This window comes from Variovorax boronicumulans, from assembly GCF_019352895.1.
GTDB classification, from domain to species: Bacteria; Pseudomonadota; Gammaproteobacteria; order Burkholderiales; family Burkholderiaceae_C; genus Variovorax; species Variovorax boronicumulans_A.
This window is the reverse complement of record NZ_JAAAFX010000014.1, coordinates 110,892-220,014: the sequence shown is the minus strand read 5'-3', so window position 1 is coordinate 220,014 and position 109,123 is coordinate 110,892. Positions and strand designations below refer to the sequence as shown.

Annotated in this window: 111 protein-coding genes (2 of these 111 only partly in view); 52 read left to right on the top strand and 59 right to left on the bottom strand. The window is 69.6% G+C overall.

Annotated features, from left to right (window positions below):
• The 8 genes in view from K0H49_RS27415 to K0H49_RS27380 are tightly spaced (at most 33 nt apart) and all read right to left on the bottom strand, a layout consistent with a single transcriptional unit that may run on beyond the window.
• Positions 1-201 carry the 5' portion of a YkgJ family cysteine cluster protein gene (locus tag K0H49_RS27415; protein WP_219219615.1) on the bottom strand. Its footprint begins 63 nt before the window's first position, so the window shows 201 of its 264 coding nt (coding positions 1-201); it begins with the start codon at positions 199-201; its stop codon lies off the left edge, out of view.
• Positions 198-1,217, bottom strand: coding sequence for an XdhC family protein (locus K0H49_RS27410; RefSeq protein ID WP_219219613.1), 1,020 nt, complete (start codon positions 1,215-1,217; stop codon positions 198-200). Before K0H49_RS27410 ends, K0H49_RS27415 begins: the two co-directional genes overlap by 4 nt.
• 7 nt (positions 1,218-1,224) lie before the next feature.
• The gene (locus K0H49_RS27405) at positions 1,225-1,785 is read right to left on the bottom strand and encodes a CoxG family protein (RefSeq protein WP_219219611.1); all 561 of its coding nucleotides are present in this window, start codon (positions 1,783-1,785) and stop codon (positions 1,225-1,227) included.
• Between the two features lie 33 nt (positions 1,786-1,818).
• Positions 1,819-3,021 (bottom strand): vWA domain-containing protein, encoded by a 1,203-nt coding sequence (locus tag K0H49_RS27400; protein WP_219219609.1) that lies wholly within the window; start codon positions 3,019-3,021, stop codon positions 1,819-1,821.
• A 14-nt stretch (positions 3,022-3,035) separates the two neighbouring features.
• Positions 3,036-3,959 (bottom strand): AAA family ATPase, encoded by a 924-nt coding sequence (locus tag K0H49_RS27395; protein WP_219219607.1) that lies wholly within the window; start codon positions 3,957-3,959, stop codon positions 3,036-3,038.
• Between the two features lie 9 nt (positions 3,960-3,968).
• Positions 3,969-4,760 carry an FAD binding domain-containing protein gene (locus tag K0H49_RS27390; protein ID WP_219219605.1) on the bottom strand — a complete coding sequence of 264 codons (792 nt, stop codon included), beginning with the start codon at positions 4,758-4,760 and terminating at the stop codon, positions 3,969-3,971.
• A 17-nt stretch (positions 4,761-4,777) separates the two neighbouring features.
• Positions 4,778-7,222, bottom strand: a complete 2,445-nt coding sequence (locus tag K0H49_RS27385) for a xanthine dehydrogenase family protein molybdopterin-binding subunit (RefSeq protein WP_219219603.1) — start codon at positions 7,220-7,222, stop codon at positions 4,778-4,780.
• Between the two features lie 10 nt (positions 7,223-7,232).
• The gene (locus tag K0H49_RS27380; protein WP_219219601.1) at positions 7,233-7,724 is read right to left on the bottom strand and encodes a (2Fe-2S)-binding protein; all 492 of its coding nucleotides are present in this window, start codon (positions 7,722-7,724) and stop codon (positions 7,233-7,235) included.
• 233 nt (positions 7,725-7,957) lie between these two features.
• Here K0H49_RS27380 and K0H49_RS27375 point away from each other — a divergent pair, with 233 nt between their 5' ends.
• Positions 7,958-9,073 (top strand): helix-turn-helix domain-containing protein, encoded by a 1,116-nt coding sequence (locus K0H49_RS27375; RefSeq protein ID WP_219219599.1) that lies wholly within the window; start codon positions 7,958-7,960, stop codon positions 9,071-9,073.
• Between the two features lie 133 nt (positions 9,074-9,206).
• On the opposite strand, the gene K0H49_RS27370 is transcribed toward K0H49_RS27375, so the two are convergent.
• Genes K0H49_RS27370 through K0H49_RS27355 form a run of 4 tightly spaced genes read right to left on the bottom strand, consistent with a single transcriptional unit; the run spans position 9,207 to position 12,835 of the window.
• Positions 9,207-10,190, bottom strand: coding sequence for an aldo/keto reductase (locus tag K0H49_RS27370; protein WP_219219597.1), 984 nt, complete (start codon positions 10,188-10,190; stop codon positions 9,207-9,209).
• A complete protein-coding gene (locus tag K0H49_RS27365; RefSeq protein ID WP_219219595.1) occupies positions 10,187-10,585 on the bottom strand; it encodes a MerR family transcriptional regulator in 399 nt (132 codons plus the stop codon). Before K0H49_RS27365 ends, K0H49_RS27370 begins: the two co-directional genes overlap by 4 nt.
• 55 nt (positions 10,586-10,640) lie before the next feature.
• Entirely contained in the window at positions 10,641-12,113 is a 1,473-nt protein-coding gene (locus K0H49_RS27360; protein ID WP_219219593.1) for a sensor histidine kinase, read from the bottom strand.
• Complete coding sequence (locus K0H49_RS27355) at positions 12,110-12,835, bottom strand: response regulator transcription factor (protein WP_219219590.1); 726 nt, start codon at positions 12,833-12,835, stop codon at positions 12,110-12,112. The genes K0H49_RS27360 and K0H49_RS27355 overlap by 4 nt, the downstream gene beginning before the upstream one ends.
• A gap of 98 nt (positions 12,836-12,933) precedes the next feature.
• Between K0H49_RS27355 and K0H49_RS27350 the strand changes: the two genes are divergently transcribed.
• From K0H49_RS27350 to K0H49_RS27340, 3 genes are all read left to right on the top strand, one after another.
• Positions 12,934-13,572 (top strand): cytochrome b/b6 domain-containing protein, encoded by a 639-nt coding sequence (locus K0H49_RS27350; RefSeq protein ID WP_219219589.1) that lies wholly within the window; start codon positions 12,934-12,936, stop codon positions 13,570-13,572.
• A complete protein-coding gene (locus tag K0H49_RS27345; protein ID WP_219219587.1) occupies positions 13,569-14,360 on the top strand; it encodes a molybdopterin-binding protein in 792 nt (263 codons plus the stop codon). Before K0H49_RS27350 ends, K0H49_RS27345 begins: the two co-directional genes overlap by 4 nt.
• 105 nt (positions 14,361-14,465) lie before the next feature.
• The gene (locus tag K0H49_RS27340) at positions 14,466-14,747 is read left to right on the top strand and encodes a pentapeptide MXKDX repeat protein (RefSeq protein WP_219219585.1); all 282 of its coding nucleotides are present in this window, start codon (positions 14,466-14,468) and stop codon (positions 14,745-14,747) included.
• Positions 14,748-14,792: 45 nt separating this feature from the next.
• Here the strand turns inward: K0H49_RS27340 and K0H49_RS27335 are convergent, their stop codons facing one another.
• From K0H49_RS27335 to K0H49_RS27325, 3 genes are all read right to left on the bottom strand, one after another.
• Complete coding sequence (locus K0H49_RS27335) at positions 14,793-16,055, bottom strand: putative Na+/H+ antiporter (protein WP_219219583.1); 1,263 nt, start codon at positions 16,053-16,055, stop codon at positions 14,793-14,795.
• A 151-nt stretch (positions 16,056-16,206) separates the two neighbouring features.
• Positions 16,207-16,680 carry a cupin domain-containing protein gene (locus K0H49_RS27330; RefSeq protein WP_257625241.1) on the bottom strand — a complete coding sequence of 158 codons (474 nt, stop codon included), beginning with the start codon at positions 16,678-16,680 and terminating at the stop codon, positions 16,207-16,209.
• 323 nt (positions 16,681-17,003) lie between these two features.
• On the bottom strand, positions 17,004-17,810 hold the full coding sequence (locus tag K0H49_RS27325) for a TOBE domain-containing protein (RefSeq protein WP_307886095.1): 807 nt from the start codon (positions 17,808-17,810) through the stop codon (positions 17,004-17,006).
• A 136-nt stretch (positions 17,811-17,946) separates the two neighbouring features.
• On the opposite strand from K0H49_RS27325, the gene K0H49_RS27320 reads away from it, so the two are divergent.
• The 5 genes from K0H49_RS27320 (at position 17,947) to K0H49_RS27300 (ending at position 21,707) form a co-directional block, all read left to right on the top strand.
• Positions 17,947-19,020 (top strand): nitroreductase family protein, encoded by a 1,074-nt coding sequence (locus K0H49_RS27320; RefSeq protein ID WP_374122435.1) that lies wholly within the window; start codon positions 17,947-17,949, stop codon positions 19,018-19,020.
• Entirely contained in the window at positions 19,017-19,502 is a 486-nt protein-coding gene (tsaA, locus tag K0H49_RS27315) for a tRNA (N6-threonylcarbamoyladenosine(37)-N6)-methyltransferase TrmO (RefSeq protein ID WP_219219579.1), read from the top strand. Before K0H49_RS27320 ends, tsaA begins: the two co-directional genes overlap by 4 nt.
• 85 nt (positions 19,503-19,587) lie before the next feature.
• Positions 19,588-20,352, top strand: a complete 765-nt coding sequence (gene modA / locus K0H49_RS27310) for a molybdate ABC transporter substrate-binding protein (protein ID WP_219219577.1) — start codon at positions 19,588-19,590, stop codon at positions 20,350-20,352.
• A 3-nt stretch (positions 20,353-20,355) separates the two neighbouring features.
• Positions 20,356-21,009 (top strand): molybdate ABC transporter permease subunit, encoded by a 654-nt coding sequence (gene modB, locus K0H49_RS27305; RefSeq protein WP_219219575.1) that lies wholly within the window; start codon positions 20,356-20,358, stop codon positions 21,007-21,009.
• Positions 21,010-21,014: 5 nt separating this feature from the next.
• Positions 21,015-21,707 (top strand): ATP-binding cassette domain-containing protein, encoded by a 693-nt coding sequence (locus K0H49_RS27300; protein WP_219220369.1) that lies wholly within the window; start codon positions 21,015-21,017, stop codon positions 21,705-21,707.
• A 5-nt stretch (positions 21,708-21,712) separates the two neighbouring features.
• Here the strand turns inward: K0H49_RS27300 and K0H49_RS27295 are convergent, their stop codons facing one another.
• Complete coding sequence (locus K0H49_RS27295; RefSeq protein WP_219219573.1) at positions 21,713-22,090, bottom strand: nuclear transport factor 2 family protein; 378 nt, start codon at positions 22,088-22,090, stop codon at positions 21,713-21,715.
• Positions 22,091-22,199: 109 nt separating this feature from the next.
• Positions 22,200-23,480 (bottom strand): SUMF1/EgtB/PvdO family nonheme iron enzyme, encoded by a 1,281-nt coding sequence (locus tag K0H49_RS27290; protein WP_257625240.1) that lies wholly within the window; start codon positions 23,478-23,480, stop codon positions 22,200-22,202.
• Positions 23,481-23,647: 167 nt separating this feature from the next.
• On the opposite strand from K0H49_RS27290, the gene K0H49_RS27285 reads away from it, so the two are divergent.
• Positions 23,648-24,268 (top strand): TRAP transporter small permease subunit, encoded by a 621-nt coding sequence (locus K0H49_RS27285; RefSeq protein ID WP_219219571.1) that lies wholly within the window; start codon positions 23,648-23,650, stop codon positions 24,266-24,268.
• A gap of 21 nt (positions 24,269-24,289) precedes the next feature.
• Positions 24,290-26,119 carry a TRAP transporter large permease gene (locus tag K0H49_RS27280; protein WP_219219570.1) on the top strand — a complete coding sequence of 610 codons (1,830 nt, stop codon included), beginning with the start codon at positions 24,290-24,292 and terminating at the stop codon, positions 26,117-26,119.
• Between the two features lie 122 nt (positions 26,120-26,241).
• Here the strand turns inward: K0H49_RS27280 and K0H49_RS27275 are convergent, their stop codons facing one another.
• Entirely contained in the window at positions 26,242-27,324 is a 1,083-nt protein-coding gene (locus K0H49_RS27275) for a TRAP transporter substrate-binding protein (protein WP_219219568.1), read from the bottom strand.
• Between the two features lie 218 nt (positions 27,325-27,542).
• Here K0H49_RS27275 and K0H49_RS27270 point away from each other — a divergent pair, with 218 nt between their 5' ends.
• The 5 genes from K0H49_RS27270 (at position 27,543) to K0H49_RS27250 (ending at position 32,093) form a co-directional block, all read left to right on the top strand.
• Positions 27,543-28,697 (top strand): ABC transporter substrate-binding protein, encoded by a 1,155-nt coding sequence (locus tag K0H49_RS27270; RefSeq protein ID WP_219219566.1) that lies wholly within the window; start codon positions 27,543-27,545, stop codon positions 28,695-28,697.
• 120 nt (positions 28,698-28,817) lie between these two features.
• Entirely contained in the window at positions 28,818-29,699 is an 882-nt protein-coding gene (locus K0H49_RS27265; protein ID WP_219219564.1) for a branched-chain amino acid ABC transporter permease, read from the top strand.
• Between the two features lie 2 nt (positions 29,700-29,701).
• The gene (locus tag K0H49_RS27260; protein ID WP_219219562.1) at positions 29,702-30,565 is read left to right on the top strand and encodes a branched-chain amino acid ABC transporter permease; all 864 of its coding nucleotides are present in this window, start codon (positions 29,702-29,704) and stop codon (positions 30,563-30,565) included.
• Positions 30,566-30,576: 11 nt separating this feature from the next.
• Complete coding sequence (locus K0H49_RS27255; RefSeq protein ID WP_219220365.1) at positions 30,577-31,365, top strand: ABC transporter ATP-binding protein; 789 nt, start codon at positions 30,577-30,579, stop codon at positions 31,363-31,365.
• Positions 31,362-32,093 (top strand): ABC transporter ATP-binding protein, encoded by a 732-nt coding sequence (locus K0H49_RS27250; RefSeq protein ID WP_219219560.1) that lies wholly within the window; start codon positions 31,362-31,364, stop codon positions 32,091-32,093. Before K0H49_RS27255 ends, K0H49_RS27250 begins: the two co-directional genes overlap by 4 nt.
• A 175-nt stretch (positions 32,094-32,268) precedes the next feature.
• On the opposite strand, the gene dxs is transcribed toward K0H49_RS27250, so the two are convergent.
• The 3 genes from dxs to xseB are packed head-to-tail and all read right to left on the bottom strand — an operon-like array spanning position 32,269 to position 35,320.
• On the bottom strand, positions 32,269-34,119 hold the full coding sequence (gene dxs, locus K0H49_RS27245; protein ID WP_219219559.1) for a 1-deoxy-D-xylulose-5-phosphate synthase: 1,851 nt from the start codon (positions 34,117-34,119) through the stop codon (positions 32,269-32,271).
• Between the two features lie 14 nt (positions 34,120-34,133).
• Complete coding sequence (locus K0H49_RS27240; RefSeq protein WP_219219556.1) at positions 34,134-35,054, bottom strand: polyprenyl synthetase family protein; 921 nt, start codon at positions 35,052-35,054, stop codon at positions 34,134-34,136.
• Positions 35,051-35,320 (bottom strand): exodeoxyribonuclease VII small subunit, encoded by a 270-nt coding sequence (gene xseB / locus K0H49_RS27235; protein WP_219219555.1) that lies wholly within the window; start codon positions 35,318-35,320, stop codon positions 35,051-35,053. The genes K0H49_RS27240 and xseB overlap by 4 nt, the downstream gene beginning before the upstream one ends.
• Positions 35,321-35,596: 276 nt before the next feature.
• Here xseB and K0H49_RS27230 point away from each other — a divergent pair, with 276 nt between their 5' ends.
• From K0H49_RS27230 to K0H49_RS27195, 8 genes are all read left to right on the top strand, one after another.
• Entirely contained in the window at positions 35,597-36,739 is a 1,143-nt protein-coding gene (locus tag K0H49_RS27230; protein WP_219219553.1) for an aromatic ring-hydroxylating oxygenase subunit alpha, read from the top strand.
• A gap of 104 nt (positions 36,740-36,843) precedes the next feature.
• On the top strand, positions 36,844-37,776 hold the full coding sequence (locus K0H49_RS27225; RefSeq protein ID WP_219219551.1) for a DMT family transporter: 933 nt from the start codon (positions 36,844-36,846) through the stop codon (positions 37,774-37,776).
• 32 nt (positions 37,777-37,808) lie between these two features.
• Positions 37,809-38,729, top strand: coding sequence for a sulfurtransferase (locus K0H49_RS27220; protein ID WP_219219549.1), 921 nt, complete (start codon positions 37,809-37,811; stop codon positions 38,727-38,729).
• Positions 38,726-39,271, top strand: a complete 546-nt coding sequence (locus K0H49_RS27215) for a DUF2796 domain-containing protein (RefSeq protein WP_219219547.1) — start codon at positions 38,726-38,728, stop codon at positions 39,269-39,271. Before K0H49_RS27220 ends, K0H49_RS27215 begins: the two co-directional genes overlap by 4 nt.
• Positions 39,272-39,278: 7 nt before the next feature.
• Complete coding sequence (locus K0H49_RS27210; protein ID WP_219219545.1) at positions 39,279-39,977, top strand: ABC transporter ATP-binding protein; 699 nt, start codon at positions 39,279-39,281, stop codon at positions 39,975-39,977.
• Complete coding sequence (locus K0H49_RS27205; RefSeq protein ID WP_219219542.1) at positions 39,974-41,236, top strand: ABC transporter permease; 1,263 nt, start codon at positions 39,974-39,976, stop codon at positions 41,234-41,236. The genes K0H49_RS27210 and K0H49_RS27205 overlap by 4 nt, the downstream gene beginning before the upstream one ends.
• A 37-nt stretch (positions 41,237-41,273) precedes the next feature.
• Positions 41,274-41,846, top strand: a complete 573-nt coding sequence (locus K0H49_RS27200) for a DUF3299 domain-containing protein (RefSeq protein WP_219219540.1) — start codon at positions 41,274-41,276, stop codon at positions 41,844-41,846.
• A 186-nt stretch (positions 41,847-42,032) separates the two neighbouring features.
• Positions 42,033-44,171 carry a DUF3300 domain-containing protein gene (locus tag K0H49_RS27195; RefSeq protein WP_257625239.1) on the top strand — a complete coding sequence of 713 codons (2,139 nt, stop codon included), beginning with the start codon at positions 42,033-42,035 and terminating at the stop codon, positions 44,169-44,171.
• A gap of 35 nt (positions 44,172-44,206) precedes the next feature.
• Here K0H49_RS27195 and K0H49_RS27190 read toward each other — a convergent pair whose 3' ends face one another.
• From K0H49_RS27190 to K0H49_RS27170, 5 genes are all read right to left on the bottom strand, one after another.
• A complete protein-coding gene (locus K0H49_RS27190) occupies positions 44,207-44,440 on the bottom strand; it encodes a hypothetical protein (protein ID WP_219220440.1) in 234 nt (77 codons plus the stop codon).
• A 77-nt stretch (positions 44,441-44,517) separates the two neighbouring features.
• On the bottom strand, positions 44,518-45,408 hold the full coding sequence (locus K0H49_RS27185; RefSeq protein WP_219219538.1) for a ZIP family metal transporter: 891 nt from the start codon (positions 45,406-45,408) through the stop codon (positions 44,518-44,520).
• A gap of 127 nt (positions 45,409-45,535) precedes the next feature.
• Complete coding sequence (locus K0H49_RS27180) at positions 45,536-46,447, bottom strand: dienelactone hydrolase family protein (RefSeq protein WP_219219536.1); 912 nt, start codon at positions 46,445-46,447, stop codon at positions 45,536-45,538.
• 108 nt (positions 46,448-46,555) lie between these two features.
• The gene (locus tag K0H49_RS27175) at positions 46,556-47,290 is read right to left on the bottom strand and encodes an aspartate/glutamate racemase family protein (protein ID WP_219219534.1); all 735 of its coding nucleotides are present in this window, start codon (positions 47,288-47,290) and stop codon (positions 46,556-46,558) included.
• A 16-nt stretch (positions 47,291-47,306) separates the two neighbouring features.
• The gene (locus K0H49_RS27170; protein ID WP_219219532.1) at positions 47,307-48,185 is read right to left on the bottom strand and encodes a transporter substrate-binding domain-containing protein; all 879 of its coding nucleotides are present in this window, start codon (positions 48,183-48,185) and stop codon (positions 47,307-47,309) included.
• 240 nt (positions 48,186-48,425) lie between these two features.
• On the opposite strand from K0H49_RS27170, the gene K0H49_RS27165 reads away from it, so the two are divergent.
• The gene (locus K0H49_RS27165) at positions 48,426-49,640 is read left to right on the top strand and encodes a D-amino acid dehydrogenase (protein ID WP_219219530.1); all 1,215 of its coding nucleotides are present in this window, start codon (positions 48,426-48,428) and stop codon (positions 49,638-49,640) included.
• Here the strand turns inward: K0H49_RS27165 and K0H49_RS27160 are convergent.
• From K0H49_RS27160 to polA, 9 genes are all read right to left on the bottom strand, one after another.
• On the bottom strand, positions 49,637-51,133 hold the full coding sequence (locus K0H49_RS27160) for a PepSY domain-containing protein (RefSeq protein WP_219219528.1): 1,497 nt from the start codon (positions 51,131-51,133) through the stop codon (positions 49,637-49,639). The genes K0H49_RS27165 and K0H49_RS27160 overlap by 4 nt on opposite strands.
• A gap of 13 nt (positions 51,134-51,146) precedes the next feature.
• Positions 51,147-53,261 (bottom strand): TonB-dependent receptor, encoded by a 2,115-nt coding sequence (locus K0H49_RS27155; protein ID WP_257625292.1) that lies wholly within the window; start codon positions 53,259-53,261, stop codon positions 51,147-51,149.
• A 217-nt stretch (positions 53,262-53,478) separates the two neighbouring features.
• On the bottom strand, positions 53,479-53,838 hold the full coding sequence (locus K0H49_RS27150; RefSeq protein ID WP_219219525.1) for a DUF2946 family protein: 360 nt from the start codon (positions 53,836-53,838) through the stop codon (positions 53,479-53,481).
• Between the two features lie 38 nt (positions 53,839-53,876).
• Positions 53,877-55,172 carry a type II toxin-antitoxin system HipA family toxin gene (locus tag K0H49_RS27145; protein WP_219219524.1) on the bottom strand — a complete coding sequence of 432 codons (1,296 nt, stop codon included), beginning with the start codon at positions 55,170-55,172 and terminating at the stop codon, positions 53,877-53,879.
• Positions 55,156-55,506 (bottom strand): helix-turn-helix domain-containing protein, encoded by a 351-nt coding sequence (locus K0H49_RS27140; RefSeq protein WP_257625238.1) that lies wholly within the window; start codon positions 55,504-55,506, stop codon positions 55,156-55,158. The genes K0H49_RS27145 and K0H49_RS27140 overlap by 17 nt, the downstream gene beginning before the upstream one ends.
• A gap of 335 nt (positions 55,507-55,841) precedes the next feature.
• Positions 55,842-56,747 carry a LysR family transcriptional regulator gene (locus tag K0H49_RS27135; protein WP_219219522.1) on the bottom strand — a complete coding sequence of 302 codons (906 nt, stop codon included), beginning with the start codon at positions 56,745-56,747 and terminating at the stop codon, positions 55,842-55,844.
• A gap of 13 nt (positions 56,748-56,760) precedes the next feature.
• Complete coding sequence (locus K0H49_RS27130) at positions 56,761-58,050, bottom strand: M20/M25/M40 family metallo-hydrolase (RefSeq protein ID WP_219219520.1); 1,290 nt, start codon at positions 58,048-58,050, stop codon at positions 56,761-56,763.
• 29 nt (positions 58,051-58,079) lie between these two features.
• Positions 58,080-59,291 (bottom strand): Lcl C-terminal domain-containing protein, encoded by a 1,212-nt coding sequence (locus K0H49_RS27125; protein WP_219219518.1) that lies wholly within the window; start codon positions 59,289-59,291, stop codon positions 58,080-58,082.
• Between the two features lie 20 nt (positions 59,292-59,311).
• Positions 59,312-62,128 (bottom strand): DNA polymerase I, encoded by a 2,817-nt coding sequence (polA, locus tag K0H49_RS27120; protein WP_219219515.1) that lies wholly within the window; start codon positions 62,126-62,128, stop codon positions 59,312-59,314.
• Positions 62,129-62,235: 107 nt separating this feature from the next.
• On the opposite strand from polA, the gene K0H49_RS27115 reads away from it, so the two are divergent.
• The 3 genes from K0H49_RS27115 to K0H49_RS27105 are packed head-to-tail and all read left to right on the top strand — an operon-like array spanning position 62,236 to position 64,466.
• A complete protein-coding gene (locus K0H49_RS27115) occupies positions 62,236-62,604 on the top strand; it encodes a hypothetical protein (RefSeq protein ID WP_219219512.1) in 369 nt (122 codons plus the stop codon).
• A 5-nt stretch (positions 62,605-62,609) separates the two neighbouring features.
• The gene (locus K0H49_RS27110) at positions 62,610-63,659 is read left to right on the top strand and encodes a homoserine kinase (RefSeq protein WP_219219511.1); all 1,050 of its coding nucleotides are present in this window, start codon (positions 62,610-62,612) and stop codon (positions 63,657-63,659) included.
• 15 nt (positions 63,660-63,674) lie between these two features.
• Entirely contained in the window at positions 63,675-64,466 is a 792-nt protein-coding gene (locus K0H49_RS27105; protein WP_219219509.1) for a BPSS1780 family membrane protein, read from the top strand.
• 128 nt (positions 64,467-64,594) lie between these two features.
• Here K0H49_RS27105 and K0H49_RS27100 read toward each other — a convergent pair whose 3' ends face one another.
• Positions 64,595-67,000 carry a UvrD-helicase domain-containing protein gene (locus K0H49_RS27100; protein WP_219219508.1) on the bottom strand — a complete coding sequence of 802 codons (2,406 nt, stop codon included), beginning with the start codon at positions 66,998-67,000 and terminating at the stop codon, positions 64,595-64,597.
• A 142-nt stretch (positions 67,001-67,142) separates the two neighbouring features.
• Between K0H49_RS27100 and K0H49_RS27095 the strand changes: the two genes are divergently transcribed.
• Together K0H49_RS27095 and K0H49_RS27090 are read left to right on the top strand one after the other, a co-directional pair.
• Positions 67,143-67,808, top strand: a complete 666-nt coding sequence (locus tag K0H49_RS27095; protein ID WP_219219507.1) for an OmpW/AlkL family protein — start codon at positions 67,143-67,145, stop codon at positions 67,806-67,808.
• Between the two features lie 219 nt (positions 67,809-68,027).
• Positions 68,028-69,005 (top strand): GMP reductase, encoded by a 978-nt coding sequence (locus tag K0H49_RS27090; RefSeq protein ID WP_219219504.1) that lies wholly within the window; start codon positions 68,028-68,030, stop codon positions 69,003-69,005.
• Between the two features lie 13 nt (positions 69,006-69,018).
• Here the strand turns inward: K0H49_RS27090 and K0H49_RS27085 are convergent, their stop codons facing one another.
• The 6 genes from K0H49_RS27085 to msrA all read right to left on the bottom strand — a co-directional run bounded on the left by K0H49_RS27085 (position 69,019) and on the right by msrA (position 75,859).
• Positions 69,019-69,966, bottom strand: a complete 948-nt coding sequence (locus K0H49_RS27085) for an AEC family transporter (RefSeq protein ID WP_219219502.1) — start codon at positions 69,964-69,966, stop codon at positions 69,019-69,021.
• A 45-nt stretch (positions 69,967-70,011) separates the two neighbouring features.
• Positions 70,012-72,114: a TonB-dependent receptor gene (locus K0H49_RS27080; protein ID WP_219219500.1), complete on the bottom strand. Its 2,103-nt coding sequence runs from the start codon at positions 72,112-72,114 to the stop codon at positions 70,012-70,014.
• A gap of 80 nt (positions 72,115-72,194) precedes the next feature.
• Complete coding sequence (locus K0H49_RS27075; RefSeq protein ID WP_219219498.1) at positions 72,195-72,608, bottom strand: hypothetical protein; 414 nt, start codon at positions 72,606-72,608, stop codon at positions 72,195-72,197.
• Positions 72,608-74,803 (bottom strand): TonB-dependent receptor, encoded by a 2,196-nt coding sequence (locus K0H49_RS27070; RefSeq protein WP_219219496.1) that lies wholly within the window; start codon positions 74,801-74,803, stop codon positions 72,608-72,610. The genes K0H49_RS27075 and K0H49_RS27070 overlap by 1 nt, the downstream gene beginning before the upstream one ends.
• 77 nt (positions 74,804-74,880) lie before the next feature.
• A complete protein-coding gene (locus tag K0H49_RS27065; protein ID WP_219219494.1) occupies positions 74,881-75,270 on the bottom strand; it encodes a hypothetical protein in 390 nt (129 codons plus the stop codon).
• A 19-nt stretch (positions 75,271-75,289) separates the two neighbouring features.
• Positions 75,290-75,859 (bottom strand): peptide-methionine (S)-S-oxide reductase MsrA, encoded by a 570-nt coding sequence (gene msrA / locus K0H49_RS27060; RefSeq protein ID WP_219219492.1) that lies wholly within the window; start codon positions 75,857-75,859, stop codon positions 75,290-75,292.
• A gap of 94 nt (positions 75,860-75,953) precedes the next feature.
• Here msrA and K0H49_RS27055 point away from each other — a divergent pair, with 94 nt between their 5' ends.
• From K0H49_RS27055 to K0H49_RS27040, 4 genes are all read left to right on the top strand, one after another.
• Complete coding sequence (locus K0H49_RS27055; protein ID WP_219219490.1) at positions 75,954-76,634, top strand: TetR/AcrR family transcriptional regulator; 681 nt, start codon at positions 75,954-75,956, stop codon at positions 76,632-76,634.
• Between the two features lie 42 nt (positions 76,635-76,676).
• Positions 76,677-77,354 (top strand): protein-L-isoaspartate O-methyltransferase family protein, encoded by a 678-nt coding sequence (locus K0H49_RS27050; RefSeq protein ID WP_219219488.1) that lies wholly within the window; start codon positions 76,677-76,679, stop codon positions 77,352-77,354.
• A gap of 100 nt (positions 77,355-77,454) precedes the next feature.
• Positions 77,455-77,793, top strand: coding sequence for a rhodanese-like domain-containing protein (locus K0H49_RS27045; RefSeq protein ID WP_219219486.1), 339 nt, complete (start codon positions 77,455-77,457; stop codon positions 77,791-77,793).
• A 21-nt stretch (positions 77,794-77,814) separates the two neighbouring features.
• Positions 77,815-79,200, top strand: coding sequence for a TolC family outer membrane protein (locus K0H49_RS27040; RefSeq protein WP_219219484.1), 1,386 nt, complete (start codon positions 77,815-77,817; stop codon positions 79,198-79,200).
• On the opposite strand, the gene K0H49_RS27035 is transcribed toward K0H49_RS27040, so the two are convergent.
• The gene (locus K0H49_RS27035) at positions 79,201-80,592 is read right to left on the bottom strand and encodes a 3-deoxy-D-manno-octulosonic acid transferase (RefSeq protein WP_219219482.1); all 1,392 of its coding nucleotides are present in this window, start codon (positions 80,590-80,592) and stop codon (positions 79,201-79,203) included.
• Between the two features lie 13 nt (positions 80,593-80,605).
• The gene (locus K0H49_RS27030) at positions 80,606-81,988 is read right to left on the bottom strand and encodes a phosphomannomutase/phosphoglucomutase (protein WP_219219481.1); all 1,383 of its coding nucleotides are present in this window, start codon (positions 81,986-81,988) and stop codon (positions 80,606-80,608) included.
• Between the two features lie 111 nt (positions 81,989-82,099).
• Here K0H49_RS27030 and K0H49_RS27025 point away from each other — a divergent pair, with 111 nt between their 5' ends.
• From K0H49_RS27025 to K0H49_RS27015, 3 genes are read left to right on the top strand one after another with little or no spacing between them, the layout of a single operon-like run.
• On the top strand, positions 82,100-83,623 hold the full coding sequence (locus K0H49_RS27025) for an AlkA N-terminal domain-containing protein (RefSeq protein WP_219219478.1): 1,524 nt from the start codon (positions 82,100-82,102) through the stop codon (positions 83,621-83,623).
• A complete protein-coding gene (locus K0H49_RS27020) occupies positions 83,620-84,117 on the top strand; it encodes a methylated-DNA--[protein]-cysteine S-methyltransferase (RefSeq protein WP_219219476.1) in 498 nt (165 codons plus the stop codon). Before K0H49_RS27025 ends, K0H49_RS27020 begins: the two co-directional genes overlap by 4 nt.
• A gap of 44 nt (positions 84,118-84,161) precedes the next feature.
• Complete coding sequence (locus K0H49_RS27015; protein ID WP_219219475.1) at positions 84,162-85,100, top strand: DMT family transporter; 939 nt, start codon at positions 84,162-84,164, stop codon at positions 85,098-85,100.
• A 10-nt stretch (positions 85,101-85,110) separates the two neighbouring features.
• Here K0H49_RS27015 and K0H49_RS27010 read toward each other — a convergent pair whose 3' ends face one another.
• A complete protein-coding gene (locus K0H49_RS27010) occupies positions 85,111-85,767 on the bottom strand; it encodes a DUF1345 domain-containing protein (protein WP_219219473.1) in 657 nt (218 codons plus the stop codon).
• 314 nt (positions 85,768-86,081) lie between these two features.
• Between K0H49_RS27010 and K0H49_RS27000 the strand changes: the two genes are divergently transcribed.
• Positions 86,082-87,197 (top strand): DSD1 family PLP-dependent enzyme, encoded by a 1,116-nt coding sequence (locus K0H49_RS27000; RefSeq protein ID WP_219219471.1) that lies wholly within the window; start codon positions 86,082-86,084, stop codon positions 87,195-87,197.
• 33 nt (positions 87,198-87,230) lie between these two features.
• Here K0H49_RS27000 and K0H49_RS26995 read toward each other — a convergent pair whose 3' ends face one another.
• Positions 87,231-88,655 carry an aminotransferase-like domain-containing protein gene (locus K0H49_RS26995; RefSeq protein ID WP_219219469.1) on the bottom strand — a complete coding sequence of 475 codons (1,425 nt, stop codon included), beginning with the start codon at positions 88,653-88,655 and terminating at the stop codon, positions 87,231-87,233.
• 247 nt (positions 88,656-88,902) lie between these two features.
• Between K0H49_RS26995 and K0H49_RS26990 the strand changes: the two genes are divergently transcribed.
• From K0H49_RS26990 to K0H49_RS26940, 11 genes are all read left to right on the top strand, one after another.
• Positions 88,903-90,534, top strand: coding sequence for a cbb3-type cytochrome c oxidase subunit I (locus K0H49_RS26990; protein WP_219219467.1), 1,632 nt, complete (start codon positions 88,903-88,905; stop codon positions 90,532-90,534).
• Between the two features lie 9 nt (positions 90,535-90,543).
• Complete coding sequence (locus K0H49_RS26985) at positions 90,544-91,239, top strand: cbb3-type cytochrome c oxidase subunit II (protein WP_219219464.1); 696 nt, start codon at positions 90,544-90,546, stop codon at positions 91,237-91,239.
• Positions 91,214-91,825, top strand: a complete 612-nt coding sequence (locus K0H49_RS26980) for a c-type cytochrome (protein WP_219219461.1) — start codon at positions 91,214-91,216, stop codon at positions 91,823-91,825. Before K0H49_RS26985 ends, K0H49_RS26980 begins: the two co-directional genes overlap by 26 nt.
• Positions 91,822-92,442 (top strand): SCO family protein, encoded by a 621-nt coding sequence (locus tag K0H49_RS26975; protein WP_219219459.1) that lies wholly within the window; start codon positions 91,822-91,824, stop codon positions 92,440-92,442. The genes K0H49_RS26980 and K0H49_RS26975 overlap by 4 nt, the downstream gene beginning before the upstream one ends.
• A complete protein-coding gene (locus K0H49_RS26970; RefSeq protein ID WP_219219457.1) occupies positions 92,439-93,047 on the top strand; it encodes a hypothetical protein in 609 nt (202 codons plus the stop codon). Before K0H49_RS26975 ends, K0H49_RS26970 begins: the two co-directional genes overlap by 4 nt.
• On the top strand, positions 93,044-93,397 hold the full coding sequence (locus tag K0H49_RS26965) for a CidA/LrgA family protein (RefSeq protein ID WP_219219455.1): 354 nt from the start codon (positions 93,044-93,046) through the stop codon (positions 93,395-93,397). The genes K0H49_RS26970 and K0H49_RS26965 overlap by 4 nt, the downstream gene beginning before the upstream one ends.
• A complete protein-coding gene (locus tag K0H49_RS26960; RefSeq protein WP_219219453.1) occupies positions 93,394-94,128 on the top strand; it encodes an LrgB family protein in 735 nt (244 codons plus the stop codon). Before K0H49_RS26965 ends, K0H49_RS26960 begins: the two co-directional genes overlap by 4 nt.
• Before the next feature lie 199 nt (positions 94,129-94,327).
• Positions 94,328-95,011, top strand: coding sequence for a c-type cytochrome (locus K0H49_RS26955; RefSeq protein ID WP_374122443.1), 684 nt, complete (start codon positions 94,328-94,330; stop codon positions 95,009-95,011).
• Positions 95,012-95,021: 10 nt separating this feature from the next.
• On the top strand, positions 95,022-96,290 hold the full coding sequence (locus K0H49_RS26950) for a cytochrome c (protein WP_219219449.1): 1,269 nt from the start codon (positions 95,022-95,024) through the stop codon (positions 96,288-96,290).
• Positions 96,291-96,439: 149 nt separating this feature from the next.
• Positions 96,440-96,709: a hypothetical protein gene (locus tag K0H49_RS26945; protein WP_219219447.1), complete on the top strand. Its 270-nt coding sequence runs from the start codon at positions 96,440-96,442 to the stop codon at positions 96,707-96,709.
• Positions 96,710-96,826: 117 nt separating this feature from the next.
• A complete protein-coding gene (locus K0H49_RS26940; protein WP_219219445.1) occupies positions 96,827-97,426 on the top strand; it encodes a flavin reductase family protein in 600 nt (199 codons plus the stop codon).
• An 11-nt stretch (positions 97,427-97,437) separates the two neighbouring features.
• Here the strand turns inward: K0H49_RS26940 and K0H49_RS26935 are convergent, their stop codons facing one another.
• Positions 97,438-97,887 carry a winged helix-turn-helix transcriptional regulator gene (locus tag K0H49_RS26935; protein WP_374122434.1) on the bottom strand — a complete coding sequence of 150 codons (450 nt, stop codon included), beginning with the start codon at positions 97,885-97,887 and terminating at the stop codon, positions 97,438-97,440.
• A gap of 64 nt (positions 97,888-97,951) precedes the next feature.
• Here K0H49_RS26935 and K0H49_RS26930 point away from each other — a divergent pair, with 64 nt between their 5' ends.
• Entirely contained in the window at positions 97,952-98,878 is a 927-nt protein-coding gene (locus K0H49_RS26930) for an aromatic alcohol reductase (protein WP_219219441.1), read from the top strand.
• A gap of 78 nt (positions 98,879-98,956) precedes the next feature.
• Here K0H49_RS26930 and K0H49_RS26925 read toward each other — a convergent pair whose 3' ends face one another.
• The 9 genes from K0H49_RS26925 to K0H49_RS26885 form a co-directional block, all read right to left on the bottom strand.
• Complete coding sequence (locus tag K0H49_RS26925) at positions 98,957-99,340, bottom strand: response regulator (protein ID WP_219219440.1); 384 nt, start codon at positions 99,338-99,340, stop codon at positions 98,957-98,959.
• 12 nt (positions 99,341-99,352) lie between these two features.
• Entirely contained in the window at positions 99,353-99,832 is a 480-nt protein-coding gene (locus K0H49_RS26920; protein WP_219219438.1) for a guanylate cyclase, read from the bottom strand.
• A 98-nt stretch (positions 99,833-99,930) separates the two neighbouring features.
• Positions 99,931-100,290, bottom strand: coding sequence for an H-NS histone family protein (locus tag K0H49_RS26915; RefSeq protein ID WP_219219436.1), 360 nt, complete (start codon positions 100,288-100,290; stop codon positions 99,931-99,933).
• An 89-nt stretch (positions 100,291-100,379) separates the two neighbouring features.
• On the bottom strand, positions 100,380-101,177 hold the full coding sequence (locus tag K0H49_RS26910) for an SDR family oxidoreductase (protein WP_219219433.1): 798 nt from the start codon (positions 101,175-101,177) through the stop codon (positions 100,380-100,382).
• Between the two features lie 7 nt (positions 101,178-101,184).
• The gene (locus K0H49_RS26905) at positions 101,185-102,021 is read right to left on the bottom strand and encodes a fumarylacetoacetate hydrolase family protein (RefSeq protein WP_219219431.1); all 837 of its coding nucleotides are present in this window, start codon (positions 102,019-102,021) and stop codon (positions 101,185-101,187) included.
• 75 nt (positions 102,022-102,096) lie between these two features.
• Positions 102,097-103,068, bottom strand: a complete 972-nt coding sequence (locus tag K0H49_RS26900) for a Bug family tripartite tricarboxylate transporter substrate binding protein (protein WP_219219429.1) — start codon at positions 103,066-103,068, stop codon at positions 102,097-102,099.
• 39 nt (positions 103,069-103,107) lie between these two features.
• Positions 103,108-104,472 carry a metal-dependent hydrolase family protein gene (locus K0H49_RS26895; RefSeq protein ID WP_219219427.1) on the bottom strand — a complete coding sequence of 455 codons (1,365 nt, stop codon included), beginning with the start codon at positions 104,470-104,472 and terminating at the stop codon, positions 103,108-103,110.
• 5 nt (positions 104,473-104,477) lie between these two features.
• Positions 104,478-105,320, bottom strand: coding sequence for an alpha/beta fold hydrolase (locus tag K0H49_RS26890; protein ID WP_219219424.1), 843 nt, complete (start codon positions 105,318-105,320; stop codon positions 104,478-104,480).
• A gap of 217 nt (positions 105,321-105,537) precedes the next feature.
• Complete coding sequence (locus tag K0H49_RS26885; RefSeq protein WP_219219422.1) at positions 105,538-106,338, bottom strand: IclR family transcriptional regulator; 801 nt, start codon at positions 106,336-106,338, stop codon at positions 105,538-105,540.
• Between the two features lie 192 nt (positions 106,339-106,530).
• Between K0H49_RS26885 and K0H49_RS30825 the strand changes: the two genes are divergently transcribed.
• Positions 106,531-106,665, top strand: a complete 135-nt coding sequence (locus K0H49_RS30825) for a hypothetical protein (RefSeq protein WP_257625235.1) — start codon at positions 106,531-106,533, stop codon at positions 106,663-106,665.
• Positions 106,662-107,447, top strand: a complete 786-nt coding sequence (locus K0H49_RS26880) for an SDR family oxidoreductase (protein WP_219219420.1) — start codon at positions 106,662-106,664, stop codon at positions 107,445-107,447. Before K0H49_RS30825 ends, K0H49_RS26880 begins: the two co-directional genes overlap by 4 nt.
• 25 nt (positions 107,448-107,472) lie before the next feature.
• On the opposite strand, the gene K0H49_RS26875 is transcribed toward K0H49_RS26880, so the two are convergent.
• The 3 genes in view from K0H49_RS26875 to K0H49_RS26865 are tightly spaced (at most 12 nt apart) and all read right to left on the bottom strand, a layout consistent with a single transcriptional unit that may run on beyond the window.
• Entirely contained in the window at positions 107,473-108,078 is a 606-nt protein-coding gene (locus K0H49_RS26875) for an alkylhydroperoxidase domain protein (protein ID WP_219219418.1), read from the bottom strand.
• A gap of 12 nt (positions 108,079-108,090) precedes the next feature.
• Positions 108,091-108,717 carry a CMD domain protein gene (locus tag K0H49_RS26870; protein WP_219219416.1) on the bottom strand — a complete coding sequence of 209 codons (627 nt, stop codon included), beginning with the start codon at positions 108,715-108,717 and terminating at the stop codon, positions 108,091-108,093.
• Positions 108,714-109,123 carry the final stretch of a putative FMN-dependent luciferase-like monooxygenase gene (locus K0H49_RS26865; protein ID WP_257625234.1) on the bottom strand. 640 nt of this gene lie beyond the right edge of the window, so the window shows 410 of its 1,050 coding nt (coding positions 641-1,050); its start codon lies off the right edge, out of view; it ends in the stop codon at positions 108,714-108,716. Before K0H49_RS26865 ends, K0H49_RS26870 begins: the two co-directional genes overlap by 4 nt.

Here is a 109,123-nt window from a genome sequence, read left to right as displayed (position 1 = left end):
GCACATCTCGCGCGACGGCTGCAGGCCGCCGCAGCACGCGGGACGCTCCGGCTGGCCGAAGATCGCGCAGCGCTGGTCGGCCATGAGCTGCACGCAGCGCACGCCGGCGGGTTTGCCGTTCGGCATGCCGGGGATCGCGCTGCTGATCGAGGGGGCGGTGCAGCAGGCACCGCAATCCGAACGGCAGTCCAGGGCGCTCAACCGGCTTCTTCCTGCAGGGCCTTGGCGTTGGCCACCTCGGTCTCGCGCGGCAGCGTGACCGCGTTCTTCACCGCGAGGATCTCGGCCATCACGCTCACCGCGATCTCGGGCGGCGTCTTGCTGCCGATGTAGATGCCGATCGGGCCGCGCAGGCGCGCCAGCGAGGCCGCGGTCTGGCCGAAGTGTTCGACCATGCGCTCGCGCCGTGCCTCGGCATTGCGCCGCGAGCCGATGGCGCCGACATAGAAAGCGTCGCTGACCAGCGCCTCGAGCAGCGCCAGGTCGTCGAGCTTGGGATCGTGCGTGAGCGCCACCACGCAGCTGCGGCGGTCGGGCCGGAAGGCTGTCACCGCGTCGTCGGGCATCTCGGTCGTGATCGCCACGCCGGGCACCGACCAGGCGCTGCGGTATTCCACGCGCGGGTCGCACAGCGTGACCGCGAAGCCGCTGAACTTGGCCATGGTCGACAGGTACTCGGCCAGCTGGCCCGCGCCGATCAGCAGCATGCGGTACTCGGGGCCGAAGGTGTTGGTGAGGGCCTCGTCGTCGACGTGCAGGGCGTCGGGCGCGGCCGATTCGGCCAGCCGAACACCGCCGTCGGCCAGCGCCACGCTGCGCTGCATCAGCTGCCCGCGTTCGAGCGCGGCCACCAGCGTGTCGAGCGAGGCGGCGTCGGGGTCGTACTCGAGCAGCAGTTCCAGCGTACCGCCGCAAGGCAGGCCGAAGCGGTGCGCCTCGTCGGCCGTGATGCCGTACTTGACCAGCGCCGGCGCACCGGCGGGCGGCATCGGCTCGGCCGCGCCGTGCAGCCGGCTGTAGCGCGCGATCAGGTCGTCCTCGATGCAGCCGCCCGAGACCGAACCGACCACCGCGCCGTCTTCGGCCAGGGCCATGATCGAGCCCACCGGTCGGGGCGACGAGCCCCAGGTGCGCACCACGGTCGTGAGCAGCGCGCGCCGGCCGGCGCGGCGCCAGTCGCGCAGCGTGCGCAGCACCATGACGTCGAGGTTTTCCATGGCGGTGTCAGCTCGCGTCGGCGTCCTTCTTGCCGCCCAGGCCGATCTTCTGCATGAAGCCGGCCACCGCGCCCTTCTTCTCTTCGCCCGCCTCCTCCTCGGCGGGCGCCGGGCCGTAGCGGCGCTGCATCTCGGCATCGAAGCGCTTGAAGAAATCGTCGGCGGTGGACTTGGCGGCGCCGTCGATCAGGCGCTGGCCGAGCTGGGCGATCTTGCCGCCGACCTGGGCCTGCACCGTGTAGTCGAGTTCGCAGGCGCCGGGGTCGTCGGCCACCGGCTTGAGCGTGACGCTCGAGGCGCCCTTGGCGAAACCGGCCACGCCGCCCTGCCCTTCGAAACTGAGCTTGTAGCCGTCGGGCGGCGCGATGTCGGCGAGCGTGACCTTGCCGGTGAACTTGGCCGACACCGGGCCGACCTTGACCGCGGCCGTGACGCTGTACTGGTTGTCGCCGGTGAGTTCGAACTTGTCGCAGCCCGGGATGCACTTCTTCAGCGTCTCGGGGTCGTTGAGCGCTTCCCACGCCTGTTGCTGCGTGACGCCGAGGCGGCGGTTGCCGAGCATTTCCATGGTGTTCTTCCTTCTGTCGTGGGCGATGCGCCGCTATCGGCCGGCGCGCATCAGCGTCGCCAGGCTCGTGGCCAGCTGGCCGAGCGCGTTGAGATTGTGGACCGCCAGCATCGCGTCCGCATGGCGATGCAGGATGGCCGCACCGCGCGCAAGGGGGGCATAGCCCTCGAAACGCAGCAGGGGGTTGAGCCACAGCACGCGCCGGGCGTGCCGCTTGAGCCAGAGCAGTTCGTCCTCCAGCACCGCCGGCTCGCCGGTGTCGAGGCCGTCGCTGATCACCAGCACCAGGGTGCGGCGCCCGGTGAGCCGCCGCGCATGGGAGCGGCGAAGTTCGTGCAACGAATCGCCCAGGCGCGTGCCGCCGGCGAAATCGTCGATGGCGGCGCTGGCCGCGGCCAGCATCGCGTCGGCATCGGCGATGGCGAAGGCCGGCGTCAGGTCGGTCAGGCGCGTGCCGAAGGCGAACACATCGCGCCGGCCCGCGCGGCGCGTGGCCGCGTGCAGGAAGGCCAGCAGCAGCCGTGCATAGCGCTCCATCGAGCCCGACACGTCGATCAGCACCAGCAGCGGCAAGGGCTGCGCGCGACGCGCGAGCCGGGGCAGGCGCAGCATTTCGCCGCCCGTGCGCGCCGCCTCGCGCAGCACGCCGGGCCAGTGCATGCGCGCATGCGTGCCGCCGCCGGCCACCACGCGCAGGCGGCGCGAGGGCAAGGTGGGCACGGGCAGCGCGATGTCGCGTGCCAGCCGCTCGACCAGACGGTATTCGGCCGCGCCCAGCGCGTTGAAATCGGCATGCTGCAGGCGCTGCAGGTCGCTGGCCGTCATGGCCGCGTCGAAGTCCACCTCGCGCTCGCTCTGCGCGGGCCGGTCCGCCTCGCGCGGCGCGGCCAGGGCTTCGCGCACCCGGGGGCGGCGCTTCGACGGCTCCATCTTGCCCTCGGCGCTGGGCAGCATCTGGGCGAGCATCTTGTTCGCCAGCTCGGGGTCGCGGAACCAGGCGTCGAACAGTTCGCGGAACACGCCGCGGTCCTGCTCGCGGCTGACCATCACGGCCTCCATCGCGGCGCAGAGGTCGTCGCGCGCCTCAACGCCGACCAGCACCGCCGCCTCGGTGGCGAGCGCGATGCGCGACGCATCGGTGGGCACGCCGGCCCGGCGCAGCGCGCGGCCGAAGCCGGCGATGTTGCCGGCCATCTTGCCGCGGCGTGCGTCACCCAGCTGTTCGATCTGTTCCATGATGGCGTGCGCGTTCAGGCGCCCGCGTCCTCCGGCTGCAGCAGCTCGGCCGCCAGCGCCTGCGTCACCGCGGCCACGTCGTCGCGCTGCTTGAACAGGATGCCCGCGGTGTCGACCACGACCTCGGGGTCGAGCACCAGCGCATCGAGCGCGACCAGCGCGCGCGCCCATTCCACGCTCTCGGCGATGCCGGGGGCGCGCTGGAAGGCGTTGGCGAAGGGCGCGCTGCGCACCCGCCCGATGAAGTCCGCCACCTGGCGCGACAGCGCCTCGCCGGCCTCGGGCACCTGAGCCCGCACGATCGCGAGTTCGCGTTCGCGCTCGGGGTAGTCGAGCCAGTGGTAGAGGCAGCGGCGCTTGACCGCATCGTTGAGCTCGCGCGTGCGGTTGCTGGTGAGGATGGTGACCGGCGGCACCACGGCCGCCACGGTGCCCAGCTCGGGAATGCTCACCTGGTACTCGCCCAGGTACTCGAGCAGGAAGGCCTCGAAGGGCTCGTCGGCGCGGTCGACCTCGTCGATCAGCAGCACCGCGCCGGGGGCCGGCGTCTGCAGCGCCTGCAGCAGCGGGCGGCGGATCAGGTAGCGCGGCTGGTAGACCTCGGATTCGATGTCGCTCGACGCGCCGTGGGCTTCGGCCGCGCGCATGTGCAGCAGCTGCGCCGCGTAGTTCCATTCGTAGAGCGCCTCGCGCTGCTCCAGGCCGTCGTAGCACTGCAGGCGCAGCAGCTCGCGCTGCAGCGCGATCGACAGCGCCTTGGCCAGCTCGGTCTTGCCCACGCCCGGCTCGCCCTCGAGCAGCAGCGGACGCTGCAGCTTGAGCGCGAGGAACACGGCCGTGGCGAGCCGGCGGTCGGCGAAGTAACCCGCGCCCTGGAGGGCGAGGGTCACCGCATCGATGCTGGCAAAGGAGAAAGTCGAAGAAGGCGTGGCGGTCATCCCCAAAGACTAGCCGATGGCCTGCTTGACGGCGCGCTGGGTCAGCACGCTGATCAGGTTCGCCCGGTACGCCGCCGAGGCATGCAGGTCGCTGTTGAGGTCGCTCGCATCGATCTTCACCGCGGCCACGGCCTCGGGCGTGAAGCTCTGGTTCAACGCATCCTCCAGCCCGGTGTGGCGGAACACGCCGTTGCCCGCGCCCGTGATGGCCACGCGCACGCCGGCGTCGTACTGCGCGAGGAACACGCCGACCAGCGGGAAATGCGAGGCCTTCTGGCGCAGCTTCTCGTAGTGCGCGCGCTTGGGGATCGGGAAGCGGATCGCGGTGATCAGCTCGCCCTCGGCCAGCGCGGTGGTGAACAGGCCCTGGAAGAAGTCGTCGGCCGCGATCTCGCGCTGGTCGGTGACGATGGTTGCGCCCGAGGCCAGCACGGCGCTCGGGTAGCAGGCCGCCGGGTCGTTGTTGGCGACCGAGCCGCCGATGGTGCCCATGGCGCGCACCTGGCGGTCGCCGATGCGCGAGGCCAGGTCGGCCAGCGCCGGGTAGGCCGCCTTGATGTCGGCATGGTTCGCCACGTCGAGGTGGCGCGCCATGGCGCCGATCACGAAGGCGTCGCCTTCCTTCTTGATGCCGGCGAGTGCGGCGATGCCGCTGAGGTCGACCAGCTGTTCGGGCGCGGAGAGGCGCAGCTTCATGGAAGCCAGCAGGGTCTGGCCGCCGGCCAGCGGCTTGCCGCCGGCGGTGGCGAGCTTGGCGGCATCGGCCACGCTGGCCGGACGTTCGAGGGTAAAGGGGTACATGGAAGTCGCTCCTGGGTTCAGACGGGCGGACGGCCCTGGGTGCTCGCGGCGAGCGACGGGGTCTGCGGCTGCTGGGTCGGCGTGGTGGCGCCCTTCTGCATCGCCTCCCACACGCGGTGCGGCGACGCGGGCATGTCGAAGTCCTTGACGCCCAGCGGCGCCAGCGCATCGAGCACCGCGTTGATCACGGCCGGCGGCGAGCCGATGGCGCCGGCCTCGCCGCAGCCCTTGGAACCGATCGGGTTGTGGGTGCAGGGCGTGCTCAGCGTGTCGAGCTTGAAGTTGGGGAAGTCCTGGGCGCGCGGCATCGCGTAGTCCATGAAGCTGCCGGTGAGCAGCTGGCCGGTCTCGTTGTCGTAGACGCAGTTCTCCATCAGCGCCTGGCCGATGCCTTGCACGATGCCGCCATGCACCTGGCCCTCGACGATCATCGGGTTGATGATGGTGCCGAAGTCGTCGACCGCGGTGAAGCGGTCGATGGTGACCTCGCCCGTGCCCTTGTCGATCTCGACCTCGCAGATGTAGGTGCCGGCCGGGTAGGTGAAGTTGGTCGGGTCGTAGAAGGCGGTCTCGTTGAGGCCGGGCTCGAGCTTGTCGAGCGGGTAGTTGTGCGGCACGTAGGCCGTGAGCGCCACCTGGCCGAAGGGGATCTTCTTGTCGGTGCCCTTGACCGTGAATTCGCCGTTGGCGAACTCGATGTCGGCGTCGCTGGCCTCCATCAAATGCGCCGCGATCTTCTTGGCCTTGGTCTCGATCTTGTCCAGCGCCTTCATGATCGCCGTGCCGCCCACCGACAGCGAGCGCGAGCCGTAGGTGCCCATGCCGAAGGGCACGCGGCCGGTGTCGCCGTGCACGATGTCGACGTTCTCCACCGGAATGCCCAGGCGCGCCGCCACCAGCTGCGCGAAGGTGGTCTCGTGGCCCTGGCCGTGGCTGTGCGAGCCGGTGAACACCGTCACGCTGCCGGTCGGGTGCACCCGCACCTCGCCGGCTTCGAACAGGCCGGCGCGCGCACCGAGCGCGCCCGCCACGTTCGACGGCGCCAGGCCGCAGGCCTCGATGTAGCTGCTGTACCCGATGCCGCGCAGCTTGCCCTTCTTCTCGCTCTCGGCCTTGCGCGCGGCCAGGCCCGAAACCTCGGCCAGTTCGTTCGCGCGGTCGAGCAAGGCGGGGAAGTCGCCCGTGTCGTACTGCAGCGCGACCGGCGTCTGGTAGGGGAAGCTGGTGATGAAGTTGCGGCGCCGGATCTCGTCCTGCGGCAGGTTCAGCTCCCAGGCGCAGCGCGACACCAGGCGCTCGACCAGGTAGGTGGCTTCGGGCCGGCCCGCGCCGCGGTAGGCGTCGACCGGCGCGGTGTTGGTGAACCAGGCGTCGACCTCGACGTAGATCTGCGGCGTGGCGTACTGGCCGGCCAGCAGCGTGGCGTAGAGGATGGTCGGGATGGCCGTGGAGAAGGTCGACAGGTAGGCGCCCAGGTTGGCGTCGGTGTGCACGCGCATCGCGAGGAACTTGCCGTCCTTGTCCATCGCCATTTCCGCATGGCTCACGTGGTCGCGGCCGTGGGCGTCGGAAAGGAAGCACTCCGAGCGCTCGCCGGTCCACTTGATGCTGCGGTTGAGCTGCTTGGCGGCCCAGGTCAGGCACACGTCCTCGGCGTAGAGGTAGATCTTGGAGCCGAAGCCGCCGCCCACGTCGGGCGCGATCACGCGCACCTTGTGCTCGGGCAGGCCCAGCACGAAGGCCGTCATGAGCAGGCGCTCGACGTGCGGGTTCTGGTTCGACACGTAGAGCACGTACTCCTCGGTCGCCCGGCTGTAGTTGCCGATGGCCACGCGCGGCTCGATCGGGTTGGGGATGAGCCGGTTGTTGACCAGGTCGAGCTTCGTCACGTGCGCCGCGTTGGCGAAGGCCGCGTCGACGCCGGCCTTGTCGCCCAGCGTCCACTTGTAGCACTGGTTGTCGGGCGCCTCGTCGTGGATCGTCACGCCGCTCTGCTTCCTGGCGGCGTCGGCCACGCCGACCAGCGCGGTGTGCACGTCGTAGTCGACCACCACGGCCTCGGCCGCGTTCTTGGCCTGCTCGACGGTCTCGGCCACCACCATCGCGACGTGGTCGCCCACGTAGCGCACCTTCTTGATCGCCAGGATCGGGTGCAGCGGCTCCTTCATCGGCGTGCCGTCGGGGTTGTGGATCAGCCAGCCGCAGGGCAGTCCGCCCATCTTGCCCTCGATGTCCTTGCCGCTGAAGATGCCGATCACGCCGGGCATCTTCAGGGCCTCGGCCGTGTCGACCGAGCGGATGGTGGCGTGCGCGTGCGGCGAGCGCACGAAGATCGCATGGCTTTGCGCGGCCATGGTCACGTCGTCGGTGTAGTTGCCGGCACCGGTCAGGAAGCGGTAGTCCTCCTTGCGGCGGAGCGCCTCGCCGATGTGCGGGAGCTTGGCGAAATCGGATGCACCCATGGTGTGCTCCTCAGGCCGCGACGGGCTTGGTGGCCGCCGCGGTCATGTTCTGTCCCCCCATGACCACCGCCTTGACGATGTTCTGGTAACCCGTACAGCGGCACAGGTTGCCGTCGAGCAGCGCGCGGATCTCGGTCTCGCTCGAATTCGGGTGGTAGGTGCACAGGTCGATGGCGCTCATCACCATGCCCGGGGTGCAGAAGCCGCACTGCAGGCCGTGGCACTCCTTGAAGGCCGCCTGCATCGGGTGCATGGTGCCGTCGGGCTGGGCCACGCCCTCGATGGTGGTGATCTCGGCGCCCGCCACCTGGGCCACCAGCACGTTGCAGGACTTGATGGCGCGGCCGTTCACATGCACGGTGCAGGCGCCGCACTGGGCCGTGTCGCAGCCCACATGGGTGCCGGTCAGGTGCAGGTGCTCGCGGATCGCGTGCACGAGGAAGGTGTTGGGCGGGGCGTCGACCGTGGCCGCGCGGCCGTTGACGGTGAAAGATACCTGCATGTGGCTGTCTCCGTATAGGTGATGGCTGGGGGGAACTGTTCACGCAGCTTCCGCGGATCGCGTTCACAGGCCCCGCTGGGGCAAAGTCCATCTTGGGCGCGGGGTGGAGGCCTACCCCTAGGCAAAACCCTCGCCGCTTGCAGGGCGGCGCCGATATTCTCAAAATGCAACAGTGCGCCACGGTTCACACCCCGCCCTGCCGCAGCTCCAGCCCCACGCCACGCCTGCACACGATGATCACCACGCCCACCCTGCCGCCCCGCGACGGCAGCCGTCTTCTCGCCATCGCCCAGGCGCGGCGGCAGTGCATCCATGGCGAGGACGTGGCCCTGGCCGCGCCGGTCGAGCCCTGGCTGCTGCGCTCCTGGCAGCGCTGCCTGGCGGCCGGCCATCGGCCGCAGCAGCGCCTGAACTTCGAGCCGGTCGCGCGCGCTGCCGTGCACGAGGCCGACGAGCGCCACCGCGCACTGCTCGGCGCGGCGCGGCCGGTGCTCGCGCGGCTGTCGCGCGCCATCGCCGACACGCGCTACTTCGCGCTGCTGACCGATGCCGAGGGCGTGGTGATCGAGATCGGCGCGCTGCCGGACGGCAGCGACGATGCGGCACGCCGCGCGCGCGACATCGCCCGCGTGGGCGTCGACCTGTCGGAGCGCGCCGTCGGCACCTCCGCCATCGGCGCGGCGCTGGCCGAGCACAGCGCGGTCTGGCTGCACCGCGCCGAACATTTCTTCGACGACACCGGCATCTACAGCTGCGCGGGCGCCCCGCTGTTCGGGCCGCAGGGCGACTGCATCGGCATGCTCGACCTGACCGGCGTGCAGGCGATCGAGCGGCCCGAGCTGCGGCACCTGGCCGCGCTGTCGGCGCGCAGCATCGAGAACGCGCTGGTGCGCGCGCAGCCCCACGCGTTGCTGCTGCGCCTGAACTGGCCGGGTTGCGCCAGCGGCGAAGAATCCGAAGGCCTGCTCGCGCTCGATGGCGAGGCGCGCGTGGTGGCAGCCAATGCCGCGGCCCGGCAGATGCTGAACGCCCCGCTGCGCCCCATCGCCGGGGCGGCGCCGGGTGCCGACACGCTGTTCGCCCTGCCGATCGGACTGCTGTGGGACAGCGCCCGCCATGCCGGCCCGCTCGAGATCCCGCTGTGGTCCGGCCTGCGCCTGCAGGCCTGGCCGGAACTGCCCATGCGCCCTGCCACCGCGCCCGCGGCCCCGGCACGGCTGCGCGACGTGGAAACGGCGCTGATCCGCAAGGCGGTCGAAGACGCGCGCGGCAACGTGGCCGAGGCCGCGCGCACGCTGGGCATCAGCCGCGCGACGGTCTACCGCAAGCTGGCCACGCGCGTGCGCTGAACCTCGAAGCGCGCGCACGAAGCGCTGCGAACACGCCGAGCCAGCCAGCGCCGGGCTCGGGCGCGGCGCACGCCCCTGCGGTGCGCACCGCAGCTGCGGCACCGGGGGGTGCCGCAGCCTCATTCACACGTTCTCAAGCGTTCAGGCCCTTCATGCCTTCTTCGGTGTAGCGTCCACCGGCCGCCACGCCGATCGGCAGCGCCGCGCCGATGCGCGCCAGATCGTCGGCCGACAGCACGACGTCCAAGGCGCCCAGGTTGTCGTCGAGGTAGCGGATGCGCTTGGTGCCCGGGATCGGGATCACGTCATCGCCTTGGGCCAGCAGCCAGGCCAGCGCGAGCTGGGCCGGCGTGCAGGCCTTCTCGGCCGCCAGCGCCTTGACCGTTTCGACGATGCGCAGGTTGCCCTGCAGGTTCTCGTCGGCGAAGCGCGGGTTGGAGCGGCGGAAGTCCTTGGCGTCGAGCGAATCGCTCGTGACCTGACCCGTGAGAAAGCCCCGGCCCAGCGGGCTGTAGGCGCAGAAGGCCGCACCCACCTCGCGGCAGGCCTGCAGCACGCCCTGCTCGGGGTCGCGCGTCCACAGCGAGTATTCGCTCTGCACCGCGGCGATCGGGTGCAGCGCGGCCGCACGGCGCAGCGTGTCGGGCGACACCTCCGACAGCCCGATGGCACGCACCTTGCCGGCCTTGACCAGCTCGGCCAGCGCGCCGATCGAATCCTCCAGCGGCGTCTCGAGGTTGAGCCGGTGGATGTAATAGAGGTCGATGGTCTCCACGCCCAGTCGGCGCAGCGAGGCCTCGCAGGCCGAGCGGATGTAGGCCGGCGAGTTGTCGACACGGCGCTCGTAGCTGCCGGGCTTGCGCACCAGGCCGAACTTGGTGGCGAGCGTGACGCGCTCGCGCTTGCCCCGGAGGAAGCGGCCCAGCAGCTCCTCGTTGGCACCGAAGCCGTAGGCGTCGGCGGTGTCGAACAGGGTCACGCCCGCGTCGAGCGCGTGTTCGAGCGTGGCCAGCGACTGGGTGTCGTCGGTTTCGCCGTAGAACTCCGACATGCCCATGCAGCCGAGGCCGAGTGCCCCGACCTGAAGGCCACTGTGGCCGATGGAGCGTTGCTTCATGCTGCTTTTTCCTTTTTCAATGGATGAGGACTGCGCTCGATGGCGCGGTAGTGCGTGATCTTGTCCGCCAGGATGCCGGCCGCGCGCTGCATCTCGGCGATGGACGCCTGCACCTCGGCCAGGTGCGCTTCCATCATCTGCCGCCGTTGCGCGGCCGTGGCATCGCCCTGGCTGCGCAAGAGGGCGAATTCCTGCATCCGGGCGATCGGCATGCGGGTCTCGCGCAGGCGCAGCAAGAAGCCGATCCAGTCGAGGTCCGCGGCCGCATAGCGGCGCTGGCCGCCGGCGGCGCGTGTCACCGCCGCAATCAGGCCGATGCGTTCGTAGTAGCGCAGCGTGTGCGCCGTGAGGCCGGTGCGGCGCGAGACCTCGTCGATGCTGAGGGGGGAGTCCATGGCGTGCATTCTCGAAGTTCGAGTGCACTCCAAGTCAAGAACAATCGCGCTTCTTCTATTGCAGCCCGAAGGTGAACACCGCGCCGCGCCCCTCGCGCGGCTCCAGCCGGATGTCGCTGCCGTGCAGCTGCAGGATGCGCCAGACGATCATCAGCCCGAGCCCGCCCTCGCGCTGGCGGCCCGCCGCGAATGCGGGCCGGGTGAAGATCACGGGCTTCAGTTCCTGCGGCAGGCCCGGGCCGGTGTCGCTGACCTCGACGCGGATGCCCGCCCCTTCGCCGGCCAGCCGGACCCGGACCTCGCCGCCTTCGGGCGTGTGGCGGATGGCGTTGTCCAGCAGGTTGGTCAGCACGCGCTCGATCATGCCCAGGTCGGCGTGGACGGCCGGCAGGCCCTGCGCGATGTCGGCCACCAGGCGCTGGCGCCGCGCCTCGGCCGCAAGCTCGAACTTCTGGAACACGTCCTGCACCAGGTCGGCCAGCGCGAAGCGCTCCTTCTCGGGCTTGACCACGCCGTACTCCAGCCGCGCCAGCTCGAACAGCTCCTGCGCCAGCCGGCCGACCTTGCGGCTCTGGCCCAGCGCGATCTCCAGGTAGCGGCGGCGCTCGGCGGGCGCGAGCGTGTCGGCCTTCATCTGCAGCGTCTCGAGGTAGCCGTGCAGCGAGGTCAGCGGCGTGCGCAGGTCGTGCGAAATGTTGGCGAACAGTTCGCGCCGCTGCTGGTCCTGCGCCGTGAGCTCGCGCCATTGCTCGGCGATGCGCTGCGCCATCTTCTGGAAGGCCTGGCCCAGCATGCCAATCTCGCCGCCCGTGCGCGCCACGCGGTCGAGCGCGGGCGTGGCCTGCTCCAGCGCGGCCACGCCCTCGCGCTCGAGGCGCTCGACCGCGCCGGTCAGTTCGCGCAGCGGCCGTGTGATGAGCCGGAACGCAAACAGCCCCGCCACCAGGCCCAGCAGCGCGACCAGCGCCATCGACCACAGCGTGGTTCGCATCACGCTGCCGGCCGCGACGTTGGCGGCCACCGCCTCACGGTCCTCGCCCGACAGCACCACGTAGACGTAGCCCGCAGCGCGCCCGTCGACCTGCAGGGGCGCGGCGCTGAAGACCTTGCGAGCGCCGTCGCCGCGCGGATCGTCGCCCAGGACCGGCAGCGCCGCGCCGCCCAGCAGCTTACGGATCGGTGCCAGGTCGACGCGGTCGCGCTTCAGATGGCCCGGCGGTGCGGCCTGCGCGACGATCCGGCCGTCGGTGCCCAGCAGGTAGACCTCGACGCTGGGGTTGACCGCCATCAGCTGGTCGAACAGCGCGTGCACCGCCGTGTCGTCGAGGCCGTTGGCGCGCATCAGTGCGGCATTGCCCGCGATGTGGGCCGCCAGGCCCATCGACAGGCGTTGCGTCACCTCCTGCTCGTGCCGCCCGCCGGCCGACCACTGCAGCCAGGCCGAGGCCCCGCAGCAGGCCAGCAGCAGCACCGCGAACACGGCCGACAGCCGGTGCGAGAGGCTGGACGAGGCGAACCAGGCCTTCATGCGCCGGCCTCCGGTGCGTCGGTGGGCGCCAGCTTGTAGCCGCGCCCCCAGACCGTGAGGATGCGGCGCGGCTCGGCCGGGTCGGCCTCGATCTTCATGCGCAGCCGGTTGATGTGCGTGTTGACCGTGTGCTCGTAGCCGTCGTGCTGGTAGCCCCAGACCTGGTTGAGCAGGTCGAGCCGCGAGAACACCCGGCCCGGATGGCGCGCGAAGAAGTACAGCAGGTCGAACTCGCGCGGCGTGAGCTCGATCGGCTTGCGGTCGACCCACACCTCGCGCGCCACCGGGTCGATGTCCAGGTTGCCGAGCGCGAGCCGGCCCGACTCCATGCGTGCGTTGCGCGCCATCGCCTCGGTGCGCCGCAGCAGCGCGCGCACGCGCGCCACCAGCTCCAGCACCGAGAAGGGCTTGGCCAGGTAGTCGTCGGCGCCCAGCTCCAGCCCGAGGATGCGGTGCACCTCGCTCGAGCGCGCGCTGGTGATGATGATCGGCGTGTAGCGCGTCATGGCGCGGGCGCGGCGGCAGATCTCGAGGCCGTCGATGCCCGGCAGCATCAGGTCGAGGATCAGCGCGTCCCAACTGCCGCGCTCGAGCTCGCGTGCACCGGCGTCGCCGTCGGCCGCATGCGTCACGGCATAGCCCTCGTCGTGCAGGTGCATGCGCAGCAGCTCGGCGATGTGGGCATCGTCCTCGACGATCAGCACGCGTTTGGCGGTTTCCATGTGGGCCCATTCTGCGACGGGACGGCCGCGGGAGTTATCACGAATTATTGAACTCTTCGTGAGGATTCGGCCAGCAGGTGCGCCCAACAATCCGCCCCATGCAAGACCCATCCCTCACCCCCGATCGCCGCCCGATCCACCCGGTGTGGATGCGCATCACCCACTGGCTCAATGCGCTGGCGGTGCTGGTGCTGGTGACCAGCGGCTGGCGCATCTACAACGCCGCGCCCTTCTTCCCCTTCGAGATCCCGAAGAGCCTCACGCTCGGCGGCTGGCTGGGCGGCGCGCTGCAATGGCATTTCGCGGCGATGTGGCTGCTGGCGGCCAATGGGCTGGTCTACCTGGCGCTCAACATCGCCAGCCGCCGCCTGTTCCGCAAGTTCTTCCCGCTGGCGGTCCGGGGCATCTGGCACGACGCACTCGCGGCCCTGCGCGGGCGGCTCTCGCATGCCGATCCGCGCCACTACAACAGCGTGCAGCGCGCCGCCTACCTGTTCGTGATGCTGGACATCGTGCTGCTGGTGCTGTCGGGCCTGGTGCTCTGGAAGTCGGTGCAGTTCGCGGTCCTGCGCGACCTGCTGGGCGGCTACGACTTTGCGCGCCGCATCCACTTCTTCGCGATGGCCGCGCTGGTCGGCTTCGTCGCGGTGCACCTGGTGATGGTGGCGCTGGTGCCCCGCACCCTGCTCACGATGCTCAGCGGCCGCGCCGGCCTGCCCAAAGGAAAGACGTCATGAAGATCCTTCGCCGCCTGCCGCTGACCGGCGTCGACAGCGAGGCCGCGCTGGCCGAAGCCCGCCAGCTGATCCAGCGCAAGGTCGAACACCCCGCGCGCCGCGCCTTCCTCACGCGCTCGCTGACGCTGGGCGGCCTGTCGCTGCTCACGGGCTGCAGCATCAGCGACAACGCCGGCGTCGAGGCCGCGCTCAACACCATCTCGCGCTTCAACGACAAGGTGCAGGGGCTGATCTTCGATCCCACGCAGCTTGCGCCCACGTATCCCGAATCGATGATCACCCGGCCCTTCCCCTTCAACGCCTTCTACGGCGAGAGCGAGGTCCGCGAGGTCGACGAAGCCAGCTACCGGCTCGAGGTGACCGGCCTGGTGGCCGACAAGCGCCAATGGACGTTGGCCGAGTTGCGCGCCATGCCGCAGCAGGACCAGGTCACGCGCCACATCTGCGTGGAGGGCTGGAGCGCCATCGGCAAATGGGGCGGTGTTCGCTTCGCCGACTTCCTGCGGCGCGTGGGCGCCGACACCAGCGCGAAGTTCATCGGCTTCAAGTGCGCCGACGACTACTACACCAGCATCGACATGCCGACCGCGCTGCATCCGCAGACCCTGCTCACGCTGACCTACGACGGCGAGCCGCTGCCGCCGAAGTACGGCTTTCCGATGAAGCTGCGCATGCCGACCAAGCTGGGCTACAAGAACCCGAAGCACATCCAGGCGATCTTCGTCACCAACACCAACCCTGGCGGCTACTGGGAAGACCAGGGCTACAACTGGTTCGGCGGGAGCTGAGCGCCTCGAGGCTCAGCACTGCTGCAACGCGAGGCCGGCGCACTGTCGAACCCGGCCATTTTTCTCTCTCTCGACAACCGCTCTCATCACATCAAGGAAACCCAAATGAACAAGCTCAGCACCACCCTCCTCGCCGCCTTCATCGCCGTCGGCTCGGTCTCGGCCTTCGCCGCCGACGAGATGGCGAAGGACGGCATGGCCAAGGATTCGATGTCGAAGGACAGCATGTCCAAGGACGGCATGAAAAAGGATTCGATGAAGAAGGATTCGATGGCCAAGGACGGCATGTCCAAGGACGCGATGTCCAAGGACGGCATGAAGAAGGACGCCATGGGCAACGACGCGATGTCGAAGGACGCGATGTCCAAGGACGGCATGAAGAAGTGAGGCCGCCGAAGCGACGCGGCGCACCCGCGGCGCTTCAGCGCCTTGTCACAGGAACAGGAAGGCCGCCGCGGCCACCGCCGTGGGCCCCAGCGCCCCGAGCAGCAGCCCGCCCGCACCGACCGTCTCGTCCGCGAAGCCACGCTTGAGCAGGGCGATGCCGGCAGGATTGGGCGCGTTGGCGATGACCGTCAGGCCACCGCCCGCGACCGCGCCGGCCACCAGCATGTACTTCGATTCCTCGGAGATGCCGACGATCAGCGAGCCGAGGTAGGTCAGCGCGGCGTTGTCGGTGATGGCCGTGAGGCCCAGTGCGCCGAGGAACAGCGCAACCGGCGTCAGGCCCGAGACGATGGGCTGCAGCCACCATTGCTGCATGCCGCCCAGCACCACCAGGCCGGCCAGGAAGAAGCCCACCAGCAGGGCCTCCTTGATGATCAGCGGGTTCTGGTGCCGCTCGTAGGCCTGCGTGAAGCCGAGGAACATCAGGAACAGCCCGAGGAACACCACGGGGTGATGCGCGAACAGCACCACGCCCGCCAGCAGCCCCACGTGCACGACCACCACGGTCGGCGGCACGCGCGTCTCGGTGGCGGCGCCGTCGCGGGCCACGGGCGCGGGCCGCAGGTGCTTGCGCAGCACGAAGGCCGCGACGCTGGCGTTCACCAGCACCGCCAGCGCGGCCTTCCAGCCGAAGGTGGCGAACATGAAGGCGCTGTCCCATTGCCAGGTGGTGGCGACCATCAGCACCGGCGGTGCCGCATAGGAGGTGAGCGTGCCGCCGATCGAGATGTTCACGAACAGCACGCCGAGGGCCACGTACTTGACGCGCTCGGGCACCTCGGGTCGGAAGATCTGCGGCGCCAGCATGAGCGCGGCGATGGTCATCGCGGCCGGCTCGGTGATCAGCGAGCCGAACAGCGGCACCGCGGCCAGGCCCAGCCAGGCCGTGGCCAGCGGCGTGGACACCGGCAGCACCCGCGCCAGGGTGTCGACGCTCGCCATCACCGTGCGCAGCACCGGCCGGGACGCGGCGATCACCATCACCACGAAGACGAACAGAGGCTCGGTGTAGTTGCGTGATTCCGCATAGTCCAGCGCCTGCGTGCCACCGCTGACGAAGGCCATCGCCAGTACGAGCACGATGGCCCAGAAGCCGAAGACGACCTCGACCTCGCCCAGCAGATGGAACATTCCGGCATGGGCGGGATGGCGATGGGAGAGCCGCTCGAACTGCTTGGCGGCGAAGGTGTGGAGCAGGGCGACAGCGAAGATGGCTGCCGCGATCCATTGGATCGGGGTGTCGGTCATGTTTTTCGATCGTGACGAAACTGCGAGGCGGCCCGACCTTCGCAATGACCTGACATGCCCTGATTGGCATGCCACCCTGCCTGCATTTTACCCCACATGCCGTCATGGGCAATGAACAGCGCCCTCCCCCATCCCGCGCCGCGCGCAGGGCTCAGCGGGTGGCGGGCGTGGGCACCAGGTCGAAGTGGTCGGCCTGGTACTGGAACAGCAGGCAGTTCGTGCCCGGCTCGCAGCCGCTGAAGTGCGGCAGCTTGCCCGGGATGTAGTAATAGGAACCCGCCGGGTACTGCACCTTCTTGCCGTCCTCGAAGATCGCGTAGAACACGCCGCTCAGCACCACCGTGGGCAATGCCTGGGTGTGGAAGTGGTGCGGGTTGACATAGCCGGCCGGGAATTCCACGAAGGCCTCGTAAGGGCCCTGGCCCAGGATCTCGCCGCGCACATTGGCGGCGCGGATGCCGCCGGTGCCGGGGACGTCGCGCCATTGGAGGTCCTTGGCGGGCAGCGAGACCAGGGCTTCGGACGGGGCCGGGCCCCCTCCTCCGCCACCGCCGCAGCCGGCCAGCGCCGCGAGCGCCAGGAGGGTCAAGGCGCCGATGCGGTACTTGATGAACGTGTTCTTCATGATTCTTCCTTTGGTGTGACAGCAAACAAAATGAGGACGCCGCGACGCCACCGGTGATGAGACGGGCTCGCACCGGAGGAGGCGTTCTGGAAATCGAGATGGACCTGCGCCCTTGGGCCGGATCGGATGGTCAGGCGACGGCAGAGTCCGTGATCCGGCGGATGCCGGGGTGCTTCATGCGCGGCTGCCTTTCATGGCCGATGCGGTGTGACGACACGAATGGTAGGAGCGCGCGCCGCGGCGCACCAGCCGTCTTGCAGCACAAGATCTGTGCGCGGCGCGCACCCGCTTGCGATGCCGGCCTGGGAAATGCGGCGGCCCGCTCAGCCCGGCAGCGCGACCACCACCGCAGCCTCGTCGACCACGACGGCCACGCGCTGCCGCGTGCGCAGTACGACGTCGCGCGGCGCAAAGCCGACCAGTTGCAGCCCGGCGCCGATCGCCACCGCGATCTCGTCGCCCCCCGCGCCGCGCAGCACACCGGTCACGGCGCCGTCCAGCCGGTTGCCCGCGCTGCGCCGGCCGACCGGCGCGGCGTCGGCACGGCACACGCGCACCGCGGTGGCCTTGCACAGCACGAGCACCGACAGACCTTCATGCAGTCCCAGCAGTTCGGCACTTTCCTGGGTGATGCGTGCAGCGATGCGGCAGCTGTCGGTCGCATCGGGTGCGCGATCCGCGTCGCCGACACGCATCACCGCGCGCACGGTGCGTCCCGTCGGCGTCAGCGCCTCGATCACAGCCGGCAGCTGGTTGCGCATGCTGGTGCGCACAGCCAGTCGCGACAGGGTGGCGTCGACACGGGGCGCCGCATCGGCCCCACCGGCGGCCCAGCGCGCATGCACCTCGCGCCGCGCGGTGTCGAGGGCCTCGGCCAGTTCGAGCAGATGGCCGCCCTGGGCCGTGAGCAGCGCTCCGCCGCCGCCCGCACCGCCTACCGCCCGCTCGACCAGCGGCACGCCCGCGAGATTGGTCAGGGTGTCGATGGCCTGCCAGGCCGCCTTGTAGCTCACGCCCGCATCACGCGCGGCCTGCGAGATGCTGCCGCTGCGGGCGATACCGCGCAGCAGGTCGATGCGCTTGTCGCTCGGGCCATGCCCGAGCGCGTCGATGAGTCGGGGGCTTGCCATGCGGGGCATTGTGCAATGCCCCCGATGCCGCACGGCGCGGCGCCGCTTGCGTTATCCTTTTTTGGAATAGCGCGCGCGGCAGGCCCTCGACAGGACGTCGCCGGGCCTTGCCGCCCGCCTTGAAAGGACCCCCACCGTGAGTGCCGAAACCCTCGTCTCCGAAGCGGCCGCCCCGCGCCATTCCCTTTCGCGACTGGGCCGCCACCTGCATGCGTCCGTGCTGCGCACCTGCCTGCCGGTCGAGGCGCTGCGCGAGCTGCTGCCGCACGGGGCCGTCGCCCAGCGCGAGGTCGACGAAGCCGTGATCGCCGCGGCGGTGGCCAGCGCCGCCACCGCGGGCGCCGAGGCCGAGGCGCTGAACGCCGCACTCGACCGGCACCATGCACCGGCCCTGGCGCGTTTCGCCCGCGCCCGCGGCAGCGCCGACCTGCTGCGCGAATGGAGTGCCGCGGCCGGCTCGCCCGCCATGCCCGGCGCCTACTGGGCGCTGCTCACACACCCGCTGGCCGACCGTGCCTTGCGCCACCTGGCCTTCGGCGACGTGGAGATGCTGGGCCCCAAGGCGCCCGCCCACACCTCGCTGCCGATGCTGCTGGCGCGGCGCTCGGTGTCGCCGCGCCGGCTGACCGGGCCGGCGCCCACGCCCGAAGCCTTGGACCTGATGCTGCAGGCCGCCCTCACGGCGCCCGACCATGGCCGGCTGCATCCCTGGCGCGTGATCGAGTTCCGGGCCGAATCGCGCGCAGCGCTGGCCGACATCTTCGAGCGGGAAAAGCGCGGCCGCGATCCGATGGCGGCCGCGAGCGACCTGCGGCGCGCGCGCGAACACGCCACCCGCCCGCCCTGCCTGCTGGCCTTCGTGGTGTCGCTGCGCCAGCGCAAGCGCGTGCCACTGCGCGAGCAGTGGCTGGCGGCCGGTGCCGCGCTGGGCAACCTGCTCAACGCCGCACATGCACAGGGCTACGGCGCGATCATGCTCAGCGGCGACCGCTGCTTCGATGCCGAGATCTGCGCCGACCTCGGCCTCGGACCGCATGAATTCCTGGCCGGCTTCATCAGCATCGGCACCATCGCCGAGCCCGCGCCGGCCGTAGACCGGCCGCTGTCGCAGGCCGTCTGGTCCTGCTGGTCGGCGCCGGCGCAGGGCTCGCGCAGCGGCGCACGGCCCGCGGCCCTTGCCTTCACGGCCAGCGACAAGGCGATCGGATGAACGACGCTGTCGTCTGCCGGCCGGTCGCGCGCGTGCACAGCCGCTTCACCGAGGTCACCGGCATGCCGATCCAGTCGGCCGGCGTACCGCAGGAGCTGGCACAGGTCGAGGTCTTCGCCGAATTCGCGGCCGGCCTGCGCGACATCGAGGGCTTCGAGTACCTGGTCCTGTTCACGCACTTCCATCGCTGTGCGAGCGAGAAGCTCGAGGTCATGCCCTTTCTCGACGACCGCACCCACGGCGTGTTCGCCACGCGTGCGCCGGCGCGGCCGAACCGGCTGGGGCTGTCGATCGTGCAGTTGCAAAAGGTCGAGGGCCGCATCCTGCACATCGCGGGCAACGACATGCTCGACGGCACACCCGTCCTCGACATCAAACCCTACGTGCCGCGCTTCGACGTGCGCGCCACCGAGCGCATCGGCTGGTTCGCCGACCGCCTCGATGCGCTGCCGACCATACGCGCCGACGACCGCATGGCCTGATGCGGCTTTCCCCGGGGCGCCGCACGCGCATGCGTTGTTATGATTTCGCTATTCCCAATTTGAATAGCGAACCGAAGGACGCGAGATGAACACGACTCCCCGCTGGCTGCACAAAGCCACCCTGCTGGCTGTTTTTTCGCTGGGCAGCGTCGCGCTGCATGCGCAGGAGTTGGTGGTGTCCGCCGCGGCCAGCCTGACCAATGCCTTCCAGGCCGTCGGCCAGGCCTACGAGAAGGCACACCCGGGCGCCAAGGTGACCTTCAACTTCGCGGCCTCGGGCCCGCTGCTGGCACAGATCCAGCAGGGCGCGCCGGTCGACGTCTTCGCCTCGGCCGACCAGGAAACCATGGACCGTGCCGCCAAGGCCAACCTGCTGGCCGAGGGCACGCGCGCCGACTTCGCGCGCAACACGCTGGTGCTGATCGTGCCCGCCAGCGCCGCGGCCTCGCCCGCCAAGCTGTCCGACCTGGGCGATGCCGCATACAAGCGCATCTCGACCGGCACGCCGTCGTCGGTGCCCGTGGGCCGCTACACCATGGCCTCGGTGCAGGAAGCCGGCCTCACGGCCGCGCTGGAACCCAAGTGGATCTACGGCGAGAGCGTGCGCCAGGTGCTCAACTACGTCGCGCGCGCCGAGGTCGATGCCGGCTTCGTCTACCGCACCGACGCGCTGATCGAACGCGACAAGACGCGCATCGCGCTGACCGTGCCCACCACCACGCCCGTGAGCTACCCGATCGCGCAGATCGCCACGAGCAAGAACGCGGCCGGCGGCAAGGACTTCATCGCCTTCGTGCGCAGCGCGCCGGGCCAGCAGATCCTCGACGGCTTCGGTTTCTCCAAGCCCTGATCCTTGCTCGCCCCCCTCTGGCTCACGCTCAAGATCGCCCTGCTGGCCACGCTGCTCGCAGGGGCGATGGGCATCGCGCTGGGCTGGTGGATGGCGCGGCGCCAGTTCGCCGGCAAGAACTTCGTCGACGCGCTGTTGATGCTGCCGATGGTCCTGCCGCCCACGGTGCTCGGCTACTACCTGATCGTCGTGATCGGCCGCAACGGCGTGCTGGGCCAGTACCTCGACCGCTGGTTCGGCATCAACCTGATGTTCACCTGGCAGGGCGCGGTGATCGCCGCCTCGCTGGTCTCGCTGCCGCTCATCTACAAGGCCGCGCGCGCCGCCTTCGAGGACGTCGACAGCCGCTTCCTGCATGCCGCGCGCACGCTGGGCGCAGGTGAGTTCGAGATCTTCGCGCGCGTGGCGCTGCCGCTCGCGGTGCGCGGCATCACGGCCGGCCTGATGCTGGCCTTCGCGCGCGCCATGGGCGAGTTCGGGGCCACGCTGATGATCGCCGGCAACCTGCCCGGCAAGACGCAGACGCTGTCGATCGCCATCTACGACGCCGTGCAAGCCGGCAACGACGCCCAGGCGCTGTGGCTCACGCTGGTGATCTCGGTGGTGTGCGTGGTGGTGCTGGTGGTGTCGGGCCGCATGCTGCAGGCCAAGCATTGACGACCATGATCCCGGTGCTCGACATCCATGTGCAGACCCTGCTGGAATCGCCCGGGCGGCGCTTCGCGCTCGACGCGCGCTTCACGTCCACGACGCTGCGCACCGCGCTGATCGGCGCCTCGGGCTCGGGCAAGTCGACGGTGCTGATGGCGATCGCGGGCCTGGCGCCGCATGCGCGCGGCCATGTGCGGGTGGCGGGCGAGGCGCTGCTCGACAGCGCGCAGGGCATCGACCTGCCGGCCCGCGCGCGCGGCGTGGGCCTGGTGTTCCAGGACTACGCACTGTTCCCCCACATGACGGTCGAGCAGAACCTGGCCTTCGGCCTCTGCCGCCTGGGCCAGCGCCCCGACGAGGCCCAGCGCGCGCGCATCGACGCGCTGGTGCGCCAGTTCGACCTGGGCACCTTGCGCACGGCTTGGCCGCGCTACCTGTCGGGCGGCCAGCGCCAGCGCGTGGCCCTGGCCCGCGCGCTGGCACCGCAGCCGCGCGTGCTGCTGCTCGACGAACCGCTCTCGGCACTCGACACGGTGCTGCGGGTCCGGCTGCGCGCCGAACTGGCCGAGATGCTCGAGCGCGTGCAGGTGCCCACGCTGCTGGTCACCCACGACCCGAGCGACGTCGAGGCGCTGGCGCAGTCGGTGGTGACGCTGGACGAAGGCCGCGTCGGGCACGCGGGGCCGGCAGCCACCGCCCCCTAGCGGCCTCAGGCGCCGGCCGGCACCTTGTCCAGGAAGCCGGTCACGGCGCGCAGCTTGCCGCGGTCGAGTTGCGCGAAGTCCGAGCCCTCGATCAGGTCCTCGGCGCCCGCGGGCCCCAGCGTCCAGGCGAAGCGCAGGTTGTCGCCATGCGCATCGGCCTGGCCCTTGAGGTGGAAGCGGAAGCCGGGGTAGCGCTGCTGCACCGCGCCGACCAGCGCATCGATCGCATCGAGCCCGCGGGCCTGCGCCATCGGGTCGACATAGCTGGCATCGGGCTGCCAGCCGGCTTCGAGCAGGCGGCGGCGGCGCGCCGGGTCGGTTTCGTTCCAGACGGCGATGTAATCGTCGGCGATGCCGGTGGCATCGAGGGCGGCGGTGTTCATGCGATTCCTTTGGTTCTTGCGACCCGCAACAGCGCGGGGTGCATCAAGGATCTCGCGCGGCGCGCGCGCCGTCGATGACCTCGCGGGTCATGCCGGCCGCGCGGCCGGCTCAGATGCTGCAGCTGCGGAAGCCGAAGAAGCCGTCGTCGCGCGCCGGCAGCGCGAAGCCGCGCCACTGCGGCGAGCGCATGCGCGCGCGGGTCGCGAAGGATGCCCCCCGCAGCACGCGCGCCGTGCCGAAGACCGGCGCCGGATCGAAATCGGTGCCGAGGCTCCACGGGTCGGCGCGCCAGCCCGGCCAGGCCTGCAGCGTGCCCGCGGTCCACTCGTGCACCCCGCCCCAGCCGAAACCGCGGTGCGCGCCCGCGTGGGCCGCGATCTCCCATTCGACCTCGGTGGCGACGCGGCGCCCGGCCCAGCGCGCCCACGCGTCGGCTTCCCACCAGCTCAGGTGCACCGCGGCGTGGTGCCCCCCGGCCTGCACCATGCGGCCGAAGCGGCGCTGCAGCACCGCACTGCCGGCGCCCCGCGGGCCAGCACCGATCTGCTCCACATGGCGCGGCGCGCGGCGCCCTTCGTCCTGCTGCGCCAGCCATTGCCAGCCTCCGGGCTGCCAGAGGTCCTGTCGGTCGTAGCCGCCGTCGTCGACGAACTCGGCAAACTGCTGCCAGCTCACCGGCTGGGCATCGATCTCGAACTCGGGCACTGAGACACGCGCGGTGCCGGTCTCCTGGGACAGCGCAAAACCGGGGCCGTCGGGGGGCTGGCCCAGCGTCCAATGCGTGGCCGGCAGCAGCAGCGCTTCGCGTGGCGCGGCCGCTGGCGCCAGGGCGATGTCCAGCGGCAGGCCCAGACTCTGGGCCATCACGATCAACTGCTCGCCACGCAGGTCTTCGTGCAACAGCGCCAAGCGGTAGAAATAGAGGCCGGCGTCGGTCTCGGCCGCACGCGCGAGCAGGTCGAGCGTGCATTCCAGCGTCTCGAGCAGGTAGGCGCGCGTGGCCTCGGCATCGGGCAGTTCGGCGCTGGCACCGGGCGGCCCGCTCCACCAGTCGTCGGCCCGCGGTTCGATCGAGGCCAGCCGGGTCGGGCGTGCGGGGCAGTCCAGGCCGAAGGCGCGCTGCGTGTTGCGCGCGATCCACCATTCCGAGAACCAGGCGACGTGGCCAGCCAGCCAGAACGGCGGGACCACGCCCTCCTGCGCCTGGACCAGCGCGGCACCGGCGCCCAGCGCCTGCTCGCACAGCGACAGCAGGTGCAGTGTGTGGTTGCGCGCGTCGATCAGGGCCAGCGACAGCAGCTCGCGGCCGGCGCGCCGCATGTCGGGCGAGTCGATCGTCTTCGGCGTCGCATGCGTGGGCCGCGATGCAGGACCAGGGAGGGCAGGCATGCACGGATTATCGCGGTGCATCTTTCGTCGACCGACTACGGGCAAACGCCGCATTGGCAATGCGTCATGCCCCCATAGAATCCGCCCCACTGCACCCGACCCGCCGGCACACAACGCCGGTGTGCCGGGTGTGTTCGTATCAAGCACGTCCAAAACATGGAGCGACTATGCAAGGCCTGATGAAGTTGTCGAGAGCCATCGACTGGCTCAATGCCCAAGTGGGCAAGTACGCGATCTGGATCATTCTGGCGTCCACCGCCATCAGTACGCTCAACGCGATCGTCCGCAAGGTGTTCAACACCAGTTCGAACGCCTACCTCGAAGTCCAGTGGTACCTGTTCGCCTGGTCCTTCCTGATCGCGGCGGGCTTCACCCTGCTCAACCGCGAACACGTGCGCATCGACGTGCTCAACAGCCGGCTGTCGAAACGCACGCAGATGTGGATCGACATCCTCGGATTCGCGCTGTTCCTCACGCCGCTGTGCCTGGTGGTGCTGTACTACACCGTGCCCATGCTGATCTCGCAGTACCAGTCGGGCGAGATGTCCGGCAACTCGGGCGGCCTGATCCGCTGGCCGGTCTGGCTGGCGCTGCCGGTGGGCTTCACGCTGCTGCTGCTGCAGGGCTGGTCGGAACTGATCAAACGCGTCGCGTTCCTGCGCGGCGACGGGCCGGACCCGACGCTCAAGGTGGGCGAGAAATCGGCCGAAGAGGAACTGGCCGAAGTGCTGCGCGAGCGCGCGGGCCTCCAGCCCGCAACGCCCGAGACGGCGCCCCAGGCCCGCTGAACGAAGCGCAACGCACACACCATGGAATTCATCACTGCCAATTTCGCCCCGATCATGTTCGCGGGGCTGATCATCTTTCTGCTGCTGGGCTTCCCGGTGGCCTTCAGCCTCGGCGCCTGCGGGCTGTTCTTCGGTTTCATCGGCATCGAGCTGGGCGTGTTCCAGTCCTCGGTCATGGCCTGGCTGCCGCAGCGGCTCATCGGGATCATGGCCAACGACACGCTGCTCGCCGTTCCCTTCTTCACCCTGATGGGGCTGATACTGGAGCGAAGCGGCATGGCCGAGGACCTGCTCGACACCGTCGGCCAGGTCTTCGGCCCGATGCGCGGCGGCCTGGCGCTGGCCGTGATCTTCGTGGGCGCGCTGCTGGCCGCCACCACCGGCGTGGTCGCCGCCTCGGTGATCTCGATGGGCCTGATCTCGCTGCCCATCATGCTGCGCTACGGCTACGACCGGCGCATGGCCTCCGGCGTGATCGCCGCCTCGGGCACGCTGGCGCAGATCATCCCGCCCTCGCTGGTGCTGATCATCATGGCCGACCAGCTGGGCAAGAGCGTCGGCGACATGTACAAGGGCGCCTTCCTCCCGGCCTTCATGCTGGTGGGCCTGTACGTGCTCTACGTCGCCTTCCTGGCCATCTTCAAGCCCGAGCGCGTGCCCGCGCTTCCGCCCGAGGCCCGCATCTACCGCGAGCCCAACGGCGGCGGCGGCTACATGTCGCTGGTGGTGCTGATGACCATCTCGGCCATCGCCGCGATCCTGCTGGCGCAGAACATGACCGCGCTGCACACCTGGTGGCAAGGCGAGGAAGTCACCTTCGTCGCCACCGACGAGAAGGTCGTGGTCGCGATGTGCGGCGGCACCTTCGTGGCCTTCGTGATCGCGGTCTTCAACAAGCTCACCGGCCTGAAACTGCTGTCGCGCCTGGCCGAACGCGTGACCTTCGTGCTGATCCCGCCGCTGCTGCTGATCTTCCTGGTGCTGGGCACCATCTTCCTGGGCGTAGCCACGCCGACCGAGGGCGGCGCCATGGGTGCGATCGGCGCGCTGGTGATGGGCGTGGCGCGCAAGCGCCTCGACATGAACCTGCTCAAGCAGGCGCTGACGGTCACGACCAAGCTGGGCAGCTTCGTGATGTTCATCCTGATCGGCGCGACCGTCTTCGGCCTGGTCTTCCAGGCGGCGGACGGCCCGATCTGGGTCGAGCACCTGCTGACCGGCCTGCCGGGCGGCCAGGTGGGTTTCCTGATCGTGGTGAACATCCTGATCTTCGTGCTGGCCTTCTTCCTCGACTACTTCGAGCTGTCCTTCATCGTGGTGCCGCTGCTGGCGCCGGTCGCGCACAAGCTGGGCATCGACCTGATCTGGTTCGGCGTGCTGCTGGCGGTCAACATGCAGACCTCGTTCATGCACCCGCCCTTCGGCTTCGCGCTGTTCTTCCTGCGCTCGGTGGCGCCGGAGAAGCCCTATGTCGACCGTGTCACGCAGAAGATCATGCAGCCGGTCACGACCATGCAGATCTACCGCGGCGCGGTGCCCTTCGTGCTGATCCAGCTGGTGATGGTGGGCGTGCTGATCGCGTTCCCGGGACTGGTCACCGGCAGCCTGGACAAGGTGCAGAACTACGACCTCGACAAGGTGGGCGAACAGATGCGCGAGCAGCTGCAGCCGGAGAGCAGCACCGACGGCGGCTACGGTGCGAACGAAGAACCGAGCACCGAACCCGCGGCACCGGCCGAAGGCGGCGCGGCGCCCGAGCCGAGCGCGGAGCCCTCGCCCGCAGCGCCCGAAGCGACGGCCGACGATCCGCTCAAGGCACTGCAGGACTCGCTCAAGCCCAAGACGCCTTGAGCAGAACCCGGGGCGCTTCGGCGCCTCGCTTTCCGGCGCCGTCCGCGCTGTCCGCAGACGAAAAAAAACCGCGCATCGCGCGGTTTTTCTTTTGGAGCCGCCCACCAGGGCCGGCGCCGGCTTCAGACCTTCACGCCGTTCATGTACTGATTGAACGGGAATTCGGAGAAGCGGTTCCACAGGATCTGATCGCGCTGGAAGGTGCGCATGTCCTGGTGGATCTTCTTGAACTCCGGCGACTTGGCTTCATGCTCGGCGAAGACTTCCATGGCGGTCTTGAAGCCGGCGTCCATCACGGCCTTCGGGAAGGCCTTGAGCTGGGTCTTGTCGGCCACCAGCTTCTTCAGCGCCACCGGGTTGTAGGCGTCGTACTTGGCCGTCATGTCGCGGGCCGCAACCTTGGTGGCGGCATCCAGGATGGCCTTGTTCTCGTCCGACAGCTTGGCGAAGGCCTTGTTGTTGATGAAGAACTCGAGGTCGGCGCCGCCTTCCCACCAGCCGGGGTAGTAGTAGAAGGGCGCGACCTTGTTGAAGCCCAGCTTCAGGTCGTCGTAGGGGCCGACGAACTCGGCCGCATCCAGCGTGCCCTTTTCGAGCGCCTGGTACACGTCGCCTGCGGGCATGTTCTGCGAGATCACGCCAAGCTTGGCCATCGATTCGCCGAACACGCCGCCGCCCATGCGCATCTTCAGGCCCTTGAGGTCGGCCACGGTCTTGATTTCCTTGCGATACCAGCCACCCATCTGCGTGCCGGTGTTGCCGGCGCTGGCGGTGCGGAAGTTGTACTGCGCGAAGAAGGCATCGAGCAGCTTGCGGCCGTTGCCGTATTCCTTCCAGGAATCGTTCTGGCGAGCGGTCAGGCCGAAGGGCACGGCGCAGCTGAAGGCGAAGATCGGGTCCTTGCCGGTGAAGTAGTAGGCGGCGCTCTGCGCCATCTCGATGGTGTCGCCCTGCAGCGCATCGACCACGCCGAAGGCGGGCATCAGTTCGCCGGCCGGGTGCGCGGTGATCTCGAACTTGCCGCCCGACAGGGCCTTGACGGTCTTCGAGAGCATTTCGGCGCTGCCGAAGATGGTGTCCAGGGACCGGGGAAAGCTCGAAGCGAGACGCCAGCGCACTGCGGCCTGGGCATGAACCGCAGGCGCGATGCCTGCAGCCAGGACGCCCGCGATGCCAGCGTTTTTGATGAGGGAACGACGATCCATGGACAACTCCGGGTTCTTTGAAAATAACGGCACGCGGCTCATGACCGCATCGGCGACTGGGGTGTCAGCCCGGGCGATTGTAAAAACGCACTTACAGTGTTCGGCGGGGGGTTTACCCTGCGGCACCGCAACTCGGGCGCCGCACCCGCGCAGCGGTCCGCGGGCGAGAGGCATAAAATGTGAGACCGCCCTTATACCTCCCTGACAACGGCCCTCTCATGAGAAACCTCATTTCCTTCAAGCCCGCATTGCTCGCGCTCGCCGCAGCCACCGCCTTCGGCGCCCAGGCCGCCGACATCAAGATCGGCGTGGCCGCTGCCCTGTCGGGCGGTGCCGCCCAGTACGGTTCGGCCATCCGCAACGGCTTCCAGCTGGCAGCCGACGAGATCAATGCCGCCGGCGGCATCAACGGCGACAAGATCGTGCTCGCCATCGAAGACGAGCAAGGCAAGAAGGAAGACGCGATCAACGTCTTCAAGAAACTCATTTTCCAGGACAAGGTCCTGATGACCTTCGGCCCCACGCTGTCGAACTCGGCCCAGGCGGCCGACCCGATCGCCCAGGCCTCGAAGACCGTGGCCTTCGGCACCTCGAACACGGCCGACGGCATCACCTCGATCGGCGACTACATCTTCCGCAACTCGGTGACCGAGGCCGATGTGCTGCCCGAAACGCTGCGCGTGGCGATCAAGCACGCCAACGTGAAGAAGGTCGCGGTGCTCTACGGCAACGACGACGTGTTCACCAAGAGCGGCTACGACAACTTCAAGAAGGCCCTCGAAGACCTGAAGCTGCCTGTGACCACCACCGAGACCTTCGCCAAGGGCGACGTGGACTTCAAGGCCCAGCTGACCAAGATCAAGGCCACCAACCCCGACGCGATCGTGCTGTCGGCGCTGCTCGCCGAAGGCGCGCCGGTGATGGTGCAGGCCCGCCAGCTCGGCCTGAACGTGCCGATCATCGGCGGCAACGGCATGAACTCGACCAAGATCTTCGAACTGGCCAAGGGCAGCTCGGACAACCTGTACGTCGGCAGCCCCTGGTCGGCCAGCAACGCCACGGCCGAGAACACCAAGTTCCAGAAGGCCTACAACGACAAGTTCAAGGCCGCGCCCGACCAGTTCGCGGCCCAGGCCTACGACGGCCTGTACGTGGTGGCCCAGGCGCTCAAGGGCGTGAAGCTGTCGGGCAACCTGGCAGCCGACCGCAGCGCCCTGCGCGACGCGCTGCCCAACGTGAAGTGGACCGGTGCCACCGGCGCCTTCACCTTCGCACGCGCCAAGGACAAGGCCGGCAAGCCCGCCGGCTACGACGCGCAGCAGAAGGCCATCGTGAGCGTGTCGCGCGGCACGCAGTTCGTGATCGAGAAGTAAGCCTCTCGATGGCGGACCGCGCGGCCCGCCCTGTTCCCCGCAATGGCGCAGACCTCTGCGCCGTTTTCTTTTATTGATTTGCCGCGGCGCGCCCTGCCCGCGGCCTGACGGAAGCCCATCGTGCTCGATCAGCAGCTTGTCAATGCCCTGTCGCTGGGGTGCGTCTACGCACTCTTCGCGCTCGGCTTCACACTCATCTTCGGCGTGCTCGGCGTCATCAACCTCTCGCACGGCGCGGTGTTCATGGTCGGTGCCTACGCCGCGGCCGAATTCATGCGCGTCTCGGGCATGCCCCTGTGGGTCGGCCTGCCCTTCGCCTTCGTCTTCTGCGGCGTGGTGGGCTTCGTGATCGACGTGCTGGTGCTCAAGCCGCTGCGCAAGCGCAACGCGCCCCACCTGATCCCGATGATCGCCACCATCGGCGTGGCCATCATCCTGAACAACGGCATCCAGGGCATCTTCGGCGCGGAGAACCTGCGCTTCCCGCCCGGCACCATTCCCGACGACGCACTGGTGATCGGCAGCATCCACGTGACCGTGCTCGAACTGGGCATCGTGCTCTCGTCCTTCGTGCTGATGGGCGTGCTGATGCTGTCGCTGCAGCGCACGCAACTCGGCCGCGCGCTGCGCGCCATCGCCGAATCGCCCAAGGCGGCCTACCTGGTCGGCGTGAACGTCGAAGGCCTGTTCTACCTGACCTCCTTCGTGGCCGCGGGCCTGGGCGGCGTGGCGGGCGTGCTGATCGGCCTGTACTCCAATGCGCTGTTCCCGCTGATGGGCCAGCCGATGCTCGAGAAGGGCATCGCGGTGATCATCCTGGGCGGCATGGGCGACATCCGCGGCGCGCTGCTGGGCGGCCTGTTCCTCGGTTTCGCCGAGGTGCTGTCGGTGGCCTACGTGGGCTCCAACATGCGTGACGCGGTGGCCTTCGGCCTGCTGTTCCTGGTGCTGCTCGTGCGCCCCAAGGGCCTGTTCGGCTCGCTCAAGGAGCGCAAGGTCTGACCATGGAAGCTCTCGACAATTTCTGGTCGGTCTACAGCAACCTGGTGCTCTCGCTGGGCATCAACGGCCTGCTGGCCCTCTCGATCTGGCTCACGCTGGCCTGCGGCATGCTGGCCCTGGCCAACGCGGCCTTCATGGGCATCGGCGCCTACACCGCCTCGATCCTCACGCTCAACTACGGCGTGCCCTTCCCGGTGGCCATCGCCGCGGGCATGGCCGCGCCGGCGCTGGTCGCCTTCCTCATCGGCAAGCCCACGCTGCGGCTGTCGGGCGTCTACCTCGCGATGGCCACGCTGGCCTTCGGCGAGGTGGTGCGCATCACCATCCTCAACGTCGAATCGCTCACGGGCGGCGCGCTGGGGCTCAACGGCATTCCGCAATCCACGCAGTGGTGGCACGTGGCGCTGGCGCTGGTGCTCACGATCCTGGTGCTGTGGCGCATCCGCCGCTCCAAGGTCGGCCGCGCGTTCGAGGCGATCAAGGAAGACGAGACCGCCGCGGGCCTGATGGGCATCGACGTGGCGGGCCACAAGATGCTGGCCTTCGTGCTGGGCGGCGCCATCGCCGGCCTGGCGGGCACGCTCAACGCACACCTGACCTTCTTCATCGGCCCGGCCGAGTACGGCTTCAACCGCGCGGTCGACATCCTCACGATGGCGATCCTGGGCGGCATCGGCAGCCTCACGGGCCCGGTGCTGGGTGGCACCATCCTCACGCTGCTGCCGGAAACGCTGCGTGGCCTGGGCGCCTTCCGCCTGGTGGTCAACGGCTTCATCCTGGTGCTGATCGTGCTGTTCCTGCCCAAGGGCATCTGGGACCCGGCACGCATCCGCCAGTGGTTCGGCCGCAAGGGGAGCGCAGCATGAGCGACAACAACCTGCTCACATTGAAGAACGTGTCGCGGCACTTCGGCGGACTCAAGGTCCTGCAGGACGTGAACCTCGACATCCCCAAGGGCGGCATCTTCGGCCTGATCGGCCCCAACGGTGCCGGCAAGACGACGGTGTTCAACCTGATCACCGGCCTCTTGCCGACCACCAGCGGCACCATCCATTTCGAAGGCCGGGACCTGGCGGGCCGCAAGCCCTTCCAGATCACGCGCGGCGGCATCGCGCGCACCTTCCAGAACATCCGCATCTTCAAGGAGATGTCGCTGCTGGAGAACGTGACCGTGGGCATGGACGCCAAGCTTCGCTACGGCCCGCTGGGGCTGCTGGCCGGCTCGGGCCTGTTCCGCAGCGAGGAGAAGCGCGCGCGTGACCGTGCGCGTGAACTGCTCAGCTGGGTCAAGCTGGACCACAAGGCGCACGACGTGGCCGACAACCTCTCGTACGGCGACCAGCGCAAGCTGGAGCTGGCGCGCGCGCTGGCCACCGAGCCCACGCTGCTGCTGCTCGACGAGCCGGTGGCCGGCATGAACAGCACCGAGAAGAGCGAGCTGATGGTCGAGATCGAGAACATCGCGGCGCGCGGCTTCACGGTGTTCATGATCGAGCACGACATGCGCTTCGTGATGGGCCTGTGCCAGCAGATCGCGGTGCTGAACTTCGGCCGCATCATCGCGCGCGGCGGCCCCGACCAGATCCGCAACGACCCGCAGGTGATCGAGGCCTACCTCGGCCGCGAAGACGACGAAGCCACGAACGACCAGGAGACCGCGGCATGAGCGTCGCCAAGACCATCCCCTTGCTGCAGGTCCAGGGCCTGAAGGTGTCCTTCGGCCACGTCGAGGCCGTCAAGGGCATCGACCTCGAACTACACGAAGGCCAGATCACCACGCTGGTCGGTGCCAACGGCGCCGGCAAGTCGACCACGCTGCTGGCGCTGTCGGGGCTGGTGAAGAAGACCGCCGGCCGCGTGCTGTTCGCGGGCCAGGACATCAGCACGCTGTCGCCGCACAAGATCGTGGCCGGCGGCCTGGTGCAGGTGGCCGAAGGCCGCGCCACGCTGACCACGCTGACGGTGCGCGAGAACCTCGAACTGGGCGCCTACACGCGGCGCGACGGCGCGGCCGCGCGCGCGGCCGACCTCGAGCGCATGTACGCGCTGTTCCCGGTGCTCAAGGACCGGGCCGACGGCCTGGCCGGCAACCTCTCGGGCGGCGAGCAGCAGATGCTGGCCATCGGACGCGCGCTGATGGCCAAGCCGCGCGTGCTGCTGCTGGACGAACCCTCGATGGGCCTGGCGCCGATCATCGTGCAGGACATCTTCCGTACGCTGCGCGAGATCAACAAGCAGGGGCTGACGATCTTCCTGGTGGAGCAGAACGTGCGCCAGGCGCTGAAGATCGCGGACCGGGCCTATGTGATCGAGACCGGCTCGATCGTGCTCGCGGGCACCGGGCGCGAACTGCTGGGCAATCCGAAGGTGCAGGACGCGTACCTGGGGACTTGAGGTCTCCGGGTGTTTCCCCCGCCGGGGGCGGGGTGGGGGCGTGCGGCCTTCGAAACGCCTTGGCGTCTCTGTCGCCGCAAGCCCCCATCCCAACCTTCCCCCAGAGGGGGAAGGAGCAAGACAAAGACGCGTCGGGTGTTTCTCCCTGCCCCGGCGGCGAAGGAGAAAAACCAGATCAGGCGCGGCCGAAGCGGTCCGCGATCGACTGCTCGATGCCCGCCGCGTCGAGCCCGATGCCCGCCAGCAGCTTGGCCGGATCGCCATGCTCGATGAACACGTCGGGCAAGCCCAGTTGCAGCACCGGCTTCTGCAGCTTCGCGGCCTGCAGCGCCTCGAGCACCGCACTGCCTGCGCCGCCCATGATGGCACCCTCTTCCAGCGTGACGAAAGCGTCGTGCGTGGCGGCGACCTGCAGCAGCAGTTCGACGTCGAGCGGCTTGGCCCAGCGCATGTTGAGCACGGTCGCGTCAAGCGACTCGGCCGCCTTCAACGCGGGATACAGCAGCGAGCCAAACGCCAGGATCGCGATGCGCCGGCCTTCGCGGCGGATTTCGCCCCTGCCCAAAGGCAGGGCGTCGAGCGTGAGGTTGGGCAGCGTGCCAGCCCCCGCACCGCGCGGGTAGCGCACCGCCACCGGGTGGTTCTGTTCGTAGGCGCTGGTCAGCAGCTGGCGGCATTCGCGCTCGTCGGCCGGACACGCGATGCTCATGTTGGGAATGCAGCGCAGGAAGGGGATGTCGTAGGCGCCCGCGTGCGTGGCACCGTCGGCGCCCACCAGGCCCGCGCGGTCGAGCGCGAACACCACCGGCAGGTTCTGGATCGCCACGTCGTGGATCAGCTGGTCGTAGGCGCGCTGCAGGAAGGTCGAGTAGATCGCGACCACCGGCTTGAGCCCTTCGCAGGCCAGGCCGGCCGCGAAGGTCACGGCATGCTGCTCGGCGATGCCCACGTCGTAGTAGCGAGCCGGAAACTTCTTCTCGAACTCCACCATGCCCGAGCCTTCGCGCATCGCGGGCGTGATGCCGACCAGGCGCCCGTCCTGGGCCGCCATGTCGCACAGCCACTGGCCGAAGACCTGCGTGAAGGTCTGCTTGGCAACGGTGGTCGACTTGACCAGGCCGACCTGCGGATCGAACTTGCCCGGGCCGTGGTAGGCCACCGGGTCGGCCTCGGCCAGCTTGTAGCCCTGGCCCTTCTTGGTCACGACGTGAAGGAACTGCGGGCCGTCGAGCTGCTTGAGGTTCTCCAGCGTGGGCACCAGCGAATCGATGTCGTGGCCGTCGATCGGGCCCACGTAGTTGAAGCCGAACTGCTCGAACAGCGTGGCCGGCACCACCATGCCCTTGGCATGCTGCTCGAAGCGCTTGGCGAGCTCGAACAGCGGCGGCGCGGCGCGCAGCACGCTCTTGCCCACGTTCTTCGCGGCGGCGTAGAAGTTGCCGCTCATCAGTTGCGCGAGGTAGCGGTTGAGCGCACCCACGGGCGGGCTGATCGACATGTCGTTGTCGTTCAGGATCACCAGCAGCTTGCAGTCCGACACGCCCGCGTTGTTGAGCGCCTCGAAGGCCATGCCCGCGGTCAGCGCACCGTCGCCGATGATCGCCACGGCGTGGCGGTCCTCGCCCTTCTGCTTGGCCGCCATCGCCATGCCGAGCGCGGCCGAGATGCTGGTCGACGAATGGGCGGTGCCGAAGGTGTCGTACTCGCTCTCGGCGCGCTGCGGAAAGCCCGAGATGCCGCCTTGCTGGCGCAGCGTCGGCATGCGTTCGCGCCGGCCGGTGAGGATCTTGTGCGGGTAGGTCTGATGGCCCACGTCCCACACCAGCCGATCGTGCGGCGTGTTGAACACGTGGTGCAGCGCGACCGTGAGCTCCACGGTGCCCAGGTTCGAGCTCAGGTGGCCGCCCGTGCGCGACACGTTGTCCAGCACGCAGGCGCGCACCTCATCGGACAGTTGCTTGAGCTGGGCGCGGTCGTACTGGCGCAGGACCGAAGGATCGTGGAGGGTGGGAAGCAACTCGGCCATGGGATGTGTTCTTGTTATCGGTCGCGGTCCACGACCATGTGTGCCAGCGCACGCAGCGCATTCGTGTCAGGCAAGCCGCTGCGTTCGAGCGCGGCCAGGGCCTCGCCCAGCAGTTGCGTGGCCTGCTCGCGGGCGCCGTCGAGGCCCAGCAGCGACACGTAGGTCGGCTTGTCGGCCGCGGCATCCTTGCCGGCGGTCTTGCCCAGGGTCTGCGAGTCGGCGGTGACGTCGAGGATGTCGTCCACCACCTGGAAGGCCAGGCCCAGCGCCGCGCCGTAGGCGCTCAGCGCAGCCAGCGCCTGGGGCGCCACCTGCTGCGAACAGGCCGCGCCCATGTCGACGCTGCCCTGCAGCAGCGCGCCGGTCTTCAGGCGGTGCATCTCGCGCAACTGGGCTTCGGTCAGCGCCAGGCCGACACTGGCCAGGTCGATCGCCTGGCCGCCCGCCATGCCCTGGCTGCCGGCCGCACGCGCCAGCAGCCGGCACAGCGTGGCCTGCACCGTGGGCTCAACGCTGCCGTCGTCGGGCGTGAGCAGTTCGAAGGCCAGCGCCTGCAGCGCGTCGCCCGCGAGCAGCGCATCGGCCTCGCCGAACTGCACGTGCACCGTGGGCTTGCCCCGGCGCAGCACATCGTTGTCCATGCAGGGCAGGTCGTCGTGCACGAGCGAATAGGCGTGGATCAGTTCGGTGGCGCAGGCCGCACGCAGCGCCGCGGCCGCGACGCCGCCCACGGCCTCGCTGGCGGCCAGCACCAGCAGCGGGCGCAGGCGCTTGCCGCCGTCGAGCACCGCATAGCGCATCGCATCGCCGAGCTTGACCGGCGCATCGACGCCGACCCAGGCCGACAGCGCCGCTTCGACGCTGGAAAGATGCGGCCCGCTCCAGGCCGCCAGGCGCTGCGTGTCCCAGCCCGGTGCCGTGTGAACGGCCGTCATTCGGCCGACCACGCCTTGAGGTGGCCCGCGTCGAGCACCTTGATCTGGTCTTCCACGGCCTGCAGCTTGTCGCGGCAGAACCCGAGCAGGGCCGCGCCGCGCTGGTAGCTGCCCAGCAGCTGGTCGAGCGGCAACTGGCCGGACTCGAGTTCGTTCACCAGCCGTTCGAGTTCCTGCAGCCCGGCTTCGTAGCTGGCCGGCAGGGGCCCGGTGTCGGCCACGGGGGCAGAACCGGTCTGGGAAAGAGGGGAAGGCGCCTTGGGCATGCGGGAGATCGTGGATGAAACGTCGCATTTTAGTTTCCACGGCGCGGCGTGCCTGCGCAGGCACCAGAAACCGGCATCGGCTTTCACCCGGCGCGCCCCAAATGCCGAGGACTTCTGGGGACGCTGCGGCCACGGCCCGCAGCCAAGGGGCGGCCGGGTACAATCCCCCCTCCTCCACGCCGGCGCCCGCCGGCGATGTTTTTCGGGCCGTCGCATCCGCCAGACGGCGCCTCTTTTTCCTTTTTCCTCCCTGTGGGGAGCTTGGTCAGGTCACCCATGTCTGATTTAAGTCTTCAACTGCAGCAGGCCCAGAGCCAACTTCCGGTTTCCGCGTACTTCGACGAAGCCCTTTTCGCTCGCGAGCTGCAGACGCTGTTCGCCCATGGACCGCGCTACGTCGGCCACCGGCTGGCGGTGCCGGAGCTCGGCAACTTCCATACCCTGCCGCAGGAGCACGACGGCCGCGCGCTGGTGCACACGCCCAAGGGCGTCGAACTGATCTCCAACGTCTGCCGCCACCGGCAGGCGCTGATCCTCCAGGGTCGCGGCCAGCTCGATGCGCGCACCGGCGGCAACATCGTCTGTCCGCTGCACCGCTGGACCTACGCGGCCTCCGACCCGCGCGCCACCGGCACGCTGATCGGCGCCCCGCATTTCGCGCAGGACCCCTGCCTCAACCTGCACAACTATCCGCTCGAAGAGTGGAACGGCCTGCTGTTCGAGAAGAACCCCGACGGCAGCGGACGCGACGTGGCCGCCGACCTGGCCGGCCTCGGCCCGCGTGCCGACCTGGACTTCACCGGCTATGCGCTCGACCGCGTCGAACTGCACGAGTGCAACTACAACTGGAAGACCTTCATCGAGGTCTACCTCGAGGACTACCACGTCGGTCCCTTCCACCCCGGGCTGGGCAGCTTCGTGACCTGCGACGACCTGCGCTGGGAATTCAAGGACGACTTCTCGGTGCAGACCGTGGGCGTGGCCAACCGGCTCGGCCGCGCGGGCAGCCCGGTCTACCAGAAGTGGCAGGAGCAGCTGCTCCAGTACCGCGACGGCAAGCCGCCCAAGTACGGCGCCATCTGGCTGACCTACTACCCCCACGTGATGATCGAGTGGTACCCGCACGTGCTCACCGTGTCGACGCTGCACCCCATCAGCCCGACCAGGACGCTCAACATGGTCGAGTTCTTCTACCCCGAGGAAATCGTCGCCTTCGAGCGCGAGTTCGTCGAGGCCCAGCAGGCCGCCTACATGGAGACCTGCGTGGAAGACGACGAGATCGCGGAGCGCATGGACGCCGGCCGCCGCGCGCTGATGCTGCGCGGCGACAACGAGACCGGCCCCTACCAGAGCCCCATGGAAGACGGCATGCAGCAATTCCACGAGTGGTATCGGAACAAGCTCGCCCCTGCGGCGTAGCGCACTTCGTGTCACCACGCCCACCCGCGGTCGGGCCGAGCCCGTTGCGCTGCGTTTCACGCCCCCTCCTCCCAACCCTGCCGAAGCACGGCGACTGACGAACGATGCAAGCTCTGTGGATGGTTCTGGGCGCCTTGTTTTTTGCCACCATGGGGCTGTGCGTCAAGATCGCCTCGGCCTGGTTCACCAGCGCCGAACTGGTGTTCTACCGCGGCCTGATCGGCATCGTCTTCCTCTGGCTGCTGGCGCGCAACCGCGGCGTCTCGCTGGGCACGCGCTACCCGGGCATGCATGCCTGGCGCAGCCTGATCGGCGTGGTATCGCTAGGCGCGTGGTTCTATGCGATCGCGCACCTGCCGCTGGCCACCGCGGTCACGCTCAACTACATGAGCAGCGTCTGGATCGCGGCCTTCCTGGTCGGCGGCGCGCTGCTGGCCTGGGTGCCGGTGCCCGGTCGCGACGGCTCGATTCCCCGGCCGCCGTTCCAGGGAACGATGGTGCTCACGGTGCTGATCGGTTTCGCGGGCGTGGTGATGATGCTCAAGCCCAGCGTCGACAGCAGCCAGGGCTTCGCCAGCCTGCTGGGCCTGTTCTCGGGCATGACCGCCGCCTTCGCCTACATGCAGGTGGTGGCACTCTCGCGCGCCGGCGAACCCGAAGCGCGCACGGTCTTCTACTTCGCGGTCGGCTCGGCCGTCGCGGGCGGCCTGGTCACGGTGATCGACGGCTTCACGCCCTGGGCCCAATGGTCCTGGGCGCATGCCGCCTGGCTGCTGCCGGTGGGCGTGCTCGCGGCGCTGGGCCAGCTGTGCATGACGCGCGCCTATGCCACGGCCAAGTCGGAAAGCGGTACGCTGCTGGTGGCCAACCTGCAGTACTCGGGCATCATCTTCGCGGCCATCTACGGCGCCCTGCTGTTCGACGACCGGCTGGACCTGAGCGGCTGGGCCGGCATGGGCCTGATCATCCTGAGCGGCATCGCCGCCACCTTCCTGCGCCAACGCTCGCTGCCTAAGGCGCCGGCCGAAGAACACTGACGTCTGTCCCCCCGTTCCTGCAAGGAGTTCCCATGTCCACCCCCCGCTACGACACCCTGATCTCCCCCGAACAACTGCAGGCCCTGCAGGCGGCCGGCACGCCGCTGATGGTGTTCGACTGCAGCTTCGACCTGATGAAGCCCGCAGCCGGCGCCGCCCAGTACCTCGAGCTGCACATCGCCGGCGCGGTGTACGCCAGCCTCGACGAAGCCCTGAGCGCCCCCCACGGCCTGCCCGGCAAGGACGGCGCGGTGGTGGTGGCGCACGACGACGGCGTGCCCGCCTCGGGCGGCCGCCACCCGCTGCCCAGCCGCGAGAAGTTCGCCATCTGGCTGTCGAGCGTGGGCTTCTCCAACGGCATGCAGGCCGTGGTCTACGACCGCAACGGCGCCAATTACTGCGGCCGGCTCTGGTGGATGCTGCAGTGGATGGGCCACGAGGCGGTTGCGGTGCTCGACGGCGGCCTGCAGGCCTGGCAGGCCACGGGCGGCGCAGTGGCGCAGGGCGAGGAGCCGGCGCACTTCCAGTCGAACTTCGTGCCCTCGGAACCGCGCGTCGCGCTGGTCGGCACGCAACAGGTCGCGGCCGGACTCGGCGCTGCGCGCCAGACGCTGATCGACGCCCGCGCGGGTGCCCGTTACCGCGGCGAGGTGGAACCTCTGGACCCGATCGCCGGTCACATCCCCGGGGCGCTCAACCGCCCCTTCGCCGAGAACATCGGTCCGGACGGCAAGTTCAAGCCCGCCGCGCAGTTGCGCGCCGAATTCGAAACCCTGCTGGCCGGACGCGATCCCTCGACGGTCGTCCACCAGTGCGGCAGCGGCGTGAGCGCCCTGCCCAACCTGCTCGCGATGCGCATCGCGGGCCTGGGGTCGACCGCGCTCTATGCCGGCAGCTGGAGCGAATGGAGCAACACCCCGGGGCTGCCGACCCGGCAAGGCGCCGCACCATGAACCGAGGACTGTCCCGTCTTCTCCTTCTTTCCGCCGCACTGTGCACGCTGCCCTTCGCGGCGCAGGCGCAACAGAAGGCCCACGTGCATGGCCAGGTCAAGCTCGATGTCGCGGTCGAGGGCCCGACCGTGGTGATCATGATGGAAGCACCGCTGGACAACTTCCTTGGCTTCGAGCGCGCACCGCGCAGCGATGCCGAGAAGAAGACGGTCGACGAGGCCGTGGCCAGGCTGCGCGCCGCCGACACGCTGTTCGCGATCGATCCGGCCGGCAACTGCAAGCTGGGCCCGGTCGACCTGCGCGCGCCGGTGCTGGGCCTGGGCAAGGCCGATGCCGCGGCGCCGGCGGCCGGCGCCCATGCCGACATCGACGCCACCTTCGCCTTCAACTGCGCCACCGCCTCGGCCGTGAAGTTCATCGACGTGGCACTGTTCACCGCCTTCAAGGGCCCGCGCCAGATCGAGGTCCAGATCGTCTCGCCCCAGGGCCAGTTCAAGCGCACGCTCAAGCGGCCCAACGCGCGGCTCGCGTGGGGCAAGTGACGCCGCAATGAGCCAGGTGCTCGCCATCGAAGCGCTGCGCTTCGGCTGGCCGGGCGCCGCAGCGCCGTGCATCGACATCGAGCGGCTCGAGGTCCTGGCCGGCGACACGCTGTTCCTGCATGGCCCCAGCGGCTGCGGCAAGAGCACGCTGCTGTCGCTGATGGCCGGCGTGCTGGTGGCCGACAGCGGCCGCGCCACGCTGCTGGGCCACGACTGGGCCGCGCTTTCGGGTGCGGCCCGGGACCGCTGCCGCGTCGCGCACGTGGGCTACATCTTCCAGCAGTTCAACCTGCTGCCCTACCTGAGCGTGCTCGACAACGTGCTGCTGCCCTGCCGCTTTTCCGACCGCCGCCGCAACCGCGCCGCGCAGCAGCACGGCACGCCGCGCGCCCAGGCCGAGGACCTGCTCGCCGGCATGGGCCTGGATCGCACCCTGTGGCGCCGCCCGGCGCTGCAGCTGTCGGTGGGCCAGCAACAGCGCGTGGCCGCGGCGCGCGCACTGATCGGCCAGCCCGAACTGGTGATCGCCGACGAACCCACCTCGGCCCTCGACGAGGGCCACCGCGAGGCCTTCCTCGAGGTGCTGCTGGCGGCCTGCCAGGCACACCACAGCGCGCTGGTGTTCGTGAGCCACGACCAGCGCATCGCGGCGCGCTTCGCCCGTGTGCTGCGGCTGCCGGACCTCAACCGCGCCACCACCCGATGAGCGCGCTGTTCTCCATCGCCTGGCGCAGCGCCTGGAACCGCCGCACCACGCTCATGCTGACGGTGCTGTCGATCGCGCTGTCGACGCTGCTGCTGCTGGGCGTGGAACGCATCCGCACGCAGCTGCGCGACAGCTTCTCGTCGGCCGTCTCGGGCACCGACCTGATCGTGGGCGCGCGCACCGGCTCGACCGAGCTGCTGCTGTACGCCGTGTTCCGCATCGGCGCGGCCACCAACAACATCGCCTGGACCAGCGTGCAGGCGCTGTCCGCGCACCCGGGCGTGGATTGGGTCGTGCCGCTGTCGCTGGGCGATTCGCACCGCGGCTTCGCGGTGCTCGCGACCACGCCCGCCTACTTCACGCACTTCCACTACGGTGACCGCCAACCGCTGGTTCTACAAGAAGGCCGGCCCTTCGAGGGCCTGTTCGACGCGGTCGTGGGCGCCGAGGTGGCCGAGCGCCTGGGCTACCGGGTCGGCCAGCGCATCACGCTGGCGCACGGCACGGGCGAACTGATCGTGGCCGAGCATGCCGACAAGCCCTTCACCGTGGTCGGCATCCTCGCGCGCACCGGCACGCCGGTCGACCGCACGGTGCACATCGGGCTCGAGGCGATGGAGGCCCTCCATGCCGACTGGCGCGGCGGCGCGCCGCTGCCCGGCCTGCGGCTGTCGACCGAACAGCTGCGCCAGCTCGACCTCACGCCCAAGAACGTGACGGCCGCGCTGGTCGGCCTGAAGAACCGCTCGGCGGTGTTCGGCGTGCAGCGCTGGGTCTCGACCTACGGCGGCGAGCCGCTGATGGCGGTGCTGCCCGGCGTGGCGCTGGACGCGCTGTGGGACATGGTCGGCGTCGGCGAGAACGCCCTGCTGCTGATGTCGGCGCTGGTCGCGCTGGTGAGCCTCGCGGGTCTGGTGTCGGTGGTGCTGGCCGGGCTGGACCAGCGCCGGCGTGAGCTCGCCGTGCTGCGCGCGGCTGGCGCAGGCCTGCGCCATGTGCTGGCGTTGCTGGCGATCGAGGGCGCCTTGGTCACGCTGGCCGGCGTGCTGGTCGGCACGGCGGCGGCGGTGCTGGGCATCGCCGCGTTGTCGCCCTGGCTGCAGTCACACTTCGGGCTCACACTGGCGCTGTCGACCCCGACCGCCAACGAGGCACTGCTGCTGGCCGCGCTGCTCGGCGCCGGCTGGCTCGCCAGCCTGCTGCCCGCGCTGCGCGCCTACCGGCTCTCGCTGGCCGACGGGCTGTCGCCGCGCCTTTGAAACCGGACACTTCGCCCTTGGACCCAGGACACTTGCCATGAAGCCCCTCCACCTGCTGCGCGCCCTCGTCCTCACCGCGGGCACCCTCGCCCTGCTGCCCGCGCCCGCGGCCGAACCCGCGGTGCCGGCCAAGGCCCGGCCGGGCGCGGTGCGCGAGATCGTCTGGGAAGAACTGGTGCCCAAGGACTGGGACCCGATGAAGGACTTCAGCGCCACCGACATCGGCCGGCTGCAGGACGGCGACCCGCGCGCCACCGCGCTGATGAAGAAGATGCAGCAGGCCTTCGACAACGCGCCGGTCAATGCGTCGCTCGACGGCGCGCAGGTCAGGATCCCCGGCTACATCGTGCCGCTGGAGCAGAAGAAGGCCGGCGAGATCACCGAGTTCCTGCTGGTGCCCTACTTCGGCGCCTGCATCCACACGCCGCCGCCGCCGGCCAACCAGATCCTGCACGTGCACCCGGCCAAGGCCGCGAAGTTCCGCGCCATGGACGCGGTCTGGGTGGTCGGCACGCTCAAGACCGCGCGCAGCGACTCGGGCATGGGCGTGGCCGGCTACCGCATGGATGCGCAGAGCGTGACGGCCTACGGCGGCGGTGCGAAGAACTGAGCGGCCGGCAGCCCGCCTTGGCTCCGTGACGGGGCCCAAGGAGCATCGGCGCTGACACGCGCAGAGGAAACGCACTGTCACACCTGCGGTCGGCGGCCGGGTCAGGGTGAACGTTGAGAGGATGGCGGCGCACGCAGACGATGCCGGCCGCCACCGATCACGTTCGTCACCCTCAGGAAGCGAGACATGGCTCAACTTCAGCGATCGGCGCCGCGCGCCGCAACGGCCCCTTCGGTGCGCCGGCCGCACACCCCCTTCATCCTCGCCGCGATGAGTGCAGCGGTGCTCGTGCTGGCCGGCTGCAACAAGCCCGCCGAGCCCCCGGCCGCGGCGCCCGCCACCGCACCAATCGCCGCGACCCAGCCCGTGGCGGCGTCCGCACCGCCCCCGGCTCCCGCCTACACGCCGCCCTCGGCCGAGCAGCTCTACCAGATGGTGGCGCCGATCGCGCTCTACCCCGACAAGCTGGTGGCACAGGTGCTTGCCGGCGCGACCTATCCCGACCAGATCACGGCCGCCGACCAGTGGCTGGCCCAGAATGCCGCGCTCAAGGCCGGCCCCCTGGCCGACGCCGCGGAGCGCCAGGCCTGGGACCCGAGCATCAAGTCGCTCACGGCCTTCCGCACGGTGCTCGACCAAATGGCGAAGAACCTGCCCTGGACCACCGCGCTGGGCCAGGCCTACTACAACGACCCCGCCGATGTGCTGAACGCCGTGCAGGTGATGCGCCAGCGCGCCCAGCACGCCGGCCGGCTCAAGAGCACGCCGCAACTCAAGGTGGCGGCCGCGTCGGCGGCCACGGCCACACCGGTCTACACGGCCGACCCCAACGCCCAGCCGATCTATGCGGGCCCGCCGATCATCGAGGCGCCGCAGCAGCTCATCACCATCGCCCCGGCGCAACCCGACGTGGTCTATGTGCCGCGCTACGACCCGCAGCAGATCTACGGCGAGCCCTTGCCGGTCTACCCGGGCTATGCCTATGCACCGCCCCCGCCGCCCGTCTATGTGCAGCCGGGCTACAGCAATGCGCAGATCGCCACCGCCGGCGCCGTGACCTTCGGGCTCGGCGTGATCGTCGGCAGCGCCATCGAGCGCCACGGCTGGGGCTGGAACTCGTGGGGCATGAACTGGGGCGACCGGGGCCGCGACGAACGGCGGCCCGACGGCCGGCCACCGGAGCGGCGTGCGCAGGACCGCCCGACGGTGATCTACAACCAGTCGAGCTACGTCTCGCGTTCCGAGACGATCACGAACAACAACATCCGCAACGTCTACAACAACAACGCGCCCGCGCAGCGCCAGCAGCCACCGCCGCCGCAGCTCGTGCAGGCGGCCCCACAGCAGCAGCAACAGCAACAAGCCCAGCGCGACCAGGTCCGGCAACAGCAGGAACAGCAGCGCCAGCAGCAGATGCAGGCCCAGAGCCAGCAGCTGCAGCAACGGCAGCAACAGGCGCAGCAGGAAGAACAGCGCCGGCAGCAACAGGCCGCCGAGCAGCAACGCCGGACCGACCAGGCCCGCACGCAGCAGGAGCAACAGCGCCAGCAACAGATACAGGCGCAAGGTCAGCAGCAGCAGCAGCAGCAACGCCAGCAGCAGGCGCAGCAGGAAGAACAGCGACGGCAGCAACAGGCAGCCGACCAGCAGCACCGGACCGACCAGGCGCGCACGCAGCAGGAGCAACAGCGCCAGCAGCAGGTGCAGGCGCAAAACCAGCAACTGCAGCAACGCCAGCAGCAGGCCCAGCAGGAAGAGCAACGGCGGCAGCAGCAGGCGGCCGACCAGCAGCACCGGACCGACCAGGCGCGCACGCAGCAGGAGCAACAGCGCCAACAGCAGATGCAGGCGCAAGGCCAGCAAAAGCAACGCCAGCAACAGGCCCAGCAGGAAGAGCAACGGCGGCAGCAACAAGCCGCCGACCAGCAGCGCCGGACCGACCAGGCCCGTACGCAGCAGGAGCAGCAGCGCCAGCAGCTCGATGCACAAACGCGGCAACAGGAGCAGGCGCGTCAGCAGCAGCAGCAGCAGGCCCAGGAGCGCCAGCGCCAATCACAGGATCAGCAGAGGCACCAGGCTGCGCAGGCGCAACAACAACAACAGCAGGAGCAGCAGCGCCGCCAAGCCGAGCAATCGCGCCAGCAACAACAGCAGCAACAGATGCAGCAGCAGCGCCATCAACAGGAGCAGGCGCAGCGCCAGCAGCAGGAACAGGGTCAGCAGCAACGGCGCCAGGCGGAAGAGCAGGCGCGCCAACATGCACAGGCGGCAGCGGCAGGCCAGCGCCCACCGGGCCGTCGGCCGCCGGAAGAACAGCGGCCCTGAGTCACGCGCCGCCGATGGGCGGCACGCCCTGGAACTCAGTCCGGGGCCTGCATGATCCGGTCGTGCTCCTCGTCGGCCGGCACGTTGTCGGCATCGAGTTCACTGGCATCGCTGAGGTCGATGCCGGTCTCCTCCGACAGTTCGTCGGTGGCCGAGGGCTCGGACACATCGAGGCTGTCGCCCAGGCTCTCTTCGGCGTCGTCGAGGTCGTTGGCATCGTCCGCCATCAAGGGCGGTACGGTGCGCGGGCGCGGGTCGGCAGCGGTCATGGCACGGGTCTCCAGCAAGGACGGAATGAGGCCACCCATGCTGCGCCTCTTCGACCGGGCATGCAACCCGATCCCGCTCAATGCCTGGGGTCGGAGGCGGGCGCCGTTTCGCTGTGCGAATGACCAGGTTCACCATGGCCATGGTCGTGACCATGGCCGTGTTCGCCATGCGCGAGCCGGCTCACCAGCGTCACCAGCACGATGCCCGCCACCAGCCAGGCGATCTGGGCAAAGGTCTGGCGGGTCGGCAGCTGTTTCTGAAGCTGCGGGATCAGGTCGGCCAGCGCCACGTAGATGAAGCTGCTGCTCGCCAGCACCAGGAAATAGGGCAGCCAGGTGTGCAGCTGGTCCACCAGCCACCAGCCCGCGAACCCGCCCAGGGCCGTCATGGTGCCGGCCAACGATACCTTGATGAAGGCGGCACGCGGGTTCGCCGAGGTCTGCCGCAGCACCACCAGGTCGCCGATGTGGTGCGGCACCTCGTGCGCCAGCACCGCCAATGCCGCCACCAGGCCCAGCCGCATGTCGGCGGCGAAGGCCGAGGCGATCAGGATGCCGTCGCCGAAGCAATGCACGCTGTCACCGGTGAGCACCGCCCAGCCACCGGTGCGCGGCGCATGCGCGTGCGCATGGTCGTGACCGTGGTGATCGTGCGCGTGGCCCTGGGTCTCCGCCGCGTTGTGCTCGTGCCCGTGGTGCCACAGCTCGGCCTTGTCGAGCAGGAAGAAGAACACCACGCCGAACAGCAGCGCGGCGAACAGCAGGGTCGGCGCAATGCCGCTCTCGAAGGCCTCGGGCAGCAGGTGCATGAAGGCCGTGGCCAGCAGCGCGCCCGCGGCCAGGCTCAGCAGGTGCTGCGGGTTGACGCCACCGCTGCTGCGCACACCCACGCGCATCAGCAGTGCGGCGACCCAGACGCTTCCGATGCCCGCGACCAGGGTGGCGGCCAGGATGATCAGCAAATTCATGACGTTCTTCTTGCGTTCTCTCAGTGCACGGGCGCGATGCCCGCGGGTTCGATCCCCCAACAAAAACCGCCCCGAAGGGCGGCTTTTCGTCATGCCGGCGGGAGCGTTCGCCCGCCCCTGGAAGGGTTCAGGCGACGCCGTTGGCTTTGAACCAGGCCAGTGCGCGCTGCCAGCCGTCTTCGGCCGGCTCCTTGAGGTAGCTCGGCCGGTAGTCGGCATGGAAGGCATGGCCCGCTTCGGGGTACACGACGAATTGCGAAATCCTGGCGGCGTCCGATCCGGTCGCCAGAATTGATTTTACCTTATCAATAGTGTCGAGCGGAATGCCCTGGTCCTTGCCGCCGTAAAGACCGAGCACCGGCGCCTTGAGCGTGGCCGCGACGTCGACCGGGTGACGCGGCGTGTTCTCGCTGGCCTGCCCGACCAGCCGGCCGTACCAGGCCACGCCGGCCTTGACCTTGCCCGTGGCGGCATAGAGCCAGACGATGCGCCCGCCCCAGCAGAAGCCGGTGATGCCGGCCTTGGACACGTCGCCGCCGTTCGATGCCGCGTACTGCAGCGCGCCGTCGAGGTCGGCCATGACCTGCGCATCGGGCACCTTCGACACCAGCTCGCTCTGCAGCTTGGGGATCTCGGTGTAGGTCCTGGGATCGCCCTGGCGCGCGTAGAGCTCGGGCGCGATGGCCAGGTAGCCCAGCTTGGCGAAGCGGCGACAGGTGTCGGCGATGTACGCGTGCACGCCGAAGATCTCCTGGATCACGAGGATCACCGGCAGCCCGGTCTTGCCCGAGGGCGCGGCCGCGTAGGCCGGCACCTTGAAGCCGTTGACGGTGTAGGTGATGGGGCCGGCCTGCAGGCCGTCGTCGGAGGTCGTGATGACGGTCTGCGCCGCGATCGGCAGCGTGGCGGCGGCGTAGCCCGCGCCCAGCGCGGCCTTGAGCGCGGTGCGGCGCGTCGCGCCCTGGGCGGTGCTGTCGCCGGGGCGCAGCGAATCGAAATCGGCCTGCAGATCGGAACGCGGATCGTCGAGGGAAGACATGCTCACTCCTGGGAAGGGACGGGACATTGCAAAGGGGGATGCGCGGCGCGGGAGGTGCACCGGCAGGCTCGCGCCGCGAGGGGCGCTGCTGCAATGTAGGGCAGATCCCTAAGCCCTGGCGTAGGCGCGCTCCGCCAATGCGGACGCCAGCACCCGGGCCGGATCGACCAGCTTGAGTCCGCGCACCGCCGCCGCACCCTGCAGGCCCAGCGGCACCTCGGTGCAGCCCATGACGATGGCCACGTCGCCGTGGCGCTGCGAAAGCCGCAGGGCCACTTCGGAGAACAGTTCCTCGGCCAGCGGCAGGTCGCCGGCCTTCACGCCCTCGTAGATGCCGCGCATCAGCAGGCGGCGCTCCTGCGCGGTCGGCAGGTGGCATGGCAGGCCGCTGTCGGCCAGCGCCTGTTCGTACAGGCGCACGCGGTAGGTGCCTTCGGTCGCCATCAGCGCGACCTGGGTCTCGCCGCGGGCCGACAGATGGGCCGCGACCTCGCGCGCCACGTGCAGCAGCTCGATCTGCGGAAAGCGCTGCTGCAGCGTCGCGTGCCAGGCATGCGCGGTGTTGCAGGCGATCGCAACCGCGCGGCTGCCCAGCGCGGCCAGCCGGCCCAGCGCCTGCAGCATCGGCTCGAGCGGCTGGTGCGCGCCCTCGCCCGTGCGCTCGAGCGCGCCGCTGCGGTCGGGCACCGGCACCTGCGCGAGCCAATGCTCGGGAAAGGACTGGTCGCGCACCGGCTCGCCCGCCGCGCGCATGTGCTGGGCGCAGGCGTCGACGAAGAGCCGCACGAAGTCGGCGCCCGCCGCCGGGCCCATGCCCCCCAGGATGCCGACCACCTGCGTCATGTCAGTCACCCCCGCATCAGGTCGCCGGCTTGTCCGACGGCGTCTTGATGTTCTCGCGCAGCTCGTCGCTCAACGGCAGGCCGACCGGCAGGCCCTTGGGCGGGATCGGGCCGAGGAACCACTTGTTGTAGAGCTTCTCGAACTCGCCCGACTTCATCAGGCCGACGATCACGCCGTCGACCAGCGCCTTGAACTGCGGGTCGTCCTTGGGCAGCATGCAGGCGTACGGCTCGACCTGCAGCGCGTCGCCCACCACCTCGAGGCTGGCCGGGCTCTTGGAGTTGGAGCGCAGTCCGTACAGCAGGATGTCGTCCATCGCGAAGGCCGAGGCGCGGTCGCTCTCGACCAGCAGCAGCGCATCGGCATGGTCCTTGGCCGACACGATGTCGATGTCGAGCTTCTTGTCCTCGTTGTACTTGCGCACCACCAGCATGTTGGTGGTGCCGGTGGTGATCGCCACCTTCTTGCCCTTGAGGTCGGCGTAGTTCTTGATGCCCGAATTCGTCTTCACCAGCAGCCGGGTGCCGGTGTAGAAGTGGTTGATCGCAAAGGACACGTCCTTGCCGCGCGCGCTGTTGTTGGTGGTCGAGCCGCACTCGACGTCGACCGTGCCGTTCTGCAGCAGCGGGATGCGGTTCTGCGAGGTCACGGCCATCCACGACACCTCGAGGTTGGGCTTGTTGAGCTTCTTCTTCACTTCCGCCGCGATTGCGTTCGACAGGTCGACCGAGAAACCGATGGGCTTGCTCGGGCCGTCCAGGTAGCTGAAGGGCACCGACGATTCGCGATAGGCCATCGTGATCTTGTTCGCCGCGGCGATCTTCGCCAGCGTGTCGGCGGCCTGGGCGCCGGTGGCGGTCAGCAGGATGGCAGCCATCAGTACGGAGAGTTTCATGCGAGCCCTTTCAGTGTTCGGGTGGGAAGGACGTCGAAGACCGACGCGGACAGCCAGTGTAGGAAGTTGTCACAGGAAAGCCATCATTCCTTTTGCGCCCTGCCCCATGCCCCAAAGTTATGCGTGGGCCCACCCATGCGTTCCGGCTATGGGTGTGGGTGCTTTTGGCATTTCCGCATTCGTGCCGGGCGGCCTAGAGTTGCGGCATTGCAGCAATCGACAACAAGAAAAGGACGAGCCATGCGCGTGTGCGTGCTGGGGGCCGGCATCGTGGGCCTCGCCACGGCCTGGCAGCTTCTACAGGACGGCCATGCGCTGACCGTGATCGACCGTGCCGCGCCCGGCGCGGGCGCGAGCGGCGGCAATGGCGCGCAGCTGAGCTACTCCTACGTGCAGCCGCTGGCCGATCCTTCGATCTGGAAGCAGCTGCCCAAGCTGCTGCTGGCCGCCGACTCGCCGCTCAAGCTGCGGCCGCGGCTCGACCCGCTGCAGTGGCGCTGGGGCATCGAGTTCATGGCCGCCTGCAACGCCCAGACCTCGCGCGAGAGCACGGCCGCGCTGCTCACCCTGGCCGCGGCCAGCCGCCTGGGCTTCGAGGCCATGCGCGCCGAGATCGCGCCCGACTGCGACTTCTCCGCCACCGGCAAGCTGGTGCTTTATCAGAACGCCCAGGGCCTCGAGGGCGCGCGCCGCCAGGTCGAGCTGCAGCGCCGCATGGGCAGCGAGCAGACGCTGGTCACGCCCGCGGAGTGCGTGGCGATCGAGCCGGCGCTGGCCGGCTACCAGGCCCGCATCGCGGGCGCGGTCCACACGCCCAGCGAGTGCGCGGCCGATTGCCTCAAGGTCTGCCTGGCGCTGGAACAGGCGCTGCGCGCGCGCGGCGTGCGCTTCCTGCTCGGCACCGAGGTGCAGGGTTTCGACATCCGCCAGAACCGCGTGGCCGCGGTGCGCACCGGCGATGGGGGCACGGTCGAGGCCGATGCCTTCGTGATGGCGCTTGGCACGGCCTCGCACCGGCTCGGGCGCAAGCTGGGCAGCTCGCTGCCGGTGTACCCGCTCAAGGGCTACAGCATCACGCTCGAGGTGGACGAGGCCGTGGGCGCCGCGCCGCGCGTGAGCGTGACCGACAGCGCACGCAAGGTGGTGTTCGCGCGCATCGGCTCGCGGCTGCGCGTGGCCGGCATGGCCGAGCTGGTGGGCGAGGACACGCGCATTCCCGCCGACCGCATCGAGACGCTGGCCGCGGCCACGCGCGCGGTGTTCCCGCAGATCAAGCGCTTCGACGACCCAAGCCCCTGGACCGGCATGCGCCCGGCCACGCCCACCGGCCTGCCGATCATCGGCCGGCGCGCGGCCGCACCGGCCAACATGCTGTTCAACACCGGCCACGGCGCGTTGGGCTTCACGCTGGCCTTCGGTTCGGCGCAGCGCATCGCCGAGACGCTGCGCGCCTAAGCTCTCGCGGCCCCGAGCTTCTTGCCCAAGCGGCGCCAGCCGATCACCACGCCGGTCAGGCTCAGGGCCGCACCGCCCAGGCTCAGCAGCACCAGCACGATGTCCCACAGCGGCCGGCGCTCGAGCAGCGGCAGCCAGTCCCAGCTGTGCAGCATCGCGAACAGCCAGCGGCTCGCTCGCCGCGTGCGGTCGCTGCGGCCCAGCACCGCGCCGGTCGAAGGATCGACATGCACCCAGGTCTGCTGCGCGTCGTCGAACACCACGCGCCAGATGGGCAGCGGCTTCTCGGTGCCGCCCATCATGGTGTGGGCATCGCGCGCGTAGTAGTGGAGGTCGTAGGCCCGGAGCACCTCGATGCGCGCGACCGCGTCGGGCAGCAGGCGCGCCACGGCCACTTTCAGCGCGGCTTCGTCGATGGCCGTCCGCTCGCCTTCGGAGGCCAGCAGCAGCGGCCGACCCGCCGCGCCGCGCGCCAGCACCAGGGTGCGGCCGTCGACCTTCTCCCACTGCAGCTCGCGCACCTCGCGACCGGCCGAGGCCAGCAACATGGCTGGCGCTGCATCGCGTTCACCGACCACCAGTGGCCCGCCGTTCATTGCCGCCACACGCAGCGCCGGCGCACCGCTGTCGAAGATGCGCCAGGGGTTCATCGACATCAGGCCGCTGAAGATCCAGGTCAGCGTGACCAGCGCGAACAGCAGCCCGGTGATGTGATGCCAGCGCATCATGAAACCGCGGTAGGGCGAGCGCGAGCCGCTCTTGTAGCGGCCTGCGAAGCGCCAGCGCATGATCCCGACGACCGTGCCCGCGACGGTGACCACGATGCCGAGGATCGACAGCCAGTTCACGATGTCCGCCCAGTAGGGATCGAAGACGTTGCCGCGGAAGGGATAGAGCCAGTGGATCCAGGCGCCCACGTAGTTCCAGAGCCGCTCGGCGCGCGGCGCGTCGCGCACCACCTCGCCGGTGGTGCCCGAGATGTAGAGCCGCGTGGCCGCCGGATCGTCGAGCTGCACGCGGTGCAGCGGCCGGTGCGCGTCGAGGCCGCGCGAATGGCTGAAGGCATCCTCGTCGATGGTGCCCTCCGCCTGCATCGCCACGCCTGGGCCGGCGAAGGCGCGGGCGCTGGCCAGCACCCGTGCCTCGTCGACCTCGCGCAGCACCGCGCCGGTCTGCGCATCGATCACCACCGTGGCGCGCTTCTGCGCCGGCACCGCGAGGTACACCGCGCGGCCTCCGCTGGCCGCGGCCAGGCGCAGCGACTGCAGCGGTCCCTGCAGGCCCGCCGCATCGAGCGCCTGACGCGGTGCCATCAGCGGCGCCGAGACATCGAGCGGCGGCAGATGCTGCAGCCGCTCCTCGGCCGTGAGCTTGGGATAGCCCACGTACATCATCACCACACCCGAGACGAACCACATCGCGAAGAAGGCGCACGCGACGATGCCCAGCCAGCGGTGGACCAGGAAGAGCCAGCGTTTGGCATGGGGCAGCATCGCGTCGCCCTGCTCAGAACGCCGCGCGCAGCGTGAGGTCGGCGGTGCGCGGCGCGCCGAGGTAGGCCTGGGTGCTGCTCACGTTGGCCGCATAGAGCTTGTCGGTGGCGTTGCGCACGCGGCCGACCAGCGTGACCGACCTGTTGATCTTCCAGCTCAGGCCCAGGTCGAGCAGCGTGTAGGCCGGCCAGGTCATGGTGTTGGCGGCATCCGCATAAACCTTGCCGACGCGGCGCACGCCCACACTGGCCTGCACGGCCGGCGTGATCGCATACGACACCCAGAGGTTCGCCACGGTCGACGGCGTGTTGGTCGGCGTCTTGCCGGCCAGCGACACGCCGCCCTGGCGGAACTGGTCGTACTGCGCGTCGACATAAGTGAAGTTGCCCTGCAGCGACCATTGCGCCGTGGGCTGGATTCCCACCGCCACCTCCACGCCGCGCGCCGACTGCTGGCCCACCAGCACGGTCAGCGCGCTGTTGTTCGCATCCTGCGTGGCGATGTTCTTGCGCGTGATGTCGTAGGCCGCCACGGTGGCCGTGCCCTTGCCCTGCCAGAAGTCCAGCTTGCTGCCGAGCTCGAACTGGCGCCCGGTCGTGAGCTCGCTGTTGTTCATCACGTCGGAGAAGGAGGCCGTCGACAGCACGCCCGAGGGCGGGTCGGCCGCGGTCGCGTACTGCGCGTAGAGGTTGGCGCCGGGGGCGAAGTCCCAGACCAGGCCGATGCGGCCGGTGGTCGGGCTGTAGCTGCGGCTGAAGCTGGCGGGACTGGCGGCCGTGACCGCGCGCTGGTTGGTGAGCTCGAGGTCGATGCGCTCATGGCGCAGCGCCGTCACGAGGTTGAGCGCAGGCCGCAGCGCGGTGCGGTTCTCCAGGTAGAGCGCGGTGGTCTTGATCTCGTTGTTGCGGTCGGGGTTGAAGCCCGGCTGCATGCCCGGCACATTGAAGAAGTTCTCGGTCGTGAACTGGTAGGGATTCACCGTGCTCACGGTCGCCGGCAGGCTGTTGGGGAAGCGCGTCTGCCGGTTGCGGCTCAGGTCGAGCCCGAAGGACCAATCGCTGCGCAGCCCGCCGATGCTGCCCTGGTAGAGCCCGTCGAGGCGGTCGCCCACCATCGTCTGGTCATGGCGCTGCAGCAACGCGCCCGAGCGGATCACCGCGGTGTTGTTCGCATTGAAGCGGTAGCTCTCGACGTTGCGGTAGTCGCGCAGCGCGTCGTAGACGTAGAAGGTGTTCTTGAACTGCAGCGTGTCGCTGGCGCGCAGCTCGGTGATCGAGCGCAGCCACTGCACTTCCTGCGCATAGATGCCGTCGGCGCTGTTGTAGTTCTTGAAGCGCGTGGCCGGGTCGACGCGCAGCGTGCCGATGGCCGGGTTGAGCACTGGCGTGCCCCAGTAGGGCCGGTCGACCTGCTCCTTCTGGTACTCGTAGGCCAGCGTGTGGGTCAGGCCGCCGCCGAGGTCCGACAGCAGCGAGGCGGCCAGCTGGGTCGAGCGCGCATCGGTGCCGTCGGTCCAGCTGCCGGTGTCGCGGTGGTTGAGGTCGATGCGCAGGTAGTGGCTGCCGGCACCGCCGTCGCCTGCGATGCGGCGATTGAGGCCGAGCGAGGCCTCCTTCAAGTCGTTGCTGCCGGCACGCAGCTGCACTTCGGAGAAGTCGCTGCGCTCGGCGAGCTTGGTGATGTAGTTGATCGAGCCGCCCACGCCGCCCGCGCCGAACAGGAAGCTCGACGGCCCGCCGATGACCTCGACCCGGTCGTAGATCCAGCTGTCGACCGGCCGCGCGGCGATCGAGTACTGCACGTTGATGCCATTGAACATCTGCGACAGCGAGCCGCTGCCGAAGCCGCGGTAGCTCACGCCGATCGAGCCCGGCGCGTTGTGGGCGGTGATGCCGGGCACGGCGCGCAGGATCTCCTGCGTGTCCTGCGCGCCGCGTGCGTCGATGGTGGCGCGGTTGACCACCGTGACCGAGGCCGGCGTCTCGCGCACGCTCAGGCCGAGCCGGCTGCCGGTCTCGGCCGGCGTGTCGAGGTTGAGCCGGCCGTTGCCGCGCGGCGCGTCGTCGGAGACCTCGACTTGCGGCAGCGAGGCGGTGGCGGACTGGGCCATCGCGCCGGCACAGGCCATCAGCGATGCGGCGGCCAGAAGGGAACGACGCGCGCGCAGGGCGCGGTCGAGGGAAGAAGAACGGGACATGGAAACACTCACTCACTGAAGAACGCGACCGCGCGCTGCGCAGTCGCTTGCCGCGAGGCCGCCGATGCGGGATCGGACGGTCGCGGACCCTCGAAGGTGCAGCCGCACGCGCGCCGTCAAGGCACGCGGGGGATGCAGCGATGGGACGTCAGGAAAGGGAGGGCGGCCCGCGCGCCGGCAGCGGCGCGGCGGTGGCGGCGGCGATGCGCGCCGCGGGGATCGACTGCACCGCACGGGCCAGCGGCAGCGGCGCCGCAATCTTCATCGGCGCGAGGGTGGGCGGCGGCGCGCCGGCCAGCAGGCACAAGGGGCAGTCGGTGCCGACGGTCCCGAGCTCCTGCGCGCCATCGTCGGTCTGCACGATCACCTTGATCATGCCGGCCGTCGAGCACACCAGTTCCATCGCCTGCGGATGCACGATCGGCGCGGCGACCGCCACACCCAGCGACAGCAGGAACCACGCCAGCACGCAACGGTGCAGGAGGGTGATGCGGCGCAGGATGGACATGGGGCGGGATTATGGCTTGAATGTGAACCGCGGCCTGCTCAGGACTCGAACGACCGCGCCATTCGCGCCATCTCGGTGCCGGCCATGCCCAGGGCTTCCGCCGTGGCCCGCCAGGTGCCGACCACCTTCGACACCTCGTCGAGCACGGCCCTCGCCGCCGTGGCGTCGAGCCGGTAGAGCTCGGCGGTCGCCAGCGCGACGTCGATGTCCGGCGAGGCGTTGTGCCCATCGATGCTCAGGGCGTGCTCGGCCTTGGCAAGGTTGGGGTTGATGTCGAAGGCGGCGGAGAGCCGCCAGCCCGTGGCCTCCCGGATGAAGCCGTGGTTGCGCAGGTGGTCGTCGCGGTTGGCGACCAGGATGTTGAAGACCATGCGGCGAAAGAGCTGCGCCAGATCAGCCTCCACCTGGCCCTTGACCCCGTTGTCCGCGATGAACTCGGCCAGGTCCAGGTAGCTCGCACCCTCTTCGCCGTCCTGCCGCTCCAGCATCGTCATGGCCGAGGCATACATGCGCCGTCCCGCGGGCGTGCGGTCGAAGCGGCGCACGCAGAAGGTGCGGTAGCCCTCGCCGAATCGGAGTGCGCGGGAATCCGGCACGGCGATGCCCGCGCGACGAGCCAACTGGTGCACCACGTGCTCCCAGCCACCGACATCGTGCCGATCCTCGTGGGCGGGAAACTTGGCGATCCACAACGCGCCGTCGGTCTCGGTGAAGTTGGCTTTGGGCCGCGCGCCGCCCAGCGAGGTGCCGGGTGCGATGAGCATCGACAGCCAACGTTCGTACTCCGGCATGCGCTCCACACCCGGCTCCTCGAGCCTGGCGCTGACATGCGCCAAGGTCTGCAGATCGGTCACCGGAGGCGCCGCATGCGCGCTGTCGTCGAGGAAGGGATTCGGCTCGATCGCCCGGCCCGCCTTTGCCAGAGCAGGGTCGGGCGCTGCACGCAGGCGCAGCCCGCCGGAACGCGTCAGGTCGTGCACGCCGAGCAGGAAGTCGAGGTCCTGGAGGGCGCGCATCTTGCGCCCTTCCCTCTGGGCGACCACAGCCTCACGGCGCTCCATCAGGACGCGACCCCAGCGATCGGGCGCCGAGTCCATGAAGATTCCGAAGGCCGTTGTTCCGCGGGGCGGATGCTGCTCGCCTCCGTAGAGATCGAGCCGAGGATCGAGCATGAAGCACGAGGCGCTCTGGAGCCAGGCCGGCGCGTATTCGAAGGCCGGCGGTACGTCGGTGCGGGTCTCATGGCGGTGCAGCGTGCCGACCTGCTGCCGCAGGCCGAGTTCGGGCGCGTCCAGATGGACCTCGTACGACCTGCGCTCAGTCTTCTTCGCCATGGGCGGGCGGCGCCATTGCAGGCGACGCGCTCCGTCGGGTGCGGGGAGAAACCAGCGCCAGGTCCTGTAGCTTTCGGCCCAGGACGTCATCGCTGGCCACGGCGTCCATGTCCTTCTCCAGGCCCAGGACGCGCAGCGCACGCATGTAGGTCCCGAACGCGATGTGGGGGTCACCCGACTCCAGGCGATGGAGCGTGTCGCGCGAGATGCCCACCCGCTCCGCGAATTGGACGGTGGTGATGCGCCGGCGCAACCGTGCGGTGCGCATTCGCGCGGCCAATGCGCGCATCTGCTTTTCGATCGACGGAAACTGCGCCTGAAAGGTCCTGGGCATGGTGTCCGATATTTTAATCACTTCAATTTTATTTGCATGAAGTATCTGACGTTTTTGTATGAAGGCACCTATGCCTTGCACCTAGATCATCCTGTTTTTGACCGATATATCCATCAATAAATCAATAAATGTCTTATTTATCGGACGAAATCTCGTCATGGCAATGGAATTTGCCCCCAATTCAGGCCTCTACCGCACGCTCGCGTCAGAACGTATGAAGCAACCGTCGCGAGCGTCCCAAGCCTGCCAGGACGGCGTTCTGGCGTGGCGCCGCCACACACGTACGCTTGGGCACCTCAGGAATAGGGGTGCGCAGCAGGTCATTTCGCACGTTCTCACACCCCCATCTGCTCGATCGCCTGCCGCATCGCCAGCGTGATCGCGCGCACCACCACCGAGTCGGGCCGACCCGACAGCCGCAGCGCACGGATCGGCACCGGGATGTGCGGCTCCAGCGCCAGCACGTCGACCTTGCTTCGGTCGGCCGAGGCGGCCGTGCAGCCGTCGACCAGGGCCACGCCCAGGCCGTGGTGCGCCATGGCCAGCGCCGCGTGGTAGGTCTGCACCGTGACCACCGCCTGGTGGAAGCCCACGCCGGCCTGGCGGCAGGCCTGGCTCAGGCTGGTGCCCACCGGGTCGCGGCTGTCGAGGCCGACCACCGGGCGCTCGGCCAGGTCGTGCAGCGCCACCGAGCCGTTGCGCACCAGCGCGCGCGGCAGCATGCCCTTGGGCGCGATGCAGACCATGCGGCTGTCGGCCAGCGTTTCCTGCAGCAGCGAGGGGTGCACGGCCGGGCTGAAGGCGAAGCCCACATCGGCCTGCTGCGACAGCAGCGCCGACAGGATCTGCGGCGAGTGCAGCGACTCGACCGTCACCGCCACGCCCGCGTGCTTCTCGCGGAAGATCTTGAGCGCGCGCGGCAGCACCTCGTAGCTCAGCGCCAGCACGCTGAGGATGCGCAGCTCGCCGGTGTCGCCCGCGGTGCGCAGGTTCGAGGCCAGCCGCTGCACCTCGTCGAGCTGCGCGAACAGGCGCTCGATGTGCGGGTACAGCGTGAGCGCCTCGGTGGTCGGCACCAGCCGGCCCTTGGCGCGCTCGAACAGCGGGAAGCCCAGCTGCAGCTCGGCATGCTGCAGCGTGCGGCTCACGGCCGGCTGCGTGATGTTGATCAGCCGCGCCGCCGCGCTCACGCTGCCGGTGAGCATGATGGCGTTGAAGACCTCGATGTGGCGCAGGCGCATCGCGGGCGGTGGCTCAGTGGCCGGTCTTGCCGAGGGCGATGTCCATGATCAGGCGCGTGCCCAGGTACAGGCGCGGCGCGATCGAATCGACCAGCACGTATTCGGCATCGGCCGAATGCGCACCGAAGCCCTGCAGGCCGAAGCGCTCGATGACCGGCGCCTTCGTCTTCAGTGCCGCGAAGGCCGCGTCGGTGCCGCCACCGGCGGCCTTGTCGTCGGCGCCCAGCGGCAGGCCGAGCTCGTCCTTGTAGATCTGCTGCGCGTGGGCAGCCAGGGCGCGCGAGGCGTCGGTGGCTTCCAGCGGCGGACGGCGGCGCTCGAACTTCAGCTCGACCTTGGCCTCGGGAATCAGCTGCTTCTTCACGCGCTCGTTCACCTGCTGCTCGATGCGGTCGTAGTCGCTGACCTTGAGCACGCGCACGTCGGCGCCGGCCGTGGCACTGGCCGGGATCACGTTGCGGTTGCTGCCCGACTTGGAGATGGTCCAGTTCATCTTCAGGCCCGTGGCCGGGTCGGACAGGTCGCGCATCTGCAGGATCTGGTGCGACAGCTCGTACAGCGCGTTCACGCCCCTCTCGGGCGCGGAGCCCGCGTGCGAGGCCTTGCCCGTGACGTTCAGCGTGACCGAGGCGATGCCCGCCGTGGCCAGCGAGAGCTTGTCGTCCTTCACGTAGGCGCCCTCGAAGGACATGACGGCGTCGTGCTCGGCGCCCATGCGCGTGATGAGGCCGCGCGCGCCGGGCGAGCTGATCTCCTCGTCGCCGTTGATCAGCACGGTGAGCGTGCCGTAGTCCTTGAACTTCATCTGCTGCAGCATCGACACGATGTGCAGGATCACCGCAATGCCCTGCTTGTCGTCGGCGATGCCCAGGCCGTAGGCCTTGTCGCCGTCGATGCGGAACGGCTGCCTGGCCAGCATGCCCTGCGTGTAGACAGTGTCCATGTGCGCGATGAGCAGGATCTTCTTCTGGCCCGTGCCCTTGAAGGTGGCGCGCACCACGCGGCCCAACTGCTCGGGCGTGTCCTCCATGCGGTAGGCCTCGGCGCTCGGGTCGATCAGCTCGACCTCGCCGCCCAGGGCCTTGAACTTCGCGGCGATGAGGTTGGATAGCTTCTCGAGTCCTTCGAGGTCGCGACTGCCGGACTCGATGGCCACCAGTTGCGCCAGCGAATCGAGCAGCGGCTGCTTCTGCGCGGCCGCGAGGTCGGCGATGCGCGGGTCGGGCGCTGCCGCGGCGGCACCGGCCAGCAGCATCGGCAGCAGTGCACGGAGGACGAAGGTGCGGGCGGAATTTGGAAGCATCGGGGGATTTCCTGATCGAGAGGATGGGATCACTCGCGCACGAGCCGGACCTCGAGGTGCATGATGCGCGCCTCGCAGTGGAGGGTGCCGGCGTCGCTCAACACCCAGGCGCTGACCGAGGCACGCGCGGTCTCCGTTCCGGCGCTGGCGTCGCAGACGGTGGAAGACCAGTGGCCCACGCGCCGAGGGTCATCGCCCGGTGCCGGGAAGCCCACGGCGGGGAACGTGAAGCGCCCGGCTTCGCGCTGCGCCAGGCTGTTCACTTCCTTGATCGTCGGCAGGCGCCAGCCCGCTTGCACGCTGGCGTGCTGCAAGGCCTGCACATAGTCGTAGCGCCCGGCCTTCCCGGCGCAGCGCTGGCCGTTCCAGGTCTGCGGCTCCGCGCAGCGGCGCCACACCAGGCCCGTGTGACGGTCCTCGACCGCGCCGCCGGCCACGCCGCGCGCGTCGGGCAACGCGCGCCAGCGATCGGTCGTCGGCACGGCCGGGCCCCGCACCAGGCGCACGAAGAGCGGCGGCGGCTTGTGCGTCATGTCGGGGTCGCAGTCGTAGACATGGGCATTCGCGAAATTCACGCACCAGACGTTGGTGTCATCGCGCCATTCCGAGGTCAGGTAGACCGCCGGTACGGTGTTGGGAAACCACCGAGCGTCGATGAGCGCCTGCTCGGCCAGCGGCCGCGTGGGCCGCACATCGGGCGTCCGCTCCTTGCCCAGGTCGAGCAGGCCGTGCAGTTCGGCCACCGTGGGCAGGCGCCAATCCGCGTACCCGCACAGCCGGCTCTCATTCACCGCGGCCACATAGGCCAGCGCCCCGCCCGGCCGGCCATCGCGGTGGAAGGAATAGGCGTCGCTGTGGCCGCGGCTGCCGGGCGCCGGCCTGTTCTGCGGACCGTAGCCCTCGGTGTCGAAGCGGGGCAAGCCTTCCGCGCGCGCGGGCAGCACGGGCCAGGGCTGCCGGCCGCTGTCGGGCTTGCCTTCCCAGATGAGGCCGGACACCCGATCGCGCACGCAGGCGGTCAGCGGTTGCCCCGGCACGGCCTCGTAGGCCAGGGGCCCCGCGCCCTGGAGGCCGTCCTGCTTGGGCACCACCTTCAACGGTCCGGCCTCGGCGCAGGCCTGGGGCGCGGGCCAGCCATCCGGCTGGAAGCCCAGGCACTGGCGCACGCCGGTCGGCGACACCTTCACGGCCGGCTGCGCACTGGCGGGCGCCGCGGCCAGCCCCAGCAGGGCGGCCGCCATGGCGAGGGCATGCCTCGGGCTCAATGCGCCTTGTCCCAGTTCGGGCCGACACCGATCTCGGCCAGCAGCGGCACCTTGAGATCAGCCACGCCGGCCATCAGCCGCGGGATCTCGGTGCGCAGCCATTCGACTTCGGCCTCGGGCACCTCGAACACCAGTTCATCGTGCACCTGCATGATCATCTTCGTGCCGCGCCCCTCGGCCTCGAGCACATCCTGCACCTTGACCATGCTGAGCTTGATCAGGTCGGCGGCCGTGCCCTGCATGGGCGCGTTGATGGCCGCGCGCTCGGCGCCGGCGCGGCGCGGGCCGTTGGGCGAGTTGATCTCGGGCAGGTAGAGGCGCCGGCCGAACACGGTCTCGACATAGCCCTGCTCCTTGGCCAGCGCCTTGGTCTCGTCCATGTAGGCCTTCACGCCCGGGTAGCGCGCGAAGTAGCGCTCGATGTACGAGGCAGCAGCCTTGGTCTCGATGCCCAGGTTCTTCGCCAGGCCGAAGCTGCTCATGCCGTAGATCAGGCCGAAGTTGATCACCTTGGCGTAGCGGCGCTGCTCGCTCGACACCTCGTCGGGCGTGCTGCCGAACACTTCGGCCGCGGTCGCGCGGTGCACGTCGATGCCTTCGGTGAAGGCGCGCAGCAGCGAGGCGTCGCCGCTGATGTGGGCCATGATGCGCAGCTCGATCTGCGAGTAGTCGGCGCTCGCGATCACGCTGCCGGCCGGTGCCACGAAGGCCTCGCGCACGCGGCGGCCTTCGGGCGTGCGGATCGGGATGTTCTGCAGGTTGGGGTCGTTGCTCGACAGCCGCCCCGTCACCGCCACCGCCTGCGCATAGTGCGTGTGGACGCGGCCGGTGCGCGGGTTGGCCAGCTGGCCCAGCTTGTCGGTGTAGGTGCCCTTGAGCTTCGACAGGCCGCGGTGCTCGAGGATCTTGGCCGGCAGCGGGTAGTCCTCGGCCAGCTTCTCCAGCACCTCCTCGTCGGTGCTGGGCGCGCCGCTCGGCGTCTTCTTGACCACCGGCAGTCCCAGCTTGGTGAAGAAGATCTCGGCAATCTGCTTGGGCGAACCCAGGTTGAAGGGCTGGCCCGCGATTTCGTAGGCCTGCTGCTCCAGCTCCATGATGCGCGTGCCCAGCTCATGGCTTTGCGCCGACAGCGTGGGCGCGTCGATCAGCACGCCGTTGCGTTCGATGCGGTAGAGCGTCTCGCTCGAGTCCATCTCGAGCTGGTAGACGAAGCCCAGCTTCTCGTCGGCCTGCAGCTGGGGCCACAGCGTGCGGTGCACGTCGAGCGTCTGGTCGCTGTCCTCGCAGGAATACTCGGCCGCCTTGGCGATGTCGACCTGGCTGAAGGAGATCTGGTGCGCGCCCTTGCCGCACAGGTCTTCGTAGGAGATGCCGCTGCGGCCCAGGTGGCGCTCGGCCAGGCTGGCCAGCCCGTGCGGCTTGTGCACCTCGAGCACATAGCTCTGCAGCATGGTGTCGTGCGCGTAGCCCTGCACCTCGATGCCGTGGTTGGCGAACACGTGGCGGTCGTACTTGATGTGCTGGCCCAGCTTCTTCTTCGCGCCGTTCTCGAGCCAGGGCTTGAGCCTGGCGAGCACCTCGTCGAGGGGCAACTGCGCGGGCGCGTCGGGGTAGTTGTGCGCGAGCGGGATGTAGGCGGCCTCGCCGGGCTCGACGCTGAAGCTCACCCCCACGATCTGCGCGACCATCTCGTCGAGCGAGGTGGTCTCGGTGTCGATGGCCGCGAGTTCGGCGGCGTCGAGCTTCGCCAGCCAGGCGTCGAGCTGTTCCCACGTTGTGATCGTGTCGTACTTCAGGTTGCTCGCCGGGGCCGCGGCCTCGAGCGCATCGAGCTCCGACGGCTCGTCGAACAGGCCGCCCTGGTCGGTGCGCGCCTTGGCGTTCTTCTTCTTGGCGTTCTCTTCCTCGATCAGCTCGGGCGGCACCGCCTGCGCCTCGAGCGCCCTGACCAGGCTCTTGAAGCCGTAGATCTCGTAGAGCGGCTTGAGCAATTCCACCTGCGGCGCACCCACCGGCAGGCCTTCGAGCGACGGCAGGCCGCTCACATGGGCCGCCAGGTCGCAATCGGTGCGGATGGTCACCAGGCGCTTGCTCAGCGGCAGTTTGTCGAGGGCCTGGCGCAGGTTCTCGCCGGCCGCGCCCTTGACCTCGGCCGCGCGTTCGATCAGCGCGTCGAGCGAGCCGTACTCGAGCAGCCACTTGGCGGCGGTCTTGGGCCCGACCTTGGGCACGCCGGGCACGTTGTCGACGGTGTCGCCCACCAGCGTCTGGTAGTCGATCATCAGCTCGGGCGGCACGCCGAACTCGGCGGTCACGCCGGCCACGTCGCGCTTCTTGCCGTTCATGGTGTCGATGATCGTGATGTGTGCGTCGACCAGCTGGCTCAGGTCCTTGTCGCCGCTGGAGACGATCACCTCGACGCCCTGCGCGGCGGCGATCTTGGCCAGCGTGCCGATCACGTCGTCGGCCTCGACATCGGGCACGGTCAGCACCGGCCAGCCCAGCAGCCTGACCACTTCGTGGATCGGGTCGATCTGGCTGCGCAGGTCGTCGGGCATGGGCGAGCGGTTGGCCTTGTACTCGGGGTACCAGTCGTCGCGGAAGGTCCTGCCGGGCGCGTCGAAGATGCAGGCCGCGTAGTCGGCGCGCACCTCGCGGCGCAGCGCGCTCATCATGTTGATCATCCCGCGGATGGCACCGGTGGCCGGGCTCTTGGGGTCGCCGGGCACGGCCCGCAGGTCGGGCATGGCGTGGAAGGCGCGGTAGAGGTAGCTCGAACCATCCACGAGCAGCAGCGTTTTCTTGTCGGTCATCGGGCCATTTTGCCCGGCCCGCGCGCCCGCGCGCCGCGCCGTCGTCAGACGGCTGAAAGCGCCCCGCGCTGACAGACGGGATACTGCGGCGCACCTACAATCAGGGCATGGCCCCCACCACCTCCTCCCTCCTTCGCCACGCCCTGTTGCTGGCTTTCATCTGCGCCGTCCCCGTGGCCGCCGTGCAGGCCCAGCCCGCACCGCAACCGGCCCCCGGCGCCGACCCGCAGAAGCAGGAAGAAAAGGCCGAGGGGCGCCGCAACCAGAAGATCGAGAACATCCACGTCGAAGACGGTGGCGCCAGCGTCGACGAAGTCCGCTACGGCGGCCAGACCCAGAGCATCACGGTGCAACCCAAGGCCAACGTGCCCTCCTACGAGGTGCTGCCCAACGACGGCGGCCGTTCGCGCCAGGGCCAGGCCGAGACCAGCAGCGGCGGCAACGGCCCCCGCGTCTGGAACCTGATGAAGTTCTGAGCGGCGTGGCGGTCTACACCGACGTCGGGTTCGACGAAGCGGACGCGCTCGTGCAGCGCCTGGGCCTGGGGGCCCTGCAGGCGCTCAAGGGCATCCAGGGCGGCATCGAGAACACCAACTACTTCGCCAGCACCGACCAGGGCGAGTACGTGCTGACGCTGTTCGAGCGCCTCGGCCCCGAACAGCTGCCCTACTACCTGTGCCTGATGAAGCACCTGGCCGCCCGCGGCATCCCGGTGCCCGAGCCGATGGCCGACCCGGCCGTGGCGCCGGCCAAGGCCGGCTTGCTCGCGCCCGCCGTCGGCGCGCCCTGCGAACTGCTGCACACGGTGGCGGGCAAGCCGGCCGCGGTGGTCCAGCGCCTGAGCGGCCACAGCCAGCTCGCGCCCGAGGCCTCGCACTGCGCCGAACTCGGCCACTGGCTGGCGCGCATGCACCTGGCCGGCCGCGACTTCGACCGGGTTCAGCCCAACCTGCGTGGCCTCGGCTGGTGGAACGACACCGCGCCGGTGGTGCTGCCCCACCTCGACGCACAGCAGGCGGCCCTGTTGCGCGCCGAACTGGCCTACCAGAACCACGTGGCCGCCTCCTCGGCCTACGCGGCGCTGCCGCGCGGGCCGGTGCATGCCGACCTGTTCCGCGACAACGCGATGTTCGACGCCGGCATCGACGGCGCGCCGCCGCGCCTGAGCGGCGTGTTCGACTTCTACTTCGCCGGCACCGACACCTGGCTGTTCGACCTGGCGGTGTGCCTCAACGACTGGGCCATCGACCTGCCGAGCGGCCGGCCCGATCCGCTGCGCGCCGATGCGCTGCTCGCCGCCTACCTCGCGGTGCGCCCGCTGACCGCCGCCGAACGCACGCTGCTGCCCGCGATGCTGCGCGCGGCCGCGCTGCGTTTCTGGATCTCGCGGCTCTGGGATTTCCACCTGCCGCGCGAGGCCAGCATGCTGCAGGCGCACGACCCCACGCATTTCGAGCGGGTGCTGCGCGAGCGCGCCCGCGAACCGCTGGCGCTGCATGCGCCCGCGCAGCCGGCCGCGATGGCGGCCTGAAGAAGAACGGATTCGATGAAACTCAACATAGTGCCGGCCCGCACGGGTGCGACCTGGGTCCGCAGCGGGCTGCAGACCTTCACCAAGCGGCCGCTGGCCTTCGCCTCGCTGTTCTTCTTCTTCATGGCGATGGTGTCGATCGCCTCGCAGTTGCCGCTGGTCGGCACCGCCATCGCGCTGATGCTGCTGCCCACCATGACGCTGGGCCTGATGGCCGCCAGCGCCGAAGCCGCCAAGGCCGAGCCGGGCCAGAAGCCGCCGGCTGCCGCCGTGCTGCTGGCCGCGCTGAACGCCGCCCGCAGCGGCATCCGCCCGATGCTGGTGCTGGGCGCGCTCTATGCGGTGCTGTTCCTGCTGGTGATGGGCGTGTCGGCGCTGGCCGACGGCGGCCAGTTCGCACGGGTCTACCTGATGGGCGAGACCGTGAGCCGCGAAATGGCCGAGTCGGGCTCGTTCCAGGCCGCGCTGTGGATCGCCATGGCGCTGTACCTGCCGCTGTCGCTGGCCTTCTGGCATGCGCCGGCGCTGGTGCACTGGCACGGCGTGCCGCCGACCAAGAGCCTGTTCTTCAGCTTCATCGCCTGCTTCCGGAATTTCGGCGCGATGTTCGTCTTCGGCATGACCTGGATCGGCGTCTTCATCCTTTCCGGCATCGTGCTGAGCCTGGTGGCCACGCTGTTCGCGGCGCTGGTCGGCGGCGGCGCGGCCGCCGCCGGCGGTGCGCTGATGGTGGGCGGGGCGCTGGTGATGGCGTCGATGTTCTTCACGAGCACGTGGTTCACCTTCCGCGATAGCTTTATTGACTGACCCCCCGGAGGACTTGCCCACTTCGTGTGGCTGCGTCCTTCCCCCCGTTCAGGGGAGCGACACCGGCGGCCCGGCAGAGCCGGTTCCGCGGTGTCCCTGGAAAAGAGTGCGCCGGCAGCGCTGGCTGATCAGACCGGCGTGAGCTTCGCCACCGACAGCGCCAGCCACTTCACCCCGTGCCGCGGGAAGTTGATCTGGGCACGGGCGTCGTCGCCGCTGCCTTCCAGTGCCAGCACCGTGCCTTCGCCGAATTTGTTGTGGAACACCTGCATGCCCGAGCGCAGGCCATGCGAGGGGGCGGCTTTCTGCGGCGGGACGGGCGGGCTGGCGAAGGCGTCGGGGCTGAAGCCGCCGCCGCCGGTGCCGGCGCGCGTGCTGCCGTAGCCGCCGCCGTAGCCGAAGGCCGAGGGCTTGAAGCCCTGGTTCTTGGGCGTGAGCCACTTGAGCGCGGCTTCGGGCAGTTCGTCGTAGAAGCGGCTCTTGAGGTTGTAGCGGGTCTGGCCGTGCAGCATGCGGGTCTGCGAATGGCTCAGGTACAGGCGCTGGCGTGCGCGCGTGATGGCCACGTACATCAGGCGGCGCTCTTCCTCGAGGCCGTCGTGGTCGCTCATCGAGTTCTCGTGCGGGAACAGGCCCTCTTCCATGCCGGTGATGAACACGCAGTCGAACTCCAGGCCCTTGGCCGCGTGCACGGTCATGAGCTGCACCGCGTCCTGGCCGGCCTGCGCCTGGTTGTCGCCCGATTCCAGCGCCGCATGCGTGAGGAAGGCCGCGAGCGGGCTCAGCGTCTCGCCGGTCTCGGCGTCGGGGGCCAGCGGTTCGTCGAGGACCGGCAGGTTCGGGTCCAGCCCCTGGCTCGCGGGCGACTGGCGCAGTTCGTCGACCGGCAGCGCCACGGCGTCGCGGCCGAAGCCCTCCTGCGTGACGAAGCTCTCGGCCGCGTTCACGAGTTCCTCCAGGTTCTCCACCCGGTCGGCGCCTTCCCGGTCGGCCTTGTAGTGCTCGATCAGGCCGCTGTGGTCGAGCACCAGCTCGATGATCTCGCGCAGCGAGATGCCCACGGTCTGCTCGCGCAGCACGTCGATCCTGGCGACGAAGGCCGACAGGTTGGCGCCGGCCTTGCCGCCGACCGCACTCACCGCGTCGTGCAGCGAGTGGCCGGCCGCGCGCGCCGCGTCCTGCAGCAGCTCAATGCTGCGCGCGCCGATGCCGCGTGGCGGGAAGTTGACGATGCGCAGGAAGCTGGTGTCGTCGTCCTTGTTCTCCAGCAGCCGCAGGTAGCCCAGCGCATGCTTGATCTCGGCGCGCTCGAAGAAGCGCAGGCCGCCGTACACGCGGTAGGGCACCGAGGCATTGAACAACGCGGTCTCGATCACCCGGCTCTGCGCATTGCTGCGGTAGAGCACGGCCATCTCCTTGCGGTCGATGCCGTCGCGCACCAGCTGGCGCATCTCCTCGACCATCCACTGCGCCTCGGCGAAGTCGCTGGTCGATTCGTAGACCCGCACCGGCTCGCCCGGGCCCTGCTCGGTGCGCAGGTTCTTGCCCAGGCGCTTGGTGTTGTGGCCGATCAGCGCGTTGGCCGAGTCGAGGATGTTGCTGTAGCTGCGGTAGTTCTGCTCCAGCTTGATCTGGCGCGACACATCGAACTCGCGCACGAAGTCGGCCATGTTGCCCACGCGCGCACCGCGAAAGGCGTAGATGCTCTGGTCGTCGTCGCCCACCGCGATCACGCTGTTGCTGCCGGGCACGAAGCGGCCGTCGACCGTGGCGCCCGAGAGCATCTTGATCCACGCGTACTGCAGCCGGTTGGTGTCCTGGAACTCGTCGATCAGGATGTGGCGGAAGCGCCGCTGGTAGTGCTCGCGGATCGGGTCGTTGTCGCGCAGCAGCTCATAGCTGCGCAGCATCAGCTCGCTGAAGTCGACCACGCCCTCGCGCTGGCATTGCGCCTCATAGAGCTCGTAGATCTCGACCTTCTTGCGGTCTTCCTCGCTGCGCACCTCGACGTCGCCCGGGCGCTTGCCCTCTTCCTTGGCGCCCGAGATGAACCACTGGGTCTGCTTGGCCGGAAAGCGCTCGTCGTCGACGTTGAACTGCTTCATCAGCCGCTTGATGGCCGACAGCTGGTCCTGGGTGTCGAGGATCTGGAAGGTGGACGGCAGGTTGGCCAGCTTCCAGTGCGCGCGCAGGAAGCGGTTGCACAGGCCGTGGAAGGTGCCGATCCACATGCCGCGCGCGTTGATCGGCAGCATCGCGGTCAGCCGCGTGACCATTTCCTTGGCCGCCTTGTTGGTGAAGGTCACGGCCAGGATGCCGCCCGGCGTCACCTGCCCGGTCTGCAGCAACCAGGCGATGCGGGTGGTGAGCACCCGGGTCTTGCCCGAACCGGCACCGGCCAGGATCAGCGCATTGCCCTCGGGCAGCGTGACCGCGGCGAGTTGTTCGGCATTGAGGTTGTGGAGCAGGGGCGAGGCGGCCGCTGGGGAAGGGGGGGCGCCGTCGAAAGCGTCGTGCGAGCCGAAAAGAGACATCCCGGCATTGTAGGAACGCCGGGCCCGGAATGCGTCGGCGAACGATGCTTGCCCTGGATCAAGGACAGAAAGACGCAGCTTCCGGACACTGGCTTCCAGTTGCCGCGCGTCCCCTGCGCGGCCCGCAACGGAGTCCCCGACCATGAAGAAGAACCTGCTCACGCGCGCCTGGATCGGCGCCCTCCTCGGCGCCCTGGGCGCCGCCTGCGCCCTGCCCGCCGCCGCGCAGGAAGCCCAGGGCAACTGGCTGCTGCGCGCGCGTGCCGTGCGCCTCGACACGGCCAACCATTCCGACGCGATCGGCGCGCTGGCGGTGCCGGCCGATGCGATCCACGTCAACGACAAGACGATCCCCGAGATCGACGTCACCTACTTCTTCACGCCCCACATCGCCGCCGAGCTGGTGCTGACGGTGCCGCAGAAGCAGCGCGTCACGATCACGCAGAGCGCGCTGGGCGGCCCGGTCGACATCGGCAGCTTCAAGCACCTGCCGCCCTCGCTGATGCTGCAGTACCACTTCATCCCCGACGGCACCGTGCGCCCCTACGCGGGCATCGGCCTGAACTACACGCGCATCGGCTCGGTGAACCTGGCCGTGCCCTCGGTCGGCCGGCTGGACCTGGAGCACCACAGCTTCGGGCTGGCCCTGGGCGCGGGCGTGGACATCGCGATCGCGAAGAACGTGTTCCTGAACTTCGACGTCAAGAAGGTGCAGATCCGCACCGACGTGAGCTTGAACGGCACCAAGCTGTCGACGGTGAAGGTCGACCCGCTGCTGATCGGCGTGGGCATCGGCTACCGCTTCTGAGGGCCGGGCGTCGCAGAAGCGGCACGAAAAATAAGGTCTATATGAAAAGCCGACTGACCCGTGCGCGCCCGCTCCCCTAGAATCAATCACCGGGCCCAAGATTCTTGTCGCCCGGTTTTTTTTCGCCTGCTTTCGCAGCGACGGAACCGGCCAAGACCAAGCGCCCACGCCGACAGGGAATTCCCGTCGGCGAACCCTTCACAGGAGCTTGGTCTCATCATGCAAATTTTCGACTACGACAACATCCTGCTGCTGCCGCGCAAGTGCCGCGTGGAAAGCCGCTCGGAATGCGACGCCGGCGTGACGCTGGGCGGACGCAAGTTCCGCCTGCCGGTGGTGCCGGCCAACATGAAGACGGTGGTGGACGAGACCATCAGCCTCTGGCTGGCGCAGAACGGCTACTTCTACGTGATGCACCGCTTCGACCTGGACAACGTGCAGTTCGTCAAGGACATGCAGGCCAAGGACGTGTTCGCCTCGATCTCGCTGGGCGTGAAGAAGGCCGACTACGACACCGTCGACCAGCTGGCCGCGGCCGGCCTGACGCCCGAGTACATCACCATCGACATCGCGCACGGCCATGCCGACACGGTGAAGAACATGATCGGCTACCTCAAGGCCAAGCTGCCCAAGTCCTTCGTGATCGCCGGCAACGTGGGCACGCCCGAAGCCATCATCGACCTGGAAAACTGGGGCGCCGACGCGACCAAGGTCGGCATCGGCCCGGGCAAGGTCTGCATCACCAAGCTCAAGACGGGCTTCGGCACGGGCGGCTGGCAGCTCAGCGCGCTCAAGTGGTGCGCCCGCGTGGCGACCAAGCCCATCATTGCCGACGGCGGCATCCGCGACCACGGCGACATCGCCAAGAGCATCCGCTTCGGCGCATCGATGGTGATGATCGGCTCGCTGTTCGCGGGCCACGAGGAATCGCCGGGCAAGACGGTCGACGTCGACGGCGTGCTGTTCAAGGAGTACTACGGCTCGGCCAGCGACTTCAACAAGGGCGAGTACAAGCACGTCGAAGGCAAGCGCATCCTCGAACCGATCAAGGGCAAGCTGGCCGACACGCTGATCGAGATGGAGCAGGACGTGCAGAGCTCCATCAGCTATGCCGGCGGCAAGGCGCTGATGGACATCCGCAAGGTCAACTACGTCACGCTGGGCGGCGACAACGCCGGCGAACACCTGCTGATGTGAGGCCCCGGCCCGCCTAGAAGCGGGCCATCAGCGCCATCGCGGCGCTCAGCGTGAGCAGCGCCAGCACGGTCGACACCACCACGCTGGCCGTCACCAGTTCTTCGGCCACCTTGTAGCGCTGCGAGAACAGGAAGGCGTTGGCGCCGATGGGCATGGCCGCGGCCACCACCATCACCGTCAGCGGCAGGCCGCGCACGCCCAGCAGCCAGCCCGTGCCCAGCACGAGCAGCGGGTGCACCACGTTCTTGACCAGCGCCATGGTGAAGGCGTCGCGCAGGTGGGTGCCGACCGGCGTGAGCGCCAGCGTGACGCCCACCAGCACCAGCGCCACCGGGCTGAAGGCCTGGCCCAGCAGCATCAGCGGCTTGTCGATGACGGCTGGAATGCCCCAGCCGGTCTGCGCATACAGCAGGCCCGCGATGATCGGCAGCGGCACCGGATGGAAGATCGAATTGCGCAGCGCGCGCCCCACGGTGCGCAGCAGGTGGTGCCGTTGCCGGCCGTTCGAGGCCGCATGCTCGCGCGCCACCATGAGCTCGATCAGCACGGTGGCACTGGTGATCAGCACCAGCGAATGCAGCGAGACCAGCGTGAGCAGCACCACCAGGCCGTCGGGCCCGTAGGCCAGGTCGACCAGCGCGACGCCGATGATCACGGTGTTGCTGAAGGTGCTCGCGATGGCCAGCACCGCCGCCGTGCGGTTGAGTCCGCGCCACAGCAGCGTGCCGATGAAGATGATGCCCGCGCCGATGAAATACGCGGCCACGGGCTTCAGGCTCAGCTGCTCGAAGTGCACCGCGCTCATCGAGCGGAACAGCAGCGCGGGCGCGAGCAGCAGGAAGATCAGGTTGGAGAGGTCCTTGACCGCGTGGGCCCCGACCCAGCGACGGTGCCCGGCAAGATAGCCCGCGGCGATGAGAAGGACGACGGGCAGCAGGGCGGAAGCGACAGGTGAATTCACCGCGGCGAGCATAGCGGCTCGCCGCGGTGCATTCAGGTCAGCGCTTTAGAAGTTGACGCGCAGGCCGACTTTCACGGAGCGGCCGGGCAGCGGCGCAGCCGGGTAGACCGTCGTGGTCAGGATCGAGGTCGCGCTGTAGGCCAGCTTGTTGCTCAGGTTGTCCAGCCGCGCATACCAGGTGAGGCTCGCGCCCTGCACCTTCATGCGGTAGGCCAGGGCCGCGTTCCACAGCGTGTAGGCCTCGGTCGCGCGTGCGCCTTCGGCCGGCACGCGGTTCTGCGCCGCGTAGCGGTCGAAGCCCAGGCGCGCGGTCCACGGTCCGTCGCCGTAGGCCAGCGCGGCGCCCACGCGCACCGGCGAGATGCGCGGCAGCGGCTCGCCGGTGTCGGTGTTGGTCGCGCGCACCAGGTCGCCGCGCCATTGCAGGTCCAGCGTCGATCCCGCGGTGGTGCCGGCGAAGCCGTCGGTGCCCAGCAGGCGCAGGTTGCCGCTGGCCTCGAGGCCGGTGAAGCGCGCGCGCACGCCGCCGTAGACGTACTCGGCCAGCGTGTCTTCCGCGCTCGGGTCCGTCACCAACGCACCCTCGCCGTCCCGCTGGTTGCCGGTGGCGGTCAGGCCGATGTAGTTGCGAAAGCGGGTCACGTAGGCGTTCACGCGCGCGTTGTTGGCGCCGGACTTCCACTGCGCGCCGATGTCGAAGCCGACCGACTTCTCCTTCTTGAGCGACGGATCACCGACCTCCCAGGCCGCGGTCGCGACGTGCGGGCCGTTGGCGAACAGCTCGTAGTCCTTGGGCGCGCGCTCGGTGTAGGCCAGGTTGGAGGTCAGCTGCCATTGCGGCGCCAGGTCGACCAGCGCGCCGAAGGCCGCGCTGTGCGGGTTGAAGCTGCGCTCGCCCACGGTGAAGCGGGTGATGGACGGGTCTTCGGGGTAGCCGAAGGACTGGACCTTGACCTGCTCGGTGCGCGCGCCGAAGCTCAGCCGGCCCCACGCGGTGCCGAGCTCCTCGTGCACGAACAGCGCGTTGGAGCGCGTGCGGCTGTGCGGCGCGAAGGCCTCCTCGCCGTCGGCCGAGAAGCGGCCGGTCTCGCTGCTGAAGCCAATCAGGCCCTCGAGATTGCCGATCTTGCGATGGCGCGCCTCGATGCGGATGTCGTTGCTCTTGTTGGCGAAGGTGGTGCCAGGCTCGCCGCCCTCGAACTCGGTGTGGCGGTAGTCGGTGTGGCTGATCTTGGCGTGCACGCTGCTGAAGAAGCCGCCCGGGCGCCATTCGCCTTCGAGCGCATAGCGGTCGGACTTCATGCCGATGGTCACGTCATCCTCGGCCACCGTGCCGTAGTCGCTGCGGTAGGTGCTGACCGAGGCGCCGATCCAGCCCTGGTCGAAGAACACCGAGCCGCCGACCGCGCCACCATGGGCGCTGTTCTGCGAATTGCAGATGCGGCGCGCGAAGCCGGGCGAACCGGGCTTCTCGCAGGCGAGCTCGATCGGCACGCGCACGTCGTCCGAGCGGCGGTCGAAGGCGTCGATGTGCAGCGCGTAGCGGTCGTTGCCGCCTTCGAGCACCACGCCGCCGCTCTTCTCCTTGCTGCCGCTGGCATAGCCCGCGTCGGCGCGGCCGCCGAAGCCGTTGAGCGGTTCGCTGGGGATGCGGTTGTCGATCACGTTGACCACACCGCCGACCGCGCTGCCGCCGTACTGCAGCGCCGAGGGGCCGCGCAGCACCTCGATGCGCTCGGTCACCAGCGCATCGACCGGCACCGCGTGGTCGTAGCTCAGCGCCGAGGCGTCGGGCGCGCTGCCGCCGTTCTGCAGGATGCGGATGCGGTCGCCGTCCTGGCCGCGGATGATGGGCCGGCTCGCGTTGGGCCCGAAGTAGCTGCTGCTCACGCCCGGGATGTTGTTGAGCGTCTCGCCCAGCGTGGAGGTCGCGCGCTGCAGCAGCGCATCGCCCTGCAGCGTGTCGGTGGGCGCGATCAGCGCGCTGGCGCCGAGCGGGTTGCCGGTGACGGTGATCTCGCGCAGGTTCGAGGCGTCAGTGGATGGGACCTGGGCAGCGCCCTGGGCCTGTGCATGGGAAGCGCTCGCGAAAGCGGCGAGCGAAAGAACGGCAACGCCGATGGCGTGGCGACGGAAACTGGGAATCATGAAAGGGACACTCGTTGAATCGATGGGCGACCCGCCGCCCCCGTGCAAGACGGGTGCGGCAGCCGGAACACAAAGGAAATTCAGCGAGCGAGCGGCGGACCGCGTGCGTCGAACAGCACGATCCAGCGCGAGATGGCTTCGCCCTGCAGGTAGGCGAAGGTGGTCGAGGGCAGCACCATCGGCAGGGCCAGCAGCGGCACGCCGGGCATGCCGAAGCCGTGCGACAGCCGGTCGTACAGCCGGCACTCGGCGTCGGTCTTGTCGCCGAACAGCGCATGCAGCCAGCCGTGCCGTGGCGCCGGGCCGGCCTTGGCCGAAGGCGCGGCCGTGGCGCCCGCGTTCGCTTCGGCCGCCTCGGCCACCACGGCCCAGGTGCGGTCGCCCGGCACGTGCAGCGTGGCATGCACGAGGCCGAGCGTCGCCGTCACCCACACTGCGAAGAGCAGCATGAATGCGACGGTGCGCGACAGCCTCGGGTTCATCGTCACGGGCATCAGAAGTGCGTGGTCATGCTCACGTACAGGCTGCGGCGCGTGCCGTATTGCGGCGCGCCCACGCCGACGCCCGTGCCATCGCGCAGCAGGTAGCCCTTGTCGAACAGGTTCAGGAGGGCGACACGGCCGACGATGTCACCGCCCGAGGCCTCCTTCCAGGTGTGCGAATAGGCGGCATTGACCACCGTGTAGTGCGGCAGCGCGGCGCTGTTGGGCGCGCCGTCGTCGGGCGTGCGGCGCAGGCCGCTGCCGAAGACCAGGTCACCACTGAGCTGGTTGTCGCCGAAGCGGTAGCTGGCACCGCCCGACAGCGTGTAGGTCTGGTCGTGGTCCAGGTACACGTAGTGGTTGGCGATGTAGGCCAGTTCGTCGGCACCGAACAGCGACTGGCTCGACACGATGTTCTTGCCCATCGCCTTCTGGTAGGCGAAGTTCGCGTAGGCCGACCAGTGCTCGTCGTTGTAGCGCGCCGACAGCTCCAGCCCGCGCGCGAAGCCCTGGGCGTAGTTGAAGGGCGACAGGATCAGCGCCTGGCCGAACTGGCCTTCGTCGAGCAGGTTGCTGATGTCCTTGTAGTAGACATTGGCCGACAGCGACAGGTTGGCGTTCACCTTGTGGTCCAGGCCCAGGTCGAAGTAGTGGGTGCGCTCGGCCTTCACCGGGTCGGAATGGGCGATCTCCGGCTGGTTGCTGGTGCCCGCATACAGGTCGATGCTCTGCTGCGACGCCAGCTCCTGCGGCGGCGGCGTGAAATAGCGCGCATAGCCCGCGTGCAGCGCGGTGTCGCCCGACAGCTTGTACGCCAGGTTCAGGCGCGGGCTCCACTGGTGCTCCTTGGTGAACGCGTCGACGCTGTCGTAGCGCAGGCCGTAGTTGAAGGTCAGCTTCGGGTCGATGCGCCATTCGTCCTGCACATAGACGCTCGCGAGCTGGCCGATCTTGCCGGAGTTGTCGTCGATCAGCACCGGCGTGTTGCCGAGCTGCGCGCCGCTGTCGTCGACCGGGAACACGTTGACCGCATTGAGGCTGCGCGTGCTCTGGCGCGTGTAGGCACCGCCGAAGCGCAGCGTGTGGGCGTCGATCAGCTTGTACGAGGCGTCGGCCTGCAGGCCGTTGGAGGTGTTGGAGCGCAGGGTGTCGGACGCCACGCCGTTGTAGATCAGGTCGCCCGCCGGATCGGGCAGGTAGTGCAGGTTCGAGTACTGGTGGAAGGCCGAGACCTGGTAGTCCAGCGCGCCCACCGTCTTCTGGAAGGACAGGGCCACGAAACGCGTGGCTTCGGTCTGGCGCTCGCGCACGTCGGACGACGGCAGCGCATTGAAGCCCGTGCCCAGGTCGCTGTAGCCGGCCAGCGAGAAGGCCGGCGCCTGGTTCGGGTTGGTCGGGATCTGGAACTTGCCGTTGTAGCTGCCGAACATCAGGCCCAGGCGGGTGTCGGCGTCGAGGTAGTACGAGAGGTTGCCGAAGGTCTTGCCCTGGCGCGTGCGGTCGTTCTGCGCGTTGAGCGTGGGCTGCGGGTTCTCGATGCCGTTGGTGTTGGACAGCAGGCTGCCCGACAGGTAGTAGCTCAGGTTGCCGGTGGTGCCGTAGACGGAGCCGCTTTCCTCCAGCGTGTGGTGGCTGCCGAAGGTCAGGCCGAGCGAGCCGCCCGGCTTGCCGAGGCCCTGCTTGGTCTGGATGTCGACGATGCCCGCGGTGCGCAGGCCGTACTGCGCGGGCAAGGCGCCGGTCAGGAAGTCGACCGAGTCGATGTAGCGCGTGTCCAGCGACTGACCGAAGCCCGAGATGCCCTCGGGCAGCTGCACGCCGTTGACGCGGTACTGCACATTGCCGTGGTCGTCGCGCACATGCAGCGAGCCCGAGGCCTTGGAGTCCTTGGCGACGCCCGGCAGGGTGAGCAGCACGTCGTCGAGCGGGGTGGCGTCGCCCTTGCCGAGCGCGTCGATGGCCGCGCGGTCGATGCGGTAGACCGTGGCGCCGACCGCGGGCGACAGCTCCATGCGCGCCTTCTTCAGGCGCTCGGAATGGACCTCCACCGTCGACAGCGTGCCGTCGGCGGCGGACGGCGCGACCGTGGGGGCGGCGTCGGCGGCGGACGCAGGTGGGGGGAGGCTCGCGTCCTGGGCGAAGGCGGACCAGGACAGCAGGGAAAGCACGGCAATGCCCACGGCATTGCGACGGAAATGGGGAATCATGATGGGCACTCGTTGAATCGATGAACGATCCGCCTCCATCCGCGCAAGGCGGACGTGGCAGCCGGAACAAGGGGGATTCAGCGAGTGGAAGGCGGACCGCGCGCGTCGAACAGCGCGATCCAGCGGGCGATGGCCTCGCCCTGCAGGTAGGCAAAGGTGGCCGACGGCAGCAGAATCGGCAGCACCACCAGCGGCACGCCGGGAGCGCTGGAGCCGTGCTCCAGCTGGTCGTACAGCCGACATTCGGCATCGGTGTGCTGGCCGAACAGGCTGCCCAGGCCGTGGTCCGCGTGCTTGTGTGCAGTGTCTGGCGTCGTCGCCTGCACGGCCACCGCCGCCTTGGCAAGGCCGGGCACGTGCATCGACCGGTGCATCACGCCCAAGGTGCCCGCGATCCACAACGCGAACGCCAGCGCGACGATCAGCGCGCGCGACGAACGGGTGGGGGCGGGACGGGCGATGTGCACGGGAGGCAGGGCCGGCGGCTCAGGTCTTCTTGACGCGCGCGGCGAAGGTCTTCTGGAACTTCTCGACCTTGGGACCGACCACGAAGGCGCAGTAACCCTGGTTCGGGTGGTTCAGGAAGTAGTCCTGGTGGTAGGCCTCGGCGGTCGAGTAGTTGGCCAGCGCCGCCACTTCGGTCACCACGGGCGAAGCGTAGGTCTTGCCGACCTCGATCTCGCGGATGACTTCTTCGGCCACCTGCTTCTGCGCCTCGCTGGTGTAGTAGATGCCGCTGCGGTACTGGGTGCCGACGTCGTTGCCCTGGCGGTTGAGCGTGGTCGGGTCGTGCACCACGAAGAAGATCTCCAGCACTTCGCGCAGGCTGATCTCGCGCGGGTCGAAGACCAGCTTGACGACCTCGTTGTGCCCGGTGCGGCCGGTGCAGACCTGCTCGTAGCTCGGTTGGATCGTCTGGCCGTTGCTGTAGCCCGACTCCACATCGACCACGCCGCTCACGCGGTCGAACACGGCCTCGGTGCACCAGAAGCAACCGCCGCCGAGCACGATGGTCTCGGTGGTGGGGGACGTGGACAGGGGCGTGGTGGTGGACATGGGGCGGCTTCGGAAAAGCGGAGCCCGCTATTGTCGCGGCTTGACGTGTCGGATGGGCCTCACTACATTACTAACCCGTCAGTCATTAATTTTCATGCCCCGCTTCCTCAGCAACACACTCCTGTGCCCGGTGCGCGCCAAGCGCGAGCGCCGCAAGGAGGCGCGCCCTGGCGAGCTGATCCAGGCCGCGCTCGAGTTGTTCGTCGAGAAGGGCTTCGCCGCCACCCGCTCGGAAGAAGTGGCGGCGCGTGCCGGCGTCTCCAAGGGCACCCTCTTCCTCTACTTCCAGAGCAAGGAAGACCTGCTGAAGGCGGTGATCACCGAAAGCCTCGGCGGCCGCTTCACCGAATGGAACCAGGAGTTCGAGGCCTTCGAGGGCAGCACGCCGGACATGCTGCGCTACTGCACCCAGGTCTGGTGGGAGCGCGTCGGCGCCACGCCGGTGTCGGGCCTGACCAAGCTGATGCTCAGCGAAGGCAACAATTTTCCCGAGCTGGCCGCCTTCTACCAGCGCGAGGTGGTGCAGCCCGGCCACGCGCTGATGCGGCGCATCCTGCAGCGCGGCATCGACCGTGGCGAATTCCTGCCCGTGGACGTGAACCACGCCATCTATTCCGTGGTCGCGCCGATGGTTTTCCTGTTCCTGGTGAAGCACAACGACACCTGGGTCGAGAGCGACATCGAGCTCGATCCGCTGACATACGTCGCTACCCAGACCGAGATCGTCATACGCGGCCTGTCCCGCCAGCCAACCTCGATTCCCCCGGCCGCCTAAAATCGTGGGTTTGCCTGAGTCCCACTCCGAAAAGAGAAACACATGAACACCCCCGCCACGCACGAGCGTCTGCGCTTCAACATGATCGAGCAGCAGATCCGGCCCTGGGACGTGCACGACCCGCAGGTCCTCGAACTGCTCAACGTGATCCGTCGCGAGGACTACGTGCCCGCCGTGCACCGCGCCCTGGCCTTCTTCGACATGGAACTGCCGCTGGACAACGCGGCCGAGCCCGGCCAGACCATGCTCGCGCCCAAGATCGAAGCCCGCACGCTCAACGACCTCAAGGTGCAGCCGCACGAATCGGTGCTCGAGATCGGCACCGGCTCCGGCTTCATGGCCGCGCTGCTGGCCGGCCGCGCCGCCAAGGTGCTCACGCTCGAGATCGACGCCGCGCTGGCCGAGCGCGCCGCCAAGACGCTGCAGCGCAACGGCGTGACCAACGTCGAAGTGCGCCATGCCGACGGCTCCAAGCCGCTGCCCAGCGGCCCGACCTTCGACGTGATCGTGCTCAGCGGCTCGGTCGCGCGCATTCCGCAGGGCCTGCTGGGCTCGCTCAACATCGGCGGCCGGCTCAGCGCCATCGTCGGCAACGAGCCGATGATGCGTTCCCACTTCGTCACCCGCGTGAGCGAAGGCCAGTGGGAAACCACGCAGCCATGGGACACCGTCGCACCGCGCCTGCTGAACTTCCCCGAACCGTCGCCCTTCAACTTCTAGCCGCCTCGGCGCAGCGCGCACCGCGTTGTCGCTCTTCCTGCGGGAGAGCGACGCACGGCCCCGCCCGCCGCGTCCCTGCGTCATCCCGGAAACCACCTTCATGATCGACCAAGTCCGCCCCTCCGACCTCGATGCCTGGTTCGCCCAGGACCCCGCGGCGGCGCCCGTCCTGCTCGATGTGCGCGAACCCTGGGAACTGCAGACCGCCAGCGTCGTGCCGCAGGGCTTCACGCTAGTGGCCATCCCCATGAACGAGATTCCGTCGCGCCTGGGCGAGCTCGATGCCAGCCATCGCGTCGCCTGCCTGTGCCATCACGGCGCACGCAGCCAGCGTGTCGCGGCCTTTCTCTCGCAGAACGGCTTTGCCGACGTGGCCAACGTGGCCGGCGGTATCGACGCCTGGTCGGCCGCGCGCGACGCCGGCGTTCCGCGCTACTGACTCTTCCCAAGGACGCATTCCATGCCCGCGACCCGCGTGACCCGGCTTCTTCCCCTTGCAGCCGCGCTGGCCGCGGCGCTCGCGCTGCCGGCCCACGGCCAGAGCCTGCTCAGCCTGTACGAAGCGGCGCGCGACTACGACGCCACCTACCAGGGCGCACGCGCGCAGTTCGATGCCAACCTGGCGCGCGCGGCGCAGGCCAAGGCCGGCATCCTCCCGCAGGTGGGCGTACAGGCCGGCGTGCAGCGCAACCAGTTCGACATCGACGTGATCTCGGGCGCGCCGCCCGGCTCGGGCGAGCGCAACTTCAACACCCAGAGCGCAGCCATCAGCGCCACGCAGCCGCTCTACCGCCCCGCCGCCTGGGCCGCCTACGAACAGGGCAAGCGCCAGGCCGAAATCGCCCAGACCGTGCTGACCACGGCCGAGCAGGACCTGATCGTGCGCGTGAGCCAGGGCTACTTCGACGTGCTGGCCGCACAGGACACGCTGGCGCTGGTGCGTGCCCAGAAGGCCGCAGTGGCCGAGCAGCTGGCCTTTGCGCAACGCAACTTCGAGGTCGGCACCTCGACCATCACCGACTCGCGCGAGGCGCAGGCCCGCTACGACCTGGTGGTCGCGCAGGAGATCGCGGCCGAGAACGACCTGCAGGTCAGGCGCATCGCGCTCGACCAGCTGGTCGGCCGCACCGGCAGTGCGCCGACCCCGCTGGCCACCCCGGTGGTGCTGCCGGGCCCGGTGCCGGCCGACATGAACGCCTGGGTAACCCAGGCCGAGGACGTGCATCCCGCGATCCGCCAGGCCCAGCTGGGGCTGGACGTGGCCGGGCTGGAAGTGCAGAAGGCGCAAGCCGGCCACAAGCCGACCATCGACGCCCAGCTGGGCTACAGCGTGACGCGCAGCCCGCAGGGCAACCTCACGACCACCGTGGGCACGCGCGCCAGCGGGCCGAGCATCGGCGTGGTGCTCAACATGCCCTTGTTCGCCGGCTTCGCAACCGAAAACCGGATTCGCGAGACGCTGTCGCTCGAGGAGCAATCGCGCGCCACGCTGGACGCCACCCGGCGCAACGTGACGCAGGCCACGCGCACGGCCTACCTGGGGCTGATCTCGGGCGCGGGGCAGGTCAAGGCGCTGGAGGCGGCCGAGGCCTCGAGCCAGAGCGCGCTCGACGCCAACCGGCTGGGCTACCAGGTCGGGGTGCGCATCAACATCGACGTGCTCAACGCGCAGAGCCAGCTGTTCCAGACCAAGCGCGACCTGGCCGTGGCGCGCTACAACGTGCTGCTGGGCAACCTGAAGCTGCGCCAGGCCAACGGCACGCTGACGCCGACCGACCTGCAGCCGATCAACGCCGTGCTGGCGCAGGGCGGCACGCCGGCCGTCACGCCAGCGCCGACGCGCTGATCAGTCGAGCGTGGGCTCGGCCCGCTCGGGCTCGACGGCCGAAGCCGGGGGCGCCGCAGCCGGCGGCTCCGCCGGCGCGGCCTGCATCGCGATCGCCAGCACCGCCGCGGCCGTGCGCTCCGCGGCACCGCGGTTCGACGACGAGAAGGCATGGGCCGACTGCACCATCGCCTCGCGCCGCACCGGGTCGCCCACCAGCTGCAGCGCGGCACGCACCGCCTGCTCCATGCCCTGCACGCGCAGCGCTGCGCCGGCGGCCAGCGCGAGGTCGGCGGCCTCGGCGAAGTTGAAGGTCGAGGGGCCCAGGATCACCGGGCAGCCGCAGGCCGCGGCCTCGATCAGGTTCTGGCCGCCCAGGTCCTCGAAGCTGCCGCCCAGCAGCGCGGCATCGGCCAGGCCGTAGTACAGCGCCATCTCGCCCAGCGAATCGCCAAGCCAGATCTCCGACTGCGTGGGCGCCCCCGCGGTGCTGCGCCGCGCGACCGCGAAGCCGTTGGACTCGATCAGCGCCGCGACCTCGTCGAAGCGCTGCGGATGGCGCGGCACGATCATCCACTGCACCGCCGCCACCTGGCGCGCGATCGAGTCGATGCCGGGCGTGGCCTCGGGCAGCGGCGCGTTGGCGCCGAAGCGCTTGAGCACGTCGAGCAGCAACTGCTCCTCGCCGTCGCGCGAGCTGGCCAGCACGACCAGCGGGCGCGGCAGCTGCGACTTGAACTTGACGGCCGTCGCAAGCTGGCGCGCGTCGGGCGAGGCGTCGAACTTGAGGTTGCCATAGACGCCGGCCACCTTGGCGCCCAGCGACACCAGCCGGTGCGAGTCGGCCTCGGTCTGCGCCCAGACGGCGGTCAAGGCCGAGTAGGCGGGCCGGGCCAGCCAGCCCAGGCGTTCGGCCGAGGCCAGCGATTTCTCGTTGAGCCGCGCGTTGGCCAGCACCAACGGAATGCGGCGCTCGCGGCAGGCCGCGACCATCTCGGGCCAGACCTCGGTTTCCATCAGCACGCCGATGCGCGGCGCGAAGCGGTCGAGGAAGCGCGCCACGGCGGCCGGCGTGTCCCAGGGTTGCCAGACCTGCAGGTCGCCCGGCTCGAGCAACTTGGCGCCCTCCTCGCGGCCGGTGGCCGTGCCGTGCGTGAGCAGGATCGGGATGCCCGGATGCTGGCGCCGGAGTTCGGCGATCAGGATGCCGGCCGCGCGCGACTCGCCCAGCGAGACCGCATGCACCCAGCACCAGCCGGCACCGACCGCGGCCTCGTCGTAGTGGCCGAAGCGCTCCTCGACGGCATGGGCGTAGCCCGGTTCGGCGACCGCGCGCCGGCGCAGCTTGCGCCGCACCAGCGGCTGGGCCAGGGAAGTGAAGAGCCCGTACAGGCGAAGCGAGAAAGAACGCACGCTGACCGGGACCTCAGTGCGCGGCTTCGGCCAGCGAGTAATCGGGCTTGACGGTCTTGAGCAGCGCCAGCATCTCGCCTTCGATGCGGTGCAGCGCGGCCTCGGTCTGGCCCTCGAAACGCATCACGAGCACCGGCGTGGTGTTCGAGGCGCGGATCAGGCCGAAGCCGTCGGGCCAGTCGACGCGCACGCCGTCGATGGTCGAGATGCTCGCGGGCGCGGGGAACTTCACCGTCTTGATCAGCTGGTCGACCAGCGCGTGCGGCTCGCCTTCGGCGCACTTCACGTTGAGCTCGGGCGTCGAGAAGCTGCTGGGCAGGCCGTCGAGCACGGTGCTCGCGTTGGGGCTCTTGCTCAGGATCTCGAGCAGGCGGCAGCCGGCGTAGGTGCCGTCGTCGAAGCCGAACCAGCGCTCCTTGAAGAAGATGTGGCCGCTCATCTCGCCGCCCAGCGGGGAGTCGATCTCCTTCATCTTGGCCTTGATCAGCGAGTGGCCGGTCTTGTAGATCATCGGCACGCCGCCCGCAGCCTCGATGGCCGGGCCCAGGCGTTGCGAGCACTTCACGTCGTAGACGATGGTGCCGCCGGGCACGCGCGAGAGCACGTCCTGCGCGAACAGCATCATCTGGCGGTCGGGGTAGATGTTGTTGCCTTCGCGGGTCACGATGCCCAGGCGGTCGCCGTCGCCATCGAAGGCCAGGCCCAGTTCGGCGTCGCCGGCCTTGAGCGCGGCAATCAGGTCCTTGAGGTTCTCGGGCTTGCTCGGGTCGGGATGGTGGTTGGGGAAGTTGCCATCGACCTCGCTGAACAGCTCGGTCACCTCGCAGCCGATGGCGCGCAGGATCGCGGGGGCCGAGGCACCGGCGATGCCGTTGCCCGAATCGACCACGACCTTCAGCGGCCGGGCCAGCTTGATGTCGCCGACGATGCGCTGTGTGTAGGCCTCGGTCACGTCGACGTTGCGCACGCTGCCGCCGGGGGCGAGCGTGGCGCTGTCGGCTTCCATCACCTGGCGCAGGCCCTGGATGTCGTCGCCGTAGATCGCGCGGCCGGCCAGCACCATCTTGAAGCCGTTGTAGTCGCGCGGGTTGTGGCTGCCCGTGACCTGGATGCCGCTGGTGGCAAGCGTGTGGGCCGCGAAGTACAGCATGGGCGTGGTGACCGCACCCACGTCGATCACCTCGACGCCGGTGGCCACCAGGCCGCGGATCAGCGCCTCGACCAGCGAAGGGCCGGAGAGCCGGCCGTCGCGGCCGACCGCCACGGATTTCTCGCCGGCCGCGCGCGCCGCGCTTCCGAAGGCCTTGCCGAGCGCTTCCGCGATCTCGGGGTCGAGCGTGCTGGGGACGACGCCCCGGATGTCGTAGGCCTTGAAGATCGATGCGCTGAGTTGCATGGCGTTGCCCTGAAAGTTCTCAAAAACGGAAGCCATTGTAGGCATGCCCACCTGCGGCCAGATGTCCGGAAATGGCTACTTACGAGAGGGTGCGACCGTATGATCGATCGCATGGCCCTGGCATCCTCCTCCCCCGCACCCGGCGCACCCGGCGCCGAGCTGGAAAGCGACGCCTGCTACCTCGCGATGACGACGCACGATGCGCGCTTCGACGGCAGCTTCTTCACCGCCGTGACCTCCACCGGCATCTACTGCCGGCCGGTCTGCCGCGTGAAGCTGCCGCGGCGCGAGAACTGCCGCTTCTTCCGCCACGCGGCCCAGGCCGAGGCCGAGGGCTTCCGCCCCTGCCTGCGCTGCCGGCCCGAGCTGGCGCCGCGCGCGGCGAGCTGGTCGACCGAGGACGCTTCGCGCATCCTGGCGCTCCAGGCCGCCCGCCTCATCGACGAACCCGACGCCTGGAACGAGGAGGGACCCGGCGCCGCCCAGATCGCGCTGCGCATGGGTGTGAGCGACCGCCACCTGCGGCGCATCTTCGAGGCCCAGTTCGGTGTCTCGCCACTGCAGTACCTGCAGACGCGGCGCCTGCTCGCGGCCAAGCAGCTGATTGCCGACACCGCGCTGCCGATGGCGCAGGTGGCGCTGGCCAGCGGCTTCGCGAGCGTGCGGCGCTTCAATGCCGCCTTCGTGGCGCACTACGGGCTCAACCCGAGCGCGCTGCGGCGCGCCGGGGAGCAGCCGAGCGGCCACTCCATCGCCGTGCGGCTGGGCTATCGCCCGCCCTACGACGTGGACGCGGTGCTGGGTTTCTTCGCCCGGCGTGCGCTGCAGGGCGTCGAGGCCTTCGATGCCGGCGGCACGCGCCTGGCGCGCACGCTGCGCGTCCAGCATGCGGGCCGCGCCTGCACCGGCTGGATCGAGTTGCGCTTCGACCCGGCGCGCGAGCAGCTGCACCTGGCCGTGAGCGACACGCTGGCCGGCGCGCTGCCGGTGGTGATCAGCCGCGTGCGCGCCCTGCTCGACCTCGACGCCGAGCCGATGGCCATCAACGCGCTGCTGCACGCCGCCTTCCCGCTGGGCGACGGGCTGCGCGTGCCGGGCACGGTCGACGGCTTCGAGCTGGCGGTGCGCGCGGTGCTGGGCCAGCAGATCACGGTGGCCGCGGCGCGCACCATCGGCTCGCGGCTGGTGACGGCCTTCGGCGAGGCCATCGAGACGCCGATCGCCGGGCTCACCCACCTGTTCCCCACGCCGGCCGCGATCGCGGCGGCCAGCTGCGACGCACTGGGCCAGCTGGGCATCGTGCGCCAGCGGCAGGCGGCGCTGCAGGCCCTGGCGCACGAGGTGGCCTCGGGCCGGCTCGCGCTGCATGCCGGCGCCGACGTGCCGGCCACGCTGGCCGCGCTGCAGGCGCTGCCCGGCATCGGCGACTGGACCGCGCAGTACATCGCGATGCGCGCGCTGCGCTGGCCCGATGCCTTTCCCTCGGGCGACGTGGCGCTGCAGAAGGCGCTGGGCGTGGGCACGGCCCGCGCCGCGGCCGAGGCCTCGCAGGCCTGGCGGCCCTGGCGCAGCTATGCGGTGCTGCGCGCCTGGCACACGCCGCCCGCACCTTCCCTCGAACGGAGCACGCCATGAAGTTCAAGACCCCCCTCCTCCACACGCTGCATGTCGACACCGCGCTCGGCGGCGTCACGCTGGCCGCCACCGACGCCGGCCTGGCCGGGCTCTGGTTCGACCGGCAGCGCCACCTGCCCGACATGCGCAGCTGGCAGCCCGACGACGCGCACCCCGTGCTGCGCGCGGCCGCGGCGCAGCTGCAGGACTACTTCGCAGGCACCCGCAGCGATTTCGACCTGCCGCTGGACCTGTCGCACGGCACCGCCTTCCAGCAGGCCGTGTGGCAGGCGCTGCTGGCCATTCCCGCGGGCCAGACCACCAGCTACGGCACGCTGAGCCAGCGCGTGGGCAACCCGGCGGCGGTGCGCGCGGTCGGGGCCGCGGTCGGGCGCAACCCGATCAGCGTGATCGTGCCCTGCCACCGCGTGCTCGGCGCCGACGGCTCGCTCACCGGCTATGCGGGCGGGCTCGAGCGCAAGACCGCGCTGCTGGCCCTTGAAGGCGCCCGGTAGCATCGGGCCCGGCGCTTCGCGCGCCGTCTTCGACGACCCCACCCATGACCACAACGAACAACAACACCGTCACCGCCCTCGCCTCGCCCAAGGCGGCTTCCAACGCCTGGCTCGTCGATCTCGTGCTGCTGGGCGCGCTGTGGGGCGCGTCCTTCCTGTTCATGCGCATCGGCGCGGCCGAGTTCGGCGCGCTGCCGGCCGCCGCGGTGCGGGTCACGGTGGCGGCGCTGTTCCTGCTGCCGCTGCTGTTCCTGCGCGGCCAGGGCGCGGCGCTGCGACAGCACTGGAAGGCCAGCCTGCTGATCGGCGTGCTCAATTCCGGCCTGCCCTTCGCCTTCTTCTGCTTCGCGCTGCTCACCATCAACAGCGGACTCGCGGCCGTGCTCAACGCCACCGTGCCGATGTTCGGCGCGCTGGTGGCCTGGGCCTGGTTCAGCGAACGCCCCAGCGGCTCGCGCATCGTCGGGCTGGTGATCGGCTTCACCGGCGTCGCGATGCTCGCCAGCCGCAGCGCCGGCGTGCATGCCGACGCCAGCAGTTCGAGCGCCACCTGGGCCGTGCTGGCCTGCCTGGCCGCCTGCCTCTGCTACGGCATCGCGGCCAGCGCCACACGGCGCCATCTGAGCGGCGTGCCAGCGCTGGCCACCGCCACCGGCAGCCAGATCGGCGCCACGCTGTTCCTGGCGCTGCCCGCGCTGTGGTTCTGGCCCGAGAAGATGCCCAGCGCGCGCGCCTGGCTGGCGCTCGTCGTGCTCGGCGTGGCCTGCACCGGCCTGGCCTACATCCTGTTCTTCCGCCTGATCGAACGCGCCGGCCCGGCGCGCGCGCTCACCGTGACCTTCCTGGTGCCGGTGTTCGCGGTGTTCTACGGCACCGTGTTCCTGGGCGAGCACATCACGCAGTGGATGGGGGTGTGCGCGGCCGTGATCGTCTGCGGCGTGGCGCTGTCGACGGGGCTGGTGAGGCTGGGCCGGAAGGCCTGAGCGCGGCGAGTCAGATGCTCCCGGCGACCACGTTGATCGACAGGGCCAGCACCAGCATGTTGAAGGCGAAGGCCAGCACGCCATGCACGAGCGTGATGCGCCGCATGTCGCGCGAGGTGACCTGCACGTCCGACACCTGCGAGGTCATGCCGATCACGAAGGAGAAGTAGAGGAAGTCGAAGTAGTCCGGGTCCAGCTTGCCCGGAAAATCCAGGCCCGGGCCGGCCTCGGTCTTCTGCATCTCGGTCTGGTAGTAGCGGTGGGCGTAGTGGAAGGCGTAGATGGTGTGGATCAACAGCCATGACGTCGCGAGCGCGAACATGCCCAGCGCGATGTGCGCGGCCCGCTCGATGCCGTCGAGCTGCTTGACCTGCTGCAGCATCATCGTGATGGCCGAGGCCGACGCGGCCACCGCCGTGAGCGTGATGACCAGGATCAGCACGTTGGGCTGGTCCAGCGACTGGGAGCGCGCCCGCGTGCGCTCGGCATTGAAGGTCTCGGCCAGCCACCAGGCCAGCAGCAGGTAGACCAGCGTGCCGCAGGTCCAGCCCAGCAGGCCGCGCGCGATGCCGCCCATGGGCCAGGGCATCAGGCCCACGGCCAGCCCGGCCGCGGCGCCGTAGGCCAGACGTTGCAGCCCGGCGGCTTTCGAGAGATGTGTTTGCATGGCAGGACTGTAGCCAGGTCAACGCGCCGGTGCGCGCGCTCCCGCAGGCTGCGGCCTTGCGCCGGGGGCGCGCCATGCCGGCCCGGCGAACCTGCCCAAGGAAATCGTCAACCGGCTGAACCAGGAGATCCGCACCGCACTTGCCAAGCCCGAACTGAAGGCGCGCTTCCACTCGCTGGGCTCGGATGCCGAAGCGAGTTCGCCCGAGGAATTCCGTGAGCTGTCGCGTCGCGAAACCGAGAGGTGGGCCGGCATCATCAAGCGTTCGGGTGCAAAAATCGACTGATGTACGACATCACTTCACCAGACACCCCATGACCCCCTGGAAAGCCGCCCAGCCGGGCGATTCGATCGCAGCCATCGACACCCCGTCGCTCGTGCTCGATCTCGACGCGTTCGAGCGCAACCTTCAGAAGATGGCGTCGGCGCTCCAAGGGCACAACGTGCGCCTGCGCCCGCACGCCAAATGCCACAAGACACCGGAGATTGCCAGGCGCCAGTTGGCATTGGGTGCCGTCGGCATCTGCTGCCAGAAGGTCAGCGAAGCGGCCGTGTTCGTGGCCGCCGGCGTGAAGGACGTGCTGGTGACCAATCAGGTGGTCGGGGCCTCGAAACTCGCCCATCTGGCGGCGCTGGCGCGCACGGCGCGCATTGGCGTGCTGGTGGACCATCCGTCGCAGGTGACGCCACTGTCGGACGCCGCCAGCGCGCACCAGGTGACGCTCGACGTCTACGTGGAGGTGGATGTGGGCGCGCATCGCTGCGGCGCAGCCCCGGGGGCGGAATCAGCACGCCTGGCAAGCCTGGTCGCCGCTTCGCCCTCGTTGCGCTTCGCGGGCCTGCACTGCTACCACGGTACCGCGCAGCATCAGCGCACACCGTCCGAACGCGCGGCGAGCATTGCAAACACAGTCGATCTGGCACGCCTGACCCGGCAGGAGATCGAGGCCTGCGGCCTGCAGGTCGAGTGCATCACGGGCGCCGGCACGGGCACGTTTCCTCTGGAGCGGGACTCCGGTGTGTTCACCGAACTGCAGGCCGGCTCGTACATCTTCATGGACCGGGACTACGGCGACAACCAGCGCGGCGAGGGCGATGTGGTGTTCGAGCATGCGCTGTTCGTCAAGACCCAGGTCCTCAGCCGCTCCGGTGCCGATTTCGCGGTGGTCGACAGCGGCCTCAAGGCCTCGAGCGTCGACTCCGGCATGCCCACCGTCTGGAAGCGGCCCGACCTGCGGTACACCAAGGCCTCGGACGAGCATGGCGTGATCCTGACACCGAGCGCCGATGCACTGGCCCTGGGGGACACGCTCTGGCTGGTTCCGGGCCACTGCGACCCGACCGTCAACCTGTACGACGAACTGGTCTGCGTGCGCGGAGACCGTGTCGAGGCGCTGTGGCCCATTGCTGCGCGCGGTTCGCTGCTGTAGGCGCTCGCACGACGAAGTTCTCGCCCGGTCGCATCAGATCCGCGCGGCGGCGAGCCGCCCCAGCGTGACCACCGCCTCCTCGGCCCGCGCATCCCACGCGTGGCCGTAGTTGAGCCGCAGGCAGTTCGCGAAGGCGCGGCTGGCCGAGAAGATCGGGCCTGGCGCCACGCTGATGCCCAGCGCCAGCGCGCGGCGGTGGATCTCGATCGCGTCGACGCCCTCGGGCAGTTCGACCCAGAGGAAGTAGCCGCCGGCCGGCCGGGTGGCACGCGTGCCGGCCGGGAAGTGCCGCGCCACCGCCTCCGCCAGCGGTGCCTGCTGCCCGGCCAGGGTCTGGCGCAGCTTGCGCAGGTGCTTGTCGAAGCCGCCGTGTTCGAGGTAGGTCGCGAGCGCGGCCTGCGCGGGCGCCGAGGCGCCCAGCGTGGTCGTGAGCTTGAGCCGGCCCACGGCCTTGGCGTGGCGCCCGGGCGCGGCCCAGCCGATCCGGTAGCCCGGCGCCAGGCACTTGGAGAACGAGCCGCAGTGCATCACCAGCCCCTGCGTGTCGAAGGCCTTGGCCGGCAGCGGGCGCTTGTCGCCGAAGTAGAGCTCGGCGTAGACGTCGTCCTCGATCAGCGGGATCTCGTGCTGGGCCAGCAGCGCCACCAGCGCCTTCTTCTTGGCCTCGGGCATCAGGCTGCCCAGCGGGTTCTGGAAGGTGGTCATGAGCCAGCAGGCGCGCGGCTTGTGGCGCTCGATGGCGCGCGCCAGCGCCGCCAGGTCGATGCCCTCGCGCGGATGCGTGGGCACTTCGATGGCCTGCAGGCCCATGCGCTCCAGCGCCTGCAGCGCCGCATAGAAGGTGGGTGACTCGACGATCACCGAATCGCCGGGCCGCGTGACCGCCGCCAGGCACAGGTTGAGCGCCTCCAGCGCGCCGTTGGTGACCACGATCTCGTCGGGGTGCACGTGGAGCCCGTCGGCCAGGTAGCGCAGCGCGATCTGGCGGCGCAGTGAGGCGTTGCCGGGCGTGAGGTCGTCCACCGTGCTCCAGGGATCGAGCGTCTTGGCGCTCGAAGCCAGCGCCTGGCCCAGCCGGGCCAGCGGGAACAGCAGCGGGCTCAGGAAGGCCGAGCCGAAGGGCACCACGTCGCGCGTCTTGCTGGCCTCGAGGATCTCGAACACGCGGTCGCTCACGTCGACCGCGATCGAGGCGTCGGCCGGCTGCGAGCTCAGGTCGGGCTCGGGCGGCACCCGGCGGCCCTTGTCGACGGCGGCGGCGACGTAGTAGCCCGAGCGTTCGCGCGCCCGGATCAGGCCGCGCGCCTCGAGCAGGTAATAGGCCTGGAACACCGTCGAGGCGCTCACGCCGCGGCTGGCGATGGTGTGGCGCACCGAGGGCACGCGGTCGCCGGGTTGCAGCACACCGCTGCGGATCGATTCCTCGACATCGGCCGCCAGGGCCTCGTAGCGCTTCATGGAGGGCTCCGGAAGGAGCAGGCGGCACACCTGATCCGTATTTTCTGGGGTGATTCGACCAGCTGAGGCAACTGCGCCGATTCGGTCCCGCCAGTGTATTCCTCTGGAACGCGTTCCTTCTGATCCGGTTTTTCACCAGCCAACTGATGATTCTTCAACTGATGCGTTCGACCTAGCATCGGCTTCCGTCTTCGCCACCGCCCACCGCCTCCGCAGGGAACGGGGCGAAGCTGCCCCACGAGTGCCCATGAATCCCACCGCCCTGCTGCTGGCCACCTTCCTTCTTTCCATCGTCGGCCTGTTCGGCTTCATCTGGTCGCTGCGCAAGGGCCTGTTCGACGCCGAGTCCAGTGGCGCGCGCACCATCTTCTCGCCGGGCGAGATCGGCCGACCCGAAGAGCCCTCGGCCAGCGCCGACCAGCACCATGCGCTCACGCGCGTGGTCGCGGCGCACGCCGGCGAGGTCGCCGGCCCCGCGCCCACCGAGCTGGCCGCGCGCGAGGCGGCCGACCGCTCGAGCTCCTTCCCGGCCTTCATGCTGATCGCCTGCGCCACGGTCTGGCTGGTGGTGGCCTCGGCCGCCGGCCTGCTGAGCTCGCTGAAACTGCACTGGCCCGACCTGCTGACCGACCAGGCCTGGCTCGGCTTCGGCCGGCTACGCACGCTGCACCTGAATGCCGTGGCCTACGGCTGGGCGCCGATGGGCCTGCTCGGTCTGTCGATCTGGATGCTGCCGCGCCTGCTCAAGACGCAGCTGCAGGGCGGACGATTGGTCATCGTCGGCACGCTGCTCTGGAACGCCGGCCTGGTCGCGGGCCTGGGCGGCCTGGCGGTGGGCATCAACGCGGGCATGGAATGGCTGGAGATCCCCTGGCAGATCGGCGCGCTGTTCGCGCTCGGCGGCATGCTGATCGGCCTGCCGATGGCGCTGATGCTGCAGCGCCGCCAGGTGCAGCATCTCTACGTGTCGGTCTGGTACATGGGCGCGGCGCTGTTCTGGTTTCCCACGCTCTACATCGTGGCCAAGGTGCCCGGCGTGCACTTCGGCGTCGAGCAGGCGACCATGAACTGGTGGTTCGGCCACAACGTGCTGGGCCTGTTCTACACGCCGCTGTCGCTGGCCTGCGTCTACTACTTCCTGCCCAAGGTCATCGGCCGGCCGGTGCGCTCGTACAACCTCTCGCTGCTGGGCTTCTGGACGCTGGCCTTCTTCTACGGCCAGGTCGGCGCGCACCACCTGATCGGCGGGCCGATCCCCGAATGGCTGATCACGCTGTCGATCGTGCAGAGCGTGATGATGGTGATCCCGGTGGTCGCGTTCTCGGTCAACCAGCACCTCACGCTCAAGGGCCACTTCGGCGCGCTGCGGCATTCGCACGTGCTGCGCTTCATCGTCTTCGGCGCCGTGATGTACACCTTCGCCTCGCTGCAGGGTTCGTTCCAGGCGCTGCGCTCCTTCAACGCGGTCACGCACTTCACCCACTTCACCGTGGCCCACGCCCACCTGGGCATGTACGGCTTCGTCTCGATGGTGATCTTCGGCGGCGTCTACTTCGCGCTGCCGCGCATCCTCGACGTGCGCTGGCCGCAGCCGGCGCTGATCAGCCTGCACTTCTGGCTGGTGGTGGCGGGCTTCACGGTCTACATGGTGACGCTGAGCATCGGCGGCGTGCTGCAGGGGCTGATCCTGCTCGACCCGGCGCGCCCCTTCATGGACGCGGTGGCGGTCACGCTGCCCTGGCTGCAGGGCCGCTCGGTCGGCGGCGCGCTGATGACGCTCGGCCACCTGGTGTTCGCCTGGCACGTGCTGCTGATCTCCGCGCGCTCGGGCGTGTTCGCCCCCGCCGAGCGCCTCGCCGCGCCCGTCACCACCGCCTGAGGCCCCCTGATGGAAAACGAACTCAAGCTCGTCAGCGGGGCCATGGTCACGCTGTCCCTCGCCACCGCGGCCATGATCGTGGTGCCCTTCCTGCAGCTCAAGGACGATCCGGCGCCACCGGCGCTCAAGCCCTACTCGAGCCAGGAGCTGCGCGGCCGCGCGGTCTACATGGCCAACGGCTGCATCGCCTGCCACACGCAGCAGCCCAGCACCACCGGCGCGGGCATCGCCGACGCGCGCCGCGGCTGGGGCCGCGCCTCGGTGGCCGGCGACTACCACTACGACGCGCCGCCGCTGCTGGGCACCATGCGCACCGGCCCCGACCTGTTCAACATCGGCGTGCGCCAGCCCAGCGCCGACTGGCACCTGGGCCACCTGTTCCAGCCGCGCGCCTATGTGGCCGGCAGCAACATGCCGGCCTACCGCTTCCTGTTCGAGGTCAAGAACGAGCAGACCGTGACCAAGGGCGAGCGCGTGGTCACGCTGCCGCCGGGCACGGTGTCGCTCAGCGAGATCGTGGTGGCGAAGCCCGAGGCGCTCGACCTCGTGGCCTACCTGCAGAGCCTGAAGCGCGAATACCCGGTGCTCACGCCGGCCCAGGCCGAGGCGGTGATCCGCCTGCTGCCGCCCGGCCGCGCCACCGGCGTGCCCGAGACCCCCACCGAAGGACAGAAGCCCGATGCCCCCGCCGCCGCAAAACCGTAAAAGCGAACACGACGATCCGCACGAGCAGTACAACCCGGTGCCGCACGTGGTGCTGGCCCTGGTCGGTGCGCTGATCGCCTGGGCGCTGGCCTACATCGTGCTGGCGCGGCCCGACGGCCTGGCCGGCCTGGGCGACCAGCGCCAGCCGGCCACGCTGGCGCAGGGCGCGGCCGCGGCGCCGGGCGGCGCGGTCGATGGCCGCCAGCTCTTCGTCGCCAAGTGCCAGGCCTGCCACCAGGCCAACGGCCAGGGCCTGCCGGGCGTGTTCCCGCCGCTCGCGGGCGCATCCTGGGTGAAGGACGCGCCCGCGCTGCCGGTGCAGATCCTGCTGCACGGCCTGAACGGTCCGATCGAGGTCGCGGGCACCACCTACAACGGCGCCATGCCGGCCTTCGGCGAGCAGATGAACGACGCCGAACTCGCGGCCGTGCTGAGCTTCGTGCGCGGCGAATGGGGCAACGACAGCCCGCCGGTCACGGCCGACGCGGTGCAGGCCGCGCGCGCGGCGTCGGCCAGTCGCACCGAACCGTGGAACGGCGTGAAGGCACTGCAGGACTTCCTGGCCAGGGCGGACGCCACGCCATGAGCGCCGCGCGCACGGCGCTCGCCACGCTGGCCGTCGCGGCGCTGGCGCTCGCGGCCTTCGCGGGCGTGACGCGCGGCTTCGCGGCCGTGACCTCCGACGGCGTGCGGCGCGCCGACATCGAACAGGCGCCGCGTGCGCTGCCGGACCTCGCCCTGGTCGACGGGGCGGCCCGCCGCCTTGCGCTGAGCGACTACGCGGCACCGAACGCGCCGATCACCTTCGTGACGCTGCAGTACCTGCGCTGCCAGACCGTGTGCCTGACCAGCGCCTCGGGCCAGTCCTGGCTGCAGTCGGAGATCCGGGCCCGCGGACTCGAAGGGCAGATGCGCCTGCTCACGCTGAGCTTCGACCCCGCCAACGACACGCCCGCGGTACTGGCGGAACATGCGCGGCGGCTCGACGCCGACCCCGCGCTGTGGCGCTTCGCCACGGTGGCCGATGCCGCACAGCTGGCGCAGATGCTCGCGCTGTTCGGCGTGGTGGTGCTGCCCGATGGCCTGGGCGGCTATGTGCATAACGCGGCGCTGTTCGTGGTCGACGGCCAGGGCCGGCTCGCCCATGCCTACGACGTCGACCGGCCCGACATCGCGCTGGCCGCGCAGCTGCGCGCGCCATGACACCCGCCACGCACCGCACGCTGATCGCCTGCGCACCGGCGCTGGGGATCGCCGCGCTCGCGCCCGCACACCCCTGGCTCGAACACACGATGGCACGGCACATGGGGCTCGAGCTGCCAGCCCTGTTCCTGCTGGGCTGCGCGCTGCCGCGGTGCAGCGGTGCGGCACGCTCGCAACGCTTCGCCGCCTGGAACGCGCACGGCCTGCCGGGCCTGCTGGCCGCTCTGTGCACCACCGGCTTCTGGATGCTGCCGGCCGCACTCGACCGCGCGGTGCTGCACGAGGGCTTGGCGCTGGCCAAGGTGGCGAGCCTGGTGGCTGCAGGCGCCTGGGCTGCCGCCTCGTGGCCGCGCGCGGGCACGGTGCTGCAGGCCTTCTTCGTGCTCAACGGCTTCTGGATGATGCTGGCCGCGGGCCTGCTCTACCAGGAGGCGCCGCTGCAGTTGTGCGCGGTCTACCTGGTCGACCAGCAACCCACGGCCGGTCGCGCGCTGGTGCTCTGGGCCGTGGCGGGCCTGGCTCTGTGGCTGGCGCACCTGGCCTTCGTGTCGCGCGTTTTCACGCAGGCGGACGACGACGCATCGGCCGCGGCGGCCACGCCATGATGCAGGCCCTTGCCACGCTGATCGGCCTCCAGCTGCTGGGCGAGATGCTGGTGCTGGGCTTCGGCCTGCCGCTGCCCGGCGCCTTGGTCGGCATGCTGCTGCTGTCGGCGGCGCTGGCGGTGATGGGCTATGTGCCGGCCGCGCTGGAGCGCACCGCCGGCACGCTGCTGCAGCACATGATGCTGCTGTTCTTGCCCGCGGTGGCCGGCGTGATGTTGCACTTCGAGCGCGTGGCCCGCGAATGGCGACCCTTTCTCGCGGCCTGCGTGGTGGGCGCGATCGTCACGCTGGCCGTGACCGCGCTCACGCTGAACTGGCTGTTGCGGCGCCAGGCGGCCGACGCGCCATGACCGCGGCATCGGTACCGGACTGGGCACGCTTCGCCGCCTCGCCCTTGCTCTGGCTGGGCGTGACGCTGGCGGCCTACCTGCTCGCGCAATGGCTCTACCGCTGCAGCGGCGGCCGCCCGCTGCTGATCCCGGTGTTCACCGCGGTCGCGCTGGTGGTCGGCGTGCTGTGGCTCAGCGGCACGCCCTACCCGGTCTATGCGCAGGGCACGCAGCTGCTGACTTTGCTCGTCGGGCCGGCGACGGTCGCGCTCGCGGTGCCGCTGTTCGGGCACCGGGCCCGGCTCAAGGCCATCTGGCGACCGCTGTGCATCGCGCTGGCGGTGGGCTCCCTCACGGCCATCGCTTCGGCCGTGGGCGTGGCCTGGGCGCTGGGCGGCTCGCGCGAGACGCTGATGTCGCTGGCGCCCAAGTCGGCCACCATGCCGATCGCGATGCCGGTGGCCGAACGCTTCGGCGGGCTGCCGGCGCTGGCTGCGGTGGCGGTGGCGCTCACGGGCATCGCCGGCACCGTGGTCTCGCGCCCGCTGCTCGACCTGCTGCGGGTGCACGACCCGGCCGCGCGCGGCTTCGCGATCGGGCTCACGGCCCATGCGATCGGCATGGCGCGCGAGCTGCAGGAGCACCCGGGCACGGGCGCCTTCGCCGCGCTGGCCATGGGGCTCAACGGCATCGCGACCGCGCTGCTGATGCCGCTGGCGGTCGTGTGTTTCCAGTGCATCGGCTGGCTGTAGACCCCAACTGCTAGGGTCGAAGCGACCGCAACTGATGCTGTTCGGCTCCGGACCCACAGCCGACAATCGGCCCTGTCCCCGCGCGCGCCCGAGTGCGTGCGCGCCCACGATCACGATCACGACGACAAGCGCCCCCGATTTGAAGCTGCTGCATTCCTCCCGCCGCCTGCTGGCCCTGCTCGCACTCGGCGTCCTCCCCATGCTGGCCGCGGCGGCCGAACCCGCACCCGCCGCATCGCGTGCCGTCCCCGACACCATCGCGCAGCGCGTGGCGGCCTGCATCGCCTGCCACGGCCGCGAAGGCGCGACCAACAATGCGGCCTTCTTCCCGCGGCTGGCCGGCAAGCCCGAGGGCTACCTGTTCAACCAGCTGGTGAGCTTCCGCGACGGCCGGCGCTTCAACTCGGACATGGTCCACCTGGTGCAGCACCTGTCGGACGACTACCTGCGCGAAATGGCCGCCTACTTCGCCGGGCTCGACCTGCCCTACCCCGCGGTCTCGACCGTCAGCGACGCCTCGGCCGAAACGCTGGCGCGCGGCAAGGCGCTGGCGCTGCAGGGCGACGCGGCGCGCGGCATCCCCGCCTGCACCCAGTGCCACGGCGCGGCGCTCACCGGCGTGCAGCCCGGCATCCCGGCGCTGGTCGGCCTGCCGCGGCTCTACCTGTCCTCGCAGCTCGGCGCCTGGCTCACCGACGACCGCCACGCGCTTGCGCCCGACTGCATGGCCCAGGTCGGCCGCAAGCTGGACACCGCCGACATCAACGCCGTCGCGGCTTGGCTCGCGCTGCAACCCGTACCCGACCGCGCCAAGGCCGTGGCCGCATTGCCCGGCCCGCTGCCCATGCCCTGCAGCGCCATGCCGGCCTCGGTGAAGAAGTGAGGGCGCGAGCATGTTGAAACGCTTCCTCTACCTCCTCGCCGGCCTGGTCGTGCTGCTGGTGCTCGGCACCGCGGCGCTGGTCGCACTCAACCTGCGCGGCGAAGACACGCTGCCCGCCGAGGCCGGCTCCGCCTTCGAAGCGACGCCGGCCCAGGTCGACCGCGGCCGCTACCTCGCGCTGGCCGGCAACTGCGCGGGCTGCCACACGGTGCGCGGCGGCCAGGCCTACGCGGGCGGCCTGGGCATCGAGACGCCCTTCGGCACCGTCTACGCAGGCAACCTCACGCCCGACGTCCAGCAGGGCATCGGCAGCTGGAGCCCCGCGCACTTCTGGCGCGCCCTGCACAACGGCCGCGGCAAGGACGGCCGCCTGCTCTACCCGGCCTTCCCGTATCCGAGCTTCACGCGCATCACGCGCGAGGATTCCGACGCGCTCTACGCCTACCTGCGCAGCGTGCCGGCGTCGGCCACGCCGAACGCGCCGCACCGGCTGCGCTTCCCCTACGACACGCAGGCCGCGCTGGCCGTCTGGCGCGCGCTCTCGTTCACGCCTGCGCCCTTCGTGCCCGATCCGGCGCAGCCGGCCGAATGGAACCGCGGCGCCTACCTGGTCGAAGGCCTGGGCCACTGCATCGCCTGCCACGGCACGCGCAACGTGCTGGGCGCCACCGAAGAAAAACGCGGCCTGTCGGGCGGCCTGATCCCGATCGAGAACTGGTACGCACCTTCGCTCACCTCCAAGCGCGAAGCTTCGGTGGCCGACTGGGAAACGCGCCATGTGGTGGCGCTGCTGAAGAACGGCACCGCGCCCGGCGGCTCGGTGATGGGCCCGATGGCCGACGTGGTCTACCGCAGCACCCAGCACCTGAGCGAGGCCGACCTCACGGCGATGGCGCTCTACCTGCAGAAGCTGCCCGACACCACCACGTCGGCGCCCGCACCGCAACGGCGCGACGTCGGCACCATGGAACGCGGCGCGCGCATCTACGACCAGCGCTGCGCCTACTGCCACGGCGACGCGGGCCAGGGCGCGGCCGGCGCCTACCCGCCGCTGGCCGGCAGCCGCGCGGTCAACATGGACACGCCCGCCAACCTGATCCAGGTGGTGCGCCACGGCGGCTTCCTGCCGGCCACGGCCGGCAACCCGCGCCCCTATGGCATGCCCCCCTTCGGCCACGTGCTCGACGACAACGACATCGCGGCGGTGCTGACCTATGTGCGCGGCAGCTGGGGCAACGACGCGCCGGCGGTGTCGCAGCGGGACACGATGCGGCGCTGAGCCAAAGGGACGGCCCGAATCCTGCCAACAGGGCTCGCCGTCCCCACTTCAGGGATGAGCCGGGTCCCGCACCCCCCATCGCACGCGAACGATCCAGCGCGCAGTCCCACCGTAGACTCGAGCGTTCATCGATCGACGAGGACTCCCACATGCATGTGCTGATGGTCATCGGAGGCGGCGTGGTGCTGCTGGGCCTGTTCATCCTGTTCGGCTGGCTCTGGGGCGCGAGCGCCGCCGGAATGGCGATGGGTGCCAAGGCCTTCGTGCCGGTCTGGCTGCTGATCGCGGCCGTCAACATGTGGGTGGGCGTCACCCACGCGGGCTACAGCGTGCGAGAGGAATCTCCGATCCTGCTGCTGGTGTTCGCCGTGCCCGCCATCGCGGCCGGCATCGCGCTGTGGCAGCTCTCGCGCGCCTGAACCGGACGCTGCGGACCGCATGGCGCCGAAGGGCCATGCAACGCTGCACGCCAAGTGCCCACGCAAGCCGGGCATCATTCGCATCCACGTGGACGAACCACGTAGACAACGCCCGCCATGAATCCCCACAGCCCCACCGCGCCCATCGCCCCCGTCCCCCTCGACAAGGCCTACCGCCTGCTCAACCACGGCCCGACGGTGCTGGTGTCGGCCCGTCACGACGGTGTGGACAACGTGATGGCCGCGGCCTGGGCCTGCGCGCTGGACTTCGCGCCGCCCAAGCTCACCGTGGTGCTGGACAAGGCGACCAGGACGCGTGAACTGGTCGAGGGCAGCGGCACTTTCGTGATCCAGGTGCCGACCGTCGCGCAGCTGACGCTGACCCACACGCTGGGCACGCGCAGCCTGCACGAGGCGGCCGACAAGCTCGAGCGCTCGGGCGTACAGCTGTTCCGCATGCCCGGCAGCGAGCTGCCTTTCGTCGACGGTTGCGCGGCCTGGCTGCAATGCCGGCTGATCGCGGAGCCGCACAACCAGCAGGCCTACGACCTGTTCATCGGCGAGGTGGTGGCCGCCTGGTCGGACACCCGGGTGTTCCGCGACGGCCACTGGCATTTCGAGACGGCCGACCCGGCCTTGCGCAGCCTGCACTACATCGCGGGCGGGCATTTCCTGGCGATCGGGGAAACGCTGACGGTGCCCACGGCGCAGCGCTGAGCAGGTCGCACCTACCGCGATCCTTGCGCCGATGCCGGGGCACCCTCGGCCGCTTGCGCTGCGTCGAAGGCCAGGCGTTGCGCCCGGATGCTGTCGGCGTTCCGGATCACCCAGGTCCACAGCGGGATCATCTGGTAGAGCAGTTCGCGCCCCAGCGCCGTCAGCTCGTATTCGACGCGCGGCGGCGTTTCGTGATGGTCCCAACGCGTCACCAGACCATCGCGCTCGAGCTGCCGCAGCGTGCGCGTGAGCATGCGCTGCGTCACACCGGCCAACCGACGCCCCAGGTCGGCATGACGCAGGCGCCCCGATACGCCCAGCGCATGAACCACACCGAGCGACCACCGGTTGCCGGCATGCGCGAGCAACTCGCGCTTGAGCCCGTCGTCGTCGTCACTCAGCGCCGCACAGGCCGCGTGCGACTGCCGTATCAGCGCTTCGATTTTTTCTTGCGGTATCACGCGTGTGCCTTCTTTTGCTGGAGCGTTCCGAGTCCAACTGCCGATTTTTACTGGAGAAGAATCCATGGATCATCGCAGCCCGACCAAGATACTCGTCGTGGGCGCCGGAGAACTGGGATTGAGCGTGATTCGCGCGCTGGCTGCGCGCTCGGATCCGATGGGCGCCCGGCTCACCGCGTTGCTCAGGCCCGAAGCATCCTCACCCTCGCTTGCCAGGCGCGCCTTGCTGGCCGAACTGGCGAGACTGAAAGTGGCCACCGTCTACGCCGACATTGCAGGCACGAGCGCATCCGCGCTCGGCGAAGTCTTCCGGCCGTTCCAGACCGTCGTCAATTGCACGGGCTTCGTCGGCGGCCCTGGCACGCAGCTGAAGCTCACGGCCGCGGCCCTGGAGGCAGGCGTCGCGCGCTACGTGCCCTGGCAATTCGGTGTCGACTACGACGCGATCGAAACCGGCAGCGGTGGCGGCATCTTCGACGAACAGATCGCCGTGCGCGCCTTGCTGCGGGCGCAACAGAGGACCCGCTGGACCATCGTCTCGACCGGCATGTTCACGAGCTTCCTCTTCGAGCCGGCCTTCGGCGTCGCGAACCTGCAGGAGATGTCCGTCCATGCGCTGGGCAGTTGGGACACCCGCGTGACCGTGACCACGCCCAGGGATATCGGCACGTTGACGGCCGACATTCTCTTCACCCATCCGGCCGGTACCGATGAGATCTACTTCACGGCCGGCGAGACCCTGAGCTACGGTCGTCTGGCCGACCTGGTCGAGCAGGCGCTTCACACCACGGTAAAGCGCAAGGAATGGACGATCGAGAGCCTCCGGCATGCGCTGGCACAACAGCCGGACGACGTGATGCGCAAGTACCGGCTGGCATTCGCGGAAGAAGGCGGCGTGGCCTGGGACATGGACAGCACTTACAACGCCAGGCATGGCATCCCCACGGAAGACGTCGCCGCCTTTCTCCGCGGCCGGACGCTGGCGGCGTAGCCCGCGAACAGCCCGTGGGTGTCCGGTGGTGACGGCGATGCGGCGGGTTGTGCGCTGAGCGCGCAACCCCGCCCCGGCTCAGCGCGTCACATGCGCCTGCGGCTGCAGGCAGAAGGCGAAGAAGGCGTCGAGCTCGGTCGACTTGTCGAACACCGCGTCGGCGCCCAGCGCCAGGCTGCGATGGCGGATGCTCGGGGTCGGATAGTTGGTCAGCACCACCGCATGCTGGTGCGGTGAACGGCCCTGCAGTTCGCGCAGCACGCCCAGTCCCGAGCCTTCCTTGAGAAACAGGTCGACCACGGCCAGCTCCCAGCCGTCGGGATGGCTGGACAACCAGGTGGTGGCGTCATGCTCGCCTTCCGCGATGCCGACGACCTCGGCATGCGCCAGGTCCGCCAAGGTCGGGATGAGGTTGTCCCGAATGGTCTGGTTGTCCTCGACAAGAAATACCTTGAGTGCCATGGCCTGTGCCGCTTACCCGGCGGGACGCTCCAGGAAAGGCGGCAGCGCAGCCGCCACGCGCTGCAGCAGGTCGAGCTCCGGCGCCGGCAGGTCGCAAGGCACGGTGTCGAGATGGCACAGCGTGCCGAACAAGGTGCGGCCCTCGAGCACCAGGGGAATCGCGTGGTAGGACACCACGATGCCCTGGTACGGATGCCCATCGAGCCGATGGTCGAAGGCCGAGTTCTCCGTCTGGAAGATGCCGTCGCGAAAGACGAACTGGCAGAAGCTGTCCTGCAGCGACACCTCGGCGAGGAAGCCGGGCTGGACGGCACCGGTCTTGTCGATCAGGTGCACGCATTGCAGCATGTCGCCGCTGAGGCGATAGATCGCGGTGTAGCGATGCGGGACGCGGGCATTGAGCCGTGCAAGCACCTCGCGCACGCCGCTGCGACGGGCCACGTCCAGCAATGCGTCGAGGTCGGAATCAGGGTCGGGGTCGGCGGAAACCATGGGGCAATGTAGCAGCGCGGACGCCGGCTGCTTGCCAGCCAAATGCCCGAATCGATCGGGCGGCGAACGCCATTCGACGCGGCGAGCCGCGCCGGCCATCAAGCGCCGAGTTCTTCCGGCGTCTTGCCGGCAGCCAGCGCGGCCTTGAACCAGGCCGGACGCGGACCGCGGCCGCCCCAGGTATGGCCCTGGTCGTCCTTGTACTTCGCTGCCGATGCCTTGGCCTTCACCCGGGCCTTTGCACCAGCCTTGGGCACGTGCTTGCCGACGGCCTTCTTTGCGGCCCGTGCGCGCCGGGGTTCGCCCGAGAAATCGAAATCGTCCGCGCTGAAACCGTACACGCTGATCGCTTCCTGGATACGGGCCCGCACGCCGTCGGCTTCCTTTTTGCGAAGCTGATCGGCCTGCTTTTGCAGCTGCTCGATCTGTCTTTGCACTTGAACGAATGTTTTTGCCATTGCGAAATTGAACCTTGACACAGAAGAACGCGGAGCATACGCCACCGGATCGGCCCCGGCCGAGCCGTGCCGAACCGCCGCTCTTTGCATCAAAACGTCCCGCGAAAGGCGCCGCCGTCGAGCAGGATGTTCTGGCCCGTGAGGTAGCCGGCCTGTGCGCCGCACAGAAAAGCACAGGCGGCGCCGAACTCCTCGGGCCGGCCGGCGCGGCGCGCGGGAATGGTGGCGTGCTTGTCCTGCGTGTACTGCGCGACCGACTGCCCGGCCCGCCCGGCCGCCGCGCTCGCGAGCCGGGCCATGCGCCCGGTGTCGAACAGCCCCGGCAGCAGGTTGTTGACGGTCACGTTGGCCGCGGCCAGTTCCGTCGAGCGCGCCAGGCCGCCCACGAAGCCGGTGAGCCCGCTGCGCGCGCCGTTGGACAGGCCCAGCATCTCGATCGGCGCCTTGACCGCACTGGAGGTGATGTTGACGATGCGGCCGAAACCGCGCGCCACCATGCCGTCGACACAGGCGCGCATGAGCGCGATCGGCGCCAGCATGTTGGCATCCAGCGCGCCGATCCAGTCCTCGCGCGTCCAGGCCCGGAAATCGCCGGGCGGCGGGCCGCCGCCGTTGTTGACCAGGATGTCGACCTCGCCGCGCGCCGCCAGCACGGCCGCGCGGCCCGCCTCGGTGCCGATGTCGGCGGCGAAGGTCTGGACGCAGGTGCCGCGAGGCACCCGATCGTCGTGCGCCAGCGTGGCGGCCGCCGCGGCCAGGGCCTCGGCACCGCGCGCCACCAGCAGCACATGCACGCCTTCGCGCGCCAGCGCGCTCGCGCAGGCCAGCCCCAGGCCCTGGCTGCCGCCGCAGACCAGCGCCCATCGGCCCTTGATGCCCAGGTCCATGCCTCTCCTACTCCTGCGCGACCAGGTTGACCAGCGTGCCGAGCTTCGAGACCTCGACCTCCACGCGATCACCGGGCTTCATCCAGATCGGCGGCTCGTGGCGCGCCCCGACACCGCCCGGCGTGCCGGTGACGATCACGTCGCCGGGCCGCAGCGTGGTGAAAGTCGAGATGTAGGCGATCTGCGAAGGGATGTCGAACAGCAGCATGTCGGTGGTGGCGTGCTGCATCACCTTGCCGTTGAGGCGCGTCTCCAGCGTCAGCACCTCGCCGTCGGCGATCTCGCCGCGCGTGACCATCCAGGGGCCGAAGCCGCCGGTGCCGCTGAAGTTCTTGCCGGGCGTCCACTGCGTGGTGTGGCGCTGCCAGGCGCGGACCGAGCCGTCGTTGTAGGGCGCGTAGCCTGCGATGTGGGTCCAGGCGTCGGCTTCGGCGATGCGGCGTCCGCCGCGGCCGATCACGATCGCGATCTCGCCTTCGTAGTCGAGCTGTTCCGACTCGGGCGGACGCAGCATCGCCTGGCCGTGGCCGATCTGCGAATCGGCCACGCGCATGAACACCGTCGGATGGCCGACGCGCTCGCGCTTCATCTCGACGCGGTGCTCCTCGTAGTTGACGCCGATGCAGAAGATCTTGCCGGGCTCGGGGATGACCGGCAGCCAGGTCACGGCCGACAGCGGCACGCCGGTCTGCAGCGCCAGGCCGGCTTCGTTTTGCGGCAGCGCGTCGGCGGCGATCGCGGCCTTGAGCGTGGGCAGGGCCGGCGTGGCCAGCGGGACGACGGTGTCGCCGACCACCGCGCCCCAGCTGGCGCGGCCGTCGAGTTCGTAACTTGCGAATTTCATGGGTGATGTGATTGCTCAGGATGGGAAAAAGCCGGAGGCGACGGCACCGGGCCGCCGCAGGCCGCGATGCGGCCTTCAGTTGACGGAGATGTTGCGTTCGGCGATGAGCTTCTGCCAGTGGCCGCGCTCCTCGACGATCACCTTCTGCATGGCCTCGGGCGTGCTCGGCGCGATGTTGGCGCCGCGCTCGCGGATCGGCACGCCGACCTCGTCGGACTGCAGCGCGCGCACCAGCTGGTCGTGCAATCTGGTCGCCACGTCCTTGGGCAGGCCGCGCGGTGCGATGAAGCCGAACCAGATCTGGTCGACCATGCCGGGCACGACCGCGCTGATCGGCGGGATGTCGGGCGCCTGCGGCGACACCGTGCTGCTCGTCACGCCGATGGCGCGCAGCTTGCCCGACTGGATCAGCGGCAGGGCCAAGGGCAAATTCTCGAAGGCCATCTGGATGTTGCCGCCCATCAGGTCCTGCATCACCGCGCCGCTGCCCTTGTAGGGCACGTGGGTCAGCGTGACGCCGGTGCTGCGCTGGAGCATCTCGCCGTTGAGGTGCGCGCTCGAGCCGGTGCCCATGGAGCCGAAGTTCACGTTGGGCGTCTTCTTCAGGTAGGCCACGAGTTCTTCGAGGTTCTTCACCGGCAGGTCGCGGTTGACCACCAGCACGTTGGGCAGCGTCACGGCCAGCGTGAGCGGCAGCACGTCCTTGAGCGTGTCGACCTTCATGTCCTTGTAGAGCCAGGGATTGACGGTGAGCACGCTGGCCGGCACCAGGCCGATCGTGGCGCCGTCGGGCACGGCATGGGCGATGGCCTGCAGGCCCAGCACGCCGTTGGCGCCCGGCTTGTTCTCGACGATGACCGGCACGCCCATGTTCTGCGCCAGCACCTTGCCGGTCAGGCGCGCGACGATGTCGGCCAGGCCGCCCGGCGGATAGGGCACGACGATGGTGATGCGGCTCGGGTCCGCGGCCAGGGCGCTGCCGGCGAGCACGAGCCCGGCCAACCCGGCGAGCGCCAGGCAGGCGCGGCGATGGATCTTCTTCAACATGGTTCTTGTCTCCTGTGGTTCTTGTGGGGGGAATCTCTGTCAGGGGTGCGCAAGCGCCTGGGTCACGGTGGACTGGAAGAGTTCGCGTTCGGAGATCTGCAGCGAACGCTCCCAGGGCCAGCGGTGAATGGGTTTCTGCGGCGTCAGGTCGACCGGCGCGCCGCCCTGGAAGATGGCGCTGAAGCGCTTCTTGTCCTGCAGGATGCGGATGTCGGCCAGCGGGTCGCCGTCGACCACGAGGAAGTCGGCCAGCTTGCCCTTCTGCAGCGTGCCGAGGTTGGCCGCGTCGACCGTGACCGCCGCATTGCGCGTGGCGCAGGTGATGGCCTGCAGCGGGCTCATGCCCAGCAGGTCGACGAAGAGCTCGAGCTCGCGCGCATGCCATTCGCCATACGGCGTGACGGCGAAGCCGGTGTCGGTGCCGCACATCATCTGCACGCCGTTGCGCCAGGCGTAGTCGAGGTTGGTCACGGCCAGGTCGAGGTCGCGACGGAAGCGGTCGAGGCGGCCCTGCGAGCAGCCCGCGATGTGGCCCCATTGCGCCACGTTGGCCACGAAGGTCAGCGTGGGGCAGCAGGGGATGCCGCTCGCGGCCAGCCTGTCGGCCTGGCGCCGGTCCATGAAGTCGGCGTGCATGATCCAGTCGATGCCCGCGTCCACGCAGTCCTCCACCGACTGGCCGCTGCGCGCATGCGCGGTCACGCGGCGGCCGAGCCGGTGCGCCTCGTCGACGATCACCTTGAGCTCTTCCGCGCGGAAGGCCGGCACGCTGCCGCCGCCCGGCGTGAGCGTGGCCGACTCGCCGCTGGCCGCGATCTTGATGAAGTCGACGCCGTTCTTGATCTGCTCGCGCACCTCGTTGAGCATGTGGCTCGTGCCCTCGGTGAGCACGCCCACGCCCGAACGCGGCGAGCCCACCCACGAGGGGAAGTAGTCGGTCAGCGCCGCATGCGTGCTCAAGTAGCGCGCGGCCGCCGAGATGCGCGGACCCGGGAACAGCCCGGCCTTGACCGCGTCGCGCACCGCGACCGCCACGTACCAGCCGCCGCCCGGGTCGCTGCACGAGGTCACGCCCGCCTGCAGCACGGTCTGCGCGTGGTACATGGCGCGGATCGAGCGGTACTCGGCCGAGCCGAACAGGTCCTGCTCCTCGATGCCGCGCGCCACGCCGTAGCTGATGTGGCAGTGGGCATCGATCAGCCCGGGCATCACGGTCTTGCCGGCGGCGTCGAAGGCGACCACGGCGCCCGCCGGCAGCGGACGGCCCGGGCCTTCGCCGGCCTCGATGTCGGTGATGCGATCGCCGCTCAATTCCATCCAGTGCAGCGGCCGCTGTGCGTCGCCCGTGCCGTCGATCAGCCGGCCGCCGGTCACGTAGCGCTTGTTGTCTGCGGGGACCGTCATGGCCTTCACTTCCACTGCAGACCGGCCGCCTGGTGCGTGGCGCCCTGGCCCGCGAGGAAGTCCAGCAGCACGCGGTTGAACAGCTCGGGCTTCTCGTAGTAGGCGGTGTGGGCCGCGCAGGCCAGCAGCGCCAGCCGGCTGCGCGGCAGCATGGCGCGGGCCTTCTCGCCGACCGCGGGCGGCACGGTCTTGTCCTCCTCGCCCCAGACCAGCAGCACCGGGAAGTCGGTGCCGGCCAGCGGCTCGCCCACCACGTCGCGGTCCAGGTCGGCGGCGATGTAGCGGCCCAGCGTGGCGAAGGACTCGGCGGCGCCGGCCGAGTTGTTGATGCGCCATTCCTCTTCCTGCATCTCGGCCGTGACCAGCGCCTGGTCGTGGATCACGCGCGCCAGCTTGGTCGCCACGCCGTCGCGCGTCTGGTTGTTGGCGCCGGCCTGGATGCGGCCGCGCGCCTCGTCGCCGATCGGCACCAGGCCCATGCTGCCCACCAGCGCGATGCCGTCGATGCGCGCCGGATTGGCCGTCGCGTATGCGGCCACGACGTGGCCACCCAGCGAGGTGCCGACGATGGTCGCGCGGTCGATCTTCTGCGCGTCGAGGAACTGGCCGAGGAAGTCGCGGTAGGCCGGCACCGAGCACGCGACGTCGACGCCCTTCGATGCGTAGCCGTGGCCCGGCAGGTCCATCGCATACACGTGGTAGCCCGCGGCCGCGATGGCGTCGATGTTGCGCACCCAGCGGTCGGCACGGCCGCCGGTGCCGTGCACGAAGACCACCGCGCGCTCGCCTTGGCCAGCCTCCAGGACGCGGGTGTGGGTGCCTTGGACGGAGAAGGGATAACTGATCACGTTGCTTCCTTGAAAAGTAGATTTGAACTTCGTCTATTCACTTAATGAATAGTCTATTCACCAATCGTAAGAGCCAAGGAGCGGCGTTTGCATCAGGGAGTTCACCTAGAACGGACAAAGGCCGCGCGCGCACGGCCGCGGCCGGCCTCGGGCGGCCGCGCGTTCAGGGGATGAGGAGGTGCCCTGCGCTGTGCTGCAGGGACGGTGCAGGAAAAGCCTAGCCTGCCGCGTCGAGCCGCGCCGCCGCGCGCCGCAGCTGTTCGACCGCATGCATCAGCGCGAGGCCGGCCTCGTGGCGCACCTCGGGGTCCGCGAGCGCAGCCGAGGGCGAGGTGCAGTTGAGCACGTAGGGCGTGCCGCCCGGCCCGGTGGGCAGCGGCACCGCCACCGTGCTCAGGCCCGGGAAGAACACGTCGATGTTGGTGATGAAGCCCAGCTTGCGGTATTCGGCCACAGCCTTCAGCGCGCCCTTCTCGTGCTTCTTGTAGAGCGCGCCGTTGGCCGCCTGGCACTCGTGCAGCGCCTGCGCGCGCGCGGCATCGTCGAGTCCGGCCAGGTAGGCCCAGCCGGTGCCGCTGTTCATGATCGGCACCTCGGAGCCGACGCGCACGTTGACGTTGAGCACCGCGTTCGGCGCCTCGTAGCGCTGCAGGTAGAGCATCGAGGTGCGCTCGCGCGTCGACAGGCTGGCGCCGCCATGGAAGCGCGTGGCCACGTCCTGCAGCAGCGGGCGCGCGAGCTCGGCCAGTTCGAGCGTGTCGAGGGCCGCATAGCCCAGCGTAAGGATCGACAGGCCCGGGCGGAAGCGCGAACCGTCCCGGTCGGCGATCAGGTAGCCGCCGTGCTCCAGCGTCTTGCACAGCCGCCACACCGTGGGCTGTGGCAGCCCCGTCATGCGCGCGATGTCCGAACTGCCGAGGCGCTCGTGCCCCAGGTCGAAACAGCGCAGCACCTCGAGCCCCCGCAGCAGGCCTGTCACCAGCGGCTGGCCCTTTGGCTCTTTCGTACCTTCACTCATCCGTCAGTCTCGCTCTCAAGATTCCATTCGATGCCCGGGCCCCGCGCTGGCAAAGCCGCTCTGCCGCAGGGCGGCATGCTCCGCTGAGGCGAAGGGCGCGACGGGTGTTGCGAGCATAGCGCCAGCACGCGAGAACCTGGCAGCCCTTGTCGCCGGCCCGCCTTCGCCGACGCCGCTACCATGCACAGCACCATGAAAGACGCGTCTGCGCATACCGTGGTGATGGGCATCGCCGGCTGCGGCAAGTCCGAGGCCGTGGCGCAGGCGCTGAGCGGTCTCGCAGCCGACCCCGACGACACCATACGTGAAGGACATCGACTCCCATGAAAGAGAATCTGCCACCCGGCCTCGCAGCCTTCGACCTGCGCGGGCGTACCGCACTGGTCACCGGCTCGAGCGGCGGCATCGGCTTTGCGCTGGCGGCCGGCCTGGCTTCGGCCGGCGCACGCGTCCTGCTCAACGGCCGCGACGCGTCGCGGCTGCAGGACGCCGCACAGCGCCTGCAGGCGCTCGGTCATGCCGTCCAGACCCTGGCCTTCGACGTCACCGACCCGCAGGCGGCGGCCAAGGCCATCGACGACCATGAACGGACCGACGGCGCGATCGACATCCTGGTGAACAACGCCGGCATGCAGCGCCGCGCGCCGCTGGAGTCCTTTTCGCACGCCGACTGGCAGGCCGTCATGCGGACCAACGTCGACAGCGTGTTCTACGTCTCGCAACCCGTGGCGCGCCACATGATCGCGCGCGGCCGCGGCAAGATCATCAACATCTGCTCGGTGCAGAGCGAACTCGGGCGCCCCGGCATCGCGCCGTATACGGCGAGCAAGGGCGCCGTGAAGATGCTCACCAAGGGCATGGCCATCGACTGGGGTCCGCACGGGCTGCAGGTCAACGGCCTGGGGCCGGGCTACTTCCAGACCGAACTCACGCAGGCCCTGGTGGACGATGCCGCCTTCACGGCCTGGCTGTTGAACCGCACGCCTTCGCGCCGCTGGGGACACGTCGAAGACCTGGTCGGCGCCGCGATCTTCCTGGCCAGCGACGCGTCGCGCTTCGTCAACGGCCACATCCTGTACGTCGACGGCGGCGTCACCGCGGCGCTGTAGCCGCATGCGCCGCTGACGCGCTCGCTCAGGCCGCCGGCAGTTGCGGCTCGCCCAGCGACAGCATCAACCGGTTGGCCCAGTTGAAGAAGGCGGCGCCGTGGACCACGTCCGAGACCGCGAGATCGTCGAGCCCCACCGCCCGCAGCGCCTCGACATGGGTGGCGTCGAACGCGACCGGCGTCGCCGACAGCGCGACCGACGCGGCCACGATCGCGTCCCAGCGTGGGTCCAGCGCCGCGCCCACGCCTTCGTCGAGCAGGCGCTGGATGTCGTCCGAGCGCGGCGAGAAATGCGTGGCGAAGCGCGCGTGCACCGACGCGCAGTAGATGCAGCCGTTGTAGCGCGAGGTGGCCGCAGCGGCCAGTTCGCGCTCGGCGCGCGGCAGGCCGGCCTCGGGGTTGTAGAAGATGTCCTTGTCGGTGCGGGTGCGCGCGCCGAGGATGTCCGGGTCGCGCGCCAGCAGCATGAAGTACGGCGACTTGGCGCGCGAGGCATCGACCAGGCCCGCCAGGTGGCGCTCGGTCAGTTCTTCCTGCGGCAGCGGCTCGAGCCAGGGCAGCCATTCAAGCTGCGCCTGCGTGAAGGCGTTGGGCGGCACATTGCTGGGATGCGAGAGGGTCTGGGTGCTCATGGGGAAGTCTGTTCAGGCGATGGCCAGGGAGGGCTGCGCGGCCAGCGCGCGCAGGCCGGCGATCACACGGATCTGGAAGCTCAGGAAGGACACCAGCTGCGACAGCGTGACGATCTCGGTGGTCGACCAACCCGCATCGAGCAGCGCCTGCAGCCAGGCCGCCTCGGCATCGCGCGGATGGAACACCAGCCGGTGCGCATGCGCCAGGCCCGCGGCGAGCCGCGTCCCGAGCACGGCAAGGTTCGCCGCGCCTGCCACGTACAGCGGACCGGGCGCGTTCTCCGCGCTCAGCGGGCCGGCCGGGTAGCTGCCGTAAGGGCCGCGGCCCGCGCCGGCTTCGGCCTCGGCGCTCACGGCATCCAGCAGTTCGGTCGGCGTGCCGGCCAGCAGCAACGCGCTCGCATGGAAGGCCGCCAGTTCGACCTGGCCGTGCAGCCCGGCCACGAAAACCGCCAGCGCGTGGCGCTCGGCCGCGGTGAAGGTCGAGGCCGCGAGATCGGCGGGCTCGAACAGCGCGATGTGGCTTTGCTGCGCGTGCAGGCGCGCCTGCTGGCGCTGGGCGCGGATCGCGTCGAGCGCGTCGCCGGGCTGGATGCCGACGAGTTGGTCGATCACGTCCGGAAGGGAGGAGACAGTCATGCGATGGCCTGAAGAGGTGCGTGGGAAGAAAGGTTGTTCGTCGACGGCCCGGCCCAGCCGAGCGCGGGTGCGACCTCGGTGGCGATGAGCTCGATCGAACGCAGGATGTGGCGGTGCGGCGGGTCCACCGAGTGCACCTGGCACACCAGGTCGGTCACGTGCGCCAGGGTGCGGTCGGCGCGCAGCGAGGCGATCACCTCGTCGGGCGTGCCCACGTGCACGTCCTGGCGCGCGATCAGTTCGTCGAGCGTGAAGGGCACGCCCGCGAGCGACGGATCGTTCTGGCGCGCGAGGCTGCGGCGCAGGCCCTCCTCCGCCAGCCGGCGCGCGAGCGCGCGATCGTCGGCGACGAACACCGAGCGCGAACCCACGATGCGCGGCGCGCGGCTCGCGGGCAGCGCGGCCA

Excerpts from the sequence above, each read along its gene's own strand:
- K0H49_RS27030 (WP_219219481.1), bottom strand. The coding sequence starts at position 81,988 with ATGCAACTCAGCGCATCGATCTTCAAGGCCTACGACATCCGGGGCGTC.
- K0H49_RS26930 (WP_219219441.1), top strand. The coding sequence starts at position 97,952 with ATGGATCATCGCAGCCCGACCAAGATACTCGTCGTGGGCGCCGGAGAA.
- K0H49_RS27180 (WP_219219536.1), bottom strand. The coding sequence starts at position 46,447 with ATGTCTTCCCTCGACGATCCGCGTTCCGATCTGCAGGCCGATTTCGAT.
- K0H49_RS26940 (WP_219219445.1), top strand. The coding sequence starts at position 96,827 with ATGAATCCCCACAGCCCCACCGCGCCCATCGCCCCCGTCCCCCTCGAC.
- K0H49_RS27350 (WP_219219589.1), top strand. The coding sequence starts at position 12,934 with ATGCAAGACCCATCCCTCACCCCCGATCGCCGCCCGATCCACCCGGTG.
- K0H49_RS27140 (WP_257625238.1), bottom strand. The coding sequence starts at position 55,506 with ATGCCCAGGACCTTTCAGGCGCAGTTTCCGTCGATCGAAAAGCAGATG.
- K0H49_RS26990 (WP_219219467.1), top strand. The coding sequence starts at position 88,903 with ATGAATCCCACCGCCCTGCTGCTGGCCACCTTCCTTCTTTCCATCGTC.
- K0H49_RS27090 (WP_219219504.1), top strand. The coding sequence starts at position 68,028 with ATGCAAATTTTCGACTACGACAACATCCTGCTGCTGCCGCGCAAGTGC.
- K0H49_RS26980 (WP_219219461.1), top strand. The coding sequence starts at position 91,214 with ATGCCCCCGCCGCCGCAAAACCGTAAAAGCGAACACGACGATCCGCAC.
- K0H49_RS26965 (WP_219219455.1), top strand. The coding sequence starts at position 93,044 with ATGATGCAGGCCCTTGCCACGCTGATCGGCCTCCAGCTGCTGGGCGAG.
- K0H49_RS26955 (WP_374122443.1), top strand. The coding sequence starts at position 94,328 with ATGCTGGCCGCGGCGGCCGAACCCGCACCCGCCGCATCGCGTGCCGTC.
- K0H49_RS26985 (WP_219219464.1), top strand. The coding sequence starts at position 90,544 with ATGGAAAACGAACTCAAGCTCGTCAGCGGGGCCATGGTCACGCTGTCC.
- K0H49_RS26900 (WP_219219429.1), bottom strand. The coding sequence starts at position 103,068 with ATGTTGAAGAAGATCCATCGCCGCGCCTGCCTGGCGCTCGCCGGGTTG.
- K0H49_RS27055 (WP_219219490.1), top strand. The coding sequence starts at position 75,954 with ATGCCCCGCTTCCTCAGCAACACACTCCTGTGCCCGGTGCGCGCCAAG.
- K0H49_RS26895 (WP_219219427.1), bottom strand. The coding sequence starts at position 104,472 with ATGACGGTCCCCGCAGACAACAAGCGCTACGTGACCGGCGGCCGGCTG.
- K0H49_RS27200 (WP_219219540.1), top strand. The coding sequence starts at position 41,274 with ATGAAGCCCCTCCACCTGCTGCGCGCCCTCGTCCTCACCGCGGGCACC.
- K0H49_RS27115 (WP_219219512.1), top strand. The coding sequence starts at position 62,236 with ATGGCCCCCACCACCTCCTCCCTCCTTCGCCACGCCCTGTTGCTGGCT.
- K0H49_RS26995 (WP_219219469.1), bottom strand. The coding sequence starts at position 88,655 with ATGAAGCGCTACGAGGCCCTGGCGGCCGATGTCGAGGAATCGATCCGC.
- K0H49_RS27230 (WP_219219553.1), top strand. The coding sequence starts at position 35,597 with ATGTCTGATTTAAGTCTTCAACTGCAGCAGGCCCAGAGCCAACTTCCG.
- K0H49_RS27150 (WP_219219525.1), bottom strand. The coding sequence starts at position 53,838 with ATGTCCATCCTGCGCCGCATCACCCTCCTGCACCGTTGCGTGCTGGCG.
- K0H49_RS27170 (WP_219219532.1), bottom strand. The coding sequence starts at position 48,185 with ATGAAACTCTCCGTACTGATGGCTGCCATCCTGCTGACCGCCACCGGC.
- K0H49_RS27070 (WP_219219496.1), bottom strand. The coding sequence starts at position 74,803 with ATGATTCCCCATTTCCGTCGCAATGCCGTGGGCATTGCCGTGCTTTCC.
- K0H49_RS27405 (WP_219219611.1), bottom strand. The coding sequence starts at position 1,785 with ATGGAAATGCTCGGCAACCGCCGCCTCGGCGTCACGCAGCAACAGGCG.
- K0H49_RS30825 (WP_257625235.1), top strand. The coding sequence starts at position 106,531 with ATGAAAGACGCGTCTGCGCATACCGTGGTGATGGGCATCGCCGGCTGC.
- K0H49_RS27290 (WP_257625240.1), bottom strand. The coding sequence starts at position 23,480 with ATGCCTGCCCTCCCTGGTCCTGCATCGCGGCCCACGCATGCGACGCCG.
- tsaA (WP_219219579.1), top strand. The coding sequence starts at position 19,017 with ATGAACGACGCTGTCGTCTGCCGGCCGGTCGCGCGCGTGCACAGCCGC.
- K0H49_RS27155 (WP_257625292.1), bottom strand. The coding sequence starts at position 53,261 with ATGGCCTGTGCCGGCGCGATGGCCCAGTCCGCCACCGCCTCGCTGCCG.
- K0H49_RS27160 (WP_219219528.1), bottom strand. The coding sequence starts at position 51,133 with ATGCTGCCCCATGCCAAACGCTGGCTCTTCCTGGTCCACCGCTGGCTG.
- xseB (WP_219219555.1), bottom strand. The coding sequence starts at position 35,320 with ATGCCCAAGGCGCCTTCCCCTCTTTCCCAGACCGGTTCTGCCCCCGTG.
- K0H49_RS26960 (WP_219219453.1), top strand. The coding sequence starts at position 93,394 with ATGACCGCGGCATCGGTACCGGACTGGGCACGCTTCGCCGCCTCGCCC.
- K0H49_RS26950 (WP_219219449.1), top strand. The coding sequence starts at position 95,022 with ATGTTGAAACGCTTCCTCTACCTCCTCGCCGGCCTGGTCGTGCTGCTG.
- K0H49_RS27285 (WP_219219571.1), top strand. The coding sequence starts at position 23,648 with ATGCAAGGCCTGATGAAGTTGTCGAGAGCCATCGACTGGCTCAATGCC.
- K0H49_RS26910 (WP_219219433.1), bottom strand. The coding sequence starts at position 101,177 with ATGGACCTGGGCATCAAGGGCCGATGGGCGCTGGTCTGCGGCGGCAGC.
- K0H49_RS27165 (WP_219219530.1), top strand. The coding sequence starts at position 48,426 with ATGCGCGTGTGCGTGCTGGGGGCCGGCATCGTGGGCCTCGCCACGGCC.
- K0H49_RS27275 (WP_219219568.1), bottom strand. The coding sequence starts at position 27,324 with ATGGATCGTCGTTCCCTCATCAAAAACGCTGGCATCGCGGGCGTCCTG.
- K0H49_RS26915 (WP_219219436.1), bottom strand. The coding sequence starts at position 100,290 with ATGGCAAAAACATTCGTTCAAGTGCAAAGACAGATCGAGCAGCTGCAA.
- K0H49_RS26875 (WP_219219418.1), bottom strand. The coding sequence starts at position 108,078 with ATGAGCACCCAGACCCTCTCGCATCCCAGCAATGTGCCGCCCAACGCC.
- K0H49_RS27135 (WP_219219522.1), bottom strand. The coding sequence starts at position 56,747 with ATGCGCCTGCGCCACATCGAGGTCTTCAACGCCATCATGCTCACCGGC.
- K0H49_RS27410 (WP_219219613.1), bottom strand. The coding sequence starts at position 1,217 with ATGGAAAACCTCGACGTCATGGTGCTGCGCACGCTGCGCGACTGGCGC.
- K0H49_RS27210 (WP_219219545.1), top strand. The coding sequence starts at position 39,279 with ATGAGCCAGGTGCTCGCCATCGAAGCGCTGCGCTTCGGCTGGCCGGGC.
- K0H49_RS27390 (WP_219219605.1), bottom strand. The coding sequence starts at position 4,760 with ATGTACCCCTTTACCCTCGAACGTCCGGCCAGCGTGGCCGATGCCGCC.
- K0H49_RS27360 (WP_219219593.1), bottom strand. The coding sequence starts at position 12,113 with ATGAAGGCCTGGTTCGCCTCGTCCAGCCTCTCGCACCGGCTGTCGGCC.
- K0H49_RS27100 (WP_219219508.1), bottom strand. The coding sequence starts at position 67,000 with ATGTCTCTTTTCGGCTCGCACGACGCTTTCGACGGCGCCCCCCCTTCC.
- K0H49_RS26920 (WP_219219438.1), bottom strand. The coding sequence starts at position 99,832 with ATGGTTTCCGCCGACCCCGACCCTGATTCCGACCTCGACGCATTGCTG.
- K0H49_RS27015 (WP_219219475.1), top strand. The coding sequence starts at position 84,162 with ATGACCACAACGAACAACAACACCGTCACCGCCCTCGCCTCGCCCAAG.
- K0H49_RS27175 (WP_219219534.1), bottom strand. The coding sequence starts at position 47,290 with ATGACGCAGGTGGTCGGCATCCTGGGGGGCATGGGCCCGGCGGCGGGC.
- K0H49_RS27105 (WP_219219509.1), top strand. The coding sequence starts at position 63,675 with ATGAAACTCAACATAGTGCCGGCCCGCACGGGTGCGACCTGGGTCCGC.
- K0H49_RS26975 (WP_219219459.1), top strand. The coding sequence starts at position 91,822 with ATGAGCGCCGCGCGCACGGCGCTCGCCACGCTGGCCGTCGCGGCGCTG.
- K0H49_RS27050 (WP_219219488.1), top strand. The coding sequence starts at position 76,677 with ATGAACACCCCCGCCACGCACGAGCGTCTGCGCTTCAACATGATCGAG.
- dxs (WP_219219559.1), bottom strand. The coding sequence starts at position 34,119 with ATGGCCGAGTTGCTTCCCACCCTCCACGATCCTTCGGTCCTGCGCCAG.
- K0H49_RS27340 (WP_219219585.1), top strand. The coding sequence starts at position 14,466 with ATGAACAAGCTCAGCACCACCCTCCTCGCCGCCTTCATCGCCGTCGGC.
- K0H49_RS27080 (WP_219219500.1), bottom strand. The coding sequence starts at position 72,114 with ATGATTCCCAGTTTCCGTCGCCACGCCATCGGCGTTGCCGTTCTTTCG.
- K0H49_RS26870 (WP_219219416.1), bottom strand. The coding sequence starts at position 108,717 with ATGACTGTCTCCTCCCTTCCGGACGTGATCGACCAACTCGTCGGCATC.
- K0H49_RS26880 (WP_219219420.1), top strand. The coding sequence starts at position 106,662 with ATGAAAGAGAATCTGCCACCCGGCCTCGCAGCCTTCGACCTGCGCGGG.
- modA (WP_219219577.1), top strand. The coding sequence starts at position 19,588 with ATGAACACGACTCCCCGCTGGCTGCACAAAGCCACCCTGCTGGCTGTT.
- K0H49_RS27250 (WP_219219560.1), top strand. The coding sequence starts at position 31,362 with ATGAGCGTCGCCAAGACCATCCCCTTGCTGCAGGTCCAGGGCCTGAAG.
- K0H49_RS27195 (WP_257625239.1), top strand. The coding sequence starts at position 42,033 with ATGGCTCAACTTCAGCGATCGGCGCCGCGCGCCGCAACGGCCCCTTCG.
- K0H49_RS26970 (WP_219219457.1), top strand. The coding sequence starts at position 92,439 with ATGACACCCGCCACGCACCGCACGCTGATCGCCTGCGCACCGGCGCTG.
- K0H49_RS27365 (WP_219219595.1), bottom strand. The coding sequence starts at position 10,585 with ATGGACTCCCCCCTCAGCATCGACGAGGTCTCGCGCCGCACCGGCCTC.
- K0H49_RS27010 (WP_219219473.1), bottom strand. The coding sequence starts at position 85,767 with ATGCAAACACATCTCTCGAAAGCCGCCGGGCTGCAACGTCTGGCCTAC.
- K0H49_RS27330 (WP_257625241.1), bottom strand. The coding sequence starts at position 16,680 with ATGAAGAACACGTTCATCAAGTACCGCATCGGCGCCTTGACCCTCCTG.
- K0H49_RS26905 (WP_219219431.1), bottom strand. The coding sequence starts at position 102,021 with ATGAAATTCGCAAGTTACGAACTCGACGGCCGCGCCAGCTGGGGCGCG.
- K0H49_RS27000 (WP_219219471.1), top strand. The coding sequence starts at position 86,082 with ATGACCCCCTGGAAAGCCGCCCAGCCGGGCGATTCGATCGCAGCCATC.
- K0H49_RS27130 (WP_219219520.1), bottom strand. The coding sequence starts at position 58,050 with ATGCTTCCAAATTCCGCCCGCACCTTCGTCCTCCGTGCACTGCTGCCG.
- K0H49_RS27280 (WP_219219570.1), top strand. The coding sequence starts at position 24,290 with ATGGAATTCATCACTGCCAATTTCGCCCCGATCATGTTCGCGGGGCTG.
- K0H49_RS27355 (WP_219219590.1), bottom strand. The coding sequence starts at position 12,835 with ATGGAAACCGCCAAACGCGTGCTGATCGTCGAGGACGATGCCCACATC.
- K0H49_RS27400 (WP_219219609.1), bottom strand. The coding sequence starts at position 3,021 with ATGGAACAGATCGAACAGCTGGGTGACGCACGCCGCGGCAAGATGGCC.
- polA (WP_219219515.1), bottom strand. The coding sequence starts at position 62,128 with ATGACCGACAAGAAAACGCTGCTGCTCGTGGATGGTTCGAGCTACCTC.
- K0H49_RS27075 (WP_219219498.1), bottom strand. The coding sequence starts at position 72,608 with ATGCCCGTGACGATGAACCCGAGGCTGTCGCGCACCGTCGCATTCATG.
- K0H49_RS27220 (WP_219219549.1), top strand. The coding sequence starts at position 37,809 with ATGTCCACCCCCCGCTACGACACCCTGATCTCCCCCGAACAACTGCAG.
- K0H49_RS27095 (WP_219219507.1), top strand. The coding sequence starts at position 67,143 with ATGAAGAAGAACCTGCTCACGCGCGCCTGGATCGGCGCCCTCCTCGGC.
- K0H49_RS27335 (WP_219219583.1), bottom strand. The coding sequence starts at position 16,055 with ATGACCGACACCCCGATCCAATGGATCGCGGCAGCCATCTTCGCTGTC.
- K0H49_RS27375 (WP_219219599.1), top strand. The coding sequence starts at position 7,958 with ATGATCACCACGCCCACCCTGCCGCCCCGCGACGGCAGCCGTCTTCTC.
- K0H49_RS26925 (WP_219219440.1), bottom strand. The coding sequence starts at position 99,340 with ATGGCACTCAAGGTATTTCTTGTCGAGGACAACCAGACCATTCGGGAC.
- K0H49_RS27225 (WP_219219551.1), top strand. The coding sequence starts at position 36,844 with ATGCAAGCTCTGTGGATGGTTCTGGGCGCCTTGTTTTTTGCCACCATG.
- K0H49_RS27380 (WP_219219601.1), bottom strand. The coding sequence starts at position 7,724 with ATGCAGGTATCTTTCACCGTCAACGGCCGCGCGGCCACGGTCGACGCC.
- K0H49_RS26885 (WP_219219422.1), bottom strand. The coding sequence starts at position 106,338 with ATGAGTGAAGGTACGAAAGAGCCAAAGGGCCAGCCGCTGGTGACAGGC.
- K0H49_RS27185 (WP_219219538.1), bottom strand. The coding sequence starts at position 45,408 with ATGAATTTGCTGATCATCCTGGCCGCCACCCTGGTCGCGGGCATCGGA.
- K0H49_RS27260 (WP_219219562.1), top strand. The coding sequence starts at position 29,702 with ATGGAAGCTCTCGACAATTTCTGGTCGGTCTACAGCAACCTGGTGCTC.
- K0H49_RS27295 (WP_219219573.1), bottom strand. The coding sequence starts at position 22,090 with ATGAACACCGCCGCCCTCGATGCCACCGGCATCGCCGACGATTACATC.
- K0H49_RS27125 (WP_219219518.1), bottom strand. The coding sequence starts at position 59,291 with ATGGCGGCCGCCCTGCTGGGGCTGGCCGCGGCGCCCGCCAGTGCGCAG.
- K0H49_RS27025 (WP_219219478.1), top strand. The coding sequence starts at position 82,100 with ATGGCCCTGGCATCCTCCTCCCCCGCACCCGGCGCACCCGGCGCCGAG.
- K0H49_RS27215 (WP_219219547.1), top strand. The coding sequence starts at position 38,726 with ATGAACCGAGGACTGTCCCGTCTTCTCCTTCTTTCCGCCGCACTGTGC.
- K0H49_RS27145 (WP_219219524.1), bottom strand. The coding sequence starts at position 55,172 with ATGGCGAAGAAGACTGAGCGCAGGTCGTACGAGGTCCATCTGGACGCG.
- msrA (WP_219219492.1), bottom strand. The coding sequence starts at position 75,859 with ATGTCCACCACCACGCCCCTGTCCACGTCCCCCACCACCGAGACCATC.
- K0H49_RS27020 (WP_219219476.1), top strand. The coding sequence starts at position 83,620 with ATGAAGTTCAAGACCCCCCTCCTCCACACGCTGCATGTCGACACCGCG.
- K0H49_RS26945 (WP_219219447.1), top strand. The coding sequence starts at position 96,440 with ATGCATGTGCTGATGGTCATCGGAGGCGGCGTGGTGCTGCTGGGCCTG.
- K0H49_RS27325 (WP_307886095.1), bottom strand. The coding sequence starts at position 17,810 with ATGGCAAGCCCCCGACTCATCGACGCGCTCGGGCATGGCCCGAGCGAC.
- K0H49_RS27345 (WP_219219587.1), top strand. The coding sequence starts at position 13,569 with ATGAAGATCCTTCGCCGCCTGCCGCTGACCGGCGTCGACAGCGAGGCC.
- K0H49_RS27040 (WP_219219484.1), top strand. The coding sequence starts at position 77,815 with ATGCCCGCGACCCGCGTGACCCGGCTTCTTCCCCTTGCAGCCGCGCTG.
- K0H49_RS27045 (WP_219219486.1), top strand. The coding sequence starts at position 77,455 with ATGATCGACCAAGTCCGCCCCTCCGACCTCGATGCCTGGTTCGCCCAG.
- K0H49_RS27300 (WP_219220369.1), top strand. The coding sequence starts at position 21,015 with ATGATCCCGGTGCTCGACATCCATGTGCAGACCCTGCTGGAATCGCCC.
- K0H49_RS27385 (WP_219219603.1), bottom strand. The coding sequence starts at position 7,222 with ATGGGTGCATCCGATTTCGCCAAGCTCCCGCACATCGGCGAGGCGCTC.
- K0H49_RS27395 (WP_219219607.1), bottom strand. The coding sequence starts at position 3,959 with ATGACCGCCACGCCTTCTTCGACTTTCTCCTTTGCCAGCATCGATGCG.
- K0H49_RS27370 (WP_219219597.1), bottom strand. The coding sequence starts at position 10,190 with ATGAAGCAACGCTCCATCGGCCACAGTGGCCTTCAGGTCGGGGCACTC.
- K0H49_RS27205 (WP_219219542.1), top strand. The coding sequence starts at position 39,974 with ATGAGCGCGCTGTTCTCCATCGCCTGGCGCAGCGCCTGGAACCGCCGC.
- K0H49_RS27270 (WP_219219566.1), top strand. The coding sequence starts at position 27,543 with ATGAGAAACCTCATTTCCTTCAAGCCCGCATTGCTCGCGCTCGCCGCA.
- K0H49_RS27240 (WP_219219556.1), bottom strand. The coding sequence starts at position 35,054 with ATGACGGCCGTTCACACGGCACCGGGCTGGGACACGCAGCGCCTGGCG.
- K0H49_RS27190 (WP_219220440.1), bottom strand. The coding sequence starts at position 44,440 with ATGACCGCTGCCGACCCGCGCCCGCGCACCGTACCGCCCTTGATGGCG.